This window comes from Pseudomonas poae RE*1-1-14 (genome assembly GCF_000336465.1).
GTDB lineage: Bacteria > Pseudomonadota > Gammaproteobacteria > Pseudomonadales > Pseudomonadaceae > Aquipseudomonas > Aquipseudomonas poae.
Genome location: NC_020209.1, coordinates 2,178,165 through 2,293,507 on the forward strand (window position 1 = coordinate 2,178,165; position 115,343 = coordinate 2,293,507).

The 115,343-nt window shown below is 62.3% G+C and carries 75 protein-coding genes and 1 pseudogene (2 of these 76 cut by a window edge); 44 read left to right on the forward strand and 32 right to left on the reverse strand.

Going from position 1 to position 115,343, the window contains the following annotated elements:
• Nucleotides 1-4,695: the 5' portion of an NAD-glutamate dehydrogenase gene (locus H045_RS09515; protein ID WP_015372217.1), read on the reverse strand. 174 nt of this gene lie to the left of the window's left edge; only the first 4,695 of its 4,869 coding nucleotides appear in the window; its start codon is at nucleotides 4,693-4,695; its stop codon lies beyond the left edge, outside the window.
• Nucleotides 4,696-5,177: 482 nt separating this feature from the next.
• Between H045_RS09515 and H045_RS09520 the strand changes: the two genes are divergently transcribed.
• From H045_RS09520 to H045_RS09555, 8 genes are all read left to right on the forward strand, one after another.
• A complete protein-coding gene (locus H045_RS09520; protein ID WP_015372218.1) occupies nucleotides 5,178-5,531 on the forward strand; it encodes a hypothetical protein in 354 nt (117 codons plus the stop codon).
• A 293-nt stretch (nucleotides 5,532-5,824) separates the two neighbouring features.
• Nucleotides 5,825-6,784, forward strand: coding sequence for an AAA family ATPase (locus H045_RS09525; RefSeq protein ID WP_003236444.1), 960 nt, complete (start codon nucleotides 5,825-5,827; stop codon nucleotides 6,782-6,784).
• Nucleotides 6,785-6,789: 5 nt separating this feature from the next.
• Nucleotides 6,790-7,722, forward strand: a complete 933-nt coding sequence (locus H045_RS09530; protein ID WP_003236442.1) for a DUF58 domain-containing protein — start codon at nucleotides 6,790-6,792, stop codon at nucleotides 7,720-7,722.
• A complete protein-coding gene (locus tag H045_RS09535; RefSeq protein ID WP_015372219.1) occupies nucleotides 7,719-8,213 on the forward strand; it encodes a DUF4381 domain-containing protein in 495 nt (164 codons plus the stop codon). The genes H045_RS09530 and H045_RS09535 overlap by 4 nt, the downstream gene beginning before the upstream one ends.
• The gene (locus H045_RS09540; protein ID WP_015372220.1) at nucleotides 8,206-9,294 is read left to right on the forward strand and encodes a vWA domain-containing protein; all 1,089 of its coding nucleotides are present in this window, start codon (nucleotides 8,206-8,208) and stop codon (nucleotides 9,292-9,294) included. Before H045_RS09535 ends, H045_RS09540 begins: the two co-directional genes overlap by 8 nt.
• Nucleotides 9,291-11,024, forward strand: a complete 1,734-nt coding sequence (locus H045_RS09545; protein WP_015372221.1) for a tetratricopeptide repeat protein — start codon at nucleotides 9,291-9,293, stop codon at nucleotides 11,022-11,024. The genes H045_RS09540 and H045_RS09545 overlap by 4 nt, the downstream gene beginning before the upstream one ends.
• Nucleotides 11,021-12,661 carry a BatD family protein gene (locus H045_RS09550; protein WP_015372222.1) on the forward strand — a complete coding sequence of 547 codons (1,641 nt, stop codon included), beginning with the start codon at nucleotides 11,021-11,023 and terminating at the stop codon, nucleotides 12,659-12,661. The genes H045_RS09545 and H045_RS09550 overlap by 4 nt, the downstream gene beginning before the upstream one ends.
• Nucleotides 12,662-12,845: 184 nt before the next feature.
• Nucleotides 12,846-13,370: a hypothetical protein gene (locus H045_RS09555; RefSeq protein ID WP_015372223.1), complete on the forward strand. Its 525-nt coding sequence runs from the start codon at nucleotides 12,846-12,848 to the stop codon at nucleotides 13,368-13,370.
• Nucleotides 13,371-13,411: 41 nt separating this feature from the next.
• Here H045_RS09555 and H045_RS25075 read toward each other — a convergent pair whose 3' ends face one another.
• Nucleotides 13,412-13,792: a hypothetical protein gene (locus tag H045_RS25075; RefSeq protein WP_141687555.1), complete on the reverse strand. Its 381-nt coding sequence runs from the start codon at nucleotides 13,790-13,792 to the stop codon at nucleotides 13,412-13,414.
• Nucleotides 13,793-14,580: 788 nt separating this feature from the next.
• Here H045_RS25075 and H045_RS09560 point away from each other — a divergent pair.
• The 4 genes from H045_RS09560 (at nucleotide 14,581) to H045_RS09575 (ending at nucleotide 21,434) form a co-directional block, all read left to right on the forward strand.
• Nucleotides 14,581-15,105: a hypothetical protein gene (locus H045_RS09560; RefSeq protein ID WP_015372223.1), complete on the forward strand. Its 525-nt coding sequence runs from the start codon at nucleotides 14,581-14,583 to the stop codon at nucleotides 15,103-15,105.
• Between the two features lie 862 nt (nucleotides 15,106-15,967).
• A complete protein-coding gene (locus H045_RS09565) occupies nucleotides 15,968-17,209 on the forward strand; it encodes an exonuclease SbcCD subunit D C-terminal domain-containing protein (protein WP_015372224.1) in 1,242 nt (413 codons plus the stop codon).
• Nucleotides 17,206-20,844, forward strand: a complete 3,639-nt coding sequence (locus tag H045_RS09570) for an AAA family ATPase (protein WP_015372225.1) — start codon at nucleotides 17,206-17,208, stop codon at nucleotides 20,842-20,844. Before H045_RS09565 ends, H045_RS09570 begins: the two co-directional genes overlap by 4 nt.
• The gene (locus H045_RS09575) at nucleotides 20,841-21,434 is read left to right on the forward strand and encodes a glutathione S-transferase (protein ID WP_003236322.1); all 594 of its coding nucleotides are present in this window, start codon (nucleotides 20,841-20,843) and stop codon (nucleotides 21,432-21,434) included. The genes H045_RS09570 and H045_RS09575 overlap by 4 nt, the downstream gene beginning before the upstream one ends.
• Nucleotides 21,435-21,442: 8 nt before the next feature.
• Here the strand turns inward: H045_RS09575 and H045_RS09580 are convergent, their stop codons facing one another.
• From H045_RS09580 to H045_RS09590, 3 genes are all read right to left on the reverse strand, one after another.
• Nucleotides 21,443-21,622: a hypothetical protein gene (locus tag H045_RS09580; protein ID WP_003236326.1), complete on the reverse strand. Its 180-nt coding sequence runs from the start codon at nucleotides 21,620-21,622 to the stop codon at nucleotides 21,443-21,445.
• Between the two features lie 157 nt (nucleotides 21,623-21,779).
• The gene (locus H045_RS09585; protein WP_003236328.1) at nucleotides 21,780-22,955 is read right to left on the reverse strand and encodes a lactonase family protein; all 1,176 of its coding nucleotides are present in this window, start codon (nucleotides 22,953-22,955) and stop codon (nucleotides 21,780-21,782) included.
• Nucleotides 22,942-23,232 carry a DUF5629 family protein gene (locus H045_RS09590; protein ID WP_003236330.1) on the reverse strand — a complete coding sequence of 97 codons (291 nt, stop codon included), beginning with the start codon at nucleotides 23,230-23,232 and terminating at the stop codon, nucleotides 22,942-22,944. Before H045_RS09590 ends, H045_RS09585 begins: the two co-directional genes overlap by 14 nt.
• 141 nt (nucleotides 23,233-23,373) lie before the next feature.
• Between H045_RS09590 and H045_RS09595 the strand changes: the two genes are divergently transcribed.
• Entirely contained in the window at nucleotides 23,374-28,254 is a 4,881-nt protein-coding gene (locus tag H045_RS09595; RefSeq protein ID WP_015372226.1) for a dermonecrotic toxin domain-containing protein, read from the forward strand.
• Between the two features lie 81 nt (nucleotides 28,255-28,335).
• On the opposite strand, the gene H045_RS09600 is transcribed toward H045_RS09595, so the two are convergent.
• Nucleotides 28,336-30,711, reverse strand: coding sequence for an efflux RND transporter permease subunit (locus tag H045_RS09600; RefSeq protein WP_003236333.1), 2,376 nt, complete (start codon nucleotides 30,709-30,711; stop codon nucleotides 28,336-28,338).
• 15 nt (nucleotides 30,712-30,726) lie between these two features.
• Entirely contained in the window at nucleotides 30,727-31,767 is a 1,041-nt protein-coding gene (locus H045_RS09605; RefSeq protein WP_032871155.1) for a WD40/YVTN/BNR-like repeat-containing protein, read from the reverse strand.
• A 314-nt stretch (nucleotides 31,768-32,081) separates the two neighbouring features.
• Here H045_RS09605 and H045_RS09610 point away from each other — a divergent pair, with 314 nt between their 5' ends.
• From H045_RS09610 to H045_RS09620, 3 genes are all read left to right on the forward strand, one after another.
• Nucleotides 32,082-33,215, forward strand: coding sequence for a Gfo/Idh/MocA family protein (locus H045_RS09610; RefSeq protein WP_003236338.1), 1,134 nt, complete (start codon nucleotides 32,082-32,084; stop codon nucleotides 33,213-33,215).
• Nucleotides 33,216-33,289: 74 nt separating this feature from the next.
• Entirely contained in the window at nucleotides 33,290-34,717 is a 1,428-nt protein-coding gene (locus H045_RS09615) for a nucleobase:cation symporter-2 family protein (protein WP_015372227.1), read from the forward strand.
• A 12-nt stretch (nucleotides 34,718-34,729) separates the two neighbouring features.
• Nucleotides 34,730-35,191: an LEA/WHy family protein gene (locus H045_RS09620; RefSeq protein WP_015372228.1), complete on the forward strand. Its 462-nt coding sequence runs from the start codon at nucleotides 34,730-34,732 to the stop codon at nucleotides 35,189-35,191.
• A gap of 69 nt (nucleotides 35,192-35,260) precedes the next feature.
• Here H045_RS09620 and H045_RS09625 read toward each other — a convergent pair whose 3' ends face one another.
• Nucleotides 35,261-36,187 carry a carbon-nitrogen hydrolase family protein gene (locus H045_RS09625; RefSeq protein WP_015372229.1) on the reverse strand — a complete coding sequence of 309 codons (927 nt, stop codon included), beginning with the start codon at nucleotides 36,185-36,187 and terminating at the stop codon, nucleotides 35,261-35,263.
• A gap of 83 nt (nucleotides 36,188-36,270) precedes the next feature.
• Between H045_RS09625 and H045_RS09630 the strand changes: the two genes are divergently transcribed.
• Nucleotides 36,271-37,179, forward strand: a complete 909-nt coding sequence (locus H045_RS09630) for a LysR family transcriptional regulator (RefSeq protein ID WP_003236342.1) — start codon at nucleotides 36,271-36,273, stop codon at nucleotides 37,177-37,179.
• On the opposite strand, the gene H045_RS09635 is transcribed toward H045_RS09630, so the two are convergent.
• Nucleotides 37,172-37,426 (reverse strand): hypothetical protein, encoded by a 255-nt coding sequence (locus tag H045_RS09635; RefSeq protein ID WP_003236345.1) that lies wholly within the window; start codon nucleotides 37,424-37,426, stop codon nucleotides 37,172-37,174. The two genes, H045_RS09630 and H045_RS09635, sit on opposite strands and share 8 nt — an antisense overlap.
• Nucleotides 37,427-37,589: 163 nt before the next feature.
• Between H045_RS09635 and H045_RS09640 the strand changes: the two genes are divergently transcribed.
• A complete protein-coding gene (locus tag H045_RS09640) occupies nucleotides 37,590-37,910 on the forward strand; it encodes an ElaB/YgaM/YqjD family protein (RefSeq protein ID WP_003236346.1) in 321 nt (106 codons plus the stop codon).
• 34 nt (nucleotides 37,911-37,944) lie between these two features.
• Here H045_RS09640 and H045_RS09645 read toward each other — a convergent pair whose 3' ends face one another.
• Nucleotides 37,945-38,982: an Ldh family oxidoreductase gene (locus H045_RS09645; RefSeq protein WP_015372230.1), complete on the reverse strand. Its 1,038-nt coding sequence runs from the start codon at nucleotides 38,980-38,982 to the stop codon at nucleotides 37,945-37,947.
• A gap of 164 nt (nucleotides 38,983-39,146) precedes the next feature.
• On the opposite strand from H045_RS09645, the gene H045_RS09650 reads away from it, so the two are divergent.
• Nucleotides 39,147-44,267, forward strand: a complete 5,121-nt coding sequence (locus tag H045_RS09650) for a dermonecrotic toxin domain-containing protein (RefSeq protein ID WP_015372231.1) — start codon at nucleotides 39,147-39,149, stop codon at nucleotides 44,265-44,267.
• A 19-nt stretch (nucleotides 44,268-44,286) separates the two neighbouring features.
• On the opposite strand, the gene H045_RS09655 is transcribed toward H045_RS09650, so the two are convergent.
• A complete protein-coding gene (locus H045_RS09655) occupies nucleotides 44,287-44,556 on the reverse strand; it encodes a PepSY domain-containing protein (protein WP_003236351.1) in 270 nt (89 codons plus the stop codon).
• A 153-nt stretch (nucleotides 44,557-44,709) separates the two neighbouring features.
• Here H045_RS09655 and H045_RS09660 point away from each other — a divergent pair, with 153 nt between their 5' ends.
• The 7 genes from H045_RS09660 to H045_RS09690 all read left to right on the forward strand — a co-directional run bounded on the left by H045_RS09660 (nucleotide 44,710) and on the right by H045_RS09690 (nucleotide 50,683).
• Entirely contained in the window at nucleotides 44,710-45,705 is a 996-nt protein-coding gene (locus H045_RS09660; protein ID WP_003236353.1) for a FecR family protein, read from the forward strand.
• A gap of 319 nt (nucleotides 45,706-46,024) precedes the next feature.
• Nucleotides 46,025-46,480 (forward strand): hypothetical protein, encoded by a 456-nt coding sequence (locus tag H045_RS09665; protein ID WP_003236355.1) that lies wholly within the window; start codon nucleotides 46,025-46,027, stop codon nucleotides 46,478-46,480.
• Nucleotides 46,477-47,043 (forward strand): hypothetical protein, encoded by a 567-nt coding sequence (locus tag H045_RS09670; RefSeq protein ID WP_015372232.1) that lies wholly within the window; start codon nucleotides 46,477-46,479, stop codon nucleotides 47,041-47,043. The genes H045_RS09665 and H045_RS09670 overlap by 4 nt, the downstream gene beginning before the upstream one ends.
• A gap of 67 nt (nucleotides 47,044-47,110) precedes the next feature.
• Nucleotides 47,111-47,794, forward strand: a complete 684-nt coding sequence (locus H045_RS09675; protein WP_003236359.1) for a hypothetical protein — start codon at nucleotides 47,111-47,113, stop codon at nucleotides 47,792-47,794.
• 61 nt (nucleotides 47,795-47,855) lie between these two features.
• Entirely contained in the window at nucleotides 47,856-48,533 is a 678-nt protein-coding gene (locus H045_RS09680; protein WP_015372233.1) for a C39 family peptidase, read from the forward strand.
• Between the two features lie 37 nt (nucleotides 48,534-48,570).
• Nucleotides 48,571-49,320, forward strand: a complete 750-nt coding sequence (locus H045_RS09685; RefSeq protein WP_015372234.1) for a hypothetical protein — start codon at nucleotides 48,571-48,573, stop codon at nucleotides 49,318-49,320.
• Between the two features lie 52 nt (nucleotides 49,321-49,372).
• Nucleotides 49,373-50,683 (forward strand): hypothetical protein, encoded by a 1,311-nt coding sequence (locus tag H045_RS09690; RefSeq protein WP_015372235.1) that lies wholly within the window; start codon nucleotides 49,373-49,375, stop codon nucleotides 50,681-50,683.
• A 239-nt stretch (nucleotides 50,684-50,922) separates the two neighbouring features.
• On the opposite strand, the gene H045_RS09695 is transcribed toward H045_RS09690, so the two are convergent.
• Nucleotides 50,923-52,248 carry a sigma-54 dependent transcriptional regulator gene (locus tag H045_RS09695; protein ID WP_015372236.1) on the reverse strand — a complete coding sequence of 442 codons (1,326 nt, stop codon included), beginning with the start codon at nucleotides 52,246-52,248 and terminating at the stop codon, nucleotides 50,923-50,925.
• Between the two features lie 277 nt (nucleotides 52,249-52,525).
• On the opposite strand from H045_RS09695, the gene H045_RS09700 reads away from it, so the two are divergent.
• Nucleotides 52,526-52,786, forward strand: a complete 261-nt coding sequence (locus H045_RS09700) for a hypothetical protein (protein WP_003236370.1) — start codon at nucleotides 52,526-52,528, stop codon at nucleotides 52,784-52,786.
• A 54-nt stretch (nucleotides 52,787-52,840) separates the two neighbouring features.
• Here the strand turns inward: H045_RS09700 and H045_RS09705 are convergent, their stop codons facing one another.
• From H045_RS09705 to gnd, 3 genes are read right to left on the reverse strand one after another with little or no spacing between them, the layout of a single operon-like run.
• A complete protein-coding gene (locus tag H045_RS09705) occupies nucleotides 52,841-53,674 on the reverse strand; it encodes a Cof-type HAD-IIB family hydrolase (RefSeq protein ID WP_015372237.1) in 834 nt (277 codons plus the stop codon).
• Nucleotides 53,671-55,194: a glucose-6-phosphate dehydrogenase gene (zwf, locus tag H045_RS09710; protein WP_003236374.1), complete on the reverse strand. Its 1,524-nt coding sequence runs from the start codon at nucleotides 55,192-55,194 to the stop codon at nucleotides 53,671-53,673. Before zwf ends, H045_RS09705 begins: the two co-directional genes overlap by 4 nt.
• On the reverse strand, nucleotides 55,191-56,174 hold the full coding sequence (gene gnd, locus H045_RS09715; protein WP_003236376.1) for a phosphogluconate dehydrogenase (NAD(+)-dependent, decarboxylating): 984 nt from the start codon (nucleotides 56,172-56,174) through the stop codon (nucleotides 55,191-55,193). The genes zwf and gnd overlap by 4 nt, the downstream gene beginning before the upstream one ends.
• A gap of 283 nt (nucleotides 56,175-56,457) precedes the next feature.
• On the opposite strand from gnd, the gene H045_RS25255 reads away from it, so the two are divergent.
• From H045_RS25255 to H045_RS09730, 4 genes are all read left to right on the forward strand, one after another.
• Complete coding sequence (locus tag H045_RS25255; protein ID WP_003236378.1) at nucleotides 56,458-56,619, forward strand: DUF6026 family protein; 162 nt, start codon at nucleotides 56,458-56,460, stop codon at nucleotides 56,617-56,619.
• Between the two features lie 153 nt (nucleotides 56,620-56,772).
• Nucleotides 56,773-58,515, forward strand: coding sequence for a phosphoethanolamine transferase CptA (locus tag H045_RS09720; RefSeq protein WP_015372238.1), 1,743 nt, complete (start codon nucleotides 56,773-56,775; stop codon nucleotides 58,513-58,515).
• Between the two features lie 121 nt (nucleotides 58,516-58,636).
• Nucleotides 58,637-60,874, forward strand: a complete 2,238-nt coding sequence (locus H045_RS09725; protein ID WP_015372239.1) for a TonB-dependent siderophore receptor — start codon at nucleotides 58,637-58,639, stop codon at nucleotides 60,872-60,874.
• A gap of 145 nt (nucleotides 60,875-61,019) precedes the next feature.
• Nucleotides 61,020-61,229 (forward strand): hypothetical protein, encoded by a 210-nt coding sequence (locus tag H045_RS09730; RefSeq protein ID WP_015372240.1) that lies wholly within the window; start codon nucleotides 61,020-61,022, stop codon nucleotides 61,227-61,229.
• A 101-nt stretch (nucleotides 61,230-61,330) separates the two neighbouring features.
• Here the strand turns inward: H045_RS09730 and H045_RS09735 are convergent, their stop codons facing one another.
• The 8 genes from H045_RS09735 to H045_RS09770 form a co-directional block, all read right to left on the reverse strand.
• Nucleotides 61,331-61,822 carry a GNAT family N-acetyltransferase gene (locus H045_RS09735; RefSeq protein ID WP_003236386.1) on the reverse strand — a complete coding sequence of 164 codons (492 nt, stop codon included), beginning with the start codon at nucleotides 61,820-61,822 and terminating at the stop codon, nucleotides 61,331-61,333.
• Nucleotides 61,823-61,960: 138 nt separating this feature from the next.
• Nucleotides 61,961-63,067 (reverse strand): cell division protein ZapE, encoded by a 1,107-nt coding sequence (gene zapE, locus H045_RS09740; protein WP_015372241.1) that lies wholly within the window; start codon nucleotides 63,065-63,067, stop codon nucleotides 61,961-61,963.
• A gap of 47 nt (nucleotides 63,068-63,114) precedes the next feature.
• Entirely contained in the window at nucleotides 63,115-65,772 is a 2,658-nt protein-coding gene (pepN, locus tag H045_RS09745; RefSeq protein WP_015372242.1) for an aminopeptidase N, read from the reverse strand.
• A gap of 13 nt (nucleotides 65,773-65,785) precedes the next feature.
• Nucleotides 65,786-66,616: a DUF2797 domain-containing protein gene (locus H045_RS09750; protein ID WP_003236393.1), complete on the reverse strand. Its 831-nt coding sequence runs from the start codon at nucleotides 66,614-66,616 to the stop codon at nucleotides 65,786-65,788.
• Nucleotides 66,613-66,873, reverse strand: coding sequence for a YeaC family protein (locus H045_RS09755; RefSeq protein ID WP_015372244.1), 261 nt, complete (start codon nucleotides 66,871-66,873; stop codon nucleotides 66,613-66,615). Before H045_RS09755 ends, H045_RS09750 begins: the two co-directional genes overlap by 4 nt.
• A gap of 13 nt (nucleotides 66,874-66,886) precedes the next feature.
• Nucleotides 66,887-67,756, reverse strand: a complete 870-nt coding sequence (locus H045_RS09760) for a rhomboid family intramembrane serine protease (RefSeq protein ID WP_003236397.1) — start codon at nucleotides 67,754-67,756, stop codon at nucleotides 66,887-66,889.
• Nucleotides 67,753-68,724: a metallophosphoesterase gene (locus tag H045_RS09765; protein ID WP_003236400.1), complete on the reverse strand. Its 972-nt coding sequence runs from the start codon at nucleotides 68,722-68,724 to the stop codon at nucleotides 67,753-67,755. The genes H045_RS09760 and H045_RS09765 overlap by 4 nt, the downstream gene beginning before the upstream one ends.
• On the reverse strand, nucleotides 68,724-69,614 hold the full coding sequence (locus tag H045_RS09770) for an NAD(+) kinase (RefSeq protein WP_003217892.1): 891 nt from the start codon (nucleotides 69,612-69,614) through the stop codon (nucleotides 68,724-68,726). The genes H045_RS09765 and H045_RS09770 overlap by 1 nt, the downstream gene beginning before the upstream one ends.
• Here H045_RS09770 and H045_RS09775 point away from each other — a divergent pair.
• Nucleotides 69,516-70,706 carry a DUF1853 family protein gene (locus H045_RS09775; RefSeq protein ID WP_370671339.1) on the forward strand — a complete coding sequence of 397 codons (1,191 nt, stop codon included), beginning with the start codon at nucleotides 69,516-69,518 and terminating at the stop codon, nucleotides 70,704-70,706. The genes H045_RS09770 and H045_RS09775 overlap by 99 nt on opposite strands.
• 3 nt (nucleotides 70,707-70,709) lie before the next feature.
• Here H045_RS09775 and pvdP read toward each other — a convergent pair whose 3' ends face one another.
• Nucleotides 70,710-72,338, reverse strand: a complete 1,629-nt coding sequence (pvdP, locus tag H045_RS09780) for a pyoverdine maturation tyrosinase PvdP (RefSeq protein ID WP_015372246.1) — start codon at nucleotides 72,336-72,338, stop codon at nucleotides 70,710-70,712.
• 142 nt (nucleotides 72,339-72,480) lie between these two features.
• Between pvdP and pvdM the strand changes: the two genes are divergently transcribed.
• The 3 genes from pvdM to pvdO are packed head-to-tail and all read left to right on the forward strand — an operon-like array spanning nucleotide 72,481 to nucleotide 76,022.
• A complete protein-coding gene (gene pvdM, locus H045_RS09785) occupies nucleotides 72,481-73,830 on the forward strand; it encodes a pyoverdine-tailoring dipeptidase-like protein PvdM (RefSeq protein WP_015372247.1) in 1,350 nt (449 codons plus the stop codon).
• 20 nt (nucleotides 73,831-73,850) lie between these two features.
• Nucleotides 73,851-75,119 carry a pyoverdine-tailoring periplasmic protein PvdN gene (gene pvdN, locus H045_RS09790; RefSeq protein ID WP_015372248.1) on the forward strand — a complete coding sequence of 423 codons (1,269 nt, stop codon included), beginning with the start codon at nucleotides 73,851-73,853 and terminating at the stop codon, nucleotides 75,117-75,119.
• A 30-nt stretch (nucleotides 75,120-75,149) separates the two neighbouring features.
• The gene (pvdO, locus tag H045_RS09795) at nucleotides 75,150-76,022 is read left to right on the forward strand and encodes a dihydropyoverdine dehydrogenase (RefSeq protein WP_015372249.1); all 873 of its coding nucleotides are present in this window, start codon (nucleotides 75,150-75,152) and stop codon (nucleotides 76,020-76,022) included.
• Nucleotides 76,023-76,311: 289 nt separating this feature from the next.
• Here pvdO and H045_RS09800 read toward each other — a convergent pair whose 3' ends face one another.
• Nucleotides 76,312-77,142, reverse strand: a complete 831-nt coding sequence (locus H045_RS09800; protein ID WP_041931621.1) for a formyl transferase — start codon at nucleotides 77,140-77,142, stop codon at nucleotides 76,312-76,314.
• Between the two features lie 202 nt (nucleotides 77,143-77,344).
• Between H045_RS09800 and H045_RS09805 the strand changes: the two genes are divergently transcribed.
• Together H045_RS09805 and H045_RS09810 are read left to right on the forward strand one after the other, a co-directional pair.
• A complete protein-coding gene (locus tag H045_RS09805) occupies nucleotides 77,345-78,997 on the forward strand; it encodes a cyclic peptide export ABC transporter (protein ID WP_015372251.1) in 1,653 nt (550 codons plus the stop codon).
• Nucleotides 78,998-79,107: 110 nt separating this feature from the next.
• Nucleotides 79,108-81,540, forward strand: coding sequence for a TonB-dependent siderophore receptor (locus H045_RS09810; protein ID WP_199858477.1), 2,433 nt, complete (start codon nucleotides 79,108-79,110; stop codon nucleotides 81,538-81,540).
• 364 nt (nucleotides 81,541-81,904) lie between these two features.
• Here H045_RS09810 and H045_RS09815 read toward each other — a convergent pair whose 3' ends face one another.
• Together H045_RS09815 and H045_RS09820 are read right to left on the reverse strand one after the other, a co-directional pair.
• A complete protein-coding gene (locus H045_RS09815; protein WP_015372252.1) occupies nucleotides 81,905-92,392 on the reverse strand; it encodes an amino acid adenylation domain-containing protein in 10,488 nt (3,495 codons plus the stop codon).
• A 3-nt stretch (nucleotides 92,393-92,395) separates the two neighbouring features.
• Complete coding sequence (locus H045_RS09820) at nucleotides 92,396-106,429, reverse strand: non-ribosomal peptide synthase/polyketide synthase (RefSeq protein WP_015372253.1); 14,034 nt, start codon at nucleotides 106,427-106,429, stop codon at nucleotides 92,396-92,398.
• Between the two features lie 210 nt (nucleotides 106,430-106,639).
• On the opposite strand from H045_RS09820, the gene H045_RS09825 reads away from it, so the two are divergent.
• Together H045_RS09825 and H045_RS09830 are read left to right on the forward strand one after the other, a co-directional pair.
• A complete protein-coding gene (locus H045_RS09825) occupies nucleotides 106,640-106,891 on the forward strand; it encodes a type II toxin-antitoxin system HicA family toxin (protein ID WP_015372254.1) in 252 nt (83 codons plus the stop codon).
• Nucleotides 106,888-107,253, forward strand: a complete 366-nt coding sequence (locus tag H045_RS09830; RefSeq protein WP_015372255.1) for a type II toxin-antitoxin system HicB family antitoxin — start codon at nucleotides 106,888-106,890, stop codon at nucleotides 107,251-107,253. The genes H045_RS09825 and H045_RS09830 overlap by 4 nt, the downstream gene beginning before the upstream one ends.
• Before the next feature lie 40 nt (nucleotides 107,254-107,293).
• Here H045_RS09830 and H045_RS09835 read toward each other — a convergent pair whose 3' ends face one another.
• Nucleotides 107,294-108,649: an MATE family efflux transporter gene (locus tag H045_RS09835; RefSeq protein ID WP_015372256.1), complete on the reverse strand. Its 1,356-nt coding sequence runs from the start codon at nucleotides 108,647-108,649 to the stop codon at nucleotides 107,294-107,296.
• Nucleotides 108,650-108,868: 219 nt separating this feature from the next.
• Between H045_RS09835 and H045_RS25805 the strand changes: the two are divergent.
• Nucleotides 108,869-109,303: pseudogene (locus H045_RS25805) on the forward strand (MCP four helix bundle domain-containing protein); the annotation flags it as partial.
• A gap of 474 nt (nucleotides 109,304-109,777) precedes the next feature.
• Nucleotides 109,778-110,491, forward strand: a complete 714-nt coding sequence (locus H045_RS25810) for a methyl-accepting chemotaxis protein (protein ID WP_420875626.1) — start codon at nucleotides 109,778-109,780, stop codon at nucleotides 110,489-110,491.
• 34 nt (nucleotides 110,492-110,525) lie between these two features.
• On the opposite strand, the gene H045_RS09845 is transcribed toward H045_RS25810, so the two are convergent.
• A complete protein-coding gene (locus H045_RS09845) occupies nucleotides 110,526-110,996 on the reverse strand; it encodes a hypothetical protein (protein WP_003233069.1) in 471 nt (156 codons plus the stop codon).
• A gap of 250 nt (nucleotides 110,997-111,246) precedes the next feature.
• Complete coding sequence (locus H045_RS09850; protein WP_015372257.1) at nucleotides 111,247-111,909, reverse strand: isochorismatase family protein; 663 nt, start codon at nucleotides 111,907-111,909, stop codon at nucleotides 111,247-111,249.
• Between the two features lie 145 nt (nucleotides 111,910-112,054).
• Here H045_RS09850 and H045_RS09855 point away from each other — a divergent pair, with 145 nt between their 5' ends.
• Nucleotides 112,055-112,834, forward strand: a complete 780-nt coding sequence (locus H045_RS09855) for a TSUP family transporter (protein WP_003233065.1) — start codon at nucleotides 112,055-112,057, stop codon at nucleotides 112,832-112,834.
• On the opposite strand, the gene nudC is transcribed toward H045_RS09855, so the two are convergent.
• Both nudC and H045_RS09865 read right to left on the reverse strand, forming a co-directional pair.
• A complete protein-coding gene (gene nudC, locus H045_RS09860; protein WP_015372258.1) occupies nucleotides 112,802-113,635 on the reverse strand; it encodes an NAD(+) diphosphatase in 834 nt (277 codons plus the stop codon). The two genes, H045_RS09855 and nudC, sit on opposite strands and share 33 nt — an antisense overlap.
• Nucleotides 113,636-113,640: 5 nt before the next feature.
• A complete protein-coding gene (locus H045_RS09865) occupies nucleotides 113,641-114,453 on the reverse strand; it encodes a crotonase/enoyl-CoA hydratase family protein (protein ID WP_015372259.1) in 813 nt (270 codons plus the stop codon).
• A 203-nt stretch (nucleotides 114,454-114,656) separates the two neighbouring features.
• On the opposite strand from H045_RS09865, the gene H045_RS09870 reads away from it, so the two are divergent.
• Together H045_RS09870 and aroA are read left to right on the forward strand one after the other, a co-directional pair.
• On the forward strand, nucleotides 114,657-115,211 hold the full coding sequence (locus H045_RS09870) for a UPF0149 family protein (protein ID WP_003233059.1): 555 nt from the start codon (nucleotides 114,657-114,659) through the stop codon (nucleotides 115,209-115,211).
• A gap of 90 nt (nucleotides 115,212-115,301) precedes the next feature.
• Nucleotides 115,302-115,343: the 5' portion of a 3-phosphoshikimate 1-carboxyvinyltransferase gene (gene aroA / locus H045_RS09875; RefSeq protein WP_015372260.1), read on the forward strand. Its footprint extends 1,215 nt past the window's final position; only the first 42 of its 1,257 coding nucleotides appear in the window; it begins with the start codon at nucleotides 115,302-115,304; its stop codon lies beyond the right edge, outside the window.

Here is a 115,343-nt window from a genome sequence, read left to right on the forward strand (position 1 = left end):
CATCTCCTGCGGCGCGTCGGCCATTTGCAGGACCGAGATGGTGATTGCCCGTTGCTGCCAGTCCACATCGTCGCGGAACGCTTCGCGGGCCTGGGCCTGCCAGTTGTTGGCCACCGGAAGATCGCTGATCTGCTGCAGGTACCACGGCAGGTCGAGGGCGCTGCCCACGGCGAAGTAGGCCTTGGCCACTTCGGCGGCATCGTGCCCGGTGACGTCGGCGGCTTCGATGATCGGCAGCAAGGTGTACAGATGGGTGGTCCCTGCCACCATGCGCGCCAGCAATTCCGGCACCCCGGCTTCGGTGTAGGCCTGGTAACGGGTCTGCCAGCCTTCGCGGGTCGGGCCTTCCAGCAGTTCGTCGAGCTTGAGGCCCAACGCCGCCAGATGCGGACCGAAGTGCGCGGTGTCACGGCCAGCGTCCTGCTCGTTGCGACGGCTGCGCAGGAACCAGCGCGTGGCGCGACGGCCCAGGCGCATCAGCTCGTCCATCAGCTCCAGTTGCACATCGGCCGACACCTGGTGGTCCAGCGCTTCGATCTGACGGAACCAGTGCGGAAGGTGGAAGATGTCACGCACGATCACATACGCACCGGCCACATTCGCCGGGCTCATGCCAGTCGACTCCTTGAGGCGCTGCACGAAGGTGATGCCCATATGGTTGACCAGGTCGTTGGCGATCTGGGTGCTGACGATCTCACGCTTCAGACGGTGGCGACGCATGGCCTCGGAGAACTTGGCCACCAGGCTCGGCGGGAACGCGGTCTCCATGTCACGGGTCAGGTAGTCGTCATCCGGCACCTGGGACTTGAGCAAGGCTTCCTTGAGGTCGATCTTGCTGTACGAGATCAGCACCGACAGCTCCGGCCGAGTGAGACCCTTGCCGTTGGCGGCGCGCTCGGTGAGCTGCTCCTCGGTCGGCAGGTACTCGATGGCACGGTCCAGCTTGCCACGGCCTTCGAGGTCGCTCATCAGACGTTTGTACTCGGCGGCACGCTCGTAGGCACGGCGGGCGGCCAGGGACAGCGCCTGGGTCTGCTTGTAGTTGTTGCCCAGCACCAGATGGCCGACTTCGTCGGTCATGCTCGCCAGCAACTGGTTGCGCTGCTTGTCGGTCATGTCACCGGCTTGCACCACTTCGTTGAGCAGGATCTTGATGTTCACTTCGTGGTCGGAACAGTCCACACCACCGGCGTTGTCGATGAAGTCGGTGTTGGAGCCGCCGCCATTGAGGCCGAACTCCACACGACCCAGCTGGGTCATGCCCAGGTTGCCACCCTCGCCCACCACCTTGCAGCGCAGCTCGTTACCGTTGACGCGCAAGGCGTCGTTGGCCTTGTCGCCCACATCGGCGTGGCTCTCGGTGCTGGCCTTGACGTAAGTGCCGATGCCGCCGTTCCACAACAGGTCCACCGGCGCCTTGAGCAAGGCATTGAGTAGTTCGGTGGGGGTCAGCTTGTCAGCAGAGATGTCAAAGCGCTCTTTCATCTGCGGCGAGATGGCGATGCTCTTGGCGCTGCGCGAGAAGATACCGCCGCCTTCGGACATGATGCTGGTGTCGTAGTCAGTCCAGGCCGAACGCGGCAGCTCGAACATGCGCTGGCGCTCGACGAAACTGGTGGCCGGGTTCGGGTTGGGGTCGATGAAAATATGCAGGTGGTTGAAGGCCGCAACCAGTTGCAGCTTGTCGGACATGAGCAAGCCATTGCCGAACACGTCGCCGGCCATATCGCCGACGCCCACCACGGTGATGCTGTCTTCCTGCACATTGATGCCGCGCTCACGGAAGTGACGCTGCACACCCACCCACGCGCCCTTGGCGGTGATACCCATCTTCTTGTGGTCGTAACCAGCCGAACCACCGGAGGCGAACGCATCGCCCAGCCAGAAGCCGTAGTCGATGGCGATGCCGTTGGCGATGTCGGAGAAGGTCGCCGTGCCTTTGTCCGCCGCCACCACCAGGTACGGGTCATCGTTGTCGTGACGCACGACGTTGGCCGGCGGCACAAGCTCGCCGTCTTTCAGGTTGTCGGTAATGTCCAGCAGGCCGGAGATGAAGATGCGGTAGCAGGCGATACCCTCGGCCGCGATCTCGTCCCGGCTGCCGCCCAACGGCAGGCGACGCGGCAGGAAGCCGCCCTTGGCGCCCACCGGCACGATCACCGAGTTCTTCACCTGCTGGGCTTTTACCAGGCCGAGCACTTCGGTACGGAAGTCTTCTTCACGGTCGGACCAGCGCAGGCCGCCCCGAGCGACGTTGCCGAAGCGCAGGTGCACGCCTTCTACGCGTGGCGAATACACGAAGATTTCAAACTTCGGCACCGGCTTGGGCAGCTCGGGGATCGCGTGCGGGTTGAACTTGAAGCTGAAGTACGACTTGTTCTGGCCGTTGGCGTCGGTCTGGTAGAAGTTGGTGCGCAGGGTGGCCTTGATCAGGTCCAGATAGCGACGCAGGATGCGGTCCTCGTTGAGCACCTGAACATCGTCCAGGGCGGTGAGGATCGCTTGTTCCAGACGTTGCTGCTTGTCTTCCAGGTCCTCGGCGGTGAGCTTGCGCGCCAGGTAGAAGCGGGTCTTGAACAACCGGGTCAACTCGCGAGCGATGTCGGTGTGGTTGTTCAGGGTGCTGGCAATGTAGCCCAGGTCGAAGCCCAGGCGGATCTGCTTGAGGTAACGCGCATAGGCACGCAGCAGCGCAACGTCGCGCCATGGCAGGCCGGCGGTGAGCACCAGGCGGTTGAACGCATCGTTCTCGGCGTCGCCATGCACGATGTGCACGAACGCGTCCTGCAGGGTGTCGTTGAGCTGCTGGATATCCAGGTTCACGCCTTCGGCGGCGATGAACGCAAAGTCATGGATCCAGAACTCACGGCCATTGGCATGGCGCAGGCGATACGGGAATTCACCCAGTACACGCAGGCCGAGGTTCTCCAGGATCGGCAACACGTCGGACAGCGCCAGCGGGGTGTCGGCGTGGTAGAGCTTGCAATGCAGCTCGCGCTGGCCGGAGACCTGGCCCAGCGGCTGATAGAAACTCATCACCAGCGGGTTGGCTTCGGTGAGGCTGAGCAAATGCTGCATGTCGACCACGGCGGAATGCGCGGCAAAGCGCTCGCGGTAGCCGGCCGGGAAGCCTTTCGGGAAATCCGCCAGCACGTTAGTGCCGTGGGCTTCGCCGAAGCTTTCGACGACGAGGCTTGCGTAGTCATCCTGCCAACTGCGGCAGGCTTGCACCACTTCCTTTTCCAGTTGCAGGGGGTCGATGTCCAGGCGGTTCTTCGGGTCGACCCGCAGAATCAGCTGCACACGGGCCAGCACCGACTCGGAGAAGAAGGTCCAGAACTCGCAGTCGGAGGCCTTCAGGCGATCCATCAGCACTTGCTGGATTTTCTGGCGTACTTCGGTGGAGTAAACGTCACGCGGCACGTAGGCCAGGCAGTAGCAGAAGCGCCCGTATGGGTCTTTGCGCAGGAACACGCGGATCTTGTTGCGCTCCTGGATCTGCACGATCGACATCACGGTGCTGAACAGCTCGTCGACCGGGGTCTGGAACAGGTCGTCACGGGGCAGCACTTCAACCACCTGGGCAAGCTCCTTGCCCAGGTGCGCCTTGGCCTGGAAGCCCGAGCGGCGCTCGATTTCCGCGACCTTGCGGCGGATATAGGGGATGACCCGCACGCTTTCGCCGTACACCGAGGAGGTGTACAAGCCCATGAAGCGGTGTTCCTTGAGGACCTTGCCGTCGGCATCGATCTCGCGAATCGACACGTAGTCCGGGTAGGCCGGGCGATGCACGCGGCTTGGGTGCGCCGCCTTGGCGAACGACAGCACGGTCGGCTCGCGCAGGTAGGCCACGGCGTAGTCTTCGATGCGCAGGTCGTCGGCGCTGAGGCCGGCGCGCAGCAGCTTGGTCAGACCGAGGAAAGAGCTGGCGTCATATTCGATATGACCGCCGTCCGCTTCGTCACGTACCACGAATTCTTCGTAGCCCAGGAAGGTGAAGTGGTTGCCCACCAGCCATTCGAGGAAATTCTTGATCTCGGCTTTTTCTTCGCCGTCAATCGCATACTGGCTGGCATCGATACCGGCCAGCAGGTCCTGGACCTTGGCTTTCATCGGTTCGAAATCGGCCACCGCTACCCGCACTTCGCCGAGCACCTGCTCCAGCTCTTTGCTCAGCACGCTCAGTTCGGCGGCGTTGGCGCAACGGTCGATTTCCAGGTACATCAGCGACTCTTGCTCGATGCCCTCGCCCTGGGTGCCCTTGGGCAGGATTTCCAGCAGCTCGCCCTTGCTGCCACGACGGGTGCTGAGCACGGTGGTCTGCAGGGTGTGGATGCTGTAGCCACGACGGTTCAGCTCGGTACGCACCGAGTCCACCAGGAAGGGCAAGTCACGGTGCAGCACTTCGACCGCGGTGTGGGTCGACTGCCAGCCATGACGTTCGTAATCGGGGTTGTAAACGCGCACTTGCGGTTGCGCGGGATCAAAGCGCTCAAGCAGGCGCCAGGCAGACAGGGTGCAACCGGCCAGGTCGGACAGGCGACGCTGGGTCAGTTCATCCAGGGAAATAATGCCGAAGAATTGCTCAGCGAACAGCGCCACTTGTGGCAGTGCCTGTTCGCTGATGTGCTGCGCCAGTGCCGCTTGCAGTTGATGCTGGAAGTCGGCCTTGCTGGCTGCGGTGAAGAACGCCATCTGTGGTACTCCGCTTGGGCTTGTTATTGATGGAAGCGTCGCGTGTTATCCCCGTGCGGGGAGACCGTCAGCTCTGTTCGTGGTAACGATGACAAGCACCATAAACGAATCAGAGCGACAGGTGGGTGAAGCTGGACAAGACAGTCAGGTCACATACAACTTCCACTGGATGAACCACAGCCGGATGACGGTACGACGGGCAGGTCAGACGCCCGGCCGGGGCACACCCGTTGCGCAGCTTAACGAGTGTGGGAACCCGCCTGCTTGCGGTGCGGCGACATATTCGGTCATCGGCAAGCAGCGCTTGGGTTGCAACAGGCGCAACCGGCAGTTAAACGAGCGGTTTTCTCAGGCACGAGTACCGAAAATGACCGATTGACGCTGCCAGGTCATGCACTGGGTGTGACACAGCTTGCAGCACAAAATTCGTCGCGGTGGCACAATTGATCGCATACCGCCCCGCCTCCAGACAGGATTGCCCCATGCTGCAACTGAAAACCGACGCCCTGATGGCCACCCCGTGCGATGACGAGGAAGACAACATGGCCATGCTGTGCTGCCACGGCAAAAACGGCGAGATGTTCATGCTGACCCGCTACCCGGATGAAGACGAGGTTGAATTGACCTGGGACTACGCGCCATCGACCCTGGACGGGCTGAAGGTCACCCTGGGTAATACGACGCTGCTGGTCGAGCTGGCCGCCGGCGATGCCGATGCGCTGGGGGGCAAGGACCAGTTGGAAATCACTCACGCCACGCCCCTATCGGACCTGGCTGAGGTCGAAGAAACCCTGCAAAACATCCTCGAGGGTACCGGTACTTTCATCCGAGTCTAAAGGGTGTCTACGCTCAAATGTGGGAGCGGGCTTGCCTGCGATACAGGCGACTCGGTCTGTCAGTCAGGCCGGGTTGCTGCCATCGCAGGCAAGCCAGCTCCCACAGGGACGGCGCTCACAACAGCATGTGTGTTCAATGCGATTGGTGCTGCCCACACAAAAATCCTACAAGATTTGCCAAAAATACCCGTTACGTCGTTAGTCGCCGCCCCCTTCGATGCATTAAAGTAGACGCCCCCGGCCTTGGCAGCGTTCATGACACCCAAGGCTCTTCTTCCCAGGAACCGCCATCGATGGAACATCGTGAAGCGCTGCTTGCGCTGCGAACCTTTCTTTCCACGCAGATTCTCGGCCAGGAAAAACTCATCGAGCGCCTGCTTATTGCGCTGTTGGCCGACGGCCACATGCTGGTGGAAGGCGCACCGGGCCTGGCCAAGACCAAGGCCATCAAAGAGCTGGCCGAAGGCATCGAAGCGCAGTTCCACCGAATCCAGTTCACCCCCGACCTGTTGCCCGCCGACATCACCGGCACCGAGATCTATCGCCCGGAAACCGGCAGCTTCGTGTTTCAGCAAGGCCCGATCTTCCACAACCTCGTGCTGGCCGACGAAATCAACCGGGCGCCGGCCAAGGTGCAATCGGCCCTGCTCGAGGCCATGGCCGAGCGCCAGGTCAGCGTGGGCCGCAGCACCTACGACCTGTCGCCGCTGTTTCTGGTGATGGCCACGCAAAACCCCATCGAGCAGGAAGGCACCTACCCGCTGCCCGAAGCCCAGCTCGACCGCTTTCTGATGCACGTCAAGATCGGCTTCCCCGACGCCGCCGTGGAGCGACGCATCCTGCAACAGGCGCGCGGCGAGGCGCTCAACGGCGAAACCAAGCCAGAACGCCGCGTCAGCCAGCAGGCGATCTTCGCCGCGCGCAAGGAAATCCTCGGCCTGTACATGGCCGATGCGGTGGAGGAATACCTGGTGCAACTGGTGATGGCCACCCGCACCCCGGCCAAGTTCGACGCGGAAATGGCCGAGTGGATTGCCTACGGCGCCAGCCCCCGTGGCTCGATTGCCCTCGACCGTTGCGCCCGTGCCCACGCCTGGCTCGCCGGCCGCGACTTCGTCAGCCCCGAAGATATCCAGGCGGTGCTGTTCGACGTGCTGCGCCATCGCATCATTTTGTCCTTCGAGGCAGAAGCCGCCGGCATCGACCAGGACCGCGTGGTGCAACGCATTCTCGACGTCGTTGCCGTCGCTTGAAGCCGATGAACACCAGCGCCGGCATCCGCGTCACGCTCAGCGAGCTGATCGAGATGCGTCATCGCGTGCGCGAAGTGCAGCTGTTTTCAACGCCCGGCCAGCGCAGTCCGATGATCGGCCTGCACCACTCCAAGCTGCGCGGGCGCGGTGTCGACTTCGATCAGGTGCGCGTGTACCAGGCCGGCGACGATGTGCGCACCATCGACTGGCGCGTCACCGCGCGCACCCAGGAACCGCACACCAAGCTGTTTCACGAAGAGCGCGAACGTCCGATCTTCATCATGGTGGAGCAAAGCTGCCGGCTGTTTTTCGGCTCGGGGCAGATGTTCAAGTCGGTGCTGGCGGCGCAGGCGGCCAGTTTGATTGGCTGGGCCGCGCTGGGGCATAACGACCGTGTTGGCGGGCTGGTGTTCGGCGACAGCGAGCATTACGAAATCAAACCGCGACGCAGCAAGCAAAGCCTGCTGCAACTGCTCAACCGCCTGGTGCACGTCAACCAGAGCCTGAACACCGAAAGCCTTCCGGAAGCCGACGCCCTGGGCATGGCGCTGCGCCGTGGCCGCGAAGTATTGCGCCCGGGCAGCCTGGGCATCGTGATCTGTGACGAGCGCGCCCTCACCGAAGGCGCCGAACAGCAACTGAGCCTGCTGTCGCGCCATTGCGACCTGCTGCTGCTGCCGATTTCCGACCCACTCGACCACGCCCTGCCCGCCGCCGGGCTGCTCAGGTTCGCGCAACGCGGCGCGCAGCTGGAACTGGACACGCTCAACTTCGACCTGCGCCAGGCCTACAAGGCCCAGGCCGAGGCGCGTACCGCCCGCTGGGAACGGCTCGCGCAGAAACTGCGGGTATTGCTGATGCCCTTGAGCACCCAGAGCGAAATGGTCGAGCAACTGCGCGAATATCTTAACCCGCAGCGCCCGGTCAAAAAGCAATGAGCAGCCTCGACCAACTGCAACCGCTGATCACTCCGCCGCCCATCGGCCTGTGGCCGCCCGCGCCGGGTTGGTGGCTGTTGCTGCTGGCAGTGCCGCTGCTCGGCTGGGGCCTGTGGTGGGCGCGTCGCTTCCTGCCCACCCGCCGCCCGGTGGCGCGCGCCGAGCAACCGCTGGACCCATTGCGCATCGCCGCCCTGGCCGAGCTGGCGTTGATGCCCAAGCCGTATGACGGCGCACCCGCCGGTGCCTGGCTGCAACAGCTCAACGGCCTGCTCAAGCGCCTGTGCCGCAACGACTATCCCTACAGCCAGAGCCACACCCTCAACGGCCGCAAATGGCTGGCGTTTCTCGACAACCGCTGCCCGGCCGCCGGCCTCACGCGCTGGATGGTGCTGGTCGAAGGCGCCTACAAGCCCGAATGCAAACTCGACGACAAGGCCATCGCTGGCCTGACCCAGGCCGTCGACACCTGGATTCGCAAACATGTTTGAGTTCGCCTGGCCGTGGATCTTCGTCCTGTTGCCCTTGCCTTGGGTAATGCGACTGCTGCTGCCCATCGCCGACAGTGGCGAGCCGGCGCTCAACGTCAGCTACCTCGAGGACCTCGAAGGTCTGGCCCGGCGTCGCGCGCGCATCAACCTGCCTGGCTGGCGCCAGCAAGCGCCGTTCGTGGTGCTGTGGCTACTGCTGCTGACCGCCGCCGCCCGCCCCGAATGGCTCGGCGAGCCACTGCCGATTGCCGCCAGCGGCCGCGATCTGCTGGTGGCGGTGGACGTGTCCGGTTCCATGGACTTTCCCGACATGCACTGGCAGGACGAGGACGTCAGTCGCCTCACTCTGGTCAAGCATTTGCTCGGCGATTTCCTGCAAGGCCGTGAAGGCGACCGCGTCGGGCTGATCCTGTTTGGCAGCCAGGCCTATTTGCAGGCGCCGCTGACGTTTGACCGGCGCACCGTGCGTACCTGGCTGGACGAAGCGCGTATCGGCATCGCCGGCAAGAACACCGCCATCGGTGACGCAATTGGCCTGGCCCTCAAGCGCCTGCGCCAGCGTCCGGCGCAGAGCCGCGTGCTGATTCTGGTCACCGACGGCGCCAACAATGGCGGGCAGATCGACCCACTGACCGCCGCGCGCCTGGCCGCTGAAGAAGGCGTGAAGATCTACCCCATCGGCATCGGCGCCGACCCCGAGCAGACCGGTTCCCTGGGCATCCTCGGCGTCAACCCGAGCCTGGACCTCGACGAGCCGGCGCTCAAGGCCATCGCCCAAGCCACCGGCGGCCGGTATTTCCGCGCACGGGATGGTGAGGAACTGCAACAGGTCAAAGACACCCTCGACCAACTTGAACCGGTCGAACAGCAACCCACCCAAGCCCGCCCGGCCCAGGCGTTGTACAGCGGGCCGTTGGCATTGGCGCTGATCCTGAGCATGCTGCTGGTGATCCATGAACGCTGGCCCGACAACGCCCTGCAACGGTTGTTGAACAAGCTGCCGAGGCGGGGGATGTTCTTGCCGCAGCGCCCTGAATGGCGCCAGCGCCTCAAACGCCTGCGTCTGCGGAGGCGTCGATGATCGACCTGTGGCCGCACTGGTTCCGTCCCTGGTGGCTGTTGCTGCTGCCGCTGCTTGGCTGGCTGCTGTGGCAATTGTGGCACCGGCAAAAACGCGCCGGGCGCTGGCAGATGATCCTGCCGCCCACGTTCCACGCCGTGCTGCTCAGCGGCGGCAACGGGCGCGAGAGCAAATCGCCGTGGGTGCTGCTGGGTCTCGCATGGCTGTTGGCCGTGCTGGCGCTGCTCGGCCCGAGCTGGCAGCGCGTGGAACAAACCAGCCAGAAGCCTGCCGACCCGTTGGTGGTGCTGCTGGAACTGACCCCGGAAATGCTCGCCACCGACAGCCCGCCCAATCGCCTCGAACAGGCGCGGCGCAAGCTGTATGACTTGCTGCAGGCGCGCAGCGATGCGCAAACCGCCATCGTGGTATACGCCGGCAGTGCCCACACCCTGGTGCCGCTGTCGGACGACCTCGGCACCAGCCGCAACCTGCTCGAAGCCCTGCGCCCCTCGATCATGCCCGAGCCCGGCCATCGCGCGGACCTCGCCGTGGAAAAGGCCCTGGCCCTGCTCAAGCACGGCGGCCTCGGCCAGGGGCGTCTGCTGTTGATCGGCTCGTCGCTGTCCAAACAGGAGCGCCAGGGCATCCGGCTGTTGCTGCAAGGCAATGCGTCACCGGCGCTGTCGATTCTTGGCATCGGCAGCCGCGAAGGCACACCGGTGACCCAGGAAAGCGGCGAGTTCCTCAAGGACGAACAAGGCGCGATCCTGATCCCGCGGCTCGACAGCCCGACCCTCAAGGCTTTCGCCAGCGAGATGGGCGGCCGCTACCGCGCCGCGCGCCTGGACGACAAAGACCTGCGTCAGCTCGGCGTGCTCGACCCGCCACAAACGGCGCGCAGCGACGGCCAACGGCTGCACCTCGACAGCTGGGCCGACCAGGGTTACTGGCTGCTGCTGCCGCTGTTGTTGCTGGCCGCCTGCGCCGGTCGGCGTGGCTGGTTGTTTTGCCTGCCGCTGCTGCTGATGGCCGCGCCGCAGCCCAGCTACGCCTTCGCATTGCAGGACCTGTGGCTGCGCGCCGACCAACAAGGCCAGCAGTTGCTGCAACAGCAACGCCCCGCCGAAGCCGCCGAGCGTTTTGCCGACCCGCAGTGGCAAGGCGTGGCGCTGTATGAGGCGGGCAACTATGCCGAGGCCATCAAGCGTTTTGCCCAGGGCACTGACGCCAGCGCCCACTACAATCGAGGCAACGCCCTGGCCCGCTCCGGCGAGCTGGAAGCGGCGATCGACGCCTACGACCAGGCCCTGGAAGCACAACCGGACCTGCAACCGGCGCTGCAAAACAAGGCCCTGGTCGAAGCCCTGATGCAGCAGCAGACGCCCCCCGAGCCGCCTGAGCCTGCAAAAAACGAAGATGACGAAACCACCCAACCCGGCCAAACTGCGCAACCGGGCGACAGCGGGCAACGTGCCACCGGCGGCGAGCAATCGTCCCAGGGCCAGGGCCAGACCGGCGACACCCAACCGGGTACACCCTCGAAGTCCGGCAGCAATGAAGTCCCGGGCAGCGAGCTGGGCGATGAGCAAACCACCACCCCGCCGCTGAACGCCAATGACGCCAGCCTCGATGGCGAACACCGCCAGGCCCTGGAACAATGGCTGCAGCAGATCCCGGACAACCCCGGCGAGCTGCTGCGGCGCAAATTCTGGTACGAACAGCAACAGCATCAGGACAAGACGCGATGAACCGCTGCCCCCCCCTTCTGCTTCTGCTCGCGCTGACGGCAGGCTCCGCCCAGGCGGCGAGTCTGGTCGCCAGCGTCGACCGCAGCCGCCTCAACTCCGGGGAAACGGTGGAACTGACGGTGGAATCGAGCGACGTCACCCAGTTCGGCAAGCCCGACCTGTCGCCTCTGGACGCGCAGTTCGAAGTCAGCGGCACGCGCCAGATCAACCAGCTCACCACCCTGGGCGGCGACAACCACGCGACTACGCGCTGGATCATCACGTTGTTGCCCAAGGAGAACGGCGAGGTGGTGATCCCGCCGCTGCAGGTGGGCGAGTACAGGACCCAGCCAATCGCCCTGCAAGTGATGGAAACCGCCAGCCAGAACACCAGCGCGGAACTTGCACCCGTGTTCGTCCAGGCCAGCCTCGACCAGAACACGGCCTACGTGCAGGCCCAGGTGCTGATGACTGTGCGCGTGTACCACTCGGTGTCGCTGTATGACGACAGCAGCCTCACGCCATTGCAGATTCCGGACGCGCGTATCGAGCAACTGGGTGAGTCGCGCACTTACGAGAAGGTCATCAACAGCATTCGTCATGGCGTGATCGAAACGCGCTACGCCATCTACCCGCAGCGCAGCGGCGCGGTGGAGATTCCCGCGCAGACCTTCAGCGCAACGCTGGTGGAGTCGCGCCCGGCGCAGGAGAACACCCTGCAAGGCACCAAGCCGGGCAAGCTGATCCATGTCAGCTCCGCGCCCATGCTGTTGACGGTCAAGCCCAAACCCGCCCTGTACCCGGCGGATGCGCCCTGGTTGCCGGCGCGCAGCCTGACCCTCACGGAAAGCTGGAACCCGGAGCCCGAGCATGTACAGGTGGGTGACTCGCTGACCCGCAGCCTCACGGTCAAGGCCGAAGGGCTGTCCAGCGCACAACTGCCGGCCCTGCCCAGCACCGACATCGCCGGCCTGCGTCGTTATCCGGACCAGCCCGTGCTGGGCAACCAGAACAGCGACCGTGGCCTGGTCGGCAGCCGTGAAGACCGCGAGGCCCTGGTTCCCAATCGCGTCGGCGCGCTGGAGTTGCCGCCGCTGGAAGTAGTGTGGTGGAACACCCACGAAGACCACCTTGAGCGCACCAGCCTGCCGGCCCGCACTCTGCAAGTGGCCAACAACCCGAGCCTGGTGGTGGACACGCCCGCCACCCCGACCATCATCACCGCCCCCGACGATAGCCGTCTGTGGCTGTGGCAGTTGAGCACCCTGCTGCTGGCCTGCACCACCCTGCTCGGCTTCGGCTTGTGGTGGCGCGCCCGCTCGCAGCCGGCCGTGCTGCGTGCCGCGCAAACCGGCCCGAGCCCGCGCAGCCTGCTCGACGACCTCAAACGCGCCACTCAGGCCAACGACCCCCAGGCCACGCGCCAGGCGCTGGACGCCTGGGCCCGCCAGCAACCGGAAACCCTCGCCGAGATGGCGGCGCGCTTCGTGCCGTTGTCGGATGCCTTGGATGGGTTGAATGGCGCGCTGTACAGCGAAGGAGGCCACTACTGGCTGGGGGAAGACCTGTGGCGTGCGGTCAAGGCCATTCCAATGGCGGACCGCGAGCAGGATCCAGCAACGGACAGCACCAGCTTGCCGCCGCTCTATCCCAAATAGATTGGCTAGTAGTCCATTTCACCTCAACGCGCAGGATATTTCCTAAGCCGTTAGCCCGTGGTGCTTGTAGCCAGAGGCACTTTATTTAAATGAACACAACACAGTACAAATACTTTCGTCACACTTAAGTGCGCACCTCAACCGCCGATAACGGGATGTAATGTTCAACTAATGGAGCTTGCAAATGGCTATTATCTTGACACCACCGACTCACCCATCCCGTGAAAGCGCTGCCTATGTCATCAAAAATCCGCAAATGACCACTAATGCCTTTACCGTCACTGACGCCTCCGAGGCAGCGCAGGCTTTGAAATTGCAAGATGAGGAAAGGATCAGCGCACTTAAGGATTTTTTGAAAGGTTATGACATGACTTCGATCAGTACCGATGAGCTCAAGAAAGTAGGCAGACGGCTTTACGATGAGGGCATGATAAGCCGGCGAGCGTTTGGACTGTTTATTGCTGGAGACGGTGCATCTGACGTTAACGGCTATCAAACAAAAACCGACGTTAAGTTCAACGCTATCGCCTTGTTCAATGAAAAAATGCAGGATGAAATCGATTACCGTAAAAGTGAGCCGCTGCGCTCGTATAGAGAAGGTGCCATGGATTATCTGCAGGGCATGGTCAATGCCAATCAGGCTATCAACGCGCTGGCGTACTTTGTCAACTCTTCCAGCAGCACTTTGTCGGTTAACGAAAAGGCTTGAACAAAGCGCAGTGCGCCCTGTAGGCGCACTGGCTACAGCGCCTAACGACCGTACCTGACGGTCCCCGAGTAGGCTTTTGCAACGCCGCTATCATTACTCACCCTTACGCGATAACTGCCAAAAGAACCGACATACGACGCGTTGTTTCCGACGCTGTACGTTTCTCTTTTCCATGATGAGCCTACCTCGCGTTCAATAAATATGCCGGGGGCTTTTCCGGCACCGCCAGCAAACACCATCGCCTCAATACTGGCTGTTAAACATCCATTGGCAGGCGTGATGGAAAATGGTCCATATGCCGTCACTTCGGTATCAGGCGGGACAGTTCCGGTATAACTATCGTTAATACTCAAACACAAGGCAGAGGCCTGCATGGACGCCAACATCAACACTGCGAAGGGTAACGCGATAAGTTTTTTCATAACGCTCTCCACAATAAACTATCAGGATGGCTTCTTCGGACAGAAGACGCTGAAAAATGATGCACGAACAATTAACCAGAATATGCCGGACGCTTCCTAAAAAGAATAAGGACTGCTCCGTCACCTTTAAGAGTAGGAACGTGTAAGTTTTTTCCTAATCCTCGACCCTGTCTGAATAAACTTCAATTCGACACTGAGACAAACAGACTTTTATTAATACCAGGTCATTCATATCGAAACTCGCAGAGCCGCCGCTATCGGGAGCGAGCCCACGTTTACCAAACACAAAATAACTTTTTGATTTAAACCTGAAAGTTCAAATAGCCACATTCCTGTGGCGAGCAGGCTTGTCCTGCGTTGGGCTGCGCAGCAGCCCCAAAACCGTGCTCAGGGCAGTGCCAGGTACATCGCGTTCCCCTTGATTGGGGGCGCTGCGCACCCCAACGCGGGGCAAGCCCGCTCGCCACAGAGGCGCCAGTTTGCTGCGCGACGGCGCCAAGTCGAAGACTTGGTGGAGCCTCCCACCTTTGGTCTGTACAGGCCGCAGGCATACCCCACGCTGGTGCCACCCCGACCATCATCACCGCTCCCGACGATAGCCGTCTTTGGCTAGTAGTCCATTTCGCCTTAACGCGCAGGATACTTCCTAAGCCGTTAGCCCCTGGTGCTTGTAGCCAGAGGCACTTTATTTAAATGGACACAACACAGCACAAATACTTTCGTCACACTTAAGTGCGCACCTCAACCGCCGATAACGGGATGTAATGTTCAACTAATGGAGCTTGCAAATGGCTATTATCTTGACACCACCGACTCACCCATCCCGTGAAAGCGCTGCCTATGTCATCAAAAATCCGCAAATGACCACTAATGCCTTTACCGTCACTGACGCCTCCGAGGCAGCGCAGGCTTTGAAATTGCAAGATGAGGAAAGGATCAGCGCACTTAAGGATTTTTTGAAAGGTTATGACATGACTTCGATCAGTACCGATGAGCTCAAGAAAGTAGGCAGACGGCTTTACGATGAGGGCATGATAAGCCGGCGAGCGTTTGGACTGTTTATTGCTGGAGACGGTGCATCTGACGTTAACGGCTATCAAACAAAAACCGACGTTAAATTCAACGCTATCGCCTTGTTCAATGAAAAAATGCAGGATGAAATCGATTACCGTAAAAGTGAGCCGCTGCGCTCGTATAGAGAAGGTGCCATGGATTATCTGCAGGGCATGGTCAATGCCAATCAGGCTATCAACGCGCTGGCGTACTTCGTCAATTCTTCCAGCAGCACTTTGTCGGTGAACGAAAAGGCTTGAACAAAGCGCAGTGCGCCGTGTAGGCGCACTGGCTACAGCGCCTAACGACCGTACCTGACGGTCCCCGAGTAGGCTTTTGCAACGCCGCTATCATTACTCACCCTTACGCGATAACTGCCAAAAGAACCGACATACGACGCGTTGTTTCCGACGCTGTACGTTTCTCTTTTCCATGATGAGCCTACCTCGCGTTCAATAAATATGCCGGGGGCTTCCCCAGCACACTGCGAAGGGTAACGCGATAAGTTTTTCATAACGCTCTCCACAATAAACTATCAGGATGACTTCTTCGGACAGAAGACGCCGAAAAATGACGCACGAACAATTAATCCGAATATGCCGGTCGCCTCCTAAAAACAATAAGAACTGCCCTGTCATCTTTAAGAGCAGGAGCGTGCAAGTCTTCTCCTACCCCCCGACCCTGCCTGAATAAACTTCAATTCGACACTGAGACAAACAGACTTTTATTAATACCAGGTCATTCATATTGAAACTCGCAGAGCCGCCGCTATCGGGAGCGAGCCCGCGTTTACCAAACACAAAATAACTTTTTGATTTAAACCTGAAAGTTCAAACAGCCACATTCCTGTGGCGAGCAGGCTTGTCCTGCGTTGGGCTGCGCAGCAGCCCCAAAACCGTGCTCAGGGCAGTGTCAGGTACATCGCGTTCCCCTTGATTGGGGGCGCTTCGCACCTCAACGCGGGGCAAGCCCGCTCGCCACAGAGGCGCCAGTTTGCTGCGCGACGGCGCCAAGTCGAAGACTTGGTGGAGCCTCCCACCTTTGGTCTGTACAGGCCGCAGGCATACCCCGCGCTTTTGCAGGTAAACTCCCCTCCTTTCCATCTTCTCCACGGAGTTCGCCTTGCGTCTGTTTCACACCTCCGACTGGCACCTGGGCCAAAACCTCCATGGCCAGGAACGCGACTTCGAACACGCCTGCTTCCTGGCGTGGCTGCTGGGTCAGCTCAAGGCTCATAGCCCTGACGTGCTGCTGATCGCCGGCGATATCTTCGACACGGTCAACCCGCCACTCAAGGCTCAGGAGCGGCTGTATGATTTCATCATCAGCGCCCACGAACAAAATCCCGAACTGACCATCGTGATGATCGCCGGCAACCATGACTCCGGCTCGCGCATCGAGTTGCCCGCGCCGTTGATGCGCCGTCTGCGCACCCATGCGCTGGGCCGGGTGCTGTGGCTGGATGACGGGCAACTGGATGCCGAGCGCCTGCTGATTCCCTTGCCCACGGCCAAAGGCAAGATTGCCGGCTGGTGCCTCGCACTGCCCTTCCTGCGCCCGGCGGAGGTCACCGGCGCCCACTTGGGCGACGATTACTTGCGCGGTATCGGCCAAGTGCATGAATGGCTGATCGCCGCCGCCAACGCCAAGCGCAAAAAAGGCCAGGCGCTGATTGCCATCAGCCATGCGCATATGGCCGGCGGTTCGGTCTCGGAAGATTCCGAGCGCAGCCTGATCATCGGCAACGCCGAGGCGCTGCCTGCCAGTCTGTTCGATAAAACTGTCGGTTACGTAGCCCTCGGCCATTTGCACAAGCCACAAAAGGTGAATGGCGAAGAGCGCATTCGTTATAGCGGCTCGCCAATTCCGCTGTCGTTTTCCGAGATCGGCTACAAACACCAGATTCTCGACGTGATGTTCCAGGGCGAAAGACTGGTCAGCGTCGAACCGCTGCTGATCCCGCGCGCGGTCAACCTGCTTCGCCTGGACGCCGCGCCGCTGGCTGACATTCTCAAAGCGCTGGCAGAGCTGCCCGACATTGACCTGCTCGCCGAAACCCAGCGTCACCCTTGGCTCGAAGTGCGTGTGCGCCTGGATGAGCCGCAGCCGGACCTGCGCCAGCAAATCGAAGCCGCCTTGCAGGGCAAGGCCGTGCGCCTGGTGCGGATCGCCGCCGAATACGCCGGCAAGCGCGGTCAGGACGACAACGACGACGCACGACTGATCGAACTCGACCAGCTCACGCCCCAGGAATTGTTCAGCCGCGCCTGGCACGACAGCTACGGCAGTGAAGTGGACGAGCAGACCCTCAATGACTTCGCCGTGCTGCTCCAGGAAGTGCAACAGGAGGAGCAACAGCCATGAAAATTCTTGCCATCCGCCTGAAAAACCTCGCCTCACTGGCAGGCCCGTTTGAAATCGACTTTACCGCCGAGCCGCTAGCCAGCGCCGGCTTGTTTGCAATCACAGGCCCCACCGGCGCGGGTAAAAGCACCCTGCTCGATGCCTTGTGCCTGGCGTTGTTTGGCGCGGTGCCGCGGCTGGGCGACACCGGCCAGGCGAAAATGCCGGATGCCGATACTGACATTTCCATTGGCGATCCGCGCACGCTGATCCGTCGCGGCACGGGGGGCGGCTATGCCGAAGTGGATTTTGTCGGCGTCAACGGCCGTCGCTACCGCGCGCGCTGGGAGGCCAACCGCGCCCGCGACAAGGCCAGTGGCAAGCTGCAGAACAGTCGGCAAAGCCTGCTGGACCTGGACAGCGATCAAGTGCTGGCCAGCCAGAAAACCGAATACAAAACTCAGCTGGAACTGGCCCTGGGCCTGAACTTCGAGCAGTTCACCCGTGCGGTGCTGCTGGCACAAAGCGAGTTCAGCGCGTTCCTCAAGGCCAACGACAACGAGCGCAGCGAGCTGCTCGAAAAGCTCACCGACACCGCGCTGTACACCCAGCTTGGTCGCCGCGCCTTCGACAAGGCCAAAGACGCGCGAGACGTACACAAGCAGTTGCAGGATCAAGCCACCGGCATCGTCCCGCTGGCCGCCGAAGCCCGTGCCGAACTGGACCAGCAACTGAGCGACGCACAGCAACAGTTAAAGACTCAGCAGGCCCAGCTCAAGCAGCTCGAATTGCAACACACCTGGCTCAAGGAACTGCGCGAATGGCAGGAGCGCCAGCTCAGCGCCACCCAACAACTGCAACAGGCACACGCCGAGTGGACAGCCCAGAGCCCGCAACGCCAGGACCTGAACCACCTGGAGCAGTTGGCGCCACAACGTCATCACTTCGCGCGCCAGGCCGAACTCAATACCTTGCTCACGCCACTGGCCGCGCAGATTCAGCAGCTTATTGAACAGCAACACGCGCTGCATACCCGTCAGCAGCAGGCACAGTTGCAACAAACCAGCGCGCAAAGCGCTTTGGCCCATGCCCTGAAAAACCAGGCCGACGCCGCGCCGCTGTTGCGCCAGGCCGTCGAAGAGCAAAGCACCCTCGCCCACCTGACTCGCGAACTCGCCAAGCGCACCGAAGAAAAACACCAGCAACAAAGCGCCTGCCATGAAGGCCAGGCCCGGCTCAAAGCCATGCAGGACAAACACGCCGACGTCGAACAGCGCCTTCAACGCCTGGCCGCCGAGCTTGAACGCAGCGCCGTCCTTGCCCCACTGAGCGATGCCTGGAACGCCTACCGCGATCGCCTGCAACAGCTGATGCTGATCGGCAACCGCCTGAGCAAAGGCCAGGCCGAATTGCCCCAGCTGGAACAGCGCGCCACTGCCACTGCACAAACGTTCGCCGAACAGCGCGAAGCGCTGGACCTGCTGTTTCAGGAAGCCGGCGCCGAACCCCACGCTGTAGCCGAACAGGTGCAGCTGCTGGCCAGCCTGCTGCAAGACAATCGCAAGCAACAGCGCGCCTTCGAAGACCTGACGCGCCTGTGGGACAGCCAGCAGCAGTTGGACCAGCAAGCCGCCGCACTCACGCAGAAGCTCGTCGACGCGGCGCAAAAACGCGAGCAACTGAACCAGACCGGCCTGCAAGCCAAGGCCGAACTGGCGGTCGCCGAACAGACCCTCACCGTGACCCGGCAACTGCTGGAGCGCCAACGCCTGGCGCGCAGTGCCAGCGTCGAGGAGTTGCGCGAACAGTTACAGGATGACCAGCCCTGCCCCGTGTGCGGCAGCCCTGAACACCCGTATCACCAGCCCGAAGCGCTGCTGCACAGCCTGGGTCGCCACGATGAAACCGAAGAGGCCACGGCGCAGAAAGCCGTCGACACGCTCAAGGAAAAGCTCACCGAGCTGCGCGGTGAGGTCGGCGGCCTGATCGCCCAGCAGAAAGAGTTCCTGCAACAACAGGACCACCTGAGCGCCCAGCACACTGCGCTCAAGCCGAGCCTTGAGGCGCACCCGCTGGCGGCTTCGCTGTTCAATCAGGAAGCGGCCAAACGCAGTGCCTGGCTGGCCCAGCAGCTCAACCAGTTGACCCAGAGCATCGGCCAGGACGAACAGCGCCAGGCCGCACTGCTTAACCTGCAACACAATGCCGGGCGCCTGCAACAGCAGCTGCAAAGCGCCCAGGAAGCGAGCCAGCAAGCGCGCCAACTGATGCTCGACCAGCAACGCGAGCTGGCCAACGACCGCGAACGCCTGGACGAAGAATTGCACGCCTTCGCCAGCCTGTTGCCCGCCGAAACCCTCGACGGTCTGCGCCGCGATCCGGCGGCAACCTTCATGTTGCTCGACCAGCACGTCAGCCAGCGGCTTGAGCAACTGGGCCATCAACGTGACGAACTGGCCGAACAGCAGGCGCGTCAGCAGGCCATCGAGAAAGAGCACACCCATCAGCAGCATCGTGAGCAGCAGCTCGACGCGCTCAGCCAGCAGTTCAATGAGCTGGCGACCCAGCAACAGGCGGCCCAGGAAAAACTTGCGACCTTGCTGGGCGACTACGCCAGTGCCGAACACTGGCAACAGCAGCTGGAACAGGCGGTGGTGCAGTCACGCCAGAGCGAAACCGATGCCAGTCAACAATTGCAGGCCATTCATAACGAGCTGATCCAGTTGGCGGCTGACCTCAAGGCCCGTGAAGAACGTCAGTCGGCGCTGCACAGCGAACAAGCGGCGCTCGACACACGCTTGAGCGAGTGGCGCGCATTGCATGCCGAGTTGGATGACACCCAACTCACACGCCTGCTGGGGTTCGACGACGCTCAGCTCAGTGCGCTGCGCCACCAGGTGCAGGCCAGTGAAAAAGCCGTCGAGCAAGCCAGGGTGTTGCTGCAAGAGCGCGAACAGCGCCTGGCCGACCATCAGGCTCTGCACAACGGCAACTTGGAAGCCGAACAGCTGGACAGCAACCTCGCAGCCCTGAACCAGCAATTGGCGGAGGGCGAAAAATGCTGCGCCGAGCTGCGCGCGCGCCAGTCTGAAGACCAGCGCCGCCAGGACGCCAACAGTGCACTGGCCGCGCAAATCACCAAGGCCTATGAAGAATGGCAACGCTGGGCGCGCCTGAATGCACTGATCGGCTCGGCCACCGGCGACGTGTTCCGCAAACTCGCTCAGGCCTACAACCTCGACCTGTTGGTGCACCACGCCAACGTGCAGCTGCGCCAACTGGTGCGTCGTTATCGCCTCAAGCGCGGCGGCAGCATGCTCGGGCTGCTGGTGATGGACACGGAGATGGGTGACGAACTGCGCTCGGTGCATTCGTTGTCTGGCGGCGAGACGTTTCTGGTGTCGTTGGCCCTGGCCCTTGGGCTGGCATCCATGGCGTCGAGCACGCTGAAGATCGAGTCGCTGTTTATCGACGAGGGCTTCGGCAGCCTGGACCCGGAGTCGCTGCAACTGGCGATGGACGCGCTGGACGGCTTGCAGGCCCAGGGCCGCAAGGTGGCGGTGATTTCCCATGTGCAGGAAATGCACGAGCGCATTCCGGTGCAGATCCAGGTCAAGCGTCAGGGCAACGGCTTGAGCACCCTGGAGGTCACGTGAGCGAGGCGCTGCTGTATTCGTTCCGGCGCTGCCCTTATGCAATGCGCGCTCGCATGGCCCTGCGCTACGCCGGGGTGGCGGTGCGCATTGTCGAGGTGAGCCTGAGGGCCAAGCCGGCTGAAATGCTGGCGCTGTCGCCCAAGGGCACGGTGCCGGTGTTGAGCGTGGGCGGCCAAGTGATCGATGAAAGCCTGGCGATCATGCAGTGGGCCCTGGCGCAGCACGACCCGGATGACTGGTTGCGGCAGGATGACCCGGCCGCGCTGGCGTTGATCGCCGAGAATGACCAGGACTTCAAACATCATTTGAATCGATACAAGTACGCCGAGCGCTACCCGGAGCATCCGATGGAACATTATCGGGCCGAGGGTGAGGTGTTCCTGCAGAAGCTGGAACATTTACTGGCGGGGCGTAGCTGCTTGTTGGCCGAGCATTTGAGCCTGGCAGATGTGGCACTGGCACCGTTCGTGCGCCAGTTTGCCCATGTGGATCGCGAGTGGTTCGCCAGTACACCCTATATCCGATTACATACCTGGCTGCAGCGCTTTCTGGAATCGCCGCTGTTTGTAGCGGTAATGGCCAAACCCTGAGTTCAAGCTTATCGCAGGGTCTTGTGATCGAGGGCGGCATAGAAGTTGGCGCTTTGTTGCAGGTACTTCTGGGTATAGGCGCTGGTGCTGGATTTTTTGTCGGTGACGTCCACGCTGGCAGCCGCTGGCAAGGCAACAGTGGCGGAGACAGCAGAAGCGGCGATGATGGAGAAGAGATTCAAGTTCATGGCGGTAACCCTCGTGTTCGTTTGGTTGAGTGGCCGGGGAAGGCCTTGGGACTCAACTTACGCCCGAGGCGTTGAACCTTGGAAATGCTTTGAAACAGTAGCCGCTATTAACAGAATTAATGGAAAAGCTCAGGCCCCGCGTTGCGGGGCCTGTGGCTTATTGACGCACCAGAAACTTGAGGTCGCTGGGCGCATCAATAGGCAGTTTCTGCACGGTTTTACCCAGCAGGCCGGTCTTCTGGTCGCGCTCGACCACTACGATTTCATTGCTTTTCTGGTTGGCGATCAGCACGAACTTGCCGCTCGGGTCCAGGCTGAATTCACGCGGGTGGTCGCCCTCGACGGAGCGTTTTTGAATCTGCTTGAGGTGCGCCGTGGCCGGGTCGATGCTGAACACCAGCAGCTGATTGGCCGTACCGCGATTGCTCACGTACAGGAACTTGCCGTCGCTGGAGGCATGCAACGCTGCACCGGCCTTATCGGTCACCGGCTGGCCAGTGGCGTACTCCACCAGTTGGGTCTGGGTGAGCTGGCCGTCCTGATAATCGAACACCGCAATCTGGGCACTCATCTCGGTGGTCAGCCAGGCATGCTTGCCGTCGGCGCTGAACAGCAGGTGACGCGGACCGCTGCCCGCCGGCAGTTGCACCGACGCCGGCTTGGCCGGGGTCAACGGTTGTTCGTGATTGGCCTTGGGGTCGTAGCGGTAGACGAACACCTTGTCGGCACCCAGGTCCTGCACGAACACGTAGTTGCCATCGGGCGACGCCACCACCGAGTGCACGTGGTTGGAGGCCTGGCGTTCAGGGTTCACGCCACTGGCCGGGTGCCCGCTCATTTGCACCGGTGCCGACAGCTTGCCGCTGGCGTCCAGCGGCAGAATCGCCAGGCTGCCGCCCGGGTCTTCCAGGACCGAGTAGTTGGCGACGAACAGATAGCGCCCGTCAGCCGCAATGCTGGAATGGGTCGGCTCATTGCCCAGGCTCTGCACCTGGTTGATCAGGCTGAGCTGATGATTCTGCGGGTCAATGCTGTAGCCGCTGACGCGGCCGACCGCGTCCTGCTGGCCCGGGCCATTTTCGTTGACCACGTAGAGGCGCTTCTGGTCTTTGGAAAGGGTCAGCCAGGACGGATTGGCCGCCTTGGCCGCCAGCACCGGCTTGCCGTTGAACTGGCCGGTGCGGCTGTCGAACTGCAGGCGGTAGATACCTTCGCTGCTGCCGGCGGTGTAGCTGCCCACCAGCAGGTCATGGGTGTCGGCCGGTGCAGCCTGCACCGACATTGCACCGACACTGCCCGCCATCAGCAGCGGCCAGAATTTACGCATCATCATGCTCGTCGTCCTCATCGTTATTGTTGCCGGTGATCGCACTCATGCAGATCAGGCGATGCTCGCCCGAGTCACCGGTCAGGGTCCAGCTTTGCAGGGTCTGGTCAAAGGTGGCGTGTTCGACCTGCTCCAGGCTGAACGTCCAGCGCTTTTCAGCACGGCCGTCCATGGCGGTGATCTGCAGCTTTTCTTCTGACAGCTCAAATTCGAAGGCGTGCAACCCGTCGATCTCAAGCATGTCGGCGGTGGTGAGGGCGGTGGTGAGGTTGTCGGCAGTCATTACGCATCGGTCATCTGAAAAGGAAGGTGCACATGATAGGCGAGTTCGCGCGTCAGAGGGTGGCGGTAACCGGCTAACGCCCGCACGGCGCGACGGTCCCTAACGTACACGGGTCCCCTTCTCTTTCGTAAAGGAATACCCGTGACCGATACCTTGATCAAACGCGCCGTAGAGGCCCAGTTCCGCACACGCCCGACCCTGCGAACGGTGGTGGCGCAGATGCTCGCCGATCACCTTCAGGAAAAATACCCGCCGCTGACGCTGCCCGTCGCACAGTTGCGTTTGGCGCTGCCCCGTGAGGGCGGCGGGCGTAGTTTGAGCCCGTTGCTCGAGGTGGCGCTTGAGTACATCGCCACCGGCATTTTCCCTGAGCTCACTGCACACGACGGACTCGACGCTTACCTGAGTGATGCCAGCGGCACGCGGTTGAGCTTTGAACACAACGGCACGCGCAGCTATAAGCTGGCGGTGGTCGAAGCGGTCATCCGCGAGTTGCCGTTTATCGTGCACGTGGGCGTTCAAGACGCGCTGACGGCCTACTGGAATAAGCCCGGCGATGCCGGAGGCAGCCGCTGGCACTGGTTCTCCGCAATCTTGCAGGGCCAGCTGCGCGCCGCGGCCATCCGCCAGTTGGCCGATGATGTGCCCGCGTTGCAACGACTCATCCACCTGGCCGACTACCCTGCGCGCGAAACCCGCAGCCAGCGCGCCGGAGCAGAATCTTCGCTGCATGCCTACAGCGTGGAGACCCGCCTGGTTCAGGGCGAAACCCGAGTCACCGTGCAATCGAGCGATATTGTGTTGGTCGATGGTAAACAGGTATGGCTGTACGGCCTGTCGGGACGCATCGAAGCGTACCCGAGCCTGGATGCGTTTGGCCAAGCCTGGGGGCGACGCATGGCACAACGGTTCACCGCTGACAGCGTTACCTGGCAACTTTATGAGCCCGACGGCAATATTTTCGAGGTGCAGGCCGCACTGGTGCTCAATGGCCAACTCGAAGACATTGCAGCCGTAGACCTGACGCAAGCGATCACGCTGGATCGCCTGGAAGCGCTGTTCGAATCGATCACTGACCCGGCCGCGCAACTGGACGAAACTGCCGTTACGCCACCGCCGCCCCTGCAGCGGATCGAAGCCGCCCTGCCCGACTGGCTGCAGCACGCCTCGCCGGACCTGCGTCTGGCCTACCACGGCTGCCTGCTCGAACAGGCCAGCGCCAGGCGGCTGGACAACGCAAAGACGTGGCTGGAGGGGCTGGACGACATCCGCACGTATGCCCGCCGCCATCTGGACAACCAATTGTGCCTGGAGCGAAACGCCTGGCTGATCGGAAAACGCAGTTGTGAAACAGACGCTGCGCACTACACCGCCGACCATTTGGAACTGACCTTTAAAGTGCCGTACGGCACGCTCAGCGGTGGCTATGTCGAAACGGAGCGCATGAGCCTGGTGGACCTGGCCTTGAAAAATCTGTCCGGCAAGCCGCGAGGCTCCATGACCCTGCGTGACACCTCCGGGCAGGCCATCGAAGCGTGGTTGACGCCCGACTACGTTGAGCGGCTGGCGCAACGGGTGGACATCGGCCTGAACTACACCCGCTATATTCGCCAAGCATTGCTCACCGATACCGACGAGGCGAAGCAACGTAAAAGCAGGTTCATCTCCCAGCGCCCGCTCGAGTTGAAAAGCCAGGCGCTGGAACATGCGATCAAAGGCGAAGCGGGATTGACCGCCACGGGCGCCGACTACGTGGTTGCAGTGCTCGCTGCCAGCCGCGTCGAACGGTATGTCGATAACCGCGAAATCGTCATGCGCCCACTGGCCTTTCAGCGCAAGCCTGGGGCGAAATCGGATGCGGTGCAGCACATGTTCATCATCGAGGCGCGTAACGGAGAGGACGGCCCGCACCTGCTGTATCGCCCGACCTACCGCCAGTCACTGCTGCAATTCAGCAGTCGCGAGCAGTTGCTCCAGGCCATCGTGAAACCGGGCGAGCTGCAGGACAGCGTGCTGGCGTGGCTGGATGAGAACGCCAGAGCCGTCTACGGCAATGGCGGCTTCAGCGAACCCCATTACGTGCGCATCATCGGCATCGGTGCGGAGTTCGACCCGTTGCCCGCCGTGCCCGCGCCGGCGACACTGGCTGCGACTGACGATGAAAGCAACGCCGAGCTTCTGCAGTCGCTGACCAACGGCCAACTCATGGAGTACCTGTTTACCAGCGAAGCGCGCCAATTGCTGGAGCAGGCGGACCGCGAGTCGACCTCCAATGCCGAAAGCCGTTGGGCGCTGATCCTGGAAGGCGCGCAACTGGGCTTCAATACCTTATTGATGCTGGTACGCGGCCCGGCGGCAGTGGTGGGATGGTTTGTGCAACTGATCCAGAGCCTTGCCCAGGACTTGCCGGCCCTGGTCAGCGATGACTCGACTGCGCGGGAACTGGCGTGGATCGACGTACTGCTCAACACCGCCATGGTGCTGGTGCATAAGGCTACGGCATCGCCAACACCGCAACGTTCGCCGATTGACCAGACGACCCTCGCCCGACTGCCCCTGCGGCGCGCGGCGGACCAGGCGGCAAAACCACTGCCCGTGATCAAGCGTGGGGTGGTCGGCCTGCCCTCCGAACCACCGGGTGGCGGTAGTACGCTGATTGACTTTGACCATTCACTGGCCGGCGATACCGCATCGGCACGCCTGCGGGACAAACTTCTCAACTACAAAGTGGCATGGCCGGACCCTGCGCCCTCTCCCGTCGAAATCGGCGCGCTCAAGGGGCTGTACAAGATAGATCGCGTTTGGCACGCGTCGGTGGGCGGGTTGTTGTTCCGGGTCAACATCGTTCCAGGGTTCAACGAAGTGTTTATTGTCCACCCCGAAAAGCCCGCACACCCCGGCATCAGGCTGAAAACCGATGGCAAGGGCCATTGGACCCTGGATCGCGGGCTGAAGCTACTGGGCGGCGGCCCCAAACGTCTTGCGCAGCTACGCGAGGAAAACCAGCGTAAAACGCGTGAAATGGTCGCAAAAATGGAATCGCTCGCCCTGGAAATCACCGAGCAGATGAATGAGTTCAATGCATCGCTGACGCGGATGCAGGCGGCCTACGACGACTTGGTCAAACAGGGCAACACACTCAAAACAGTGTGGAAACTGCTCGAGCACGCTGACACCGTGCAAAAAACCGCGCTGCTGAAAAGGCATCAACTTGAAATGCAGGGTTATGCCAGGTTGCGCAACCAGTATGAAGTGCTACTGGAGCCTTTGCAGGCACGCTATGAGCAGTTGCTCCCCCTGCGCCTGGAGCTGGTTGAGGTGGGTCGATCTCTGGAAAAGTACGGGGGTGCATGGGTTCACGTGCGCGACCGGGCCAAAACACTGCAGACTCTGTGGGGTAACCAGTTAGCCATTCACACCTACCTCAGGGGATGGGCCGACACGCTGCGTTTCACTGGCAGTGGAGAGCCCATGTCAGAGCTGGCTTCACGCATGCTCCCGGAAAAATGGCTGGGAGATCCGACCGCTTATAACGAGCATGTGGCCAGAGCGATAGAACTGGCCGACACACTGCAACGCATGGCAACGCTGTCCCAGGCGATGGAAGCCACCCTGGATCAACTGGAACAGGACTCCGTAGCGGGCCGTGCCATACGAGAATCACTGTTGGCCGGGATCAAGTACCCCCAGCACTTCTTCTCCGAAAGCCTGAAACTCAACGCGCTGATCCCGTTGTCGTGGGTGATGGTGGAACCGTTCGAGCCTGGGCTGACACGCACGCCACAGGAAGCCCTGTACGTCGAACACCTGGAATACCGGGACCTGACCAAAGCCGTGCTGTCCCATATCGAAGTGCGCAGCAGTTCAGGCTATACCCTGGCAGAACAACGCCAGGTCTACGATACGGTGCTGGTCATGTACCGGCGCTATGAACACGCCACACAGACGCTCAAGACGATCAACCCGCGCCGCCTGCATACGACGTCCGAACGCCTGCTCAAGCAACTGGACAGTGCTCGTCGGCTGGCCGAAAGCGAGCTGGAAGCGGTTGTTAGCCAGCAGGAAGAGCTGGAAAGCCGGCAACCTGCGGCAAATAGGCTGCCTCCCAAGGCCGCCACAAAACGGGTGTTCAAAACCCGCAAGCACCGCTATTACGTCGGTGACCTGCAGTCGGCAGGTGCGGCGAGCGGCACAACACACATGGTCATCACCGACACGATGACCGGCGAAGCCATTGCCAGGTATGACCAGCAGGCGGACGGCTGGGCGCAGGCACGTCAGGACACGCCCGTGACGCCTGAACCGGCACCCACGGTTCAATCGCTGACCACCCTGAAAAGCCAGGGTCTGGAGCTGATCCGACAACGTCAGGAGATTGAGCGCGTCATCGGCACCCAGCAGCAGAAACTGCTATCACCGCTGACCCGTCAGGAGGTCAACCCGGCGGACTGGGATGCGTTGCTCAGCACACAGGCGAGCAAGCTTGACGCGCTTGCGGACACCATTGCTCGCGAACATCCCGGCAGTCCGGCGGCGCAGGATCTGATCGATGATTTCAGGGCGAACGCCCGTGACATGAATCGAAAGGCCCAACGCGTCACCAGCGATGCCTACAAGCAACAATGGCCAACCCTGGAAGGTATCGATTACCTGTGGCGCCACAAGGAAATCGACATCAACCTGACCAGCCAGGTTGACCCGCTGCGCCCCACCTTGAGCGGCGACTTCTTTACCGAGTACGCCGTCTACGACAAGGCCCGCAAGCCAGCAGCGGTGTTGTGGTACGCGCACTTTCATTACGCATCGGCGCAGGCTGCGCCCACGGCTTACACCCGCGCCCATCTAAAACTGCCCGAGCAACGCAAATTCACGCAAAAGGATCTGCTCAAACAACATGTGCAAGTCCAACTGCGTGCTCAGCAGGAAGCCGGCGCCGAGCCCTTGGGCAAGATCCTCTATGTGTTGATCGAGCCGCCGACAGACCGGTTATTCCTCACCATCGCGCCGTCTACTGCGGGTTGAAACCGTAACGGTCGCCCCAGGACCCGGAGGTCGGGCCTTGGGGCGGATCGGCGCGGCGAGGCCTGGCCGCGAGTGACCCACTCAGTGCGCGAACAACGAGTTGCCTTTCTTGCCCGCCAGCTTTTCGGGTTTGATCAGGAAACGCGCCAGCGCCGGCAACAGCCACAGCGCGCCAAACATGTTCCACAGCAACATGAAGGTCAGCATCAGCCCCATGTCGGCCTGGAACTTGATCGCCGAGAAGATCCAGGTGCACACACCGATCGCCAGGCACAGGCCGGTAAACAGCACGGCTTTACCGGTGGACTTAAGTGTTTGGTAATAAGCCTCCTGCAGCGGCAGACCGGCGCGCAGGAAGCTTTCCAGGCGACTGTAGATGTAGATGCCGTAGTCCACGCCAATGCCCACACCCAACGCCACCACCGGCAACGTCGCGACCTTGACGCCGATGCCCATGAACGCCATCAGCGCGTTGCCCAGCACCGAGGTCAGCACCAACGGCAGCACGATGCACAGGGTTGCCGCCCAAGAGCGGAAGGTGATCATGCACATGGTCGCCACGCACAGGTACACCAGAATCAGAATGGTCAGTTCCGAGGCCTTGATGACCTCGTTGGTGGCCGCTTCGATCCCGGCGTTACCGGCGGCGAGGATGAATTCCAGGCCGTCCTTGTTGTTCTCCCTGGCGAAGTCCTGCACAGCGTGCACCGCGCGGTCGAGGGTTTCGGCCTTGTGGTCGTTGAGGAACACCAGCACCGGCGCCAGCGAGCAATTGTTGTTGTACAGGCCATCAGCGCGGGCGATGGAGTTGTTCAGCACGTCGGGGTTGCGCGACAGGGTTTCCCATTTCAGGTTGCCCTCGTTCATACCCTTGATCATCTGCTTGGACACGGTCACCAGCGAGATCGCCGACTGCACGCCCTCGGTGTTCTGCATCTTCCACATCAACTGGTCGATGGGCGCCATGGCTTCATAGCGCGAGCAGCCTTCGGCCTTGGTCTTGACCATCACCACCAGCACGTCGGAGCTGGTGGAGTAATTGCTGATGATGAAGTTGTTGTCCTTGTTGTAGCGCGAGTCCGGACGCAGCTCCGGCGCGCCCTGGTCCAGGTCGCCGATCTTGAGGTTCTGGCTGTACCAGAGACCGCCGCCAAACGCGACCAGCGCCAGCAGGATCGAGACCGGCGCGACTTTGGCGCTGGCGAATCTGGACAGCAGGCGCCAGAACGGGTGTTCGCGGTTCGCGTCTTTCTTGCTCCTGGCGATGGCGCGCTTGCTGATGCCCACGTAGGAAATCGCCACCGGCAGCAGGATCAGGTTGGTGAATACGATCACCGCCACGCCGATGGACGCGCCGATGGCCAGCTCACGGATTACGCCGATGTCGATGATCAGCAGGGTAATGAAACCCACCGCATCGGCCAGAATCGCGATCATGCCCGGCAGGAACAATTGGCGGAAGGTACGCCGCGCTGCGGTGAGCGCGTTGTCGGCCTCACTGGACTGCAGGGCGATACCGTTGATTTTCTGTACGCCGTGGGAAATACCGATGGCGAAAATCAGGAACGGCACCAGCATCGAATACGGGTCGAGTCCGAAGCCGAAAAAGTGCATCAAGCCCAGTTGCCACACCACCGCCACCAGGGTGGTACTCAATACTGCGATGGTGCTGCGCAGGCAGTTGGTGAACCACAACAACAGGACCAGCGTAATGACGAACGCGATGCCGAAGAACAGCACCACCATCACCAGGCCGTCGATCAGGTCGCCGACCTTTTTGGCAAAGCCCACGATGTGGATCTTGACGTTGGGGTTCTGCGCTTCGAACTTGTCGCGGATCTTGTCTTCGAGTTCATGGGAAAACTTGCGATAGTCCAGAGCCAGCAACTTGCCCTGATCCTGCGGGTCCGGGTAGGACTCCAGCAACGGGATATCGACGATGCTCGACTTGAAATCGTTGGACACCAGACGTCCGACCTGGCCGGACTTGAGCACGTTGTTGCGCAGTTGATCGAGGCTGGCCGGCGAGCCGTTGTAGCTCTGCGGGATCACCTCACCGCCGGCAAACCCTTCTTCGGTGACTTCGGTCCAGCGCACGCTGGGGCTCCACAGCGACTTGAGCCCCGAACGGTCGACGCCGGAGATGTAGAACACCTCGTCGTTGATCTGGCGCAGGGTCTCCATGTAATCCCTGGTAAAGATGTCGCCGTCTTTGGCCTCCACCGAGATGCGCACTGTGTTGCCGAGATTGGCCAGGTCGTTGCGGTGCTCCATCATCTTTTCGATGAAGGGGTGCTTGAGCGGGATCATCTTTTCGAAGCTGGTGGACGGGCGAATCAGGGTCGCCTGCCAGAACAGGAAAATGCTCACCAGCAGGCAGATCACGATGACTGCCGGGCGGTTGTTGAAGATCAGGCGTTCAAGGAAGGTCGCTTTATCGTTGTGATGACTGCTCATGCTGTCCCGCCCTAATTATTGTTTTGTCGGTTCGGCGCCAGCCGATGTGGCCACACGCACACCGCCCTGCCCGACCAGAATCAGGTTGCCATTGCCCGCCGCCGTGACGGCCGAGAGCGAGATCCGGTCCGGGCGATTGAACACGCTGAAGGTCAGCCCGTCGTCATGGCTGACGACCACGCTGCCACCATTGCCGACGACGACGATGGAACCGTCATCCAGCAAGGTGGCGCCGGACAGGCCAAACTCCAGCGCTCCGCGCGCCGCGTTCAGTTCGACCTGCTCCCAGGTGCCGCCGAAATCGCTGGAGCGGTACAGATTGCCGCGCAGCCCATAGGCCAGCAGGGTCTGCGGTTGCGCCGTGCCGATCACGCCGAACAGCGAGCCTTCGTATGGGCCTTCGAGTTTTTCCCAGGTCTGGCCGTTATCGCTGGAGCGGAACATGCTGCCCTGCTCGCCGACGATGAACAGGCCGGCGTCCTTGATCGCGGCGATCGCGTTGAGGTGGTACTGGTCTTCGTTGTCGAGGCGGTCGCTGACGTCGTTCCAGGTAGTGCCACCGTCGGTGGTTTCGATCAGCGCCCCGTAGGCGCCCACGGCCAAGCCATGGCTGGCGTCGTTGAACCAGATATCGAGCAACGGGGCTTCGCGCTTGAGGTCCTGAAATTGCTGAACCCAGGTGGCACCGCCATCGGTACTCGCAAGAATCTGCGCGTCATGGCCGACCGCCCAACCGTGCTTGTCATCGATAAAAAACACCGCTGTGAGCAATTGCCGGGTGGGCACTTTGGCCTGAGTCCAGTGGCTGCCCTGGTCATCGGAATAGAGGATATGCCCGCGGTCACCGACCGCCACCAGACGTTTGCCGGCGTGCACCACATCAATCATCAGGCCCTTGATGGCCTTGGAGGATTCAATCGCAGACACCGCGGGCGCGGTGGTATCGCTGGCAGCCTGGACGGCGGTCGACAACGCGACAGCACCAAGCAGCGAGAGCGCTGTGGCCAGCATCGCAACCCTGCGTGCGGCGCGTGGGCGGCAAACAACCCAACCCATGACAGGCTCACTCATAGACCTTTCTCCCATTTATTATTTTTTGTCAGGTGGTCTCGTCTTCCCGGGCGCTGAAACCTGCACTCTAGAGCGCCTGAAGCAAGCACGGGCCATCCTAGCGGGCTTTGGAATCGCCTGACAATCGGCGGTACGTTATCTTTTGTTAACTGATGGCTTTTCGTCAGCGTCTGAATATAGCTGCATTCGCCAGAGTGATTGATTGGGCGGCAATGAGTTTTTATTCCACGTATTGAATTAAGAGAATTTTTATTCCATTAATAACGTTCCTGAAAATAAAAATGCAGAGGAACACGGCGATGCGCGAACTCGGAATCGGTTTGATCGGCACAGGCTTTATGGGACGCGCCCACGCACTGGCGTTCAACAATGCCCGCACCGTGTTCGACCTGCCGGTGCAGCTCAAGCTGGCCGCCCTGGCCGATGCTGACAGCGAGCGCGCCGCGCGTTGCGCCAAAGCCTGGGGTTTTGCCCAGGCTCAGGGTGACTGGCAGGCACTGATCGACGACCCTGATGTCGACGTCGTGGCCATCACCACACCCAACCATTTGCATTACCCCATGGCCATGGCCGCGATTGCGGCGGGCAAGGCGGTGTATTGCGAAAAACCGCTGGCGGTCAGCCTCGAGCAGGCCGATGCCATGCGCCGTGCCGCCCATGCAGCAGGCGTAGTCACGCGGGTCGGCTACAACTATCAGCACAACCCGATGATCGGCCTGGCGCGGCAGATGATCGCCAACGGCGATCTGGGCCAGATCATCAGCTTCCAGGGCGAGTTCAGCGAAGACTTCATGGCCGACCCTGATTCGCCCTGGTCATGGCGCTGCGAAGTGGAACATGCCGGCGGCGCCCTGGCGGACCTGGGCAGCCACTTGCTGTCGATGGCGCGTTACCTGATCGGCGATGTAGTCAGCGTGTGCGCCGACACCCACACCGTGCACGCCCAACGCCCGGCGGTTAAAGGCAGCGACCGTCTCAAAACCATCGCGGTGGATGATCAAGTGCACGCGCTGTTGCGCTTCGCCAACGGCGCGCGCGGTACGGTGAGCAGCAGCTGGCTCAAACACGGCTACAAGAACCACCTGAGTTTCGAAGTCAGCGGCACCCACGGCACCCTGGCGTTCGATCAGGAACGCCTGAATGAGCTGCGCGTGTACCGCGCCGGCCAAACGGGCTTTGAACGTGTGCTGGCCGGTCCCGATTTGCCCGGCTACGCCGCATTCAGCCCGGCGGCAGGGCATCAGCTGGGCTACAACGAATTGAAGACTCTGGAAGTGCAGGAATTGATCATGGCGCTGGCTGGCGAAGGCGCGGATGGCAGCGATTTTGACGACGCATGGGAAGTGGAGCGACTGGCGACCGCGATTCGCCTGGCGGCGCGGGAGGAGCGTTGGGTCAAAATCAGCGAGGTGAACGGCGAGACGGCGGCTTGAATAGCTATTTACACTTCAGACGCTGAGGACTTTCTGGCATCCTGCGCCTCCCTTTTCTGACCCGAGCCCGCATTTTGTCTGACGCTCAATCCCCACGCCCGCGCTATAAATCCGAGCTGATCTACGGCCTCGAAGACCGTCCACACTTCACGGCAGCGGTGTTTGCCGCGCTGCAGCATGTGCTGGCGAGCTTTGTGGGCATCATCACGCCGACCCTGATCGTTGGCGGCGTGCTGGGCCTGGAAAGCGAAGTGCCGTACCTGGTGAGCATGGCGCTGTTCGTCTCGGGGCTGGGCACCTTCGTGCAGGCGCGCACTTTCGGCCCCATCGGCTCGGGCCTGTTGTGCCTGCAGGGCACCAGTTTTTCGTTTATCAGCGTGATTCTCAGCGCCGGGTTCATGGTCAAGGCGCGAGGCGGCGGCACGGATGAAATCCTCTCGACCATTTTTGGCGTGTGCTTTTTCGCCGCGTTTATTGAAGTGGCACTCAGCCAGTTCATCGGCAAGCTGCGCAAGCTGATCACGCCGGTGGTGACGGGCACCATCATTACCCTGATGGGGCTGTCGCTGATCAAGGTGGCGGTTACCGACATGGCCGGCGGCTTTGGCGCCAAGGATTTGGGCGCGGCCAGCAATATGGGGCTGGCCGCGCTGGTGCTGCTGACCATCGTCGTGCTCAACCGCTTCAACAATGCCTTCTTGCGTCTGGGCTCGATTGTGATCGGCCTGACCCTCGGCTTCGTAGTGGCCTGGTGGCTGGGCCGCGTCGACATGGCCGCCCTGCCCCAGGTGCCGTTGATCAGCGTGCCGGTGCCGTTCAAATATGGATTTTCGTTCGATTGGGTGGCGTTTGTCCCGGTGGCGGTGATCTTCCTGATTTCGCCACTGGAAGCGGCAGGCGACCTGACCGCCAACTCGATGATTTCCCAGCAGCCGGTCAAGGGCCCGCTGTACATCAAGCGAATCAAGTCCGGACTGCTGACCGACGGCCTCAACTCGGCCATGGCCGCTACCTTCAACAGCTTGCCGATGGTGACGTTCGCGCAGAATAACGGCGTGATTCAGTTGACCGGCGTAGCCAGTCGTTACGTTGCCTACTTTATCGCCGGCCTGCTGGTGCTGCTGGGGCTGTTCCCGATGATCGGCGCGGTACTGCAATTGATGCCCAAGCCAGTGCTGGGCGGCGCCACGCTGATCATGTTCGGCACCGTGGCGGTGGCCGGGATCAAAATCCTCGCCGAAGCCGGCCTGCACCGGCGCAATGTGCTGATCGTGGCGATTTCCCTTGGCATGGGCCTGGGCGTGGCCGCCGTGCCCGAAGTGCTGCGCGACCTGCCCAAGGCGTTGCACGACATTTTCGAATCGCCGATCACCGTGGGCGCGTTCTGTGCAATCCTGCTGAACGTGTTCCTGCCCGAGACGTTCATAGCGCTGGAAGACGATGAATTTGATCCGGAATCCTCCACCCTCAAGGTGATGCAGGACCCGGACGTCACGAAATAGGAGCAGGTTCAGATGCGCAAGCTCATGGTTCTATCGTTACTGCTGTTGACCTTGAGCGCCTGCGCGCTGTTGCCCAGTCGCGATCCGGTCAACATCACCGTGGTGGGCATCGAGCCCCGGCAGAGCCAGGACCTGGAAGTGCGCTTCGCGGTGAAACTGCGGGTGCAGAACCCCAATGAAACAGCGATTGAATACAACGGCGTGGCGCTGGACCTGGAGGTCAACGGGCGGCCGCTGGCGTCCGGGGTGAGTGATCAAGTCGGCAATATCCCGCGTTTTTCCGAGACGGTCGTAACGGTTCCGGTCAGCGTCTCGGCATTTTCCGTGTTGCGCCAGACCCTGGGCCTGAGCCAGACCCAAAGCCTGAACAACCTGCCGTACGTGCTGCGCGGCAAGCTGGCGGGCGGGCTGTTCGGCACCCAGCGTTTTGTGGACCGTGGCACGCTGAACCTGCCGAACACGGCGACCTGGTAGCACAGGAAAAATAATCGTGGCCTGTGGTGAGCAGGCGTGACACGGGCCACGGCTTGACTCGCCGCAGCGCTAGTCGGTGATAAAACGCACGCCAGGTTTCTCGCGTTCGTCCACGCTCAGTTCGAACACGTCCGGCCTGGCGTAATGGCCCACCACGTCGTAGTCATAACGCGCGCGCACCAGCTCATCGGTGTCGATCCGCGCGATCAACAGCCCCGCTTCGCCCAGCAGCGGGCCGGCAAGGATGTCGCCCATGGGGCCGACAATCAGGCTGCCGCCGGCGATCAACGGGCGGTTCGCGGGCCAGTTGGCAACCTCAATCCCCAGCGCGTCGGGCGAGGCCTGCACCTGGCAGGCGCTGACCACAAAGCAGCGGCCCTCATGAGCCACATGGCGCATGCTCACCTGCCACATCTCGCGCTCGTCCACCGTGGGCGCACACCACACTTCAACGCCCTTTGCGTACATCGCCGTGCGCAACAACGGCATCATGTTCTCCCAGCACACCGCGCCGCCGATGCGGCCCACGGCGGCGTCGATGACCGGCAGGGTCGAGCCGTCGCCCTTGCCCCAGATCAGTCGTTCGGTGCCGGTGGGCATCAGTTTGCGGTGCTTGGCAACGAGACCTCGCGCCGGTTCGAAATACAACAGGGTGCAATATAGCGTGCTGCCACTGCGCTCGATCACGCCCAGCACCAGGCTGGCCCCGGTGCGCGTGGACAAGCCGGCCAGCGCCTCGGTCTCGGCACCGGGCACGTCGATGGCATTGGCAAAATAGCGCGCAAAGGCCTCGCGCCCCTGGGGCAGGCGATAACCCAATTGCGTGCCGAAACCCTCGCCCTTCGGGTAGCCACCCAGCAGCGCCTCAGGCATCACCACCAATTGCGCACCACTGCGCAGGATTTGTTCCTCGTAACCGAGGATTTGCGCCAGGGTCTCGGCCTTGCCGCCAGGCAGGGAGCCGATTTGCAAAGCAGCCACGGTAGAAACAGGCATTACGATCACTCCGGAATCAAGGGGGTTGCCCATTCTCCGGCCAGCCGGGATCATGAATAAAGCCCACTTCACTGCTGAATGATATGAACCAGACGAATATCGCCCAGGTCGACCTCAACCTGCTGAAAACCTTCGAAGCCCTGCATGACGAGTGCAGCGCCAGCCGCGCGGCGTTGCGCCTGGGTGTGACGCAATCGGCCATCAGTGCCGGGTTGCGCCGGTTGCGCGACGTGTATGGCGACCCGCTGTTCGTACGCACCGGCCGTGGCCTGGCGCCGACCTTGCGCGCCAATCAGCTGAAACCGGTGATCAGTGAGGCGCTGGACCGTTGCAGGCAGAGCCTGGCCATGGTCAATCCGGATAACGCGCATTATCAGGGACGCTGCGTGGTACTGGGCTTGTCCGATGACTTCGAGATTGCCTACGGCCGGCGGTTGATGGATGAGATCGCACACCGCGCGCCGCAACTGCGGGTGATTTTCCGTCAGACCCATAGCCAGATCGTCGCCGGCGCCCTGCTCGATCGCACCCTGGACCTGGCCATCACCGCCGGTGGTTTTGCCGAGCGCCGGCTGAGTCGCCAAGTCGTGGGTGACGGTGACTATCGGTGTCTGGTGGATGCCAACAGTCTGGCGCCCGGTCAGCCAGGCATCGACCTGCAGGACTTCGTCACGCGCGAGCATGTGCTGGTGTCGTCGGGCGGGTTTATCGGAATTACCGACGAAGGCTTGGCCGCAAAGGGGTTGAGCCGGCGGGTGTGCGCATCCACCAGCCACTTCGCGGCGCTGCCTTTTCTGCTCAAGGGCAGCCAGGCGGTCGCAACCATTCCCGGGCATGCGGCGCAGGCGATTGCGCAAATGACCGGCCTGCGCATGCTGCCTTGCCCGCTGGCGCTGCCGCGCTACCCGGTGGAGTTGGGCTGGCGCACCCAGGCGCAGCTGGACCCGATGTTGCTCAAGGTGCGCGAGGCGATTGTGGCGTGCTTTATTTAGCGGCCGCCATCAACTTGTTGACTTCGCTGCGCACCATGCCGGAGAACTCCGGTGGCGACATCCCATCAAGCTCGGCGCGCACCCATTCGGCCCATTTGCCCTTGCGCTTGGCGCGCTCGCCAAACAACCGTGCGGCTTCGCCCTTGGCCTTGCCCAGATTGCTCTGCCACAGGTCGTAGAGACGGGCCTTTTCATCTTCCAGCTCGGCGCGTTCGGCGAGGGTTTTGTTGGCGAGATTGAAGCTCATGTTGAATTACCTGCTGCACAAATAGGTGTCATCTTACACCGTAGGTCGAACGATCCTGATTCGGTTTTTGCTGCAAACCGGCGACCGGCAAAAAAACTGCAACTTTTGTCGACGCCGGATACTCCATTGTTCACTGTCACATTCACCTGCAAGGAGTCACCCAATGGCCCGCAAAACCGCTGCCCAAGCCGCCGAAGAACAAATCAAGGATCAAGCCTTCAGTGAACTGACGGCGCTGATCGAAGAATCCGACAAGTTGCTCAAGAGCAGCGCAGCCCTGGTGGGCGAAGAAGGCGAAACTCTGCGCGAGCAGGTTGCCATCAAACTCAAGCAGGCACTGGACTCGGTTTCCAGCGTGCGCGAGCGCAGCAAGCCGGTGGTGGATGCCACCGAGACCTACATCGGTGGTCACCCGTGGCAGACCGTGGCAATTTCCGCAGGCTTCGGTCTGGTGGTTGGCCTGTTGCTGGGTCGTCGTAACTGATTGCCGGGGGGCTGCGCCTGATGCGCAGCCCCTTTTAGCTTCGCACCAAGTCCTGCAACCGTTGAAGATCCTGCGCGTCAATCTCGATACCCGCTTCCAGCGACTTCGCCCGCGTGCGATGGCGCCGATCCCCCGGTAACCGCCGTAACCCTGCCGCATGCATCTGCCGCACCAGTTCCTGGCTGCGCTCGGCGAAGCTCTGCCCGGCAGTTTTGCTCGGGTCGATCACGATCAGCAATTGCCCGGTCCAGGGCGTGCGCGCCCCCGGATGGTCCGCCCAGTTGAATTCGAAAGAAAAATTGCCGCCCGTCAAGGCCGCCGCCAGCAGCTCGACCATCATGGATAACGCCGAGCCCTTGTGGCCGCCGAAGGGCAACAGCGCGCCGCCTTCCAGCACCTCCTTGGGATCCTGGGTGGGCTGGCCGAGGCTGTCGACGCCCATCCCGGGGGGCAGGCGCTCGCCCTTGCGCGCGGCGATCTGCACATCGCCATGGGCGATGGCGCTGGTGGCAAGGTCAAACACAATCGGCGGGCCGTCGGCACGGGGGGCGGCAAACGCGATGGGGTTGGTGCCGAACAGCGGCCGGTCGGCGCCATGGGGCACCACGCAGGTCATGCTGTTGACCACGCTCAGCGCCACCAGGCCTTCTTCGGCGAAGGGTTCGACGTCCGGCCACAGTGCGGCGAAATGATGGGAGTTGTGAATCGCCAGCAAGGCAATCCCGGCGCTGCGGGCCTTGTCCACCAGCAGCGCGCGCGCCGCCTCCAAAGCGGGCTGGGCAAACCCGTTGCCGGCGTCCACGCGCACGAAGCCTGAAGCCACATCCGTCACCTGCGGCACGGCCTGGCCGTCGACCCAACCGCTGGCCAGTGTGCTGAGGTAACCGGGAATACGGAAAATGCCATGGCTATGGGCGCCGTCGCGCTCGGCACTGGCGCAATTGCGGGCAAGGATCGCGGCCACTTCGGGCGAGGTGCCGTGCTTGACGAACAGGCCGTGCAGCAACGCCACCAACGCCTCAAAACCGATGAACGCTGAAGGAGGGTCGACGATCGGGGACTGGGCAGACATCTGTAGCTCCGATTTTATAAGGGCGAGACAACGAGAATGCACACCGCCGATTAAACAACGCGGCCCGTGGCTGCTGTCAACGTCTGCTTCAGCTATGTAACACCCCAGGCATTGCGGCGGCCATTACGGTGACGACTGACAGCCCTGCAGATGGAACGTGCGCCATGGCCCAAGTGAACCCGCCTTACTTTTTCGATGAGCTTCAACGACCGGTCAGTCGCAAGACCCCCTCAGAGCGCGAGCGCACCCTGGGGTTTTCGGTCAAGGACCTGGATTGGCTGCTGACGCTGTATTACGCCACGGACGCGGCGCGCCAGAACAAGAAAGCGCGCGGTCACCCAATGAAGGTGGAACGGCTGCTGGTGGCTATCAGCGGCAAACCGGCGATAGTGCTGGCCGGCGCCTTCATCATGAGCCCGACGCCTGACGAGGCAAGAGCCGTGCTCTTCACGCCCTATGGCGGCCTGGAGTTGTTCGACAGCCGGGCCGACCTGCTTGAGGCCGTAGAGGAACGTCTGAAACAGCCCGACCAGCGCACAGAGCTGCTGCAATTTTTGGCCATCGAAGAGCGAGATGCCTTGCCGAGCGAGGACACGCTGACGGTGAACACGGCCGCCATTCCGGGCGCAGTGATGGAGGACCAGCGCCAAGGTATTCTCGACGCCCAGCAAAAAAACGTCGTCGCCCTGCTCGATCAGTTGCGCAAGGTTCCCACCCTGCGCTGGATGCTCGACACGCTGCTCAACATCATGGCCCGGCGTTACTTCCCCAGCCTTGACCAGAGCGACACCCGGGTGGACTTTCTCGGCAAAGTCGCCACCGATGAAGAACATCGGCTGGGTGCCTCCATGCCCCTGCGCGAGGCGCTGCTGCAGTTTTACGTCAGGCAGGGCTGGCCAACGGACCAGACCCGTACGTTCGCCAATCCGGGCCACGATGCCAGCCACCACACCGCACAGCAACAGGCCAAAGACCAGCAGGACTGGGACAGCCTGGTCGCGCAAACCAGCGGCACCCTTTCGGCGTTGTTGCACAGCCTGCTGCAGACCTACTGGCATGAAGACTACCGCGAGGGTCAGTCACGCCTGCGGTTTTTTGCCCAAGTGATCAGTGACAAGTTTCGCGTCGACTTGCTGTTCAAGCATCTGGATCTGATCGTGAGCACTGAAGAAAGCCAGACGCTGCGCGCGATATTCCTTGCGGACCAGGCCGCGCGCACGGCCTACGCCAGCACCCTGAGTATTGAAAAGGTTCAGGTTCACGCGCCCTACCAACACTACGTCGAACTGGCCAGCACCCTGCTGATCAGCGACTCGCACGCTTATTTGTATACCCAATCGCGAGGTTTGCAGGTACTCGGGAATCTGGAGGAACTCAAGACGATGCTGCAGGCCATGCTCAAGGCGGCTGGACATGAAGACGAGCTGTTCAACTTTCTGTCGCTGGATGAGCACAGCGTGTTTATCGGCATGGATCAGGTGCAAGTCACCGGCAAGCCCGTCGCCGGTGACGTCTTTCAGGACATGATCGAGGACATCGCCGCCAAGCAGTTCAGCAACCTTGAGCATGCGCTGGGTCTGTATCGACGCAGCGCCGGCGCCATCAACCTGGGCGCCCTGCTCGACACCGCGCTGGACATTCGCGCCATGCTCGACAGCCGACTGCTGGAGCAGAACGCCGAAGGACATTGGAGCGTGCACCCCGTTACCAGCGGCAACGGACGACCGAGCACGGTGCTGGCGGAGCACGCCAGGCTGCAGCTCGGACGGCTGCGTGTGATGCATGATGCGCTGGCCCTGGAGCGCAGCAAACAGGTGACGCTACGCGATCTGGCCGCCCATGCGCTGGACGCAGAACTGGCCAAGGGGCACACGCACCTGAAAGCCAATGACGTCTATCTGAATACCTACAAAACGGCGGCGCAAGAACGCGAGACTCGCGTGCCTGAAACCTCTCAGGGCATGGTCGAGTACTTTATCGCACGCCTGGCCGGCCAGGCCGTCACCCTGACCGCGTCGGCGATGCGCGGGTTTTATGGCAAGCCTGAAGTGCTCATCGCGTTGAAATTGCCCAATCTGACAGTCGCCAGCTTTAATACGGTCATCGACAAGGTGCTGGGCAGTTTTGTCGACCATGACCTGCGCGCACTCCCCCACCTGCTGATCGAAAACAATCGGCCACGTCTGGCCCAGGGTCTGTTCGAGGGGTTGAGCGGCGAAGCGCAACTCAGGCGCCTGTCCGCGACCCTGGCCCCGACACATCTGGCCCTGCTCGGCAGTGTGCTCAACAACGAGAGCATGACCCGGCTGACGCGGCATGGCCTGAACGGCTTTATCCCGGACGCCTACGGGCTGAGCCTGAACGTCGGCACACACACCGAGCCCCTGGCCAACTGTTTTGTAATGACCGAGCGCGGCGGCATCGACCCCGAGCATTCCGGTGCGGCGGTGCTGTGGACGCCGGGACGCGGCTATGAGGGCTTTACCTCGGTCAAGACCTTGCGCGACAGCCTGGACCGACGATTGCAGGATGCGCATGACCGCTTGCTGTTGGTCGAGCACCTGCCCCCGTCCAAGCGCGCGCCCCATCAGCGTTTTACCCTCGGACCGCTGCAGCGTATCGACGATCATCTGCTCAACGACCGCCAACGGACGTACAGCCGTCTTGTGCTGGACGAGATCGACCACCTGCTCTCGATGGGGCTGAGTGCACAACGCTTCCAGGATTGCATGGACGCGTTGATCCACCGCGCACCGCCGTCCAACCTGGGCCGCGCCATCAACATCGCCCGCAGCCTGATCAATCAGCAGGCCTTGCCGGTCTGGCTTGGCATGGCCGCGCAGGCAGACCAGCGCCTGCATGTGGAACTGCTCGAACAGTACCGCCTGAGCGCGCCGCAGGAACGCGACTATCTGCACGGCATCACGCCCCTGCGTGACAAGGTCGCAAGCACTTTGAAAACCCTGCTCGCGGCGCGCTTTCCCGAGCAGACGGTAGACCCGGAACACGTGCTGATCGCACCGCGCATCGAGCTTCGCGGCCACACCCAGAGCCTTACCGACTTCGCCCTGCGCCACCTGCCGCAATTGCGCGCCGAGGATATCCGCGCAACGTCGCGCTCTGCCACACCACTGCCGGCCACGCTGGATGGAAACGCTGTGGTGCAGTTGGTGCGGCAGGTGGATGTGAAGAGCCTCTACCAGAGCTTGCTCGGCACCCACCTGAATGGCGACACCGACGACACCCGCGAGCGCCGCCAGCTGTTCTGCCGGCAAATGCCGTGGCAACTGTTGCAGTACGCCCACGAACAAAAGCTTGATGAACGCCTGTCGGATGCAGCCTGGCGCCTGATCCAGCAAGCCTTCGATATGCCCGACGCCGTGGCCCGTGCCGCCGTCAGCGGTGTGAAGGCACTGGTTCGACCGCTGGAGCTGATCGCCACCAAAGGCGCCTCCGTGGTGACGGCCCTGGGCTGCTACCTGATCGGTGCCGAAGCCGACGACCCCTTGGTGCTGTACGCGCCCTATAGCCCCCGGCATGTGTTGAAAGCGTACAAGAATGAAAGCGAGCTGCTGCATGAGTTCACCTCGCCCGGCGCACTGCAGGACTGGGTAATCGGCCAAATGCAGACGGTGCATCAGGCGACCTATCGCAACCTGCTACGTCGGCCAAACTCGGAAATTCGTCTGGGTACGTCGCCTGTCAGCGGCAACCTGCTGCACCGCTTGTTCGACGACAACCGTGAGATGCTCAATCGCATGCTCACCTGTCAATTCACGGCATCGGGGCAACACCTGTGGGACGCAATCAGCAGCCTGCTGACCGAGGAAATCCCCAGGGGCTTGATGTTCATGGCGGGCAAGCTTGCCTACCCCCTCGTCGTGTGGCGCAGCTATGCGTTGTTCAAAACCTCGGCCGAAGACCTTCAACAACATCGCTGGACACGTGCACTCAAGAGCTTTATCGCCGGCGTGGCCGAACTGGCCGCCTTGCGCGGTGAACTGGAAACGGTTTTTCCCGATGCGTCTGCGGCCCAACAGCCGCCGTCGCCCCCTTCGCCCAAGGCGATGACGCTGGACACCTACGCCGTGACGGACCCCGCGCGCACGTGTTTGAAGACGTTCGAAGCCCACGACGTCGCGCTTGACGCCGCGAACCTGGATGCGCAGACCCATACCTACAAAGAGAAGTATGGAACACGCCATTTTGTGCCCGCCGCAGGCAAGGTATACGCCGTGAGCAAAGCCGGTGATCACTGGCGCTTGGGCACCCGCGAGGATCGCGGCCCCTGGATAGAACGCAACGCCAAGGGTGAGTGGGTGCTTGACCTGACCCGACACACCCCGCGCTACGGCAAAATCCTGACCCGTCTCGCCGACCGTTTCTATCCTCCAACGGTCGAGCAGCAAGGCATTAATGTGGAGGCAATTGGCATGCGCGCAATCAACGCCGTATCGAGCTGGAAGGCGCGCTGCATCAACGAGGCTCTGAATGTCGCCACCTATTACACCGTGACCTGCAAACGCAACATTGTGCATTTCGCCCCTACGCGCGACCCCTTGAGCCGGCTGGGGCTGTTTTTCGGCGATATGTTCGGCGTCGTCGCCCTCAGCCCCGACCAATTGGGGCGAATCGAACGACGCATCGATGAAGTGCTCAATGAGCTGGTCAACCCCAGCCTGATCGCGCCCGACTCGATGCGTTTTGTCAGTGGCACCGACCGCTACAACCCGTCGGATGCGTGCGCGTTCATCCTGCCTGCGGATGCGCAACGCAAGATATACCTGATGGACCGCTTTTTCGATCCGCTGCTGGACGTCTATCAGAATCGCCTGAACGCACCGTTCGACATCGCCGCCCATGCACGCGCGGCCACCCTGATTCACGAGATAACCCACATCACTTCTGCCACCGAAGACCTGGCCTACCTCGACACGATGCGACCGTTTGCGGACCTGATCAACGTCAACATCAGCGGGGCTACGCGGCTCAAGACCACGCTGACCGACCTGCGGGAAACCGCGCTGTCGACGCTGACCCCGGCCTCGATGCTGTTCAAGACGTGGGATGAATTCAGTCAGCAGTGGGAGGATTTCGGCAAAAGCAGTTCGAGTGCGTCGCTCAAGGACAAGGTATTGAGCACCACCAGCGCACAAACGTTGCAGGATGCCAGATCAGTGTTCATGAGCAATGTGGATAAACGCATCGACACCATTCTGGCCAATGCCGATTCCATCACCTACCTGATCACCCACCTGGGCCGGGCGTTGGATGCGGGAGCCTAAACAGGCTCCCGACTGTGTATCAGTCTTTCTGGTCGCGCAGCACGTTGCCCGAAGCGCCGTCGATGCGGGCTTCATACACCACACCATCGGACTTGCGTCCCTTGACTTCCCAATAGCCGTTGTCGTCGGCTTCGGCCGCATAGACTTCGACATAGCCGGCCTTGGTCTTGGCCACCTCGATGGCTTTTTCGATCGGGATCCAGCCGGCGCCCGGCTTGTCGGCCAGCGCGGCGCCTGCGCTCAGCAGGGCGGACGTTGCACACAGCGCGATGAGGGTTTTCTTCAACATAGTGGTTACTCCATCGTGGGAAAGACAGACTCAAGTCCTGAGATTTTTAGGTGCGCGCTAACGAGAATAAGTTCCAATTGATGTGCATTCGCCATGATGCTGTTCTCGCGGTCCGCTCGGGGAGGTTAGAATGTGCGAAATCAGGATGAGTCAATGAGCGAAGATTCCGTTTCAGAAGCAGAATATGACGCCATCACCGACGCCGCCGCGCATTGGTGTATGCGCCTGCATGCGGCCGATTGCACCGGCGCCGAGCGCCAGGCGTTTCAGAGCTGGCATGACGCTCATCCACTGCACGCCTTTGAATACGCGGCCATGCTGGAGATCTGGGACGTTGCCGAGCACCTGCCTCGCCCTGAAACCAGCCCTGTCTTAGTGCCTTTCAAACCGCGCAGACGGTTGCGCGCCTATGCCGTCGCCGCTGCGATTTGCCTGGTGGCGTTGCCGCTGGCGGCATTCACCGGATGGGAAGCCGGCTGGCTACCCAACGCCTATGAACGCTTCGAAACAACCCATGATGTGCGCGTGGTCACCCTGGGCGACGGCAGCCAGGTGGAAATGAACCTGGGCACGCAACTGGTCTACAGCAACTACAAGGACCAGCGCCGGCTGACGCTGAACAGAGGCGAAGCGTTTTTCAAAGTCAGCCATGACAGCGCCCACCCTTTTATCGTGCGGGCCGGCGACGGCCGGGTACGTGTGACGGGCACCCAGTTCAACGTGTGGAAGTATGAAGACCAGGTACGGGTGATGCTGCTCGAAGGCTCGGTGAAGATTTCCAGCGACACGGTGCACGGCAGTGTGCCGCTGACCCCGGGAATGCAGGCCAGCTATCAGCATGGCGATGCAACCCCCAAGGTCCGCGCGATCAACCCGGATGACTCGGCGCTGGCCTGGCGGCAGGGCAAGCTGGTACTCGACAACCTGGCCCTGGCCGATGCGCTGCCCTTGATCAATCGCTACCTGAGCAAACCGGTGATGCTGGCCGATACGCCCACCGGGGCGATTCGCATTGGCGGCATCTACAACATCAATGAGGTCAACAACCTCATCCCTTCCCTGCCCAAGGTACTGCCGGTCTACCTGACCCAGAACCAGGACGGCAACCCCGTACTCAATTCCATTCCGCGTAAAGCCCCCAAGGGCTGAGCCTTTTTTGCCAGCCATTGCGGGTCCGCGTGGGCCCGCGTGTCCATTTTTGAAACACCTCCCCGCCTGCAATCGCCCACCTTGAGCGGATTCGTCGTCGTGCCCTGCGCAGTGTTTCATCCTTGAGACAGCTCGCAGGCGGTACGGGCTCTGCTTCATCGCCCGCCCCCTGTTTCACCCCTGAAACAGCAATGCCATCACTTTGCCCACAAAAAACGCTAACCCTTTGAATATAAACATCTAATAAAAAGCGGCACGCCTTCTGCTCTATGCCTGTCAGCGCTGTTTAGGGTCAGCGCGAAGACTAGGGACTGCCACCGTGGACACACACAATTTTGGCTCACTGAGCCTCCTGCTGATCGGCTGCGCACTGAGTGCCGGCGTAAGCCTGCCGGTGCTGGCGTCAGGTGAAGGGGAGATGGTGATCACACGGCAGGTGCAACCTTATGCAATAGGCCGTGCACGCGGTGTCGACCCCTACCCCACCACCGCCAATGCCAATCCATCCGGGCAAGTGCGCGCCGTCACCAACGAACTCAGCGACCACGACATCGCCGGTATCAGCAGCGGCTCCAGCGTTACCCGCAGCGTCATGCCCAATGGCGACCTGAACGGGTTGAACGCAATCGGTGCCGGCAATAGCCTCGGCGTTGCCGGCGCAGCGGGCCAGGCCGGCGGCAGCGGTGGCATCGCGGGGACGGTCAATGGCGCGGTCTCACGCGGCCTGGCACCGCTGAACAACCTTGGCGGCATGATCGGCGGAGCGATGAAATGAATCGCTTCTGGATACTTCTGAGCGTGCTGGGCTGCTCGGCAGCCATGGCCGACACCACCGGCAACAACGCAACCATCGATAACGCGGGCAAGCACTACAACGGCATGGTCTCGATCAACCAGGCCGCCGGCGACCAACAACAGCTGAGCAACAACCTCGCCATCGCCGTGGGCCGTAACGCCCAGGCCACTGTGTCCGTCACGCAAAAAATCAGCGGCGCCGCCGCCGAGCGCTCCCTGAACGCCAACGCTGCGATTCAGGGCAACGCTTTCAGCCAAGGCAACGGTGCACTGAGCGTCAATCAGTCGGCCGGGGCCCAGAACCAGATGATCAATGCCGTGCGCGTCAGCCTTACGAGTGGCCCGCAAAGCATCGACGACAGCGTCATGTCGCAACAGACCGTTGCGCTTGCAACAGACTCGGGATTGACCTCTACCACTGGCAGCCGCCAGGTCGTTACCAGCGACCAGGCCTTCACCGGCAGCCGTGGAGTGGTACAGGTCAACCAGAGCGCCGGGGTGGGGAACCGAGTGGCTAACACCCTGAACGTGCGACTCAACTGATGGAGCTGAGCCGCCTGCCGGACCGTATCAACACTTAAACCACTAATTAGAAGCAAGGAGATACACCATGAAAACCACCACAGCCCTCAAACCACTGGCTTTCGCTCTCGCTGCGCTCATGGCTGTTGCAGCCCAGGCAGGCGGTTACCACGCGCCTACCACCGCTGCTGCAACCACCGTTGACGGCCAGAGCAACAAGGGCAACACCGTCCTCAACGACAAAACCGAAAACAACGCGTCGACCACTGACTCCTACAACCACATCAGCGGCGTGGCCAACGGCAACGTGCTGAGCGGTGACAACAACCAGGGCAAGAACGACGTGGCCATCGTTTCCGGCGATGCTGACTTCGTGTTCGCCAGCACCGGCACCGCGCAGTCCAACGGCGGCAACGTGGCCATCAACGGCGGCTCGCAAAACAATGCCTCGCTCAACAGCAGCGGCAACAATGCTTCCGGCGTGATTCAGCTGAACGCAGCCACCGGCACCTCCAACCAGGGCAGCAACAGCGTTGCCATCGCTTCGGGCAATGGCGACAGCGGCGCAGCCGTTGTGTCCGGCGTGCAGGATGTGTCGGGCAACCTGACCGTGAACCTGAGCAGCGGCCATGGCTGGGGCGCCAAGTCGGTGGTCACCAACAACGCCAGCGTGAACAACTCGCTGAACTACAGCTCCGGCGTGTCGAACTCCAACGTGCTGTCGGGCAGCAACAACCAGGGTCAGAACAACGTAGCAATCACTCGCTTCTGATGCAGATCGGGCCTTCGCAACAAGGCCCCTTTCATTCCAGCGTCCAACAGGTCACCTGATCATGCGCCGCGTTGTTTTTTTCCTTCTGTGCACACTCACCGGCCCGACCTGGGCGGGGCAAATGGCGGTCGTCATGCCCAACGGTGCGGTGGTGTACAAAAAGGTCGAGAGCATCCGCGAGCGCAAGTTCGCCAACCTGGTGGAACAGAAAACCGATTTCAGCTGCGGCGCCGCCGCACTGGCGACCATCCTGCGCCAGGCCTATTGGATGGACGTGGATGAAGACCACATCATCAAGGGCATGCTGCTCAACGCCGACCAGGAGCTGGTGCGCACCCAGGGCTTCTCGATGCTCGACATGAAGCGCTACCTGGAAAGCATCAACATGCGCGCCAAGGGCTATCGCATCGCTCCTGACGTGCTGATCACCGTGAAGGTGCCGGTCGTGGTCCTGCTGGAAATTCGCGGCTACAAGCATTTTGTGGTGTTGCAGCGGGCCGACAAGGAGTGGGTGTACATCGGCGATCCGGTCCTGGGCAACAAGCGCTACGCCAGGGACGATTTCGTCAAGGGCTGGAATGGCATCGTGTTCGCCGTGATCGGTGAAGGTTATGACAAGACCAACGCCCTGCTCACCCCGCGTGTGCCGCTGACCGCCAGGAACCAGTTCAACGCGTTCAGCCCGGTACGCGACAGCGAATTGATGGAATTCGGTTTTATCCAGAGCGACTTCTTCTAGAAGCGCAATAAGGGGCAGGACGCTCCAGGAGCACACGATGAACACTTTCCGTTGGTTGACGGTCATCTGCCTGGCCGCCGCTGCACCGGCGCATGCGTCCTCCGCGTTCAAGCCGATCGAGCTCAAGGACGCTGAAATGGCCGACCTGCGCGGGCGTTATGTGATGCCGGGACGTATTGTCAGCTTTGGCATCGTCATGAGCAGCACCTGGACCAACGCCGCCGGCGCCACCGTGACCGGCAGCGCGGCCATGCAGGTCAATGCGTCCACCGTCACCCCGCAATTTTATGTGCAGATCTCCGGTAGCGATGGCACGGGCGGCGGCAGGCAGCCTGAAGGCAGCGGCACGGTCACAGGTGGCGCGGGCCTGGGCACCGGCCAGGGCGTGGTGCAGAGCGTTCGCGCGGCCGGAGACGGCAACACGGCCACCAACGGCGTGGATATCAATGTGAGCAAGAACGGATTGGCCCCGGCCAACTACGCGCAGTCCGGTCAGGCGTTGCTGGCGGGCCAACCGGTTACCGGTGGCACGGCGGCAGGCCAGGTGACAGTGAGCGCGAACAATGGCGGGCTGCAAATGGCGCTCCAGGCCAGCAGCAACCAGGGCAATGTCGTGCAACAGATCGGCGCCGGCAACGTGCTGCAAGGCACCGTCATTCAAGGCAACGGCAACGCCGTAAACAACCTGACCCAACTCAACGTGGTCATGGGCAACAACGGTTTTAACAACGTCACGCAGAACCTCAACCTGGATCAACTCAAGGGCCTTCGCCCCTCCGGTTATTGAACTTCGCTGAGCCTTCGACACTTTCGCATCAAAAAATGGGACGGCTTATTTCATGCATCGATCTGTATCACTACGTGCCGTGGTTTGCTTGAGTACACTCCTGCCCGCCTCCGTGCTCTATGCCGCACCGGACGCTGATATCGAAACACTGAAACAGGAACTGCTGGAGCTCAAGCAACGCTATGAAGTGCAGCAAAAAGCACTGGCCGTACTGGAGCAACGTGTTAGGCAAGTAGAAGATCAACCCGCAACACCCGCCCCCAAACGCTTGGCCAAATCCCCTGCCGACTTCCAGAAAGGCGGCGCCACCGTGGCCGGCCATACGCCAGGCGTGGGTGCGGCGGCGGCCTCCGGCGGCGCGGGCGGTGGCAGTTCCTACGGGCAAAACCTCAAGGACGACTCGGCCCCGGCGCAAAGTGTGAGCAACCTGTACAACGAAGCCAGTGGATTTTTCGGCAACGGCAGGTTCAGTCTGGAAACCGGCATCACTTACGCGCGCTACGATGCACGCCAGCTGTCCCTCAACGGCTTTCTCGCGCTGGACTCGATCTTCCTCGGCAATATCAACCTGGACCGCATCAAGTCGGACAGTTGGACCCTGGACCTGACCGGGCGCTACAACCTGGACAACCGCTGGCAGTTCGACCTGAACGTGCCGGTGGTGTACCGCGAATCCACCTACCAGTCGGGCGGCGCCGGCGGCAGCTCCACCGCCATGTCGGAAGGCTCGGTGACCCGCGACCCGACCATCGGCGATGTCAACGCCGGCGTCTCCTACAAGTTCCTCGACGAAAGCGCCCACCTACCCGATGCGGTGGTGTCGGTGCGGGTCAAGGCCCCGACCGGGGCAGACCCGTATGGCATCAAGCTGATCCCGAAACCGGGCAACGACAACCTCGCCATTCCGGAGAGCCTGCCCACCGGCAATGGCGTGTGGTCAGTGACACCCGGCATCTCGCTGGTCAAGACCTTCGATCCGGCGGTGCTGTTCGGTTCGCTGTCCTACACCCATAACTTCGAAGACTCGTTCAGCGACATCAGCCCCAACGTCAACCAGAAAGTCCCCGGCAAGATCCAACTGGGCGACAGCTTCCAGTTCGGCGTGGGCGTGGCGTTCGCGTTGAACGAGAAGATGAGCATGTCGTTCTCGGTGTCCGACGTGATACAGCGCAAAAGCAAGGTCAAGCAGAGCGGGCAGGATTGGCAGTCGGTGGTGTCCAGCGATGCCAACGCGGGCTATTTCAACGTGGGCATGACGATTGCGGCCTCGGATAACCTGACCATCGTGCCGAACCTCGCGATCGGCATGACAGACGATGCGCCGGACTTTACGTTCAGCCTGAAATTTCCGTATTACTTCTGATAGCAGCAATTGTGGCTTCTGTTAGCACAGCCTCTCACCCTTGGGGCGAGCAGGCTTGTCCTGCGTTGGGCTGCGCAGCAGCCCCAAAACCAGGCCCTGAGCCGTATCAGGTACACCGCGTTTTGCTGGAGTGGGGGCGCTTCGCACCCCAACGCGGGGCAAGCCCGCTCGCCACGGAAAACCCGCTCAACCGCAACAAGCCCGCTAGCCTCAGGGTTTGGACGTGGAGTGGGCTCGGCCTAGCGAATCTGGTGCTTGTGCAATAACCGGTAAAACGTAGGCCGGGAAATGCCCAGCACCCGTGCGGCAATGCTCAGATTATCGCTGTGCCGGTTGAGCACGTCGCATAACGCCTGGCGTTCGGCGCGGTGCTTGTAGTCTTCCAGGGTGGCCATGGCTGGCGATACTGCCCGCTTGCCCAGCAAGCCGAGGTCGGTGGCCTCGATCTGGCGGCCTTCGGCAAGCACCAGGCCTCGGCGTACGCGGTTGGCCAGTTCACGTACGTTGCCCGGCCAGGGATGCTGCCCCATGGCAACCAGCGCCTCTTCGCTGAAGCTGCGCGGGCGGCGGCCGGTTTCCTGACTGTAGAAGCGCGAAAAGTGGTTGGCCAGCATCGCGACGTCACCGTGCCGTTCGCGCAGCGGCGCAGTGGCCACTTGCAGCACGTTCAGGCGGTAATACAAGTCTTCGCGAAAAGTGCCCTTGGCCACCGCCGCTTCGAGGTCGACGTGGGTTGCCGCCAATACCCGCACATCCACCGGGATCGGCTGGCTGCCACCGACGCGCTCGACCTGCTTTTCCTGGAGAAAGCGCAGCAGGTTCGCTTGCAGTTCCATCGGCAGGTCGCCGATTTCATCGAGAAACAGGGTGCCGCCATTCGCGGCTTCGATGCGGCCGATCTTGCGCTGATGGGCGCCGGTAAACGCACCTTTTTCATGGCCGAACAGTTCGGACTGGATCAGGTGCTCGGGGATCGCGCCGCAGTTGATCGCCACGAATGGCCTGGCATGCCGCTGGGATTGACGGTGCAGGGTTTTGGCGACCAGTTCCTTGCCGGTGCCGCTGTCACCGCGAATCAGCACCGGGGACTCGGTGGGCGCCAACTTCGCTAACAATTTGCGCAGCTCGCGGATCGCCCGGCTGTCACCGAGCAATTCGTGCTCGGGCCCGTCCACCGGCGTGTTGCCCTTGCCGCGCAGGCGCGCCATGCCGAACGCACGGCCGAGGATGACCTGCACCCGCGACACATCGAACGGCAGGGTATGGAAGTCGAAAAACCACTCACAGACAAAATCGCCAACGTTCTGCAGGCGCAACACGTCTTGATCGAGCACGGCAATCCACTCGGTGCCGCTGCGGCTGATCAGTTCCTTGACGGCTTCGGGCCGCTCCAGGTGATACGGCTGCAAACGCAACAAGCCGATATCACAGGAGCGGTCGCCTACCGCCTCCAGCGCGCAGCTGTCCACGTCCCAGCCGGCGGCGCGCAAACCGGGCAGCAGGCCGTGACAATCTTCACAGGGGTCAACCACAAGCAAGCGTCGCTGAACAGGTGTAACAATCATGACTATTCCTTGGCGTCAAAATTGTTAATTTTATTTATAAACAAGGGGTTGGGACGCCTGATCACAGGCTATCAATTTATTGACGAACTCTATGTAACATTTCGCTATAAGTGCGGGCAGAAAGCCATCCTTCGCCTGCACAGCACCTCGCCGTAAAAATTAATTACGTCAGTATGTGACCCATACCCGGGCATCGTGCATCAGTACAAGTAACCCACCGCACGGTCAGCCCAACCGCCGGTGCTGACTTGAATGGGCATACAGAGAGAAGACCCACATGAACGCCCCGCTCCGCATCAACGAAGCTCTTTTGATCGCAGACCGTGCCTTCCAGCCCTTTCAGTGCGTGGCTTGGCATGACGGCGTTGGCGCCCTCAGCCTGAGCGTCATCGACCGCACCAACACCCGCATCGGCAGCCGGCAGCTGTCGTCGAGCGCTTACACTGATCCTGCGCAACTGGAAGATCTGTTGCTGCAGGCCCGCGCCGAACTCGACGAACATGGCTATCAGTTGCAATCCTGGGCGATGCCCAAGTAAGACGACGCACTTGACGGGCGATCACTGCACCCAGTGATCGCCCGTTGCGCTTTTTCAGGACAGTGAGTGTGGCGCGAGAATAAAGCGTTCGAACGCTTCCGCCGCGCCGTCTTCCAGATTGCTGCCGGTGACGACAGTGGCCTGATGTTTGACGGTTTCCTCGGCCTGGCCCATGGCAATCGACAACCCGGCCACATGAAACATGGCCGGGTCATTGCCGCCGTCGCCGATGGCGGCGGTTTGCGCAAGCGGCGCCCCAAGGTGGGCCGCCAGGGTCTTCAAGGCCTCACCCTTGTTGGCCAGCATCGCCGTCACATCCAGGTAAACCGGTTGCGAACGCGACACCTGGGCCAGGCCTTCTACCTTGGGATGCAACTGCGCTTCCAGCTCCACCAGCAATCGGGTGTTGTTGCTGGCCGCTACAATCTTGTCGACCCGATCCAGATACGGCTCGAAACTCTCCACCACGATGGGGCCATAGCCCAGCCCTTGGGCCTCGCGCGGCTCCATTGGCCCGGGCGGATCACGCCGCAACCAGTCACCGTCGGCGAATACCCAGACCTCCACGTCCGGCTCGGCCGAGAACAGCGCCAGGGCAATCAGCGCCGCCTCCGCCGGCAAGTGGTGGGCAACCAGGATGCTGCCATCGGGGTTGATCAGAGTGCCGCCGTTGAAGCCCGCCACTGGCACATCAATGCCGAAGGCCTCGATCAGGTGATGCATGGCCTTGGGCGGTCGGCCACTGGCCAGGCTGAAAAACACCCCGGCCTCGCGCAGCGCCCGCACCGCATCGGCGGTGCGCTGGCTGAGGCGGTGGTCCGGATGCAGCAAGGTGCCGTCCACGTCACTCAGGATAAAACGGATGGGATGGATCGCGGCGTCACTCATCCGAGGCGGTGCCAGGTGCGACCGTCGCGGGCCAGCAGTGCATCGGAGGCGGCGGGGCCGTCCTCGCCCGCCTTGTACGTCTGGATGCCGTCGTCCTGCTGCCATGCGTCGAGGAACGGCTGCACCGCACGCCAGCCGTTTTCGATGTTGTCGGCCCGCTGGAACAGGGTCTGGTCGCCGGTCATGCAGTCGTAGATCAGGGTTTCGTACCCGGTCGACGGCTGCATCTCGAAGAAGTCCTTGTAGGCAAAGCCCAGCTTGATGTTGGCCATGTCCAGGGTCGGGCCGGGCTTTTTCGCCAGCAAGTCGAACCACATACCCTCGTTGGGCTGGATCTGGATTTTCAGGTAGGTGGGCTTGAGTTCATCCACGTCGGTGTCACGAAACTGCGCGTAGGGCGCAGGCTTGAAGCAGATCACGATTTCGGTGTCACGCACGCTCATGCGCTTGCCGGTGCGCAGATAGAACGGCACGCCGACCCAGCGCCAGTTGTCGATCATCACCTTGAGGGCGACAAAGGTCTCGGTGCTGCTGTCGGGCGCCACGTTGTCTTCTTCGCGATAGCCGGGCAGCGACTTGCCGCCGATTTCGCCAGCGGTGTACTGCCCGCGCACAGAGTTGGCCCGCGCATCTTCCAGCGACCAGGGCCGCACGGCGCCGATCACCTTGGCCTTTTCACCGCGTACCGCGTCTGCACCGAAGGCCGCTGGCGGTTCCATGGCGACCATCGCCAGCAACTGGAACAGGTGGTTGGGCACCATGTCGCGCAGGGTGCCGGTTTTCTCGAAGAAATTACCCCGCGTTTCCACGCCGACGGTCTCGGCGGCGGTGATCTGCACGTGGTCGATATAATGGTTGTTCCAGAACGCTTCGAACAGCACGTTGGAAAAACGGCTGATCAGGATGTTCTGCACCGTCTCCTTGCCCAGGTAATGATCGATGCGATAGATCTGCTTCTCGCTCATCACCTTGAGCAGGCACGCGTTAAGCGCTTCGGCAGTGGCCAGGTCGGAGCCGAACGGCTTCTCGATGACCACGCGGCGAAAGCTCTCGTCGGTTTCCGTCAACAAACCGGCGCTGCCCAGGCGCTGCACCACTTCACTGAAGAAGCGCGGTGCAGTGGCCAGGTAGAACACCGCATTGCCGGTGCCGCTCTCGGCGATTTTCTTGCCGATGTCGGCGTAGGTGCTGTCGTCGAGGAAGTCGCCCTCGACGTAGCTGATGCCTTTGGCCAACTGCGCCCACAGCTCGGGGTCGAGGGCATGCTCGGCATTGCCCTTGACCTTGCTCGCGGCTTCGGTGCGAATGAAATCCTCGAGCTTCTTGGCGAAGTCCGCGTCACTGATGGCGTTGTGATCAACGCCGACAATGCGCAGACCATCGCCCAGCAAGCCGTCACGGCTGAGGTTGTACAGCGCCGGCATCAGCAGGCGCTTGACCAGGTCGCCATGGGCGCCGAACAGGAACAATGTCGTGGGCGGTGCGGGTTCGGCCTCTGGTTTCTTGCCGTTGGCGGTCATTTTTTGGAAGTCTCCACGTGACCACCAAAGCCGAAACGCATGGCAGAGAGCATTTTGTCACCGTAGGTACTTTGCTGACGCGAGCGGAAGCGCGCGAACAGCGAGGTAGACAGCACCGGAACCGGCACGGCCTGTTCCATGGCGGCTTCGATGGTCCAACGGCCTTCGCCGCTGTCGGCAACGGAACCCGAGTAACCGTCGAGCTTCGGGTCAGTAGCCAGTGCGTCGGCGGTCAGGTCCAGCAACCACGACGACACCACGCTGCCCCGGCGCCAGACTTCAGCGATGTCAGCCACGTTGAGGTCAAAGCGCTGATCCTGGGGCAGATTGTCCGAGTTCTTGGTCTTGAGGATGTCAAAGCCTTCGGCGAACGCTTGCATCATCCCGTACTCGATGCCGTTGTGGATCATCTTGACGAAATGCCCGGCGCCCGCAGGCCCGGCGTGGATATAGCCGTGCTCGGCGCGTGGATCGGCGCTGGCGGAACGGTCCTTGGTACGCGGGATGTTGCCAACGCCCGGGGCCAGGCTTTTGAAGATCGGGTCGAGGCGCTGCACGGTCTCGACGTCGCCGCCGATCATCATGCAATAGCCGCGCTCCAGGCCCCAAACGCCGCCCGAGGTGCCCACGTCCACATAGTGCAGACCCTTCTCCGCCAGGGCCTTGCCACGGCGCACGTCGTCCTTGTAGTTGGTATTGCCGCCGTCGATGATCACATCACCGTCTTCGAGCAGCTCGCTCAACTCATTGATAGTGTCTTCGGTCGGGTCGCCTGCCGGCAACATGACCCACACGGCGCGAGGTTTCTGCAGCCCGGCCACCAGGGCTTTCACGTCGGCGACACCCGTGGCGCCCTCCTCGCTCAAGCCTTTGACGAATGCTTCGTTACGGTCGTAAACAACGGTGGTATGCCCATTGAGCATCAGGCGCCGCGCAATGTTACCGCCCATGCGGCCTAGTCCAATAATCCCCAGTTGCATGTGCTGATGCTCCTAACTGCTAAAAAATGTGTGACATAGTTTATAGCGCAATGAGGCTAATGAGGGTTAGTCCAGAGCGGATACCTGGAGTTTCATGCTAAAAAAGATGCCATCGTTTCACCATCACGGCAGCAAAAGTCACACGACCACCAAAAATAAAAAAGTTCCATTGGTGTGAAAAAGAATTCAGAATTGCTTCCGACTGATGCCGAGAACTCCAATTCTGCGTTCCGGCACCGCGATCTACCGGCTATTTGCGAGGCAAGCAATGAGCACAGCACAGATGTCCCGTCCGCCACAGACTCTCTACGTCAGCATCCGTCGCGATGAATTGCGCCAGTTGAAGGACGAACGCGATCAATTGCAGCAGGAAGTCCTGCGTTTGCGCTCGCATCTGCAAGGCCAGCTGGAACAGACCTCTGCCGCCCGCCCCGCGCTGTGCTGAATCACGCTGTAAGATAATGCTTACAGATCGCTGACAAAGTTTTCACACGCTCTCCCCGATACTCCCCGCCCGAAGGGCTGCCCCATGCAAGGGCGGCCTCTGTTTGCGCGCGTTCCTGCGCGCCAGCTGAAAATAATTGGGTTGGAGTGTTGGATGGCGATGTTCAAGCGCGGCACTGCGTCTGCGAAAGGCTTTGATTGGGCCGGCTTCGGTTGGCTGTTTCTGTTCTTCTGGTACTTCTCGGGTATTACCCAACTGCTGATCCAGCTGACCGGCACTTCCGGCTTCAGCGGGTTCCGCCAGGCCTTCTTCATGAGTGCGCTGTGGCTGGCGCCGATGCTGCTGTTCCCGCGCCGCACGCGCCTGCTGGCAGCCTTGATCGGTGTGGTGCTGTGGGCATGTTCCATGGCCAGCCTGGGTTATTTCTTCATTTACCAGCAGGAATTTTCCCAGAGCGTCATCTTCATCATGTTCGAATCGAACATCTCTGAAGCCGGCGAGTACGCGACCCAATATTTCGCCTGGTGGATCGTGCTGGCGTTTATCGCCCATACCGCCTTCGCCGTGTTTTTGTGGACCCGCCTGCGCCCGGTGTATCTGCCGCGCGGGCAGTCGATGCTGGCGGCCGCCGCCATCGTGCTGGCGGTGATCGGTTATCCGCTGGTCAAGCAGATCGCCACCAGCGACAACATGGAACAGGCCATCGACCGTTTTGAAACCCGCATCGAGCCGGCCGTACCGTGGCAGATGATCGTGGCCTACCGTCGTTACACCGAACAACTGGATAACATGCAGGGCATGCTCACCAGCGCCAGCCAGATCCCGCCGCTGAAGAACCTCAAGGACAACAACGCCGGCCAGCCGTCGACCCTGGTGCTGGTCATCGGCGAGTCGACCAATCGCCAGCGCATGAGCCTCTACGGCTACCCGCGCAACACCACGCCGGAACTCGACAAGCTGCGTGATCAATTGGCGGTGTTCGACAACGTCATCACCCCGCGCCCCTACACCATCGAGGCGCTGCAACAGGTGCTGACCTTCGCCGACGAAGAAAACCCCGACCTGTACCTCAAGACCCCATCGATTGTCAGCGTGATGAAGCAGGCCGGCTACAAGACCTACTGGATCACCAACCAGCAGACCATGACCAAGCGCAACACCATGCTCACGACCTTTTCCGAACAGGCCGACGAGCAGGTGTATCTCAACAATAATCGCAACCAGAACGCCCGCCAGTACGACGGCGACGTACTGGAGCCCTTCGCCAAGGCCATGGCCGACGGCGCCGAGCGCAAGTTCATCGTGGTGCATCTGCTGGGTACGCACATGAGCTACCAGTACCGCTACCCGCCAAGCTTTGACAAGTTCACCGACCGCCAGGGCGTGCCCAAGGGTGTCAGCGATGCCCAGTTGCCCACGTACAACAGCTACGACAACGCGGTGCTGTACAACGACTTCGTGGTGTCGAGCCTGATCAAGGACTACGCCAAGAGCGATCCCAATGGCTTCTTGTTGTACCTGTCGGACCACGGCGAAGACGTGTTCGACTCCGCAGGCCACAGCACCCTGGGTCGCAACGAAGCCAAGCCGACCGCGCCGATGTACACCATTCCGTTCATGGCTTACGCCTCGCCCAAATGGCGCGAAAGCCACAACTGGAATTTTGCCGGCGACCTGCAACGCCCTTACAGCAGCTCACAGTTGATTCACACCTGGGCCGATCTGGCCGGGCTGAGCTTCGACGAATGGGACCACAGCAAAAGCCTGGTGAGTGACAGCTTTACGCCACGCCCGCTGATGATCGGCAATCCCTACGAGACCAAGCAAAAGGGCTTGATCGACTTCAGCCTGATCAAGCCGAAGAAGAACGAACCGAACGAGGTGGTGCTCAAGTAGCCTCTGAAACAAGAAGATAACAATCATTCTCGTTTAAACCTAAAGTTGCGCGACTCCTTTCGTCTTTGAGCCAAGGCCTTTTTTATCGAAAAGGCTACAAAGAAAAAAGGAGTCTGCCGCAATGCTTTCGCCCTTCACCCGTTCCATCACCCTCACCCTCGGCCTCTTCGGCAGCGTGCTCAGCCCTGAGCTGCTGGCTGAAACCGATCCCGAGCAAGCGTCGTCCACAGCGCTCGAACTGGCCGCCATCAGCGTCACCGCCGAGGACCCGGGCACCAATACCGAGCACACCGGTGCCTACACCACCGGGGCCATGAGCACCGCCACGCGCCTGAACCTGTCCATCAAGGAAACCCCGCAATCGGTCTCGGTGGTCACCCGCCAGCAGATGGACGACTTCAACCTCAACACCCTGACCGAAGCGTTGCGCCAGACCACCGGCGTCGTGGTGCAGCACTATGACTCGGACCGCCCCGCCTACTCTGCACGCGGCTATGGCATCACCAACTTCCAGGTCGACGGGATGCTCAATACCTTCGGCTACATGAAGTCCGATGCCGACACCATCATTTACGACCGAATCGAGGTGGTACGCGGCGCCACCGGCTTGACCACCGGTGCGGGCGACCCATCGGCCACCATCAACATGGTGCGCAAGCGTCCGACCGACCAATGGCAGGCTAAAGCCGGGGTGAGTGCCGGCAGTTATGACAACTACCACAGCTACGTGGACGTGGGCGGCCCGCTGGCCTTTGATGGCAGGCTGCGCGGGCGCGGCGTGCTGGCCTACCGCGACAGTCAATCACACCGTGACAACTACAGGCTGGAGCGCATCGTGGGTTACGGCATTCTGGAAGGCGACCTGAGTGACGACACGGTGCTTGCGGTGGGCTATGACTACCAGGACAAACAGGTGCAAGGCACCTCCTGGGGCACCGTGCCTTATTGGAACAGCCAGGGCGGCAAGGCCGGGTTGTCACGCTCCACCAACATGGCTGCGCAATGGAGCTCCTGGCCGCTGACCGACAAGACCACCTTCGCCACCCTCGATCACCGGCTCGGCGGCGACTGGCGCGTCAAAGCCGCCTACACCCATCGGCAAAGCGACACGGACGGCAAGGTGTACTACGGCGGCGCAGGCTTCCCGAATGCAGATCGCAGCGGCATGGAGGCCTGGACCAGTCGCATGGTGGGCACCTCGAAGATGGACGTGTTTGACTTCAACCTGTCCGGCACCTATTCACTGCTGGGTCGTCGGCATGAGGTGATGATGGGCTACGGCCAATCCCAGCAGAGGGACGCCTCCCCGCATCAACGCGACCTGATAGAGGGCGACTACCGCACCATCCAGGACTGGAAACACATGGGTGGCATCGGCAAGTTCGCCGATGTGACCACCGGCCTTAAGGGGGAGCACAGCCGCAAGCAGCAGCAAGCCGGCTACCTGGCCACGCGATTGAGCCTCACCGACCGCCTGCATGCGGTACTGGGCAGCCGTTACGGCAGTTGGGAAATCGAAACGTCCTCCCCTCAGTACGACGCCAATGACCAATGGATCAAGTCCGACAAAACCCGGCAGACCCACAACGATATGTGGACGCCCTACGCCGGCCTGCTTTATGACCTGACCCCGGAGTACACGGTCTACGCGAGCTACACCGATATTTTCAAACCCCAGGACGCGCGCGATGCCAACCGCAAATACCTGGAGCCCGTCGTCGGCAGCAATTATGAAGTGGGCCTCAAAGGCAGCCTGCTCGATGGGCGCCTGAATCTCGCCACCGCGTACTTCTGGAGCACCCAGGACAACGTCGCGGAGCTGGACGACTCGGTGCCGCCGGATCCGAGAACCAAAGAGTCGTTTTATACATCAGGCGGCAAGGGCAACAAGGTACGCGGGTTCGAAGTGGAACTGGCCGGTGAAGTGATGCCCGACTGGAACATCACTGCGGGCTACACCTACACGCATTCGGTGAACGGCGAGGACCGCCGCAATAACAGCGAGCAACCGTTGAACCTGCTGCGGCTGTCAAGTGCGTATCGGCTGCCGGGCGCGTGGCGCCAGTTGACGGTCGGGGGTGCCTTCAACTGGCAGAGCGAGACCTACGCCTGGAGCAACAGGCCGACCGGCGAGCGCGACGCTCAGGGCAATCGCATCACCACGCGAGCGAAGATCACTCAGCAGGCTTACCCGTTGGTTAACCTGATGTCCCGCTACCAGTTCAACGAGCACGTTTCGGCGTCGCTTAACGTCAATAATCTATTTGATAAAAAGTACTATGAGCGCGTTGGCTTTTATAACGGCGTACATTGGGGCGACCCACGTTCGATCACGTTGGCGATGGACTGGAAACTCTGAGCCCGGCGCCGCAGAAGTTAACAACGCCGTTAGTGTTTAAATGTTTCTCGCGTTAATTTCCACTTAATTGGATCGTCCCACAATCGCCCCATGGCTTCGCTCAGGGACCGAACGAATAACGATCACTCTTAATGGGAATACCGCAATGAAACTGTCGACCTTGATGCTGGCCAGCCTGATGACCCTGACCTCTGCCGCCGCCTTTGCAGAGGGCGGCTCGGAGCGCTCGAGGCAGTTCTACGAGGACTTCGCCTTTATGCAACAAAAGACCCACGGCACCGCCGATCAAACCGCTTCCGCTGACGGCAGGACATTAAAAGCCGATACCGACGAACAACAGCAGCCAAACATTTAATTAACGTTTAGTTAATCTGCACTACCCGTTACCACTGTGCTCCTTTGGCAAGCGGTTTATTGGGCGCCATTTAATGGCGCCCTTTTTTTGCCACTTATTTATTAAAGCGGTTTATTCCAGAACAGCATGCGGCCATTGGCCGGATCGAACATTGAATCATCGAAGCCAAACTTTCGATAGGCCGACTGTGCCACTTCATTGCCTTCCAGCACTTCCAGAGTGATCTTGCAGCAGCCACGCTGACGAGCGATTTCCTCGACCTTTTGCAGCATCTTCTGACTCAACCCCAGGCCGCGAAACGCTTCCATCACCGCCACATCGTGGACGTTGACCAGCGGGCGGCAGGCAAAGGTGGAAAAACCTTCAAAGCAATTGACCAGACCGGCAGGCTCACCGCCCACAAATGCCAGCACGCTGAAAGCATGGGGGCGTTTGGCCAGTTCGGCCGGCAATTGTTGCAGCAGGTCGGCGGGCAGGCTGTGCCCACCGCCCATGGGGTGTTCGGCGTAATGGTTGAGTACCAGCGCAATCGCCTCGGCGTGCACAGGATTGGTGTAACTGGCTTGCAGCACCAGGATGTCAGGGGTATCCATCAGCTTCCTCGATCACGACAGCAAGGGAATCGGCTCCCTTTGAGGGCATCGATTGTAAGCGCGGAGTCAGCAGCGGATGAAGGAGATTTACTACAAAGGCATGTAAGAACAAGCGAAGGTTGCGCAGCGAAAAATCTGTCATAGGCCAAAACGCTGCCATTGCATCTCCTGCAGTCGGCTCAGCGTCCGTCGAAACGGAAACGCCAGATAACCTTCGGTATAGAGACGCTCCAGCGGCACCTTCGCCTCAATGAACAGCGGCACCTTGCGGTCATAGCACTCATCCACCAGGGCAATGAAGCGACGCACGCTATCGTCGTGCACCGACAACTGCGGCAGTTCGCGATCCCCCGCCGCCACGCGCATGGCGGCATCTTCAGTGCCTCGGGCAATGCGCCCTGGACGCTGTTGTGCGCTGAGGTTGGGCACCTCGCCTAGCAGAATTGCTTTGAAACGGTCACACAACAGCATGAAGTCCATCGCGGCCAGAGGTTGCTCGCACAGGTCGGCATAGCGGCACCACAGCACCGTGTCACTGGCCTGCACTGTCATGATCGAACGATGCCCGACGCTGATCGCCCCACCGCCGGATGCTGGCACGTCGCTCAATGCCTGGAACACTGCCGCCAGCGCATCAGCCTGATTCACCCAGTAGCGCTGCACCTCCACGCCAGGGTGCAAACGATGATCCTCGCCGCCGTCCACGGCCACCACCTGCATATGCTGCTTGATCGCCACAATGCCCGGCAGGAAACGCTCACGGTTGAAGCCACCGGCGTACAACTGGTCAGGCGGCTGGTTGGAAGTGCACACCACTACCACGCCGTGCTCGAACATCACCTGAAACAGACGGCCAAGAATGATCGCATCGCCAATGTCATTGACGAACAACTCATCGAAACACAGTACCCGCACAGCCTGGCTGAGTTCCCGGGCCAGCGCCTGCAAGGGATCGGGAATGCCGGTGAGCTGAAACGAGCGCTGATGTACCCAGCCCATGAAGTGATGGAAGTGCTGACGCCGCGCAGGCACCCGCAGGCTTTGGTAAAACCGGTCCATCAGCCAGGTCTTGCCACGGCCCACCGGGCCCCAGAGGTACACGCCAGTGATCGGCGCGCGGCCCTGGTGCAAGGCCTCATGGCAGGCCTGCAGCGCCCCGACCGCCCGGCGCTGGGCTTCATCGGAGACGAAGCCCTCCCGGGCAATGGCGTGTTGGTAGGACGCCAGGGGCGATTCGAACGTCATGGATACCTGCCCTGACCACACCGGAGTTTGCCTGTTCTATGGGAACGCTACGCCAGGCTCTTGCTGACCACCTCGAACACATCGCTGGACAGCTCACCGCAACCCCGAATGCGCTCCAACTCGGCCTTCATCAGCGCCTGGCGCGCAGCATCGTATTTGCGCCAGCGCGTCAGCGGCGCCAACTGGCGCGAAGCGATCTGTGGGTTCAGCGTGTTCAGCTCGATCACCAGGTCCGCCAGGAAGCGATAGCCCGAACCATCGGCGGCATGGAAGTTGACGAGGTTCTGCCCGGCAAACGCACCGATCAAGGCGCGTACCTTGTTCGGGTTCTTGATGGTGAACGCTGGATGCTGCATCAGCGCCTTGACCCGTGCCAGCCCGCCCGGGAGGGTGCTGCCGGCCTGCACGCTGAACCACTGGTCCATGACCAGCGGGTTGTCCTTGAAGTTCTCGGCAAACACCGCCAACGCCTGTGCCTTCTCCGCCTCGAAGGGCGAGTTCACCAGCACCGCCAGTGCGGTCAGGCGCTCGGTCATGTTGTCGCTGGTATCGAATTGATCCAGGGTGGCCGCCAGCACTTGCGGCTTGCCGCTGAGCATCAGGTACGACAGCGCGATGTTCTGCAATGCGCGACGGGCAAAGTGCTCGGCCGCCGCGACATACGGCGTCTGCCGGGACAGCTCGCGATTGGCCTGATAACGCAGCCACAGGCCTTCGAACAGGTTGTCCGCCAGTTGCTTGCGCGCGAACTCACGGGCGGCGTGGATCGCGTCCACATCGGCCACGTCGCTGATTTCCGCCAGATACGCTTCGCCGGGCAGCGAGAGCATTTCGGCGACCATGGCCTGATCCAGGCTTTCATCACTCAATACCGAGCGCAGCGCGTCGATCAGGCGTTGATCCAGCTCCAGCGGCTGGCCGGCCTGGTGCTGGCCGATCAGTTCCTGCAATACCTGCACCGACAGTTGCTGGCCGGCATCCCAGCGGTTGAAACCATCGCTGTCGTGCTGCATCAGGAACATCAACTGGTCGCGGCTGTACGCAAAGCTCAGTTTCACCGGTGCCGAGAACCCGCGCAGCAACGAAGGCAAGGGCTGTTCGGCGATATCGACGAAGGTGAAGGTCTGCTCGGCTTCGGTCACCGAAATCACCCGCGACGTGGCGCCGGCGGTTGCTTCGCCCGCCAGGCGCAGCGCAATGCCTGCACCCTTGCCATCCAGCAGGCCCAGTTCCACCGGAATCACGAACGGCAGTTTTTCCACCTTGTCCGGCGTCGCCGGGCAGCTCTGGCGGAACGTCAGGCTGTAGGTATTGGCCACCGCATCAAAGGCTTCGCTCACCGCCAGACGTGGCGTACCGGCCTGGCTGTACCAGCGCTTGAACTGGCTGAGGTCGGCGCCGTTGGCGTCTTCCATCGCCTTGATGAAGTCATCGCAGGTCACCGCCTGGCCATCGTGGCGCTCAAAGTACAGGTCGCTGCCTTTGCGGAAACCCTCGGCGCCGAGCAGAGTGTGGATCATGCCGACCACTTCCGAGCCCTTTTCGTACACGGTGAGGGTGTAGAAGTTGGAGATCTCGATAAAGCTGTCCGGACGCACCGCGTGGGCCATGGGGCCGGCGTCTTCGGCGAACTGGTGCGTGCGCAGGTAGGCCACATCCTGGATACGCTTGACCGTGGCCGAGTTCATGTCGGCGGAGAAGCCCGAGTCGCGGAACACGGTGAAGCCTTCCTTGAGCGACAGCTGGAACCAGTCGCGGCAGGTGACGCGGTTGCCCGACCAGTTGTGGAAGTATTCATGCGCGACGATGGCTTCGACGCGCTGATGCGCGGCGTCGGTGGCCGTTTCGGCGCGAGCCAGCACGGCGCTGGAGTTGAAGATGTTGAGGCCCTTGTTCTCCATGGCGCCCATGTTGAAATCGTTGACCGCAACGATCATGAAGATGTCGAGATCGTACTCGCGACCGTAGGTTTCTTCGTCCCAGCGCATGGATTTTTTCAGGCTGGTCATGGCGTGCTGGCACTTGTCGATATTTTCCGGCTCGACGTAGATGCGCAGCGCCACTTCGCGCTCGGTCATGGTGGTAAAGCTGTCTTCGACACACCACAGGTCACCCGCCACCAGTGCGAACAGGTAGGCGGGTTTCTTGAACGGGTCTTCCCAGGTCGCCCAGTGTCGGCCGTCTTCGCCAGGGCCGCTGGCAATCGGGTTGCCGTTGGACAGCAATACCGGGTAACGGTGTTGCTCGGCGATCACCGTGGTGGTGAAGATGCTCATCACGTCCGGGCGGTCGAGGTAATAGGTGATCTTGCGAAAGCCTTCGGCCTCGCACTGGGTGCAGAACATGCTGCCGGACTTGTACAGGCCTTCCAGCGCGGTGTTGGTTTCCGGGTGGATCTTGACCGTGGTGTCGAGGGTGAATACCGCACTCGTCGGCTGCACGGTCAGGTGGCTGTCGGTCAATTGGTAGTCAGCGGCCGTCAGCTCTTGATCGGCCAGGTTCACGCTCAGCAGTTCCAGCAGTTGCCCGTCCAGCACCAGCGGCGGCAAGCCGTCGCCGCGCTCGGGGTTGCGGCGCATCACGAGCTGCGCGTGGACCAGGCTGTGGTCCTCGAACAACTCGAAGGTCAGGTGCGTCTCGTCAATCAGGTAATCCGGCGCCTGATAGTCCTTCAGGTAAATCATCTTCGGTTGTTCGGTGCGCATGCTGGGAATCCTTCTACTGATGCACGGCGAGCTGGTAGGCCGTGTATTTACGAATATTGATAACGCCGGTATCGAAGATCAGGTATTGGCCCTTGATCCCCAGCAGCGTGCCTTCGGCAATCGGGTTCTTGTCCAGGTTGAAGCTGACGATCTTGGTCGGATACTGCTCGACCGGGTATCGAATCTCGATCGGCTCAACGTCGGCAATGGTTTGGATGGCCTGCAGGCCAAAGCGTTCCTGCAACGTCACCAGGCCTTCGGCGCAGCTGGCGAACAACTCATCGCGCACCTGCTTGAGGTCGACGGTTTGTGCATCGCCCTTGAGCAGCGCACGCCAGTTGGTCTTGTCGGCCACCTGGCTGCGGAACAGGTCTTCGACGAAACCCGATTGCTGACGCGTGGCCACGCGCATGATCGGCAGCGCCTGGCTGGCCCCCTGGTCGAGCCAGCGCGTCGGCAACTGGGTGGCGCGGGTGATGCCGACCTTGATCCCCGACGAATTGGCCAGGTACACCACATGGTCGGTCATGCAGAAGGTTTCGCCCCACACCGGATCACGGCAGGTGCCGGCGTCGTAATGGCAGCGCTCCGGGCTCATGATGCAGAGGTCACACTGGGCCAGCTTGGTCATGCATGGGTAGCAATAACCCTGGCTGAAGCTGGTCTTGGTCTTGCGCCCGCAATGGCTGCAATGGATGGCGCCAAGAAACTCAAGGCGTATGTGCGTGCCGATCAACGGGTTGACCGGCACCTCGGTATCGCCCAGGCGAAAGCTGTACTGAACGGTCGGCTCACCGAGCTGCGCCGACATTTTGCTGACTGCACCGCGACCAATTTCAATCAATGGATCGCATCCGACTTGAACAGAATATTGGGCATTGTCTCGGACTTGGACGCGCATTCCTGCGGGCCCATGTAGCCGGTACGCTGCTCTTCGGGCAGGTTCTGGATCTCCCACGCGATCATCGCCTGCAGCGACAGCTCGCGCTGCTCGGCAGTGAGCTTGCGGCCATCGGACCATTTGCCGATTTCCACGGCGAGCTTGAGGCTCTCGTAGATGTCCGGGGTGATGTTTTCGATCATTTCAGCAAAAGAGGACATGAGCTCTTCCTTATCAAATAGACGCTTTGCGGCGGTTGTAGAGGCCGCCCAGCAAGCCGGTGAGGCAACCGATGACCAGCCCGCCCACGTGGGCGGCGTTGGCGATTTCGCCGAAGCCGATCATCGAGACCAGCCCCGACAGGCACAGCACCAGCCATATCAGCATCATCGCCAGCACCCCACGGGGCAGGCGATACGCGGGGTTGGGCGAGAGCAGTTGAAAGATCCAGCAATGCCCGAGCAGCCCATACAGCACGCCGGACAAGCCACCGAACAGGCCGGGGCCGCCGTACGCGTATTGGGCGTAGTTGGAAACCAGGCTGAACAACAGGGTCAGGCCCAGCAGGTTGATGCTGCCCTGACGCACTTCGATGCGCCGCCCCAGCTCCCAGTACCACATGCCGTTCATGGCCAGGTGCAGAATGCCGAAGTGGATCAGCATCGGCGTAACCAGCCGCCACCATTGCCCCTCGGCCAGCATCTGGGCGAACGGGGTGAACTGGATGTACTCGCCCATGACCCGGAACGGCAGAAAGGTCAGCCAACCGACAGCCTGCAGGTTTTCACCGAGCAAGGTCACCGCGCCGACGATCAGGCTTGCCAGCAGCACCAGCGCGGTGACCGGGCTGTGGCGCAATTGCTGCACAAAACCTGGACGCACCGCCGGCGCCTGCTCGGGAATATCCAGTTGCTGGTCCGGATCGCCGGCGGGAAAGCGTTGATACAGCACGTGCACGTCTTCGCTGATGCTTTCTGGCACCCACAACACCTGCTCACCGGCCTCTTCACTGACGTGATGGGGCACTTGCATGCGCTGCAGCAGCTTGACGAAACCGCCCAGGTCGACGCTCAAGGGCAAGCGCAATACAGCCACGGTACTCATTCAATAACCTCGGGGCGCTCAACATCAACCCATACGAATTTAGCCGGATCCAGTCGGGTTTCCTGGTCCAGACGATACGCCACCAGCTTGCCGTACAGCACCGCGCTGTAGTCCAGGCAAGCCAGGTTGTCGCGGATCGGCGCCGGTTTGCCGCTGCGCCAGTAGTGGCCGACGAACAGCAACGGCTCATCGACGCCATAGCGCAGCAGTGAATTTTTTTCGGTCGAGGACAGCGGCGTGCGCGCCACCGGCTCGGGCAATGCGTCGGGCTGGAAGACCACGTCGCCGTAGGTCTTGGGGTCATCCTCCCAGAACTTGGTGCGAAAGAACGAGCGGGTCAGGCCGTCGCCGCCGGTCAGCGTCAAGCCGTCAGGCAGGCGCATGTCGGTGCCGCGCAACAGGCGGTCGAAGGCGTTGCAGGCAAAACTGCCGGGCACGGCGGCGGCCTGCACAAACGCCTGGTCGATGCAGCCGTCGGGGAATCGGGCGCGCAGTGGCTGGATAAAGCTTTCGTCCCAGCACGCATGCACCACGCGAAAACGCCCGGCATCGACGAACAGCGGCATGTCGTAGAACCAGCCAAGGAAATCCTGCCAGTCACCCGGGTGCTGCTCGAACTGGGTCAGGGTTTCGTGGATCAGCCGCGCATGCCGCGGGTTGTGCTCACGCACGAATTGCTTGCCACTGCCCGGTGGCGCCGGTGTGGTCCAGCCCAGCGCGTTGAATTCATGATTGCCCATGATGCACAGCGCCTGACCGGCCACCGCCATGTCGTGGACAATATGCAGCGCCTCGCGAATGCGCGGGCCACGGTCGATGATATCGCCGAGGAACACCGCCATGCGCGACGGATGGCGCCAGGTGCCGCCCTGCTTGTGGTAACCCAGGCGATCGAGCAAGTGCTCAAGGGTATGAGCGCAACCGTGCACGTCACCAATCAGGTCGTAGCTACGCGCGGGATCGAGCATCAGTCGCCTCCACCCCCCAAGCGGCTGCCCCAGCCCAGCTTGGTGCGGCACACTTCATAGTAGTTGTGGTCCAGCGGGTGAATCAGGCGCAGCTTCTGCGCCTTCTTGCTCACGGTGATGGTGTCACCGGGGGCGCAGGTAAAATGGTTCTGCCCGTCGCAGGAGACTTGCGGGTAGATCTGCATGTCTTTGGACACCACGATTTTCAGCTCGCTGTTGCCGTCGACCACAATCGGCCGACTGGACAACATATGGGGGTACATCGGCACGATCACAATGGCATCGAGCTTGGGATGCATGATCGGGCCACCGGCCGACAGCGCGTACGCGGTGGAGCCGGTCGGCGTGGCGACGATCAGGCCGTCGGCCTTCTGGCTGCACACGAACTGACCGTCGATATACAGCTCGAACTCGATCATCCGCGTGGATTTACCGGGATGCAGCACCACATCGTTGAGCGCATCGCCCTGGCCGATGGCCTCACCGTGGCGACGCACCTCGGCCTGCAGCAGGAAGCGGTTTTCCACCAGGTAATGGCCGTCGAGCACCTTGGCCACTTCGACTTCCAGCTCATCGGGCCGGATATCGGTGAGAAACCCCAGGCTGCCGCGGTTGATCCCCAGCACCGGCACGTTATGCCGCGCCAGGGCGCGTGCGGCGCCCAGCAGGCTGCCATCGCCGCCGACCACAATCACCATGTCACACACTTCGCCGAGCATCTTGCGCGAGGAAGTCTGCAGGCCGTGGCCGGGGAGAATCTCGGCGATGGTGTCTTCGAGGATCACGTGCAGATGGCGTTCGAGCAGGAATTTTTTCAGCCGGCGGACGGTGTCCAGCACCTGGGTACTGCCCAGGCGACCGATAATGCCGATATTGCGAAATTGCTCCATGGGGCTCCTGCGGGTTCCGGGTGCGGCGAAAAACCACGATTATGGGTGAAAGGCCGCGTCAGGCAAAACCCTTTGTCAGCGCAAAGACTTGATGACAATGGTTCTCACGCACCTGCGCCACACTTAAAAGGCTATGCTCGGAGCATGACTGTGTTCCCCGACCTGCACACCTTGCCCCGCCAATTGCGTCACCCCGAGGTGCGCGACCTCGCGTGGGTGATTTTGGCGCCACCGATGCTGGCGCAGACGCCGTGGCCGCAACGCCACCCGCTGGCCGGCAGCGATTGGGTGCAGGCCCCCTGCCGGCTGGAACACTGGCTGCGCCAGCTGGACGCCGACAGCAGCGCTTTGCAGCATTGGCTCAGTCTGGCCCGCACACGGCGCCTGGGCCTTTATTATGAGCGCCTGTGGCAATTCGCCGTGCAGCATGCACCGGGCGTGCACTTGCTGGCCGCCAACCTGCCGATTCGCCGGGCCGGGCATACGCTGGGCGAGTTGGACATGCTGCTGCGTGATCGCGATGGCGTGCACCATCTGGAACTGGCGATCAAGCTCTACCTCGGGCCCCAGGCCGGTGATGGCCGCGCCACCGAGCAATGGCTGGGCCCCGGCTGCCATGACCGGCTCGACCGCAAGCTGGCGCACCTGGCCGAGCATCAACTGCCGATCTCGGCCCGCCCGGAAAGCCGCGAAGCGCTGGCCGCGCTGGAGGTTCAACAGTTCGACGCGCACCTGTGGCTTGGAGGTTACCTGTTGTATCCATGGCCGGGCCCGGCCGAACCGCCGCTGGGCGCGCATCCGCAGCATTTACGCGGCAGTTGGTTGCATCAGCGTGACTGGCAGGATTTTGTCGCCACGCGCCCGCCGGGCCGCTGGCAACCCCTGCCCCGTCACGCCTGGCTGGCGCCGGCGCATTACCCGGCCGATGAGGTGTGGAGCGAAGCACAGATGCGCGCGTGGCTGGCGGCGCTGGCCCCCATGGCGCCCGCGCAGTTGCTGGTGCGGCTGGTGCAACAGGGCGAAGACTGGGAGGAAGCCGAGCGACTGTTTCTGGTCGCCGACCTGTGGCCGAACGTGCCGGGTAACCCCTGAGGGTCAGACCGACTGCGGCTTGACCTTCAGATGCCGGGCGTACCAGGGCCGCCTGGGCACGCGCTTGAACAGGCCCTGCAACCCGTCGTCTTCAGCGCTGAAGGTGATGCGCAACGCCAGCTTCATGGTTTCCGGGTCCATTTCCATCGACCTGCCCCTTTGCAACCCCGGCGTGGTGCTGCAGCCATGGGTGTCCGGGCCCAGCCACGGGTCGCCCACCTCCACCCAGCGTCCCGGGGCAAACCAGGCCACGCCATTGACTTGCATACGGCTGACCTCACCCGGATTGAAACGCTCGTGGGCGCGAAACCAGTCTTCGACGCGGTCATCGATCCAGCCGTGAAAATGCCAGAACACGGGATTCACATGGGATGAAAACGGATCACCGAGAAAATCGTTTTGCGCCACGTACCAGCGCGTGGCGAAGTCCGCAGGGTCGCGGGCGAAAGGCACCGGCGCGCCGTTGGAGGGGTCGCGCGGCACCGAGGCCCAGCGCATGTGCAGCCAGTCGTGCAGGCCCAGCTCCATTTCCGAGCCCAACTGACCGAGGGTCAAGCGCGCCAGGTAGCGCGGGTCGCGGTATTGGGATTCCCACACCTGGAAGTTGCTGTGGTAGGTCTCGGCGGCCTTGATGTCGCTGACCCACTGGGTGTAGTCGCTGTCATCCGGGGCCGACCAGGTGGGCGGCAGGGCAAAACCGTCGTGGTTGTCGAAATAACGCAAAAAGCCCGGGCGATCGCTTTCCAGCGCAGGCTGCGGTGCGGGAAATTGCGGCCATGACGGCAGGTTTTGCATCGAGCGCGCGGTGCCGAGCATATGGCGGTGCATGAAGAAGAAGTCGATGCCCGAGCCGTTGCGGTCTTTGCGCTTGCCGCGAGCGTCACGCTCCTGCCCCCGTGGGCCGGGTTGCCAGCCGATGCCGCGCAGGGCGTCGCGCTTTTCTTCGGAGAGCTTGTGCCACTGGTCACGGGTGGCGTGCCAGAGCTGGTGAAACAGGCGGTGTTCGGGCGCGATCAGCCACGCCAGCAAGGTCGGGTTGAGGCCGATGCGCTGGCGAGCTTCGGGGAACAGCTGTTTGTGGGCGATAAAGCGGTTGTCGCGCTCGGTCAGCGCCAGGGGGCGGTCGAGGTCGAGGATCTGCCCGCTGAGGGTGCTGCTGCCGGCGTTGGCGAAGTCGGCCCAGACCTCGTCGAGGGTCATCCTGAATTCATAGCTGGGGGCACCGCCGGCAGAGTCGCGGTCGATCAGGCGCCAGTAGAGCACCGTGCCTTCGCCCGTCAGATCGCCCAGTACGCGGTAGCGCGGTTCGCCCTCGGCGCGCAGGTTGGCGGCGGTGTCCAGGTAGCCGCGCAGACCACGGCCACGCGGCGCGATATCCAGCAGCAGCTCGAGGCCATGCAGCGGCAGGCCCTTGAGCCCGGCGTCACGGCCTGCCAGGCGCAGGCTCCACACCCCGCGCAAGGTATTGGCCAGGTGCTGGCCGGCAGTATCGGCCAACGCCACCGTGGCTTCGCCGGGGGTGATGGGCAACTCTTCTTCCCGCGTCAGCTCGCGATGGGCGTAAAAGGCCGCCGGCACGGCCGCGCCAGTCAGCGCCAGGCCTGCGATGAACCCACGTCGAGAGATCGTCATTGTCTACCTTAGGAAACGGCTTAATCAGAGCTAGAACGTTTGCAGCCCGGCAAAATTTACCGCCCCGCCCTGCCCGCCTAAATTTCCCCTGCCGTGGCTCGTCCTTCCCAGATAGCAAAGGCCTCAACTGACTGAGATGGCAATGACAAAACCACGTTCGAAAAAGGCGCTGTATCTCGGCTTGCCGCTGGCCCTGGCCATTGGCGCCGGGGCCGGTTTTCTGGTCTGGGATCACTGGTTCAAGGGCAATGCCGGCTACCCGCTGGAGGTGATCCGGCAGGCCAACGAAATGCAGGACCGCCTGTTGTCGTTCGACAGCCACATCACCGTGCCCATGGATTTCGGCACCGCCGGCAATGAGGCCGACAAGGATGGCAGCGGGCAGTTCGACCTGGCCAAGGCGGCACGCGGACGCCTCTCCGGCGCGGCGCTGACGATTTTCGGCTGGCCGGAAATCTGGAACGGCGACCACGCACCACACAGGCCCACCGATGGTTTTGTCGAAGAGGCCCGCCACGAGCAGGAGGTGCGCTACCAAATCATCACCGGCATGGTGCGTGACTTTCCCAATCAGGTCGGCATCGCCTACACCCCGGATGATTTGCGGCGCCTGCACGGCGAGGGCAAATTCGCGATCTTCATCAGCATGCTCAACGCCTATCCGCTGGGGGATGACTTGAACCAGCTGGACCTGTGGACCGCGCGCGGCATGCGCATGTTCGGCTTCAGCTACATCGGCAACAACGCCTGGTCGGATTCGTCGCGGCCGCTGCCATTTTTCAATGACTCCACCGATGCCCTGGGCGGGCTGTCGCCAATCGGCCAGCAAGCGGTGCAGCGCCTGAACGACCTGGGGGTGATTATCGATGTGTCGCAGATGTCGACCCAGGCGCTGGAGCAGGTCGCGCACTTGAGCCGCACGCCGATGGTGGCTTCGCACTCGGCGCCACGGGCGTCGGTGGACATCCCGCGCAACCTCAGCGACAAAGAATTGCAGTTGATCAAACAGAGTGGCGGCGTGGTGCAGGTGGTAGGGTTCCCCGCCTACCTGCGTCCGCTGAGCCAGCCCACCCAGGACAAACTCAATGTTCTGCGCGCGCGTTTCGACCTGCCGCCCTTGCCTAACCTGGCCATGGCGCTGATGCCGGGCGATGCCATCATCGCTGCCTGGCCCGAGCAGAAGTTCGGCCAGTACGCCCAGGGGCTGTACGGCATTCTCGAAGAAGAACCCAAGGCCAGCCTCAAGGACTGGGGCGATGCCGTCGACTACACCGTGCGCAAGATCGGCATCGATCACGTGGGCATTGCTTCGGACTTCAACGACGGCGGCGGTATCGAGGGCTGGAACAATGTCGGCGAAATCCGCAACGTCACCGCCGAGCTGATCCAGCGCGGTTACTCCGAAGCCGATATCGCCAAGCTGTGGGGAGGCAACTTCCTGCGGGTATGGGACCAGGTGCAAAAGGCCGCCAAGCCGTTGGCCAACCGTTGATCAACCACGAAGCAAGTCCCATGACCGACCGCCGCACCTTTCTCAAACAGGCGGGCCTGCTCGCTGCCAGCCTGCCCCTGGGCGCTTCGCTGATTCCACCGGCGCTGGCCACCACGGCAATCGATCCCTGGACGGGATTGAAGCAATTGTTCGACCAGGACCCGAGCTATCTGCATTTCTCCAACTTCCTGGTGACCTCGCACCCCAAACCGGTGCGCGACGCCATCGAGCGCTATCGCCAGCAGATCGACCGCAACCCCGGCCTGGCGATGGACTGGGACCTGCAGGAAACCTGGAAGCGTGAAGGCCAGGTACGCGACTGGGCCGGCCGCTATTTGCAGGCCATGCCGGCGCAGATCGCCCTCACCGGCAGCACGTCCGAAGGCCTGGCGATGATCTATGGCGGCATCAAGGTGCGGCCGGATCAGGAGATCCTCACCACCGTCCATGAGCATTACGCCACCCAGAGCGTGCTGGATTTCCGCACGCTCAAGGAGGGCACGCAGGTGCGCCGCATCGAGCTGTTCAAGCGCGCCAGCCAGGTGTCGGCGGATGAGGTGCTTGGCAATATCAAACGGGCCATTCGCCCCAACACCCGCGTGCTCGGCATGACGTGGGTGCAGTCCGGCAGCGGCGTGAAGCTGCCCATCGGCGAAATCGGCACGCTGGTGGACGAACACAACCGTAACCGCGACGACCAGGACCGGCTGCTGTACGTGGTCGACGGGGTGCATGGCTTCGGCGTCGAGAACCTGGACTTTCCCGACATGCACTGTGATTTCTTCATCGCCGGCACTCACAAGTGGATGTTCGGCCCGCGCGGCACCGGCCTGGTCTGCGCGCGCGACAGCGATAACCCATACGTCACGCCCATGGTGGCGACTTTCTCCGAAGACACCAATTTCGCCACGCGCATGACGCCCGGCGGCTATCACGCTTTCGAGCATCGCTGGGCGGCGGATGAAGCCTTCAAGCTGCACCTGCAACTGGGCAAGGCGCATGTGCAGGCGCGTATTCATGAGCTCAATACCGAGCTGAAAACCCGCCTGCTCGCCCATCCGCAGATCGAGCTGGTAACGCCACGCAGCCCGGCGCTGTCAGCCGGCTTCACTTTCTTCCGGGTCAAGGGCCAGGACAGCGACGCGGTGGCGGCCTACCTGATGAAAAATCGCGTGGTGGTGGATGCGGTGGAGCGTGATGCCGGCCCGGTGGTGCGCACGTCTCCCGGCCTGCTCAATTCCATGGATGAAATCCAGCGTTTCATGAGCCTGCTGAGCCAGCGGGTGTGATGCCCTTTTCCCTTTGAACGAGATGCCCACATGACTCCATCGCGACTCAAACCCCTGAACCTACTGGCGTTGACCGCCGTGTGCGGCGCGCTGTTGCCCAGCCTGGCCTGGGCCGAAACGCCGCAACCGGGCAAGGTGTTCAAGGACTGCAAGGACTGTCCGGAAATGGTGGTGTTGCCGGCCGGCACTTTTACCATGGGCACCCCGGACGATGAAGTCGGCCGCGAGCCCGACGAGGGTCCGATGCATGAGGTGACCTTCGCCAAGCCTTTCGCCATGAGCCGTTTTCAGGTGACCGCTGGCGAATGGGACAGCTACGTCCGCCAGAGCGGTGTGAAGATCGCAGACGGCGACACCCGCCCCGGCCGCGAGTGCATCGCCAGCAAGCCGCGCTACCCACAGGGCCCGCGCCAGCCAGCGGTGTGCATGGACATGGACGACATCAGGCAGTACGTGAGCTGGCTGTCGAAAAAAACCGGCCAGCGTTACCACCTGGTCAGCGAGTCACAACGTGAATACGCCGCCCGCGCCGGCTCCAGCGGACCGTTCCCCTTTCCGTTCGACGAAGGCAAGGGCTATAGCATCGCCAAGCACGCCAACACCTATGGCCCAGCGGATGGCTACAGCTATTCATCACCGGTGGGCAGCTACCCGCCGAACGCGTTTGGCCTGTATGACATGCATGGCAATGTGTATGAGCGGGTTGCCGATTGCGAACACCCCAACTATATCGGCGCGCCCACCGATGGCAGCGCGTGGGTGGAGCCGAACTGCGAGGGGTATCAGATTCGGGGCAATGACTGGGGCGAGGCCCCGGTGTTTTCGCGGTCGGGTAACCGGAACAATATTTACCCGCAGACGCGAGGGGACTGGATTGGCTTCAGGGTTGTGCGGGAGCTTTGATCCATAGAGATCCAAATGTGGGGGCAACTGACTTGATGCCCCCAATCCAAGCATTTTTTTCAAAGGCCGCCACATCCCTGTGGCGAGCAGGCTTGTCCTGCGTTGGGCTGCGCAGCAGCCCCAAAATCAGGCGCTGAGCCGTATCAGGTACACCGCGTTTTGCTGGATTGGGGGCGCTTCGCCCCACAACGCAGGGCAAGCCCGCTCGCCACAATAAGCCCACACATTTTCCTTAACTGAACGGCATTGGGGCTCGCCACAAAGCCTTCAGTTTACTGCGCTCTTGCTTTCAACCCGCCCGCTGAGCAAGCAACGCCAACCCCTCCTGCAACGCCGGAAACAAACTGTTATTAAAGTTGTTCCAGCGCAGCTCAAGAATAGTGTCCTCAGGCGAAATCTCCGTCTTGAGCACATCATGAAACACCTCCCCTGAGTCGATCCCGTTATCCACGTAATGAAACGAGGCCCCGGTGAGATAAAGCGGTTCACACGGCCTGGTTTCCCGGGTGGTCCAATCCACCACCGCCTCGCCACGCGCGCCCTGCAACGCATTCCACGTCGCATAGGCACCCCGACGCTCATACGGCGACTCAATGCGGGTGATACCCGGATGAATATTCATGATCCGCCGCGCAAACGGCGCGCCCGGACGCACCAGTTCATCGAGGATCACCAGCAAGCCATCGAGCACCACGATATCGGCCTTCAACTCCACCAGCGTGTCATGCAGACGACGCTCGAAGTCCTGCTTGCCGGCGATGTGCTCGGCGCTGTCGCGGGGTAAACGGCGGTAGGTGGACGGCACGCTCAGCAGCAGATCGTTGACCCACTTGCCCTGCACCCGCAGGTCTGCCGGGTACAGCCATGGGCGGCCCGGTGTGCAGGCAAAGCCGTAATCGGCAACCAGCGCCTGGTCCCGAGGGTTGTGTTCGTCATCGTCATACACCACGCCCACCAGGTCATAGGCCTGGCCCAGCGGTGTGTCGTTGAGCGCTCCCACCAGAAACTCCAGCACCGACGTCATGTAGCGTTCGTGGTCCTTGTAGGCCACCGGCTGCCCGGCCTTGTCGGCGGCGGCATTGCGCAGGGACCACACATACACCAGATTTTTCTTTGTCATGTTTTCGCTCTCGCTGAAGAAACCGCGCACGGCGTCGCTACGCGTGCGCCTACAGAACAAGAACGAACCAGCCCGCGGGCAATTTATCCGCCGCCGTCCACCGCCTGGCACACCGGGTTAAATAGTTGCCCCGACGCTTCGTTTGTCATGGGTAAGGGTCTGTGTGCCCAGCCCCCTCTTTTTGACTTTCCGGGAAGTATTTATGACCGATGCCAAACGCGGCGCCTTCAACGGCTTGCTCGCACTGATCAGGCCCTTTCGCACTATCGTGACGGTGTCCGTTGCGCTGGGCATGGTCGGCGGCCTCGCCATCACTCTGCTGCTGGCCACCATCAACAACGCCCTGCATTCGGCCGACGGCATGACCCAGGGCGTGGTCATGACCTTTGCCGCGCTGTGCGTGGTGGCACTGGTCAGCTCGATCATTTCCGACATCGGCACCAACTATGTGGGCCAGCGCATCATCGCGGCGCTGCGCAAGGACCTGGGCGAAAAGGTCCTGTCCGCGCCCATCGGCCAGATCGAGCGCTATCGCTCCCACCGCCTGATCCCGGTGCTGACCCATGATGTGGACACCATCAGCGATTTCTCCTTTGCGTTCACCCCGCTGGCCATCGCCGCCACGGTCACCCTCGGTTGCCTGGGCTACCTGGCGTACCTGTCGGTGCCGATGTTCCTGATGATGGTGGTGGCAATCATCATCGGCAGCACCGTGCAGTTCATTGCCGGCGGCAAGGGCATCCAGGGTTTCGACCTGGCACGCGGGCATGAGGATGAGTTGCAGCGTTACTACAACGCCATCGCTTCCGGTGCCAAGGAGCTGCGCATGCACCGTCCACGGCGCTTTCGCATGAACACCCACCGAATCAAGGAAACCGCCGACCTGATCAGCGATATCCAGGTGCGGTCGGTGAATATCTACATTCTTGCCAAGACCTTCGGCTCGATGCTGTTCTTCGTGGTCATCGGTCTGGCCCTGGCGATGCAGGCGTACAGGCCCAATCCGGACCCGACCGTGATCACCGGCTTCGTACTGGTGCTGCTGTACATGAAAGGCCCGCTGGAACATTTGCTGGGCTACCTGCCGGTGGTGGGCAAGGCGAAGATTGCCTTCGGCCGTATCAGCGAGCTGTCGCAGCGCTTCTCGTCGCCGGAACCACACCTGCTGATGGACGACAGCGAAGCACCGAAACCTGTGGTCAACAGCCTCGAACTCAAGGGCGTGAGCTACAGCCCTCCGGCGGTCGAAGGCAGCGAGCCGTTCCACCTGGGGCCGATCAACCTGAGCATCAAGCAAGGCGATATCGTGTTCATTGTCGGCGAGAACGGCAGCGGCAAGACCACCCTGATCAAACTATTGCTGGGCCTTTACCCGCCCCAGGCCGGCGAAATCCGCCTCAACGGCGAAGCGGTGACCGCCGCCGAACGCGACGACTATCGACAGTTGTTCACCACGGTGTTCTCCGACTATTACCTGTTCGACGACCTGGTGCAGGGCAGCGCCGCCCAGTCGCTGGACAGCGCCAGCAAATACCTGGAACGCCTGGAGATCGCACACAAGGTCAGCGTCAAGGACGGCGTGTTCAGCACCACCGACCTCTCCACCGGCCAGCGTAAACGTCTGGCACTGGTAAACGCCTGGCTCGAAGAACGCCCGGTGCTGGTGTTCGACGAGTGGGCTGCCGACCAGGACCCGGCCTTTCGCCGCATTTTCTATACCGAGCTGCTGCCAGATCTCAAGCGCCTGGGCAAGACCATCATCGTCATCAGCCACGACGATCGCTATTTCGACATCGCCGACCAGTTGGTGCGCCTGCGCGCCGGCCAGGTGATGCATGAGCTGGAACCGGCGTGAATTTTATTTTCCGGTTTCCCCAAGTAGGAACGTCTCACTAGTGGTAATGAGAATTGACCTCAATAAACACTTAGAATTGCCCACTTAAAAACATAGAAGAGAAAGCATCCATGCCAGCACGACTCGGTCTCAGCCCCCTGAGCAAAGCGCTATCCATGCGCCGGGCCTTGAACATCAACCTTCTTCCGAGTGCCCTGGCGCTTGCGGTATCGCTGCCGATTGCAGGCTATGTACAGGCCCAGGAGATCGAGTTGAATATTCCTGCACAGCCGCTGGGGAGCGCGCTGCAGGAATTCGGCCGGCAGACCAATGTGCAGGTGTTGTATAGCCCCGGGGATGTGCAGGGCAAGAACAGCCGTGCGGTCAAGGGCAAGATGGAGCCGCAGTTGGCGATCGCCACGCTGCTGGCAGGCACCTCGACCACCCACAGCCTCAGCGGCAACTCGTTGACCGTCACCGCTGCGGGGACCGCGACCGGACTGGAGCTGAGCCCCACCCAGGTCACCGGCAACATGCTCGGCAACGTCACCGAAAACACCGGCTCCTATACGCCGGGGTCCATCGCGACCTCCACACGCCTGGTCCTGACGCCAAAGGAAACGCCACAGTCGGTCACCGTCGTCACCCGTCAACACATGGATGACTTCGGTCTGAATAACGTGGATGACGTGATGCGCCACACGCCGGGCATTACGGTCTCCGCCTTCGACACCGAGCGCAGCAATTACTACGCCCGGGGGTTCTCCATCAATAACTTCCAGTACGACGGGATTCCGTCCACCTCGCGCAACGTTGCCTACTCGGCAGGCAACACCCTGAGCGACATGGCGATCTACGACCGCGTCGAAGTGCTCAAGGGTGCCACCGGCCTGTTGACCGGCGCAGGTTCGCTGGGCGCAACCATCAACCTGGTGCGTAAAAAACCCACCGCCGACTTCCAGGGCCACGCTTCACTGGGCGCCGGTTCCTGGGACAACTACCGCAGCGAACTGGACGTCAGCGGGCCGCTGACCGAAACCGGCAATGTGCGTGGCCGCGCCGTCGCCGCCTATCAGGACAAACACTCGTTCATGGACCGCTATGAGCGCAAAAGCCCGACCTACTACGGCATCATGGAGTTCGACCTGTCGCCCGATACCATGCTGACGGTAGGCGGCGACTATCAGGACAGCCTGCCCAAAGGCTCTTCGTGGTCCGGCAGCTTCCCGCTGATCGACGCCCAAGGTAATCGCAACAAAGTGAAGCGCTCGTTCAACAACGCCGCCGACTGGAGCAGTTGGGAGCAGTACACCCGCACCGCGTTCGCCATGCTCGAGCATGACCTCGGTGGAGGTTGGGTCACCAAGCTGCAGCTGGACCACAAGATCAACGGTTATCACGCGCTGATGGGTTCGATTCAGGGCGATACCCCGGCTCTGGACGGTACATCGCAGCTCACCTCGGGCAAATACACCGGTGAAACCGTCAGTGACTCGGGCGACCTGTATGTGAGCGGCCCCTTCAGCCTGGGTGGCCGCGAGCATGAACTGGTATTCGGTGGTTCCATCAGCTCCTCGGAGTGGAAGGGCAACGGTTACTGGAACCTTGCGCCCAACCTGGTCGACTTCAACAACTGGCACGGTAACGCCCGCGAACCGGACTGGGGTCAGTCGCAATCGAAAATCGACGACACCGTACGCCAGACCGGCATGTACATGACTACCCGCCTGAACCTCGCCGACGACCTCAAGCTGTTGCTTGGCGGCCGCGTTGTCAACTACACGGTAACCGGTAATAACCCGACCTACCGTGAGTCGGGACGTTTTGTGCCTTACGTCGGTGCGGTATACGACCTGAACGATACCTACTCGGTCTACGCCAGCTATACCGACATTTTCATGCCACAGGAAAGCTACAACCGCGACAGGAACGACAAACTGCTTGAGCCGGACGAAGGCCAGAACTGGGAGCTGGGCATCAAGGCAGACTTCCTGGATGGTCGTGTGAACGCCAGCGCCGCCTACTTCGAGATTCATGAAGACAACCGTTCCGTGTCGGACGACGACTACAACAACTTGAAGCCTACGCCGTCGAATTATGCGTTCAAGGGCACCCAGGCCGTGACCAAGGGCTACGAGCTGGAAATGTCAGGCGAAATCGCTCCGGGCTGGCAACTCCAGGGCGGTTACACCCACAAGATTGTGCGTGACGACAAGGACGTGAAAATTTCCACGTTCGAACCGGAAGATCAGGTCAGCCTCTACACCACATACAAACTCAAGGGCAATCTGGACAAGTTGACCGTCGGCGGTGGCGCTCGCTGGCAGAGCGTTGGCTGGCAGGATATCTACAACAGTCCGCGTGGCGGCTACGAGGAATTCTCTCAAAAGGCCTACTGGCTGGTGGACGCGATGGCGCGTTATCAATTCACCAAAAACGTGTCGGCCACGTTGAATATCAATAACGTCTTCGACAAGTCCTACTACACCAACATCGGCTTCTATAACTCCGCCGCTTATGGTGAACCTCGTAACTTCATGCTCAGCACCCGCTGGGACTTCTGAGGCGCATTAATCAACGGATGACGGTCTGAATTAAAACGCTCCGAGCCTTCAAGGCCCGGGGCGTTTTTGTGTGTGCCGCCACGCCCAATCTGCGATCTAGCGCTGTCACGCAGCAAACTGGAGCCTCTGTGGCGAGCGGGCTTGCCCTAATGCTGTTCAGTTAAACGCAGATTCCCTGTGGCGAGCAGGCTTGTCCTGCGTTGGGCTGCGCAGCAGCCCCTAAACCAGGCGCTGAGCCGTATCAGGTACACCGCGTTTTGCTGGATTGGGGGCGCTTCGCACCCCAACGCGGGGCAAGCCCGCTCGCCACAATAAGCCCACACACTTTCCTTAACTGAACGGAGTCAGGGCACCCCCTGCAACATCAGGCCATCGCGGCGGCGAAGCTGCGAACGAACTCGGCGTTATCGATCAACCGATCATGGCTGGTCTCGATCAGCACCGAACGTTCTATTGCTGATTGCCCGGTGACTTCCAGCATGGTTGTCTCAATCAACTGACGATGCACCCCGGTACGACTCAAGGCCGCCCACCAGCAACTGATCGGCGCCTTGATCGCCTTGAAGTCGGCATCATGCAGGCGCTGGCCGAGAATGCGGTCAACTTCCCAGGATATCTGCGCCTCGTGGCCACCGAGCAACTCATCCTTGAGTTCATGGAAGCGCTCACCCAGGTTCTGCTCTGCCCAGCGGCTGAATTCAGTCCACTGCTCGCTCTCTTCAGCCCCTGCCCGTTGCAGCGCTGACCATTGCGCATGAATGTGTTGGGATGATTCGGGAAACATCACCTCCAGCAACTCCACGCGCCGGTCATTGGCAGAAACGTCTCGCTCGTCAACCATGACCGCCGTGTCCCAAAACGGCTTGACCCACTGCGGCGGCGAAGCGTCGATCCAACCCACACATTCCACTTGCCGTCCCGCCTGCTCCAGGCCGTAGGCAACCTCCATCGCCAGGTTGCCCCCCAGAGACCAACCGGCCAGGCGGAATGGCCCCTCGGGCTGGGCCTTCAACAATTGCGCCGTGTAATCCTCAACCATTGCCGCCCAGGCCGGCACCTCGCTGCCCTCCTCGGCCAAGGCACGACACATCACCCCCATCACGGGCCGTTGCTCACGCAAGGCAAGGGCAATCGCTTTGTAGCAATGCACCGAACCGTAGCTGGGATGGAACAGGTACAGCGGTGTTCCCTGAGTCTGGCTGTTCAGCCTCACGATCAAAGACCGCCCGGCACTTCCCTCAAGGCACGCCGCCTGCCCTGCGACCGTCGGGTGGAGCATCAACTGACTTACCGACAGCTCCACGCCGACCGCCTTGCGAATACGCTCCTTAAGCATCAACACCAACAACGAATGCCCGCCCGACTCAAAGAAATTGTCTTCGACACCAACCTGCTCAACCTCCAGAATCTCGCGCCATACCGCCACCAGCGTTTGCTCAAGCGGATTGCGCGCAGCCACGAAACGTCGCTCATGCACACTGGCGTCCGGCGCGGGCAAGGCCTTGCGGTCCAGCTTGCCATTGGGGCTCAGCGGCATCCGCTCCAGCAGCACCCATTGCGCAGGCACCATGTAGTCCGGTAGATGCGCCAGCAAGTGAGCGCTCAAGGCATCACGCCACGCCTGGGTCGATTCCTGCAGCACTAGATAACCCACCAAGTACTTTCCTTCATGGACCTGCACCGACGCCTCGCGCACCTGCGGATGCTCGAGCAAGCGTGCTTCAATCTCACCCAGCTCGATGCGCAAACCGCGCAGTTTTACCTGATGATCAAGACGCCCGATGTACTCGGTCACCCCATCCATACGCTGGCGCACCCGGTCGCCCGTGCGATACAACCGCTCGCCAGGCTGGAACGGGCACGGCACGAAGCGTTCGGCGGTAAGGCCAGGGCGTCGATGATAACTGCGCGCCAGCCCGACACCCCCCAGGTATAACTCGCCGGCGACACCTGCGGCGACCGGCTGCAACAGCGCATCCAGCACATGCGTGCGCAGATTGGCGATTGGCCGACCAATCGGCACGCTGTCGCGCTGCTCATTCACACATGTCCAATGGGTTACATCGATGGCAGCTTCCGTCGGCCCATACAGATTGAACAGGCCAGCGTTCGGCAGCTTGGCGAACACCTGTTGCTGGGCGTCCACAGGCAACGCTTCGCCACTGCAGATAATGCGCTGCAAACCCTGGCAACTGGCGGCCTGCGGATCCTGGAGGAATGCCTGCAGCATCGAAGGCACGAAATGCAGGGTGGTCACCTGTTGCCGATTGATCAGCTCCACCAGCCGTGACGGGTCGCGATGATCGCCAGGTGCGGCGACCACCAGTCGAGCGCCAGTCATCAAGGGCCAGAAAAACTCCCATACCGAGACGTCGAAGCTGAACGGTGTCTTTTGCAGCACCGTATCGGCGGCATCGAGCGCGTACGCCTGCTGCATCCATAGCAAGCGGTTGGTCAACGCGCAGTGGCGGTTACCCGCGCCCTTCGGCTGGCCGGTGGAGCCAGAGGTGTAAATGACATAGGCGAGGTTTTCAGCGTCCACGGCCACGTCAGGATTGGTATCGGCATAGTCGCTCAGCCAGCGATCACCCTGCTCCACCAGCAGGCAGTGCTCGGGATCACTGATCGGCAGGGCCTGCATCAGGTGCGCCTGGGTCAACAGCAGATGCACCTGGCTGTCCTCCAGCATGTGGGCCAGGCGGTCGCGCGGGTAGTCAGGGTCAAGCGGCACATAGGCGCCACCGGCCTTGAGCACGGCCAGAAGCGCCACCACCATTTCGATGGAACGCTCCATCGCCACACCCACCAGCACGTCGGGCCCTACGCCCTGCTGTATCAGACGGTGCGCCAGACGGTTGGCGCGAGCATTCATCTGCGCATAGCTCAGCGACTCTGCGGCAAATACCAAAGCCTGGGCATCCGGTGCACGGCTGACCTGCGCTTCGATCAACTGCTGCACGCTGCGCTGCAATGGATAATCCTGCGCCGTGTCGTTCCATTGTTCGACCATCAACTGCTCTTCCACAGGCTCCAGCAGCGTCAATTGACTGACCCGCTGGTGTGGATCACCCAGCATCGCCTGCAACAGGCTCTGCCAATGGCGCGCCATACGCTTGGCCGTGGCAGCGTCGAACAGGTCGGTGGCGTAAGTCAGGATCGCGCCCAGCCCATCGCCGGTTTCCTGGGTGTCGAGGCTCAGGTCGAATTGCGCGGTCTGTGTCCCCCAATCCAGCCCTTCAATGGTCAGGTCCGGCAGTTGCTGGCCAGTGCTGGCCAGGCGTGCCTGGCTCTGGTGATTGAACATCACCTGGAACAGCGGGTTATGGCTCAGGCTGCGTTCAGGCTGCAGCGCCTCCACCAGTTGTTCGAACGGCAGGTCCTGATGGCTCTGGGCATCCAGCGCCCGGCGCCTGGCCTGCTGCAACAATTGAGTGACCGTCAGTTGGGCATCGATGTCGCCCTTGAGCACCTGCGTATTGACGAAGAAACCCACCAGACGCTCGGTCTCAACTCGATTTCGATTGGCGATCGGCACGCCGACACGAATGTCCTGCTGGCCGCTGTAACGGTGCAGCACGCTCTGAAACGAGGCGAGCAAGACGATGAACAGCGTGACATTTTCCCGCTGGGCCAGGGCCTTGAGCCCTGCCACCAACGCCGGGTCAAGGTTGATCTCCAGACTGGCGCCACGGAAGCTCTGTACCGCAGGGCGCGGTCGATCAATCGGCAGCTCCAGCACCGGCTGTTCGCCACCCAGCAATGCCTGCCAGTAACCCAGTTGGCGATTGCGTTCACCGGCAGCCATCCAATCACGCTGCCACTGCGCATAGTCGGCGTACTGAATCGGCAACGCCGGCAATTGCAGGTCCTCGCCCCGGCTATAAGCGGCGTATAACTGCACCAGCTCATCCACCATCACTTGCATCGACCAGCCATCGGACACGATGTGATGCTGCACCAGCACCAATACATGGTCGTCTTCGGCCAGGCGCAATAACGTCACGCGCAGCAACGGCCCCTGTTGCAGGTCGAAAGGTCGCGCAATCTCGGCCTCGACCAGACGCTGCAAATCAGCTTCAGTGGCCGGCGCCTGCACGATGCCCACTGCGCCCACTTCACGCACCACTTGCACGGCACGGCCTGCGTCCTGATACACCTGAGTGCGCAGGCTCTCATGCCGGGCCACCAGTGTTTCGAAGCTGCGCTGCAAGGCCAGCGGGTCCATCCAACCACGCAGACGCAATGTGCTGGGCACGTGATAGGCGGCACTGTGCGGGTCCAATTGCCAGAGGAACCATTGACGTTCCTGGGCATACGAGAGCGCCAGCGGCTGTTGACGGCTGACCGGCAGGATCGGCGGCGCGCTCGTCAACGATGCCTGCGGATCGCTCAACGCCTCGACAAATCCCTGCAGGCGCGGTTGCTCGAACAGGGTTCTGAGGGGCACCTCTGCACCCAGCAAATGACGCAGGCGCGAGATCACCTGCATCGCCAGCAGCGAGTGGCCACCGGACTCGAAAAAATGATCGGCCAGGCCGACTTGCTCCACGCCCAGCACCTCGGCCCAGATGGCCGCTACCTGCCGCTCCAGCTCACTCTGCGGCGCCACATACACCTGCTGCATCAGACTCACATCCGGCACGGGCAGGCCCTTGCGGTCGAGCTTGCCGTTGGGGGTCAGCGGCATGCGTTCGAGGAACATCAAGTGGGTCGGTACCATGTAGTCGGGCAAACGGGTTTTCAGGGCGCTGCGCAAGGCTTCGCGCGCGCCTGCTTGGGCGATGGCATCCGTCAGCAGGGCCGTGTCCAGCGGCACCACGTAGGCCACCAATTGTTTGCCAGTCGGGCCTTCCTGGGCCACCACCACGGTTTCGCCGACACTTGGCTGCTCGCGCAGGCGCGCTTCGATTTCGCCCAGTTCGATACGGAAACCGCGGATTTTAACCTGATGGTCAACGCGGCCCAGGTAGTCCACCACGCCGTCCGGACGGCCACGGGTCAGGTCACCACTGCGGTAGACGCGGCTGCCGGGCTGGCCGAAAGGGTCCGGCACAAAGCGTTCGGCGGTGAGTGCCGGACGCTCCAGGTAGCCCCGCGCCACACCCTCGCCGCCCAGGTACAGCTCGCCGGCCACGCCGATGGGTTGCAGGTTGAGTTGCGCGTCCAGCACGTAGCCGCTGCGATTGCCCAGCAGCGTGCCGATGGGGGCGTAGACCGCGCCGCACGGGTCGCCCCGGCGCGCTTTCCACAGCAGCGGCGTGACCACGGTCTCGGTGGGGCCATAGCCGTTGAACAGGTAGGTGGGTTTCAGCGCGCGCCAAGCCAGGTCGTAACTGGCTTGCGCCACGGCATCACCGCCGAAGCAATAGACCCGCACGGCCGGTGGATTACCGTCGCGCTCGGCATGCTCGGCCAGTTGTTGCAGGTATACCGGCGGGAACACCGCCATCGTCACGCTGTGGCGATGCATTTGCTGATAGGTGTATTCGGGCAGCCACAGGCTGTCATCGCGGATCAGCACGCTGGCGCCATTGATCAGCGGGTGCATCCAGCCTTCGTGGGAGCCGTCGAAGGCGAACGACATGAAGTGCAGTTCACAGTCGGCCGGGCCGGTTTCGTAGCGCTCGCCGGTGGCGATGATGTGCGCCACCAACGGGCCGTGCGCCACCGCGACGCCCTTGGGCATGCCGGTGGAGCCGGAGGTGTAGATCACGTAGGCCAGGTTGTCGCCGTGCAGTGCAACATCCGGTGCCGCATGGTTGTCGTCGGACCAGGCATGCAAGTGGTCCACCGCCAGGGCTTGCAGCCCTTCGGGAATCGGCAGGCGCTGCTGCACCGACGAGTGTGTCAGCAGCAACCGCGAACGACTGTCCTGCAGCATGTACAGCAGACGATCACGCGGGTACTCGATATCCAGCGGCACATACGCGCCACCGGCCTTCATTACCGCGAGAAACGCCACCATGATCTCGGCACTGCGCGGCATGGCAATCGCCACCCGCACTTCCGGGCCGACACCACGGGCGATCAGCGCCTGGGCCAGGCGATTGGCGCGGCGGTCGAGTTCGCCATAGGTGAGCTGTTCGTCAGCGAACTTCACCGCCACGGCATCGGGCGTTTCCTGCGCACGGTCGGCGACCAGTTGGTGCACCAGACGTTGGGACGAGAAGCCTGCAGCGCTGTGATCCCACAGTTCGAGGATCTGCTGCTGTTCGCCAGCCTCCAGCAGGTTCAATTGGCCGAGGGCTTGTTGCGGGTTGGCGACCATGCCCTGCAGCACGTTCTGCCAGTGCCGCGCCATGCGCTGCACGGTGCCGGCGTCGAACAGGTCCGTGGCATAGCCAAGGCTGGCCCAGATGCCCTCGGCGGATTCCTGGACATCCAGGTCCAGGTCGAAATGCGCGGTCTTGCTTTCCCATGTCAACCCTTCCACCAACAACCCCGGCAGTTGCTGCTGGACCTGGGCCTGGCCGACGTCGGTCTGGTGATTGAACATCACCTGGAACAGCGGGTTATGGCTCAGGCTGCGTTCCGGTTGCAGCGCTTCCACCAGTTGTTCGAACGGCAGGTCCTGATGGGCCTGGGCCTGCAGCGCACGTTGGCGGGTCTGCTGCACCAGTTGCTCGACGCTCATCTGCCCGTGCAGGTCGGCCTTGAGCACCTGGGTGTTGACGAAGAAACCGATCAGGCGCTCGGTCTCGCTGCGGTTACGGTTGGCAATCGGCACGCCGACGCGGATTTCTTCCTGGCCGCTGTAGCGATGCAGCAACGTCTGGAAGGACGCCAGCAGCAGCATGAACAGGGTCACGCCCTGCTGCCGCGCCAGGGCCTTGAGGCCTTCGCTCAGCTGCGGCGCCAATTCGAAGGCCAGCCGCGCGCCTTGATGGCTTTGCACCGCCGGGCGCGGGTGATCGAACGGCAACTCCAGCACGCTGTGCTCGCCGCCGAGCATCTCGCGCCAGTAGGCCAACTGGCGCTCCTTCTCGCCCGCTTCCATCCAGTTGCGCTGCCACTGGGCATAGTCGGCGTACTGGATCGGCAGCGTCGGCAACTGCAGGTCCTCGCCCCGGCTGTAAGCGGCATAGAGCCGCACCAGTTCCTCGACCATCAGTTGCATCGACCAGCCGTCGGAGACGATGTGATGCTGCACCAGCACCAAAACATGCTCATCAGCGGCCAGGCGCAGCAACGCCACACGCAGCAACGGGCCCTGCTGCAGGTCGAAGGGCTCGGCGATCAACGCTTCGACGCGCGCCTGGAGCAGGGTTTCATCGACGTCAGCCAGCGTGATGGGCAACGCCAGGTGAGGCTCGATCACTTGAACCGTGCGGTCCGGGTCCTGGCGCAGGCGCGTGCGCAGGCTTTCGTGGCGGGCCAGCAGGGTGTCGAAACTGCGCTGCAAGGCTGCCATGTCCAGCTGCCCTTTCAAGCGCAAGGCGCTGGGGATATGGTACGCAGCGCTCGACGGTTCCAGTTGCCACAGGAACCACTGGCGCTCCTGAGCGTAGGACAGCGGCAAGGGCTGCTCGCGCCCTGCCGGCAGCAACGGCGGCGCCGTGGAAACGGCAGCGTCCCGGGTGTGCAACGCGTCGACAAATGCATCCAGCCGAGGGTGTTCGAACAGCGCCTTGAGCGGCACTTCCAGGCCGAGGGTGTGACGAATCCGCGACACCACTTGCATCGCCAGCAGCGAATGCCCGCCCAGCTCGAAGAAGTGCTGGTTCAGGCCCACACGCTCGGCGCCGAGAATAGCGGCCCAGATCGCCGCCACCTGTTGCTGCAGCGGCGTGACCGGTGCCAGCCAGTCCTGCTGCGCCGCGCTCGCGTCGGGCTTGGGCAACGCCTGGCGATCCAGCTTGCCGTTGGGATTGAGTGGCATGCGCTCAAGGAAAATCAGGTGCGCCGGCACCATGTAATCGGGCAGGTGTTCGCGCAAGGTGGCCAGCAGCGCCGCGCCGGTCTCGCCGCGTTCGGCTTCGCCCAGCGGTTGCGCAGGCACCAGATAGGCCAGCAGTTGATTGTCAGCCGCCAGCAGCAACGCTTCGCGTACGCTCTGTTGGGCCAGCAGCAGGGCTTCGATCTCGCCCAGCTCGATGCGAAAGCCGCGCACCTTGACCTGATGGTCGACCCGCCCGACGTACTCGACGATCCCGTCGGCGCGGTAGCGCGCCAGGTCGCCGGTGCGGTAAAGGCGCGCGCCGACATCGCTGAACGGGTTGGCGACAAAGCGCTCGGCCGTCAGGCCCGGCCGCTTCAGATAGGCACTGGCCAGCCCCTGGGCGCTGGCGATGTAGAGTTCGCCCACGGCGCCGGGGGGCAGCAGGTTGAGGTCGCGGTCGAGCACGTACAGTCCGCGTCCGGGCACTGCGCGACCAATCGGGCTTGCTGTCACGCCGTTGATAACGCCGGGGTCGGTGCAGTCCAGCACACTCGAAACCACCGTGGCTTCGGTGGGCCCGTAGGTATTGAGCAGGCGCACATGGCCCAGGCCCGCGCGTTGCCACAGTTGTGGACCGTCGAGCGGCATGGCTTCACCGCCAATATGGATCTGGCGCAACGCACCATAGGAACGCGCGCCCGCTTGCAGGCAATCCTGCAGGAACAGTTTCCAATAGGCCGTGGGCAAGTCGGCCAGGGTGATGCCCTGCTCGATGATCTGCCGATACAGCTGAGCGCCATCCCACAGCTGCGGCCCCCGCAAGACCACGGTGGCACCGAGGGTCAGCGCCGGGTAAAGCTGCTCAACAAAGCCGTCGAAGTTCAGCGTGGCGAACTGCAACACACGGTCCTGGGGCACCAGCCGTGAGTAATCGGCGGCGATGCCGGCGAACTCGCTCAAAGCCCCGTGGCTGATGGCAACGCCCTTGGGCTTGCCAGTGGAGCCGGAGGTGTAGATCACATAGGCCAGGCTTTGCGGCTCGACATCGGTCGTCGGGTTGTCAGCGCCACTCACCGCCAACTGCGCCTGGATCAGGTCGATTTCCACGGCGGTTACCCACTCGGGCAGCGGCAGGCGCTCACGCAGGCCGGAATGTGTCAGCACAAGGCTCGCACCGCTGTCCTCCAGCATGTGCAGCAGGCGCTCACGGGGGTACTCGGGGTCCAACGGCACGTAGGCCGCGCCCGTCTTGAGCACCGCCAGCAGGCTTACCACCATCGCAAACGAGCGCTCCACCGCGATGCCCACCAGCCCCTGCGGGCCGACGCCCTGGGCCATGAGCACATGCGCCAGGCGGTTGGCCTGCTGGTTCAATTCGCCGTAACTGAGGGCCTGGTCATCCAGGGCCAGAGCCTGACGTTCAGGCTGTCGCTCGGCCTGGGCTTCGAACAACCGGTGCACCGCCCGCGCGGCAACGCCACAAGCCGGCGCATTCCAGTCCTCAAGCACCACGCGCCGCTGCGCCTCGCCCAGCATCGGCAACTGGGCAAGCACGTTGCGCGGGGCATCCACCACCGCGTGCAACAGGTGCTGCCAGTGTTGCGCCAGGCGCTCGATGGTCGTGCCGTCGAACAGGTCGGTGGCGTAGGTGAACGCCGCCCACAGCCCGTCGGCCGATTCGTGGGTATCCAGGCTCAGGTCGAAATGGGTGGTCTGGCTGTCCCAGTCCAGCTCCGCCACACGCAGGCCCGGCAACTGCCGGGCTTCATGGCCGCGCTGGGCGTCGGTCTGGTGGTTGAACATCACCTGGAACAGCGGGTTCTGACTCAGGCTGCGCTCGGGCTGCAACGCCACCACCAGTTGCTCGAACGGCAGGTCCTGATGGGCCTGGGCCTCCAGCGCGCGTGCCTTGGTCTGTTGCAGCAGTTGCGCAAAGCTCATCTGGCCGTCGAGGTCGGCCTTGAGCACCTGGGTGTTGACGAAGAACCCGATCAATCGCTCGGTTTCCAGGCGGTTGCGGTTGGCCACCGGCACTCCGATGCGGATATCCGACTGCCCGCTGTAGCGGTACAACAGGGTCTGGAAGGAAGCAAGCAACAGCATGAACGGCGTGACGCCTTCCTGCTGCGCCAACCGCTTGAGGCCAGCGACCAGCGCCGTCGGCAGATGCACCTGCAAGCTGGCTCCGCGATGGCTTTGCTGCGCCGGGCGCGGGCGGTCCAGCGGCAGCTCCAGCACCGGCTGCTCGCCTGCCAGCAGGTTCTGCCAATAGGCCAGCTGGCGCGCCTTTTCCCCGGCTTCCATCCAGCGGCGTTGCCACAGGGCGTAATCGGCGTACTGAATCGGCAGCTCGGACAGTTGCGGCGTGTGCCCCTGACTGTAAGCGGCATACAGGTGCACGAGTTCTTCAACCATCAGTTGCATCGACCAGCCATCAGACACGATGTGGTGCTGCACCATCACCAGCACCTGTTCATCATCGGCCAGTTGCAGCAGGCTCACGCGCAACAGCGGTGCCTGGTGCAGATCGAAAGGCAGGTCCACCTGCGCGTGCACCTGCGCCATCAGTTGCGACTCGTCGACACGCGCCTGCCGGATCTCGACCCGCGCCTGGGGCAACACCTCTTGCCACAGGTGTTCACCGTCTTCGACCAGTTGCGTGCGCAAGCTCTCGTGACGGGCCAGCAGCGTATCGAAACTGCGCTGCAACGCCGCCAGGTCCAACTGCCCATGCAGGCGCAGGGCGCCGGGAATATGGTAAGCCGCGCTGTGTGGGTCGAGCTGCCAGAGAAACCACTGGCGTTCCTGAGCGAAGGACAACGGCAGCTTGTGACCGTCCTCGCGGATCGAGGCAATCGGCAATTGCGCGAAGCTCATGCCACGGCTGTGCAGACGTTGGTAAAACTGCTGGCGCTGTTCCAGCGGCAGGCGAAGAAAGCGCGAAACCAGGTCGATATTAGGGTTGGAAAGCATGGGTCAAATCGCCTCTAGTTCGCTCAAAAAGTCACGAAGGTCATCAAAATCTTCCACGGTGCCGGCACGCAAAGTGGCTGCGGCCTGCACATAGGCCTGCAGCGATTCGGTCTGGAACAACTCCATCAGCGGCACTTCCAGGCCCAGTTCGGCCTGGACCCGCGAGGTGATCTGGATCGCCAGCAGGGAATGCCCGCCCACTTCGAAGAAGTTGTCGTTCAGGCCCACCTGCGGCAGGTGCAGAATGTCGGCCCAGATGGCAGCGATCTGCTGTTCCAGTTCGCTGACCGGCGCCACGTAGCGCTGCTGCATCTGGCTGGCGTCCGGCACGGGCAGGCCCTTGCGGTCGAGCTTGCCGTTGGGGGTCAGCGGCATCTGCGCGAGGAACACGAAGTGCGCGGGCACCATGTAGTCCGGCAAGCGCACCTTCAAGGCGCGGCGCAGGGTGTCGCGCCACGCGGCTTCGTCGGCCACCGCCTCTGCCTCCACCACGTAGGCCACCAGTTGCTTGCCGGTCGAGCCGTCCTGGGCGACCACCACGGTTTCACCGACGTTGGCCTGCTCGCGCAGGCGCGCTTCGATTTCGCCCAGTTCGATACGGAAACCGCGGATTTTCACCTGGTGGTCGACACGGCCGAGGTAGTCCACCACGCCATCGGCGCGCCCTCGGGTGAGGTCGCCGCTACGATAGACGCGACTGCCGGGCTGACCGAACGGATCCGGCACAAAGCGTTCGGCAGTGAGGGCCGGGCGCTCCAGGTAACCACGGGCCACACCCTCCCCGCCCAGGTACAGCTCACCGGCCACGCCGATGGGCTGCAGGTTCAACTGCGCATCCAGCACGTAGCCGCTGCGATTGCCGAGCAACGTGCCGATGGGGGCGTAGACCGCGCCGCACGGGTCGCCCCGGCGCGCTTTCCACAGCAGCGGCGTGACCACGGTCTCGGTGGGGCCATAGCCGTTGAACAGGTAGGTGGGTTTCAGCGCGCGCCAAGCCAGGTCGTAGCTGGCTTGCGCCACGGCATCACCGCCGAAGCAATAGACCCGCACGGCCGGTGGATTGCCGTCGCGCTCGGCATGCTCGGCCAGTTGTTGCAGGTACACCGGCGGGAACACCGCCATCGTCACGCTGTGACGATGCATTTGCTGGTAGGTGTATTCGGGCAGCCACAGGCTGTCATCGCGGATCAGCACGCTGGCGCCATTGATCAGCGGGTGCATCCAGCCCTCATGTGAGCCGTCGAAGGCGAACGACATGAAGTGCAGTTCACAGTCGGCCGGGCCGGTTTCGTAGCGCTCGCCGGTGGCGATGATGTGCGCCACCAACGGGCCGTGCGCCACCGCGACACCCTTGGGCATGCCGGTGGAACCCGAGGTGTAGATGACATAGGCCAGGTTGTCGCCCTCCAGCGCGACAACCGGTGCCGTGTCGCTGTCACCGGCCCAGTCCTCGGTGCGATCGATGGCCAGCGTCGCGACCCCCTCAGGAACCGGCAACTGCTGCAACGCACAGGTATGCGTCAGCAGCAGTTGTGCGCGGCTGTCCTGCAGCATGTACAGCAATCGGTCACGCGGGTACTCGATATCCAGCGGCACATACACGCCACCGGCCTTCATTACCGCGAGGAACGCCACCATGATCTCGGCACTGCGCGGCATGGCAATCGCCACCCGCACTTCCGGGCCGATACCCTGGGCGATCAAGGCATGGGCCAGGCGGTTGGCCTGGCTGTCGAGTTCGCCGTAGGTCAGGGTCTGCGCGTCGAACTTGACCGCCACCGCCTGCGGGGTTTCCCGCGCGCGGTCGGCGATCAGTTCGTGCACCAGCCGCTCAGCCGGGAAGCCGGCGTCGGTGCGATTCCATAGATCAAGAATATGCTGTTGCTCATCCGCATCCAGCAAATTGAGCGCGCCGATAGGCTGTTGCCGGTCGGCAACCATCGCCCGCAACAGGTTCTGCCAGTGGCCGGCCATGCGCTCGATGGTCGCCGGCGCGAACAGGTCGGTGGCGTAACTCAGGGACGCGCGCAGCGCATGCTGGCTTTCTTCAACGTCCAGCGCCAGATCGAACTGGGCAATGTCTTCATCCCAGCTCAACACCTCGATACTCAAGTCGTCCAGGCGTTGCAAATGGCTGTCGACAGACGTCTGGCGATGGTTGAACAGCACCTGGAACAGCGGGCTCAGACTCAGGCTGCGCTCGGGCTGCAAGGCCTCCACCAGTTGCTCGAACGGCAGGTCCTGATGAGCCTGGGCCTCCAGCGCGCGCTGGCGGGTTTGCTGCAACAGGTGCTCGACGCTCATCTGCCCGTGGATATCGGCCTTGAGTACCTGGGTGTTGACGAAAAAGCCGATCAGCCCTTCGGTTTCCACGCGATTGCGGTTGGCAATCGGCACGCCCACGCGCACGTCTTCCTGACCGCTGTAGCGGTGTAGCAAGGCCTGATAAGACGCCAGCAGCAGCATCGGCAGGGTCACTTCACAGCTGTGCGCCAGGCTGCGTAAATCGGCCAGCAGCGGCGCCGGCAACTCGATGCCCAGGCGCGCGCCACGGTGGCTTTGCACGGCCGGGCGCAGGTAATCGAACGGCAATTCCAGCACCGGTTGCGAGCCACCCAGTTGCTCGCGCCAGTATGCCAATTGACGCGCTTTCTCGCCGGCCTGCATCCAGTCACGTTGCCACACGGCATAGTCGGCGTACTGGATCGGCAGTGCCGGCAAGTCCGGCGTGCGGCCGTGGCTGAACGCGGCGTACATCTGCACCAGTTCCTCGACCATCAATTGCATCGACCAGCCATCGGAGACGATGTGGTGCTGTACCAGCACCAACACATGCTCATGGGCCGCCAGACGCAGCAGCCTGACCCGCAGCACGGGCCCCTGCCGCAAATCGAACGGCTGCCCGATGATCTGCGCAACGTCGGCTTTCAAGCGGGCTTCATCGCTGTCGCTCACTTCGACATCGATCAGGCCCGAGTCCTCGATGACCTGCACCGTCGCGCCGCCCTCTTGTCGCAGGTGCGTGCGCAGGCTTTCATGGCGCGCCAGCAAGGTGTCGACACTGCGTTGCAACGCGGCCAGATCCAGCGGACCGCGCAAACGCAGGGCGCTGGGGATGTGGTAGGCGGCGCTGTCAGGGTCCAGTTGCCAGAGGAACCACTGGCGTTCCTGGGCGTAGGACAATGGCAACGGCTGGCTGCGGTCAACCGGGACCAGCGGCGGTGCGAGCACCGCCTCCTCGCCCAGCGCCCGCACGAAATCACCCAGCAGCGGCTGTTCGAACAGGCGCTTGAGCGGCACTTCCAGCGCCAGTACCTGGCGCACGCGGGAGACCACGCGGGTGGCCAGCAACGAATGGCCACCCAGCTCGAAGAAGTGATCGTCGAGACCCACCTGCGGCACGTCCAGGACCTCGGCCCAGATCGCCGCGACGTGCTGCTCGCGCACGCTGACCGGCGGCACATGGCCTTTGCTCGGCAGCGCGGCGTCAACCCTGGGCAGGGCCTTGCGGTCGAGCTTGCCGTTGGGGGTCAGCGGCAGGCAGTCGAGAAACATCACCTGCGCGGGCACCATGTAGTCCGGCAAGTGTGCACGCAGGGCGGCTTTATAGGACGCCTGCGGTTGCGGTTGGGCGGTCACCAGATACGCGATCAGGCGATCGTTATCGGCCAGCACCACGGCCTCGCGCACACCGGCCTGTTCGCGCAGACAGGCTTCGATTTCGCCCAGTTCGATACGGAAACCGCGCACTTTCACCTGATGATCGACCCGACCGATATACGCCACCACGCCATCGGCGCGGTAGCGTGCCAAATCGCCGGTGCGGTACAGGCGCTCGCCCGGCGCACCGTAGGGGTTGGGCACAAAACGCTCGGCCGTGAGTGCCGGCCGCGCGTGGTAACCGCGCGCCAGGCCGACGCCGCCGATCAGCAGTTCGCCTGCCGCACCCACCGGGCTTGGCGTCAGCCCGGCATTGAGAATGAACAGCGCGGTATTGGCCACCGGCCGCCCGACAAAAGGCTGCGCGGTGGTCAGGCGATGCGCCGCCGACCAGATAGTGGTTTCAGTGGGGCCATACAGGTTCCACACCGGGCCTTGCAGATCGAGCATGCGCTGGGCCAGGTCGACCGGCAGTGCTTCACCGCCGCACAGGCACTGAATGCCATTCAACAACTGGGCCCGCGGGCTTTCCAGCAGCATGCGCCAGCTGGACGGAGTGGCTTGCAGCACGGTGGCAGCCTGATCATGGGCCATGTCGATGATCGCTTCGGGATCGAGGGCCATGTCCTGATCGCTGAGCAGCACCGTCGCGCCCACGGTCAACGGCACGTAAAGCTCCAGGGCAAAAATGTCGAACGAGAACGTCGTCAGCGACAGCATCCGCGCCTCGCGTCCGATCTCCAGAGTAGCGGCCATGCCGCTGGCAAAGCTGCACAGCGCCTGATGCGGCACCATCACGCCCTTTGGCTTGCCGGTGGAGCCGGAGGTGTAGATCACGTAGGCCAGGTGCTGCGGCGCCACTTCGACCTGCGGGTTGTGCTCGGCGCTCTCGGCGCAGTCCATCGTCAGCACCTGCACGCCGTCGGGCAGCGGCAGGCGCCCGAGCAATGGCGGCTGGGTCAGCAGCACCCGGGCACGGCTGTCGTCGAGCATGAACGCCAGACGGTCGGCGGGGAATTGCGGGTCCAACGGTACATAGGCGCCACCGGCCTTGAGGATCGCCAGCAGGCCGACCACCATCTGAAGCGAACGCTCGACATGCACGGCCACCAGCACGTCAGGGCCCACGCCCGCCGCGATCAGGCGATGGGCCAGGCCGTTGGCACGGCGGTTGAGTTCACCGTAGCTCAAGGCGTCGCCGTTGAATTGCACGGCGGTCGCGTCCGGCTGCGCCAGCGCGTGTGCCTCGAACAACGAGTGCACGCAGCGCTCGCGCGGGTAGTCGACCTGCGTGCGGTTCCAGTCTTCGAGTATTTGCCGGCACTGCGGTGCGCTGAGCAGGGTCAGTTCATCCAGGGCCTGGGACGCATCGCGCACCACCGCACGCAGCAGGGTGTGCCAGTGCTCGGCCATGCGCTCCACGGTCGCGGGCAGGAACAGGTCGGTGGCGTAGGTCAGCGAAGCCCACAGGCCATCGGCGGACTCTTCGGTTTCCAGGTTGAGGTCAAATTGGGTGGTGTGAGCTGCCCAGTCCACCGGCTGCAGGTCCAGCCCGGCCAATTGCAGCGGGGCGGTGCGCCGGTTGTCCTGGTGATTGAACATCACCTGGAACAGCGGGTTGTGGCTGAGGCTGCGCGCCGGTTGCAGCGCTTCAACCAACTGCTCGAACGGCAGGTCCTGATGGGCCTGGGCTTGCAGAGCTCGTTGCTTGACCTGGGCGAGCAACTGGTCGAATGGCATCTGCCCATGCAGGTTGGCCTGGAGTACCTGGGTGTTGACGAAAAAGCCGATCAGGCGCTCGGTTTCCAGGCGGTTGCGGTTGGCGATCGGCACCCCGACGCGCACCTCGGTCTGCCCGCTGTAGCGATGCAGCAAAGTCTGGAACGACGCCAGCAGCAACATGAACAGCGTCACGTCCTGACGCTGGGCGAGTGCCTTGAGTTCGGTCACCAGCGCAGTGTCCAGGTGAATCTGCCGACGCGCACCGCGATGGCTTTGCACCGCCGGGCGCGGGTGGTCCAGCGGCAGTTCCAGCAACGGATGCTCGCTGCCCAGCGTCGCGCACCAGTAATCGAGCTGGCGCTGCTGCTCACCGGCGGCCATCCAGTCGCGCTGCCACTGCGCATAGTCGGCGTACTGGAGCGGCAACGCCGGCCGTTGCGCCTGGCCCTGATACAGCGCCACCAGCTCGTCCACCATCACGTGCATCGACCAGCCGTCGGAGATGATGTGATGCTGGGTGATCACCAGCACCTGGTGCTCGGCGTCGATTTCCAGCAGTTTCACCCGCATCAGCGGGCCGTTGCGCAGGTCGAAGGGCCGCTGGATTTCCTGCGTCACGGCCTGCTCGAGCGCCTGGGCGTCGATGGGTTGTCGTTCGATCGGCATGGCGAAAGAGGGGTGAATCATCTGCCAGGTACGCTCGCCCTCCTCCACAAAGGTGGTGCGCAGTGGCTCGTGGCGTTGAACCAGGCACTGCAGGGCGCGCTCAAGGGCCGCTGTATCCAGTTGACCGCGCAGGTGCAGCGCAATGGGCACGTGGTAGGCGGCGCTGGTGGGGTCCAGTTGCCAAAGGAACCACTGGCGTTCCTGGGCGAACGACAGGGCCAGCGGTTGATCACGATCAACGGCCGTCAGAGCCGGTGCCGTATCGGCCTGCAAGCCGGCGCAGGCCAGGGCGAAGGCTTCCAGCGTCGGCTGTTCGAACAACGCCCGCAACGGCACTTCCAGCGCCAGTTCGTGGCGCACCCGCGAGACCACCTGGGTGGCGAGTAATGAATGACCGCCGCGCTCGAAGAAGTGGTCATCGAGGCCCACCTGTTCAACTTGCAATACGGTCTGCCAGATTCCGGCCAAGCGCTGTTGCAGCGGGCTTTGCGGTGCACGGTAAGCCTGCAGCGTCAGGTTCAGATCCGGTGCCGGCAGTGCGCGGCGATCCAGCTTGCCATTGATGTTCAGCGGCAAGGCGTCGAGGACCACCCACTGCACGGGCACCATGTAGTCCGGCAATGAGCGGCGCAGGGTCGCCGCCAGCGCCTGGGTGTCCAGGCTGTGTGCCTCGGTTGCGACGACATACGCCACCAGCTGCGCACCGGTCGCGCCCGGCAGGGCCAGCACAGCCGCTTCACGCACCTGCGGCAAGGCTTGCAGGCCGGCCTCGATTTCGCCCATCTCGATCCGGAAACCGCGAATCTTCACTTGATGGTCGATGCGCCCCACGTACTCCAGCGCACCGGCCTCGGTGTAACGGGCCAAGTCGCCGCTGCGGTAGAGCCGCGCACCGGGGACACTGGAAAACGGGTCCGGCAGGAAGCGTTCGGCGGTCAGCGCCGGACGCTGGAAATAGCCCTGGGCAAGGCCAGCGTGTGCACCGATGCACAACTCGCCGACGCCGTCGGTGGCGAGCAACTCGAAACCGCTGTCGAGCACGTATAACGCACGACCCGCAATTGCACGGCCAATCGGCACGCCAAACGCGTCGCCGGCGTCGGTCAACTGGCAGTCATGCACGCTGGACACCACCGTGGCCTCGGTCGGCCCGTAGGTGTTGAGCAAGCGCACAGCGCCCAGCCCGGCCGCATGCCAGGCGCGCACGCCTTCCACGGCCATGGCTTCCCCGCCCACATGCACTTGGCGCAGGTTGCCCAGAGAGCGCCGCTGCGCAGCGCACTCCTTGGCGAGCAAATACCAGTAAGCGGCGGGCAAGTCGGCCAGGGTCACGCCCTGGTCGACGATTTCCCGCGCCAGTTGCCCGGCGTCCCAGAGCTCGTCGCCGCGCATGATCAGTGCCGCGCCCGCGCACAGCGGCGGGTAGCACTGCTCGACAAAGCCGTCGAAGCTGAACGTGGCAAATTGCAGCACGCGGTCTTCTTCACTCAGCTGGCTGTAGCAGTGGGCACTGTCGCAGAACTGACCGAGGGCGGCGTGATCAATGGCCACGCCCTTGGGCTGACCAGTGGAGCCAGAGGTGTAGATCACATAGGCGAGGTCGGCGGCCTGCGCATGGTTGGGCGGATTGGTTGACGGATAATCGCCCAGCTCATCACCGCTGGCGCTGAATGTCAGGCGCGTCAACCCTGACGGCAACGGCAACTCGGCCAGCAGGCCGGTTTCGCTGAGCAACAGGTCCAGACGACTGTCCCTCAGCATGTAGGCCAGACGCTCGGCCGGGTAACTAGGGTCCAACGGTACATAGCCGGCGCCGCTTTTGAGCACCGCCAGCAGGCTGACAATGAGCTGTGGGCCGCGCCGCGACGCCAATCCCACCCTGTGTCCCGGACCTGCGCCCAGTTCCAGCAAACGGTGCGCCAGGCGGTTGGCCCGCGCATTGAGTGCGGCGTAGTCCAGGCGCTCGTTGCCCGCCTGCACGGCGAGGGCGAACGGCGTGGCCAGGGCCTGGGCGGCGATGCGCTCGTGCACCCGCAGAGGGTGCGGGGCTGCACCGGGCTGCTGGCTGAGGACGAGCATTTCGCGCTGCGCGTTGGCGTCCAGCAGTTGCAGACTGCCCAGCGGCCTGTCGGCATCAGCCATCATTTGCCCCAGCAGGTGCTGCAGGTTGGCGCTCAATCGCGCCACCTGCGCAGCACTGAAGCGCGCGCGCTCATAGCTCAATTCCAAACGCAGGCTGTCGCCCAGTTCGATGCCCAGCGTCAGCGGGTAGCTGGTGCGCTCGCGGTTGTGCAGTGGCCCGAAGGTCAGGCCGGCAGGCGCGCCCTGCTTGAGTGCTTCGGCGACCGGGAAGTTTTCGAACACCAGCAGCGTGTCGAACAGCGCCCCACCCTGTTGGCCGGCCCAGCCCTGGATGTTGTAGAGCGGCACCTGTTCGTGGTCGCGAAGGCTGAGGTTGAGTGCCTGCAACTCGCCCAGCCACGCGCCTGTCGACTGGGCTGGCGAGGCCGCACTGATGATCGGCAGGGTATTGATGAACAGGCCCAGTTGCTGCTCGATGCCCGGCAGCGGCGCGGACCTCCCGGCGACCGTGGCGCCAAACACCACGCAATCCTGGCCGGTGTAGCGTTGCAGCAACAGGCTCCAGGCGCCTTGCAGTACGGTGTTGAGGGTCACTTTATGCTGGCGGGCGAAAGCGCCAAGGGCGGCGGTGAACTCGCTGCCGAGCACCACCTGATGGTCGGCCATGCCCGCGCCGTCCGCCGGCGCACGCAGCGCATCGGCCAGCAGGGTCGGTGCCTGCACGGGCGCAAGGGCGGCTTTCCAGAACGTTTCGCCCGACGCCTGCTGTTGCAGCCAGCCGAGGTAATCGCCGAACTGTCCCAACGGCGCAGGCACGGCGTGGCCCGCGTAATGGGCAATGACTTCGCCGAGCAGTTGGGCGTTGCTCCAGCCGTCCATCAGGATGTGGTGGCTGGTGAAAATGAAGTGCCAGGCGATCCCGGCGCGACGCACCAGTAGCAGACGGAACAGCGGCACGCGGTCGAGCACGAAGCCCTGCTCGCGCTCGGCATCGGCCAGCGCATCGACGTCGGCGTCCGGGTCTTCGATCACCTGCAATTGCAAGTCGACCTGGCGCTGGACCAACTGATGGGCACTGTCCAGGCCCAGCCAGTGGAAGCTGCTGCGCAGGATGTCGTGGCGATCCAGCGCAGCCTGCCAGGCACGTCCGAACTTCAGCAGGTCGAGGCCTTCGATGTCCAGGCGCAACTGGTTGATGTAGGCCTGCGCCTCGGGTTCATAGAGGGTATGGAACAGCATGCCCTGTTGCATCGGCGACAACGGATACAGGTCAGCGATGGCCGGCCCTGGCACTGGCAACGCATCCAACTGCTGCTGGCTGAGGCGCGCCAGCGGGAAGTCCGACGGCGTGACTTGCCCGGCAGGCGTGGCACAGCAATGGGCGATCAAGGCCTTGAGTTCGACGGCGTATTCATCCGCCAGACGCTGGATGGTTGCCGCGTCGAACATCTCGCAACTGAAGCCCCATTGCAACGCCAGTTCACCGCCGTACACCTGCCCTTCCACCGTCAACCAGTTGGCCAGCGGCGCCTCGGAGTCCTGGGCCTGGCCACTGCCCTGGTTGGCCGGAACGAACAGTGCCGACTCATCGAACTGGCGATCGAACTGGCCCAGGTAATTGAAGGTGATGCGCGGCGCGGCCAAGTTCGACAAGGCAGCGCCAGCGTCGGGCGTGCCCAGGTAGCGCAACAGGCCATAGCCGATGCCTTTGTCGGGCACAGCACGCAGTTGCTCCTTGACCGCCTTGATCGCGCCGGATAACTCACCGCCCGCCTCCAGCCGCAGCGGAAACAGGCTGGTGAACCAGCCGACCGTGCGGCTCAGGTCGAGGCTATCGAACAGGTCTTCGCGGCCATGGCCTTCCAGTTGAATCAACGCGGCCGGTTGCTCGCTCCAACGGCTGATGACACGCGCCAGCGCGGTCAGCAGCAGGTCGTTGACCTGGGTGCGGTAGGCAGCCGGGGCGTCTTGCAGAAGTTGGCGCGTGTGCTCGGCGTCAAGACGTACTTCGATCTTGCTGCCCAGACGGTTCTGCAGGCCACCTTCGGGGTGGTCGCAAGGCAGCTCGGTGTCGACGGTTTGCGCCTGCCAGTACGGCAGTTGTTCGTTGAGCGTTTGCGCATGGTCGTGCAGATGTCGTGCCCAGTGCTGATAGGCACTGGTTTTGGCCGGCAGCGCGGCATCACGGTAGGCCTGTTGCAGGTCTTCCAGCAGGATGCGCCAAGACACGCCGTCCACCACCAGGTGGTGGATCACCAGCAGCAACCGCTGGGTGCCATCGGCCATGTTCAACAGGGCTGCGCGCAGCAGCGGGCCGTGCGCCAGGTCGAGACTGCGCTGGGCTTCATCGCACAAGGCGGCCAGTTCAGCATCGCTGTTGGCCTGGGATTGCCACAGCGCCGCTTCAGCGACCGGCGTTGCGTGGCTTTGCGCCCAGCCGTCGGCCTGCGGCACAAAGCGCAGGCGCAAGGCGTCGTGATGATTGATCAACTGCGTCAGCGCTGCTTCAAGACGAGCAGGCGCGAGGGTTTCGCGCGGGGTCAGCAACAAGGACTGGTTCCAGTGGTGACGCGCCGGGATCGCCTGGGCGAAAAAGTGCTGCTGCACCGGGGTCAGGCGCACCTCGCCTTGTACCGGGCCCTGGTCAATCAGGCTGACCGGCTCGACGCTTGCCACGAGCGCGAGGCTGCGCACGCTCTGATACTGGAACAGGTCGCGCGGGCTAAGGCGAATTCCCGCCTGGCGCGCGCGGCTGACTACCTGGATGGAGATGATCGAGTCGCCGCCCAGTTCGAAGAAGTTGTCGTCAAGGCCGACCTGTTCCACGCCGAGCACGTCGGCCCAGATCGCCGCCAGGGTCTTTTGCAGGGCGTTTTCCGCTGGGACAAAGACGTGTTGCGGCGTGGCGTCCGGCACCGGCAATGCCTTGCGGTCGAGCTTGCCATTGGCGGTCACCGGTAGCTTGCTCAGGTGCACAAAGTGAGTGGGCACCATGTAGTCGGGCAGGCTGCCGAGCAGCCAGGTGTTGAGATCGGTAGGCGCTTCGCCCTCCGCTACCAGCCAGGCCACCAGCTGTTTGCCGCCTTGTACCAACACTACGGCTTCACGCACCTGCGGGTGTTGCAGGAGGCGGGTTTCGATTTCGCCCAGCTCGATGCGCAGACCGCGCAGCTTGACCTGATGGTCGAGGCGGCCGAGGTAGTCGATCACGCCATCGGCACGCTGGCGCACGCGGTCGCCGGTGCGGTACAGGCGCTCGCCTGCGGTGAACGGGCTGGGCACAAAACGCTCGGCGGTCAACCCCGGGCGCCGGTGGTAACTGCGCGCCAGACCGATGCCGCCCAGGTACAGCTCACCGGACACGCCGGCAGGCACCGGGTTGAGTTGGGCATCGAGCACGTAGGTGGCGAGGTTGGCAATCGGGCGACCGATGGGCACGCTGTCGGCGCCCTCGTCGACGCAGGTCCAGTGGGTCACGTCGATGGCGGCTTCGGTGGGGCCGTACAGGTTGTACAAGGCTGCCGCCGGCAGCCGGGCGAACACCTGCTGCTGCGCGTCCAGCGCCAGGGCTTCGCCGCTGCACACGATACGTTTGAGGCTGGCGCAGGCTTGCACGCCTGGCTCATGGATAAACGCCTGCAGCATCGACGGTACGAAATGCAGGGTGGTAATGGCGTGCCGGCCAATGGTCTCGATCAGCCGCGCGGGCTCGCGGTGTTCCCCGGGAGCAGCGACCACCAGGCGTGCGCCCGTCATCAGTGGCCAGAAGAATTCCCACACCGATACGTCGAAGCTGAACGGGGTTTTCTGCAGGACCGCGTCACTGGCGTCCAGGCGATAGGCCTGTTGCATCCAGCACAAGCGGTTGACCAGCGCGCGATGGCTGTTGCCCGCGCCCTTGGGCTTGCCGGTGGAACCGGAGGTGTAGATCACATAGGCAAGGTTCAGCGCATCGGTGTCGACCTGGGGAGCTTGCGCACTGCAGGTGTCGAAACCGCTCAGCGCAGCGTCCAGCACGATGACCTGCAGGCCGTCCGTTGGCAGCAACGTCAGCAGGGCATCTTGAGTGAGCAGCAGCGCGACGCCGCTGTCTTCGATCATGTAGGCCAGGCGCTCGCGCGGATACTCCGGGTCCAGCGGCACGTACGCGCCACCGGCCTTGAGGATCGCCAGCAGGCCCACCACCATCTCGACGGAGCGCTCGACGCAGATACCCACCAGCACATCCGGACCAACACTGCGCTCGCGCAGGGCGTTGGCCAACTGGTTGGCGCGGCTGTCGAGTTCGGTATAGGTCAAGGTGGTGGCGCCGAACACCAGCGCGGGCGCGTGCGGCGTGCGCTGCACCTGTTCGGCGATCAGCTGATGCAGCGCGCGTTCGCTGGGGTAAGCTTCGGCGGTCTGGTTCCAGGCCTGCACCAGCAGGTTTTGCTCGTCCTCATCGAGCATCGGCAATTCGCCGACACGTTGCTCGCCGTCACTGACCATGGCCTGCAACAGGCTGATCCAGTGCCGCGCCATGCGCTCGATGGTCGGCGCGTCGAACAGATCATTGGCGTAGGTCAGCGCGGCATGCAGGGTGCCGGACTTTTCCCAGGTGTCCAGGCTCAGGTCGAACTGAGTGGTGCGGCCCTGCCATTCCACCTCGGACAGCGCCAGGCCCGAAGCGGTACTCACCGATGCAATATCGGCCACCACCGGCTGATGGTTGTACATCACCTGGAACAGCGGCGTGTGGCTGAGGCTGCGCTCCACCTTGAGCGCTTCCACCAGGCGCTCGAACGGCAACTCCTGATGCGCCTGGGCGCCGAGCGCATGCTCCTTGATGCCTTGCAGCAACTCGCCGATGCGTGTCTGTCCGGTCAGTTCGGTGCGCAGCACCTGGGTGTTGACGAAGAAGCCGATCAGCCCTTCGACCTCATTGCGGTTACGGTTGGCAATCGGCACGCCGACGCGAATGTCGCCCTGGCCGGTGTAGCGATGCAGCAGCACGTTGAACGCACCGAGCAACAGCATGAACAGGGTCACGTTGTGTGTTTGTGCGCAGCGGCGCAGTTGGGCGGCCAGCGCGGGGTCAATCGCGAAAGCGTGGCGTGTGCCCTGGTAGCTCGGCATCGCCGGGCGCGGGCGATCGGTGGGCAATTCCAGCACCGGGTGCTCATCGCCCAGACGCGCCTGCCAGTAATTGAGCTGGCGGGCCTGCTCCCCGGCTTCCAGCCAGCGGCGCTGCCACAGGGCGTAGTCGCTGTACTGGATCGGCAGCGCCGACAGTTGCGGCGTCTCGTTGCGTTCATGGGAGTCGTAGAAACGGATGAACTCGTCGATCAACACGTTCATCGACCAGCCATCGGAGACGATGTGGTGCAGGGTCAGCAGCAGGACGTGCTCCCCGGCGTCGAGCCTGAGCAATTGCACGCGCAGCAAAGGGCCGGTTTCCAGATTGAAGGGCAGCAGCGATTGAGCGGTGGCCGCCGCGGCGACCGCCTGTTCGCGCGCAGCGGGCGCCAGGCCGCTGAGGTCCGACTGTTCAATCACCAACGACGGTTCGACGGCGACCTGCAGCAGGCGCTCGTCGGCCTGACGCTGGAACACCGTGCGCAGGGTTTCGTGGCGCGCGATCAGACTGGCGAAGGCCTGCTCCATCGCGGGCACACTCAGCGCGCCCTTGAGCCGCACCGCACCGGGCAGGTTGTAGGCGCCGCTGGCCGGGTCCAACCGCCACAGAAACCACATGCGCTGCTGCGCGTAGGATAGCGCCTGACGGTCTTGCGCCTCCACGCCTGCCGGGATTGGAAACCGGGAAAAATCCACCCCTTCCTTCTGCAACGCCTGCAGGAACAGCTGGCGTTTTTCCAGGGGCAACCCGATAAACCGGCGAGCAAGTTTCAAGGAGTCTTCAGCATTCATTTCAAAGGGTCCGGAGCAATAGGCGGGAAGCACAAAGGCGCGTCGTCCCTATAAAACGAACCGGGAAGGGAAAAATTAGCGTGGGGAGGCGAAGGCGGCAGCGCGCTGTCATCAAGGGTTACATCAATCGCAGGAAAGCATTGCGAACCCGAGCTAGCATTGACGTACACCACTTTTTGCAACTACATTTAGTTACAGGCAAGGATCGCCGTGTCCAAAAATGAAAAGCTGCTGGCCAAATTGCTCAACGAGCACATGGCCTTTACCTGGCCCGAGCTCGTCACGCTATTGCGTCGTCTCGGTTACACACAACTGGAAGGGGCTGGAAGCCGCGTCAAGTTCGACATCGGCGACCCGACGGCAATGATCACCTTGCACAAGCCTCACCCCGGCAACGAACTGAAGCATTACATTCGGCGCCAGATCATCGAACAATTGAAATCAGGAGACCTGATTCAGTGAACAACCAACTGAAACACAAGGGCTACATCGGCTCTATCGAAGCCAGCCTCGAAGACAACTGCCTGTACGGCAAAGTCCTCTTCATCAAGGCGTTGTTGAGTTACGAAGGCAAGACAGTCGCCGAGCTGGACGCGGCGTTTCAGGAGGCGGTGGACGATTATCTCGCCACCTGCCAGGCGCTTGGGCAAACGCCGGAAAAACCCTGCAAGGGGTCGTTCAATGTGCGGGTCGGGCATGACCTGCACCTGGCGGCGGCGCTTGAGGCCACCCGCAAGAAAGTCACGCTCAACGACCTGACCCGGCAAGCATTGAACGAGTTTCTGCAACAGCACGGCAAGGCGCCCTGCCCGGCCATTGGTTGACTGACCTGGCCGCCAGCCGGAGCTGGCGGCAACCCCCTTATCAGATCAACCGCTTGATCTGCTTGTTGCGCCACACCAACCGGTAATAGGCGATCTGCAGGGCAAGCATCATCAGGTAGGTCACCGGAAACGCCATCCACACGCCTTCGAGGCCGAAGTGCGCATTGAGCAGGTAAGCCACCGGCAACTCGACAAACAGCACGCAGACAATCGAAATCACCACCGGCATCAGCACCACGCCGCTGGCGCGCATGATCCCGCCGATCACGGCCTGGAAACCGAACACCAGGATGCTCCACAGCATGATGTGCAGCAGGTGTTCGGCATTGACCCGTGCGGTGTCGTCGGTGATGAACAGCCCCAGCAACCAATGCGACAGGCCGTAACCCAGTACGATCAGGCCACCGGTCAGGCAGGTATTGATCAACAGTCCGGCGCGCAGAATCGGGCCGATGCGCTCCACACGCCCAGCGCCAATCGCCTGAGCGCCCAGGATCGAGGCGGTGATGGCAATCGACAATGCCGGGAACTGCACGTAGTTGACGATCTGCGTTACCGCGCCATAGGCCGCCGTGGCTTGGGAACCGTGGCCGTTAACCAGCGCCAGAATCACCAGCTCCGACAACGACAGCACCACCATCTGCAACCCGGTCGGCAGGCCGATGCGCAGCACCTTGCCGAGGATCGTCCGGTCCAGGCGCAACGCCGCGAGCAATTGGCGATCCGGCGCCATCACATGTTTTTTATGGCGCAGACGCAGGATCAGAAACAGCATCGCCAGGGTGTTGCCCACCAGCCCCGCATACACCGCGCTCTGGATGCCCAAGGGCGGCAGGCCGATCCAGCCGCGAATCAACGCGGGGGTCAGCAGCAGGCCCGTCAGGGTCGAGACCATCAGCGCCAGCAACGGCGATACCGTATCGCTGACCCCGCGCAGCAACTGGGTATAAAGGATGAACACCAGCAGCAGCGGCATGATCAACATCATGACCTGCGCGTAACCCACCGCGTCGTCGAGCACGTCCAGCGGCGTGCCCAGCGCCTGCAACGCAGGACGTGCAAACAGGCTGCCCAGCACCGCCGCGATCACCCCGACCAGCGCGCCGAGGGTCAGCGTGGCACCGGTGATGACCTTGACCACTCCCGTCTCGCCAGCCCCCCAGGCCTGGCCGATCAATACCGAAGCGCCCGCCCCCAGGCCGATCACCAGTGCAATGAAGAAGAACACGATGGGAAACATTCCCGACACTGCGGCCAGCGCCTGGGTGCCGAGCATCTGCCCGACATAAATGCCGTTGAGCGTGCCGGAGAAGCTTTGCAGGAAATTGGACAGCACCATCGGTGCGAGAAAGAACAGGTAGGTTTGCCACAGTGGGCGTTGCACAAGGTTTTGCATGAAAAACGGTGCCTCGAAGAACTAACGCATCCCGAGGTTATACCGTATGTGGATCCAATATTCGCGCGCTTGATCGATTTGATCAATGACAGGTGCTCGAATTACTGATTGGACGCGCCGGTTGCGGGTGAGTAGATTCCACGCCTGGGATAGCTATTAGCCATCACCTCCCATACCTCTGGAATCGAGCCTCACATGAAAAAACCTGTCTCGTTGGCGATGCGTATCGGCCTGGGCTTCGCTTCCACCCTGTCATTGCTGGTGCTGATTACCGCCGTGGGTATCCAGCGCGTGGGCTTTATCGACAGCACGCTCAAGGACGTTGCCGAAAAAGCCGCCGTGGCTCAGCGCTATGCCATTAATTTCCGCGGCAGCGTGCATAACCGCGCCATTGCCATTCGCGATGCGGTACTGGTCACCGACGAGACCGCGCTCAATCGGCACCTGGCCGAGATCGACCAGCTCAAGCGCGACTACCAGGACGCCGCCGTGCCGCTTGATCGTCTGTTCGGCAACGGCGGCGCCAGCACCGAGGAAGCCCGACTGCTGAGCGATATCAAGGCCATCGAGACACAGACCCTGGCATCCTCGGAGCGCGTCATCAGCCTGCGCCGCGCCAATGACATCGCTGGCGCACAGGCGCTGTTGCTGGCGCAGAGCTCAGATCTCTATTCCGAGTGGCTCAAACGCGTCAATGCGTTGATCGATTTTGAAGAGGCGCGGATTCGGCACCAGCTTGACTCGGTGCAGAGCGCAGCGAGCAATTTCGCGGTGTTGATGCTGTTGGCCAGCGCCGTGGCGATTGTCTTGAGCGTGCTGGTGTCGTTGCTGATCATCCGCAAGGTCAAGGCCACCCTCGGCGCCGAGCCCGAAGAAGTGGCCGAAGCGATCCGTCGCCTGGCCCAGGGTGACTTGAACCAGAGCATCGACACCCGTCACCCCGACAGCGTCATGGGCATTCTTAAAAATGCCCTGATTCGCCTGGGCGACACCATCACCGAAGTGCGCGCGTCGGCACAGGCGCTGCGTGATTCGTCGGTGACCCTGTTGTCTGCGTCCGGCGAAAACCGCCAGCAGATCACACTGCAAACCAGCGAAGCCCAGCATGTGGCCGCCGCCATTACGCAAATGGCCGCATCGGTCAATGAAGTATCGGGCTACGCCTCGGCAGCCGCCAGGGCCACCCTGCAGGCCGATGCCGAAGTCAACAGCGGCCACCGTCTGGTGGGTGAAGTGAGCGTGGCGATTGAAGAACTGGCGCAAATTCTCGAACAGGCCACCACCCGCGTCAATCAGGTATCCAGCGACAGCGAAAGCATCGAAACGGTGATTGAGGTGATCAACGCGATTGCCGCGCAAACCAACCTGCTCGCCCTGAACGCCGCCATTGAAGCCGCCCGCGCCGGGGAACATGGCCGCGGCTTTGCGGTAGTCGCCGACGAAGTGCGCTCGCTCGCGACCCGCACTCAGGAGTCCACCCAGGAAATCCGCGACATGATCGGCAAACTGCAAAGCGGCACTCAGAGCGCCGCCGACATCATGCAGCGCAGCCGCGCCCTGGCCCAGACCACGGTCGGCCAGACTCGCGATTCGCAAGCGTCGCTGGGCAAGATCAGCCAGGAAGTCGGCGCGATCAACACCATGAACGCGCAGATCGCCAGCGCCTCGGTGCAGCAGAGCGCCGCCGCTGAAGAAGTTGCGCAGAACGTCACGCGTATCCACAGCTCCACCGTACAGTCGGCTGCTGGCTCCGAAGTAGTGGCGAACGCCAACCAGGAACTGGCGGAACTGGCGGACAGGTTGAGCACCAAGGTAGCCTTTTTCAGCGTGGCTAGCCGCTGACCGCCAAAGGTTTGCCACGGTTGGGCAGCCGGCTTTACGGCTGCCTGGCCCGGTGGTTTTTGGCCTTGAGGTTGTCTGAAAACTTTTTGTACAGCGCTCTGACGAGCGTTCGTTGAGCGCGCATTTCGCGGCAGGCGTACCGCATCTCTCGATGCCGGTCCGTGTTGAGCAAAAGTAACCCCAGCAGCGGAAATACAACGCCCAGGGAAAATGCCAGGCGGTGCGGACAGTCGTCCAAGGTCGGCAGGACCAGCAAAAGGCAAACGGCGAAATAGCAAGCCATCCAGCCTGCGGCCCATTTACGCCCGCGTGCAATCATCCCATTGAGAAACACCACAGCAGCCGTCAACACGAGCACTGCCCATCTGGACACTTCCGTTCTGAGCGCCGGATCGAGCTTGCGCAAATACACCGGTTCATTAAGCACAATCACAGAGGCGCCGGAAAGGACAGCCATGAACAGAGTGCCCACGAACACAGGAAGGTAGCGGATGACAACGCTCACCGTTGAATCATTCATTGCGCGCAGTGAAGCTTAACCACACACACCGGCGTGATCGTTGCACCGCCGTGCAGGACGCGTCTGCGCGGGCAATGGATGCCGGGAAAACCCTCCCTGAATACGCTGAAAGTCACTCCTTTACTCCTCACCTTACAAGAGCACAGAGGGTAAAGAATCCATCATGTACAAGAATGTAGGAGAAGTTCCTTTTTGCCGGAGGGCACTTCCCGTTATCTTTTTTTTGGCCGTCTGATCAATCGTAGGAATCGGAAAGTACGAGCGCCGCGGCGAGTTCTTCACGGGTCCGGCTGATGACGGCGCCTGCCGCGAGCAACGCTTCAACGGCATTGACGCCTCCCTCCGGCGTGATGGCACGGCAGGCAGGCAGATGCAGCACCACCGCCAGACCCGCCTTGAGCATTTGCAGGGCGGTGGTCTTGACGCAGTAGTCCAGGGCCAGGCCGCCGACGATTACCCGCTGCACGCTGTGGGCCTTGAGGTACTCGATGACGCCCGTGGAGAGTTTGTCATGCAGGTCGTGGTAACAGGCACCGTAGGGGTGCAGGTCGGGCTCAACGCCTTTCCAGACGAAGTAATCGTAGTCGTAGGGCGTGGGCAGTTCATCCAGCAGGGTGAAGCCCTCGGTGCCAGGCACACAGTGGTTGACCCAGGTGACATCGGCATGCGCCAGGCCCGTGGGCTGCAGCATGTCGCTGTGCCGGGACACTACCCAGGGTGCGTGCGGAGTGTGCGCGTCCTTGCTGCCAATACGATGACCGGCAAGGCTGGCCATGTAGTTGAGCTCGGCGCCGATCTGGTCACCGCCGGCCACTGGCAACTCATTGGGGCACAGTGGCGTGAAGCTTTTCTGGGCGTCGACGTCGAATGAGGCGATGGCGATTTTTGCGAGCGGCATGGCGGTTCTCCGGTGGCCAGGCAAGAAGCGTACAGGGGTCTGTTTTTTGATCACAGTTTTGCCGATTGAAAGCCTGACGGTGAGGTAAGATAGCGCCGTTTGGCACAGCCTGCCCGTTGTGCCCGCCAACCCAAGTCGACTGCCCATGCCCTTCGAACTCAGTGTAGACCTCACCACCCTGGCCCTCCTCGCCGTGGTTGCCTTTATCGCCGGCTTTATCGACGCCATCGCCGGCGGTGGTGGCCTGCTTACCACCCCTGCCCTGCTCACGGCCGGCATGCCGCCGCACCTGGTGCTGGGCACCAATAAGCTGAGCTCGACCTTCGGCTCGGCCACCGCCAGCTTCACCTTCTACCGGCGCAAGCTGTTCCATCCGCGCCAATGGGTGCACGCCATTGTCGGCACATTGGTCGGTGCACTGACCGGCGCCGTGGTCGCGCACTACCTGCCTGCCGAAACCCTGAACAAGATGCTCCCGGTGATCGTCTTCGCCTGCGGTGTGTATCTGCTGTTCGGCGGCACGCCCAAGGCGCCGCTGGACGCCGATGCACCGATCAGGAAAAAATGGCAAGCCACCCAGGGCTTCGGCCTGGGCTTTTACGACGGCGTGGCCGGGCCCGGCACCGGCGCGTTCTGGACCGTGAGCACGATGCTGCTGCACCCCATCGACCTGGTAAAAGCCAGCGGCGTGGCGCGCAGCATGAACTTCGTCAGCAACGCGGCGGCGCTGACGGTGTTCATCATCAATGGGTCGGTGGACTGGATCGTCGGCCTGGCCATGGGCCTGTCGGTGATGTGCGGCGCGTTCTTTGGGGCACGCAGCGCAATCAGCGGCGGCGCCAGGTTCATTCGCCCGGTGTTCATCACCGTGGTGCTCGGTCTGACCGTGCGCCTAGCCTGGCAGCACTGGTTCGGCGTGGCCTAGGCGACGGGCCAGGTACAGGTCGATGAGATAGCGCGCAATCGAGCGCGACGCCGGCAACGGCGGCAATGCGTGGATATTGAACCACTGCGCGTCCTCTATCTCGTCGGCCTGGGGCACGATCTCGCCGCCGGCGTATTCGGCATGAAAGCCCAGCATCATCGAGTGGGGAAACGGCCAGCATTGGCTGCCCATGTACTGAATGTTCTTCACCTCCACCTGCACCTCTTCACGCACCTCGCGGATCAGGCATTCCTCGGCCGACTCGCCCGGCTCGGCAAACCCCGCCAGCGTGCTATACACCCCCGTGACAAAGCGCGGTGACCGCGCCAGCAGAATCTCGTCGCCGCGCGTCACCAGCACGATCATGCTCGGCGAAATACGCGGGTAACTGCGCAAATCGCAGGGCTCGCAGAACATTGCGCGCTCACGTGGCACCTGCACCATGGCCTGACCGCAGCTGCCGCAGAAACGGTGCTCACGCGCCCAAGTGCCGATTTGCGCCGCGTAACCAAGCACCTTGTACACGGTGTGATCGCCCTGCAGCATGAAGCCGCGCAGGCCCTGCCAACTGCAGCCCGGCACCTGGGCGGCGCTGTTGAGCTCCAGCAGATACACCGGCTCGCCGTCGAGGAGACCGATGCCATGCTCGGCGAACACCGACAGCTCCTGGCGCTTGAGCCAGTCACGCGGAAACAGCGGACCATTGGCGTCATGTAAAAAGCCCTCGCGGCTGCGCGCAATAGCCCAGCCACCGGGGGCGTCGTTGTCCAGCAGCGTGTTGGTAATCCAGCCTGGGGTCATGTCAGTCAATCCACAAAGTCGGGTTTCTGTTTACTCATGTGTGCCGCGATGGCCACGCGCAAATCGTTGGATTGCAACATAGCCGCGTTCCAGGTGGCAACGTATTCCAGACCGTCATTGATGCTGTGGTCACGCATGTAGCTGATCATGGCCTTGGTGCCGGTTACGGCAATCGGCGATTTGGCGGCGATCTCGCGGGCAATCTCCAGGACCCCGGCCAGCAGGCTTGCATGATCGGGATACACGCGGTTCACCAGGCCGATGCTGCGCGCTTCTTCGGCGCCGAACTGACGGCCGGTATAGGCCAGTTCGCGCAGCATGCCGTCACCGACGATGCGCGGCAGGCGTTGCAGGGTGCCGACATCGGCGGCCATGCCAATGTCGACTTCCTTGATGGAGAACTGCGCATCCTCGGCGGCGTAACGCATGTCGCAGGCGCTGATCAGGTCGATGGCACCGCCGATGCAGTAGCCCTGGATCGCCGCCAGCACCGGCTTGCGGCAGTTGTCCACCGCATTGAACGAGGCTTGCAGCTCGAGGATCTTGCGCCGCAGCAGGCGTGCGTTACGGCCCACATCCTTGCCCAGGTCATTGGCCACCTGGGCCAGCATCATCAAGTCGATACCCGACGAGAAATGCTTGCCGGCACCGCTGAGTACCACGGCGCGCACGGCGTCAGTGTCTTCGACCCATTGGAATATCTCGATGATTTCACGCCAGAACGCCGCGTTCATCGCGTTGATCTTTTCCGGGCGGTTGATCTGCACATGGGCAACGTTGCCGTTGAGCTCAACAACGAAGGCTTGGTATTCGGACATGGCAGTGATCCCTGACTGACGATTGATAAGGGCCAGACTATAACAAGGCTGCGCAAGGGCGCATCGGCCAAAAGCCGGACGCGCACTTATCGGCGCCGTGGGCACGGGCCCGCCTGGAAAAGCTGGATAAAACCCCGCGCACCCGCCATCCTTCGCGCATCAAGCCGCTCGCTCGCGGCGCTCCACGCTCAAAGGACATGCCCATGCACAGCCAACCCCTGGCCCTGGTCGATTTCGACTTCATCGACGAAACCCTGCTCAAATACGGCGACGACCACTCGGTACTCAACCTGGCCGAACTCGACGGTTACTTCACCGCGCTGGTGTCGAGCCCGTCCCGGGTGGACGTCGGCGAGTGGTTCCCGGCGATCTGGGGCGGGCACAACCCGGCCTGGGAAAGCGCGGACGAGGCTCAGCGTTTCCTGGAACTGTGTGTACGCCACATGAATACCCTCGCAGGCCAACTGGCTAACGACGCCCAAGGGTTCAAAGCCCGTTTCGATGACACCGAACATCAGGGCCACACCCTGACCCTCGCCGAAGAATGGTGCTTTGGCTACATCCGTGGCGCGGCCATCGCCAACTGGCCTGACCTGCCGCCCGAACAAGCCGCGCACCTGGAAAAAATTGCCTTGTGCGCCGAGCAGGACAACTTCGAGCTGCCAGTCGACCTCGATGTACGGGCACACCAGCAGCGCGTCAGCGAGATCGAACCGGCCGCGCGGGCCCTGCACGATTACTGGCTGGCCTTGCGCTAAGCCTCGACAAGCACCGCTGCTTTGGCCGATTATTCGGGTCCGCCCGTCGGCCACTCCGTGCCACCTTGCCTTGATCAGGAGCCTTGCACCTTGAGTTCGCAGAAAACCGTGACCGTTACCCCACCCAGTTCC

What these genes read in the sequence shown, in the direction of transcription:
- H045_RS09520 (WP_015372218.1), top strand. Translation starts at nt 5,178, where the DNA reads ATGCTGCAACTGAAAACCGACGCCCTGATGGCCACCCCGTGCGATGAC.
- H045_RS09525 (WP_003236444.1), top strand. Translation starts at nt 5,825, where the DNA reads ATGGAACATCGTGAAGCGCTGCTTGCGCTGCGAACCTTTCTTTCCACG.
- H045_RS09530 (WP_003236442.1), top strand. Translation starts at nt 6,790, where the DNA reads ATGAACACCAGCGCCGGCATCCGCGTCACGCTCAGCGAGCTGATCGAG.
- H045_RS09535 (WP_015372219.1), top strand. Translation starts at nt 7,719, where the DNA reads ATGAGCAGCCTCGACCAACTGCAACCGCTGATCACTCCGCCGCCCATC.
- H045_RS09540 (WP_015372220.1), top strand. Translation starts at nt 8,206, where the DNA reads ATGTTTGAGTTCGCCTGGCCGTGGATCTTCGTCCTGTTGCCCTTGCCT.
- H045_RS09545 (WP_015372221.1), top strand. Translation starts at nt 9,291, where the DNA reads ATGATCGACCTGTGGCCGCACTGGTTCCGTCCCTGGTGGCTGTTGCTG.
- H045_RS09550 (WP_015372222.1), top strand. Translation starts at nt 11,021, where the DNA reads ATGAACCGCTGCCCCCCCCTTCTGCTTCTGCTCGCGCTGACGGCAGGC.
- H045_RS09555 (WP_015372223.1), top strand. Translation starts at nt 12,846, where the DNA reads ATGGCTATTATCTTGACACCACCGACTCACCCATCCCGTGAAAGCGCT.
- H045_RS25075 (WP_141687555.1), bottom strand. Translation starts at nt 13,792, where the DNA reads ATGAAAAAACTTATCGCGTTACCCTTCGCAGTGTTGATGTTGGCGTCC.
- H045_RS09560 (WP_015372223.1), top strand. Translation starts at nt 14,581, where the DNA reads ATGGCTATTATCTTGACACCACCGACTCACCCATCCCGTGAAAGCGCT.
- H045_RS09570 (WP_015372225.1), top strand. Translation starts at nt 17,206, where the DNA reads ATGAAAATTCTTGCCATCCGCCTGAAAAACCTCGCCTCACTGGCAGGC.
- H045_RS09580 (WP_003236326.1), bottom strand. Translation starts at nt 21,622, where the DNA reads ATGAACTTGAATCTCTTCTCCATCATCGCCGCTTCTGCTGTCTCCGCC.
- H045_RS09585 (WP_003236328.1), bottom strand. Translation starts at nt 22,955, where the DNA reads ATGATGATGCGTAAATTCTGGCCGCTGCTGATGGCGGGCAGTGTCGGT.
- H045_RS09590 (WP_003236330.1), bottom strand. Translation starts at nt 23,232, where the DNA reads ATGACTGCCGACAACCTCACCACCGCCCTCACCACCGCCGACATGCTT.
- H045_RS09600 (WP_003236333.1), bottom strand. Translation starts at nt 30,711, where the DNA reads ATGAGCAGTCATCACAACGATAAAGCGACCTTCCTTGAACGCCTGATC.
- H045_RS09605 (WP_032871155.1), bottom strand. Translation starts at nt 31,767, where the DNA reads ATGGGTTGGGTTGTTTGCCGCCCACGCGCCGCACGCAGGGTTGCGATG.
- H045_RS09610 (WP_003236338.1), top strand. Translation starts at nt 32,082, where the DNA reads ATGCGCGAACTCGGAATCGGTTTGATCGGCACAGGCTTTATGGGACGC.
- H045_RS09620 (WP_015372228.1), top strand. Translation starts at nt 34,730, where the DNA reads ATGCGCAAGCTCATGGTTCTATCGTTACTGCTGTTGACCTTGAGCGCC.
- H045_RS09625 (WP_015372229.1), bottom strand. Translation starts at nt 36,187, where the DNA reads ATGCCTGTTTCTACCGTGGCTGCTTTGCAAATCGGCTCCCTGCCTGGC.
- H045_RS09630 (WP_003236342.1), top strand. Translation starts at nt 36,271, where the DNA reads ATGAACCAGACGAATATCGCCCAGGTCGACCTCAACCTGCTGAAAACC.
- H045_RS09635 (WP_003236345.1), bottom strand. Translation starts at nt 37,426, where the DNA reads ATGAGCTTCAATCTCGCCAACAAAACCCTCGCCGAACGCGCCGAGCTG.
- H045_RS09640 (WP_003236346.1), top strand. Translation starts at nt 37,590, where the DNA reads ATGGCCCGCAAAACCGCTGCCCAAGCCGCCGAAGAACAAATCAAGGAT.
- H045_RS09645 (WP_015372230.1), bottom strand. Translation starts at nt 38,982, where the DNA reads ATGTCTGCCCAGTCCCCGATCGTCGACCCTCCTTCAGCGTTCATCGGT.
- H045_RS09650 (WP_015372231.1), top strand. Translation starts at nt 39,147, where the DNA reads ATGGCCCAAGTGAACCCGCCTTACTTTTTCGATGAGCTTCAACGACCG.
- H045_RS09655 (WP_003236351.1), bottom strand. Translation starts at nt 44,556, where the DNA reads ATGTTGAAGAAAACCCTCATCGCGCTGTGTGCAACGTCCGCCCTGCTG.
- H045_RS09660 (WP_003236353.1), top strand. Translation starts at nt 44,710, where the DNA reads ATGAGCGAAGATTCCGTTTCAGAAGCAGAATATGACGCCATCACCGAC.
- H045_RS09670 (WP_015372232.1), top strand. Translation starts at nt 46,477, where the DNA reads ATGAATCGCTTCTGGATACTTCTGAGCGTGCTGGGCTGCTCGGCAGCC.
- H045_RS09675 (WP_003236359.1), top strand. Translation starts at nt 47,111, where the DNA reads ATGAAAACCACCACAGCCCTCAAACCACTGGCTTTCGCTCTCGCTGCG.
- H045_RS09680 (WP_015372233.1), top strand. Translation starts at nt 47,856, where the DNA reads ATGCGCCGCGTTGTTTTTTTCCTTCTGTGCACACTCACCGGCCCGACC.
- H045_RS09685 (WP_015372234.1), top strand. Translation starts at nt 48,571, where the DNA reads ATGAACACTTTCCGTTGGTTGACGGTCATCTGCCTGGCCGCCGCTGCA.
- H045_RS09690 (WP_015372235.1), top strand. Translation starts at nt 49,373, where the DNA reads ATGCATCGATCTGTATCACTACGTGCCGTGGTTTGCTTGAGTACACTC.
- H045_RS09695 (WP_015372236.1), bottom strand. Translation starts at nt 52,248, where the DNA reads ATGATTGTTACACCTGTTCAGCGACGCTTGCTTGTGGTTGACCCCTGT.
- H045_RS09700 (WP_003236370.1), top strand. Translation starts at nt 52,526, where the DNA reads ATGAACGCCCCGCTCCGCATCAACGAAGCTCTTTTGATCGCAGACCGT.
- H045_RS09705 (WP_015372237.1), bottom strand. Translation starts at nt 53,674, where the DNA reads ATGAGTGACGCCGCGATCCATCCCATCCGTTTTATCCTGAGTGACGTG.
- zwf (WP_003236374.1), bottom strand. Translation starts at nt 55,194, where the DNA reads ATGACCGCCAACGGCAAGAAACCAGAGGCCGAACCCGCACCGCCCACG.
- gnd (WP_003236376.1), bottom strand. Translation starts at nt 56,174, where the DNA reads ATGCAACTGGGGATTATTGGACTAGGCCGCATGGGCGGTAACATTGCG.
- H045_RS25255 (WP_003236378.1), top strand. Translation starts at nt 56,458, where the DNA reads ATGTCCCGTCCGCCACAGACTCTCTACGTCAGCATCCGTCGCGATGAA.
- H045_RS09720 (WP_015372238.1), top strand. Translation starts at nt 56,773, where the DNA reads ATGGCGATGTTCAAGCGCGGCACTGCGTCTGCGAAAGGCTTTGATTGG.
- H045_RS09725 (WP_015372239.1), top strand. Translation starts at nt 58,637, where the DNA reads ATGCTTTCGCCCTTCACCCGTTCCATCACCCTCACCCTCGGCCTCTTC.
- H045_RS09730 (WP_015372240.1), top strand. Translation starts at nt 61,020, where the DNA reads ATGAAACTGTCGACCTTGATGCTGGCCAGCCTGATGACCCTGACCTCT.
- H045_RS09735 (WP_003236386.1), bottom strand. Translation starts at nt 61,822, where the DNA reads ATGGATACCCCTGACATCCTGGTGCTGCAAGCCAGTTACACCAATCCT.
- zapE (WP_015372241.1), bottom strand. Translation starts at nt 63,067, where the DNA reads ATGACGTTCGAATCGCCCCTGGCGTCCTACCAACACGCCATTGCCCGG.
- pepN (WP_015372242.1), bottom strand. Translation starts at nt 65,772, where the DNA reads ATGCGCACCGAACAACCGAAGATGATTTACCTGAAGGACTATCAGGCG.
- H045_RS09755 (WP_015372244.1), bottom strand. Translation starts at nt 66,873, where the DNA reads ATGTCCTCTTTTGCTGAAATGATCGAAAACATCACCCCGGACATCTAC.
- H045_RS09760 (WP_003236397.1), bottom strand. Translation starts at nt 67,756, where the DNA reads ATGAGTACCGTGGCTGTATTGCGCTTGCCCTTGAGCGTCGACCTGGGC.
- H045_RS09765 (WP_003236400.1), bottom strand. Translation starts at nt 68,724, where the DNA reads ATGCTCGATCCCGCGCGTAGCTACGACCTGATTGGTGACGTGCACGGT.
- H045_RS09775 (WP_370671339.1), top strand. Translation starts at nt 69,516, where the DNA reads ATGGCGTTCGAGCAGGAATTTTTTCAGCCGGCGGACGGTGTCCAGCAC.
- H045_RS09770 (WP_003217892.1), bottom strand. Translation starts at nt 69,614, where the DNA reads ATGGAGCAATTTCGCAATATCGGCATTATCGGTCGCCTGGGCAGTACC.
- pvdP (WP_015372246.1), bottom strand. Translation starts at nt 72,338, where the DNA reads ATGACGATCTCTCGACGTGGGTTCATCGCAGGCCTGGCGCTGACTGGC.
- pvdM (WP_015372247.1), top strand. Translation starts at nt 72,481, where the DNA reads ATGACAAAACCACGTTCGAAAAAGGCGCTGTATCTCGGCTTGCCGCTG.
- pvdN (WP_015372248.1), top strand. Translation starts at nt 73,851, where the DNA reads ATGACCGACCGCCGCACCTTTCTCAAACAGGCGGGCCTGCTCGCTGCC.
- pvdO (WP_015372249.1), top strand. Translation starts at nt 75,150, where the DNA reads ATGACTCCATCGCGACTCAAACCCCTGAACCTACTGGCGTTGACCGCC.
- H045_RS09800 (WP_041931621.1), bottom strand. Translation starts at nt 77,142, where the DNA reads ATGACAAAGAAAAATCTGGTGTATGTGTGGTCCCTGCGCAATGCCGCC.
- H045_RS09805 (WP_015372251.1), top strand. Translation starts at nt 77,345, where the DNA reads ATGACCGATGCCAAACGCGGCGCCTTCAACGGCTTGCTCGCACTGATC.
- H045_RS09810 (WP_199858477.1), top strand. Translation starts at nt 79,108, where the DNA reads ATGCCAGCACGACTCGGTCTCAGCCCCCTGAGCAAAGCGCTATCCATG.
- H045_RS09815 (WP_015372252.1), bottom strand. Translation starts at nt 92,392, where the DNA reads ATGCTTTCCAACCCTAATATCGACCTGGTTTCGCGCTTTCTTCGCCTG.
- H045_RS09820 (WP_015372253.1), bottom strand. Translation starts at nt 106,429, where the DNA reads ATGAATGCTGAAGACTCCTTGAAACTTGCTCGCCGGTTTATCGGGTTG.
- H045_RS09835 (WP_015372256.1), bottom strand. Translation starts at nt 108,649, where the DNA reads ATGCAAAACCTTGTGCAACGCCCACTGTGGCAAACCTACCTGTTCTTT.
- H045_RS25810 (WP_420875626.1), top strand. Translation starts at nt 109,778, where the DNA reads ATGGCCGCATCGGTCAATGAAGTATCGGGCTACGCCTCGGCAGCCGCC.
- H045_RS09850 (WP_015372257.1), bottom strand. Translation starts at nt 111,909, where the DNA reads ATGCCGCTCGCAAAAATCGCCATCGCCTCATTCGACGTCGACGCCCAG.
- H045_RS09855 (WP_003233065.1), top strand. Translation starts at nt 112,055, where the DNA reads ATGCCCTTCGAACTCAGTGTAGACCTCACCACCCTGGCCCTCCTCGCC.
- nudC (WP_015372258.1), bottom strand. Translation starts at nt 113,635, where the DNA reads ATGACCCCAGGCTGGATTACCAACACGCTGCTGGACAACGACGCCCCC.
- H045_RS09865 (WP_015372259.1), bottom strand. Translation starts at nt 114,453, where the DNA reads ATGTCCGAATACCAAGCCTTCGTTGTTGAGCTCAACGGCAACGTTGCC.
- H045_RS09870 (WP_003233059.1), top strand. Translation starts at nt 114,657, where the DNA reads ATGCACAGCCAACCCCTGGCCCTGGTCGATTTCGACTTCATCGACGAA.